Below are 115343 nucleotides of genomic sequence, written 5' to 3'. Positions count from 1 at the left end.
CCTTGCAAGCGCCCGTCATTGATGAGGTCACTGCGCAGCCTTTAGAGCCTGCTAAGCCCACTGATGATAAGCCGATAGCGCAAGAGCCTGAAGTAGCCGACTCTATTGAAGCAGAGTCGCTGGCTACCAATGACAATACAGATCATCAAGAGCAGGTGAGCGAGTCAGATAACGCCTTGGTAACGGATTGGGCACAAGAAGTGAAGCAGATGGAACAACAGGCGACCACGCCCGGGAAAACCACTGTGAAGGCTGAACCAATAGCTGAGGTGATGACAGATAACGTGCCTGAAGCGGTTACACCTGTGCCAAAAACGGAAGTGGAAACTGTGCCGAACGAACCACCGGTGCAACAAACCACGCCATCCGTAGATGCGCCAATAGCGGAAACACCAACCAAGATTTATGCGTTTGATGAAGAAACCTTGTTAAGCATTGCCGGACAAGGCTATCTGATTCAGCTTTCGGCCGCTAAGGACCCCAGGATTATCGAAAGCTTTAGCCGCAATCAGGGACTTGATGGCGGTGTGTGGCATTACCAGACGCAGCGCTATGGTGGGCCTTGGCATGTGTTGTTAAAAAATACTGCCTATCCCAGTCTGGAGGCTGCCAGAGCGGCGCTTGAGCAGCTACCAGAGGCGTTGAAAACCGAGAAACCCTTTGCCAAAAGCCTGGCGCAAATCCGTCGGGAGATCGCCGAGCAGCCGGGCATTAATTAATGCCCAAGCCTTTGCTATCAGTTACAATCTCGCTTCCCCAGGCTGTAGTGACCTTGAATGGATAACAATAAGAGCCGCGCCTTTTTGAAGTGGGCCGGTGGAAAATTCGGGTTAGTCAACGATATCCGCGCCAAACTGCCAGCAGGCAATCGCCTGGTTGAGCCTTTTGTTGGCGCCGGCTCGGTGTTTCTTAATACCCACTTTGAGCACTACTGGCTGAACGATATCAATCCTGATTTGATTAATCTGTATCAGATCCTGCAGCAACAAGCCGACCAATATGTGCGTGATGCCCGGCAATTGTTTAATGAAAATACCAATGAATCCGGGCACTACTATGAAATGCGTCAGCAGTTCAATCAAAGTACAGACCCCTATCAGCGAGCGCTGCTGTTTCTTTACCTTAACCGTCATGGGTATAACGGTCTGTGCCGATACAATTTGACCGGCAAGTTCAATGTCCCCTTTGGCCGTTACCGCAGACCCTATTTCCCGGAAGCAGAACTCTACCGCTTCGCTGAAAAAGCGCAGCGGGCAACCTTCACTTGTCTGCCTTTTGAACAGGTTTTTTCACAGTGTCGCTCAGGTGATGTTATTTATTGCGATCCGCCCTATGCACCTATCAGTCGTACCGCAAACTTCACCAGCTACACGACCAATGGCTTCTCCCTCGCCGATCAGGAAGCGCTGGCTACATGGGCCAGGTTAGTTGCACAAGAGCGGCAGATCCCGGTCTTGATTAGCAATCATGATACCGCCCTGACGCGCAGGATCTATGAGGGGGCCAAGCTGACAGAGCTTAAAGTAGGTCGCTTTATCAGCCAGAAGGGCCACAGCCGAACCAAAGTAGATGAGTTGCTGGCCTTGTTTTAGCCGACTATCCAGCGCACGAAAAGTAAAAGAGAGAGAACAAACAGCGCCACAAAAATCACACCGGTAATCAGGTAGGGAATAAAAGAGTGGTTAGCAGAGAAGTCGGCACTGTGCTTTTGTTTGCTTTGCACGCCAAAAGCGCTGGCCAGAACGCTTTGAATGACCTGCCACCAGGAAGGTCTGCTATTTTTCATCAAGCGCCATGCGCTGGCTGAGCACCGTCGTCAGATTGACGAGAGAGCAACTCCAGAAGGTCAAGGAAATGGAATTGATGACTGTCGTTGGCGCCTCGGAACCACGATCCCCAACTTACATGTGAAGAGTGCTCAAGGGCACAGAGGTTTGTGGGATGGCTAATGGGCAAGGCTTTATCGAAGCTAATATCCGGCGCACAGCTGCAAGCGATCGCCTCTTCCAAAGCAGGAGATGATACTGTCATCGCCGTGGTCAGCGACAACGCGGCTATTGCCAATGTTGCCTTTATTTTGAAGCCCATAACCCAACCATGTCTTGCCAATCCTTTTGGCTATTATACGTTGGGGGCAAAAATGAACAACCAGGCTCGACGCAAAAAACAGTCTATTTGCCTCAAGCCGGTTGTGGAAGTGCGGTTAACTCAAAGAGATGCTTAGAAACTGGTACCCCAGCTAACCACAAACTTGGTGTCATCGTCGCCGGAATCCTCATCGGCTTTGGACACTGTGAAAGTGAAATCGCCCTTGGCCACATCAACCTGGAAGTGACCATAGTCCCAGTCACCATAGACTGACTCATCCACATCAAAGCTGTAGTAGCCATACGTTAGGGTCAGGCTGTAGTCTTCTGGCAGGGCAAAACCATAGCTCACGTGGTAGTAAAGGTCGCCATCTGCAAAGGGCGCATCATCATCGGCATCGCTGTTGGTTGTGTACGCAAGGCCAAAGCCAAGGTCGCCAAAAGAGCCGTTAAAATACACTTCACCAAAATCAGAATCATCATATTCTGTTTCTGGATAGTGGTAGTAGATATAGCCAACGTCGTAGCCAAAGCCTTCAGACTCGCCGCTGTAGCCAAGATATAGGTCCACTTCTGAACCGTTGCCATTACCCCAGTCCACGCTGCCAAGCCAGGTACCGGCATAGAAACCACTCTCATGGCTGTAATCCAGTCCGCCAGAAACGGAAGGGCCGTCAGCGCTTTGGGTGACACCGCGCCACAAATAGTTACTGGTAACACCAAAGTTTGCACTGACCTCAGCCATGGCCGATGAACTTACAGCGCAAAGTCCCAGGGCGACACCGAGAAACAGTTTTTTCTGATTTGCCTTCATCTACTCGTCTCCATTTTTGTTTAAGTGTGCTGGAGTACAAGAGCAAGCTTGGTGCCGTTTGAACCAAGTACGCATTAATCAGCAGAGTGCGCGTATAACATGTTGAAAATTAATGATAAATAATTGCTTCGCTGCTTTGGTGTGGGGTTTCTTCAGAGGTCTGATAACCGGCCTTTCGAACAAATTTGCACCAATCTGGCGCGTTGCACTCCGCGATGGTGCAGCGGGTCGCTTTTGTTGCAACGTTAATTTGGGTATTGTACGCATCTTTGCGGGGGGAAATGATGCAGCCTTATTTAATTGCGCCGTCTATCTTATCGGCGGATTTCGCCAGGTTAGGTGAAGACGTTGAAAAGGTATTGGCGGCTGGCGCCGATGTGGTGCATTTCGATGTGATGGATAATCACTATGTACCCAACCTCACGTTCGGTCCCATGATCTGTAGTGCTTTAAGAAAGTACGGTGTGCAAGCCCCCATTGATGTGCACCTGATGGTCAGCCCGGTGGACGATTTAATTGAACGTTTTGCTCAGGCTGGCGCGAGTATGATCAGTTTCCACCCTGAAGCGTCTCTACATGTGGATCGTTCTATACAGCTGATTAAGGCAGCTGGCTGCCAGGCTGGCTTAGTGCTGAATCCGGCCACACCACTACATTATTTGGATCACACCTTGGATCAGCTGGATTACGTGCTGATCATGTCGGTGAATCCCGGATTTGGTGGGCAGGCCTTTATCCCTTCCAGTCTGCAAAAACTGACTTTGGTGAAAGAGCGTATCAGGCAAAGTGGTCGCCCGGTGCGGCTGGAAATTGACGGGGGCGTAAAAGTCGATAATATTCGCGCCATCGCCGAAGCAGGTGCCGACATGTTTGTTGCCGGCTCCGCCATCTTTAATCAACCGAATTATTCGGATGTGATCAACGCCATGCGCGCCGAGTTAGCGCTGGCCAAGATAAACCCATAGCAGGGGAAGAGTAGAACATGACAAAACCCATTGTATTGAGCGGCTGCCAGCCATCTGGACAACTGACCATAGGTAATTACATGGGCGCCCTCAAGCAATGGGTTGCAATGCAGCAGGATCATGATTGTCTGTATATGCTGGTGGACCTGCACGCCATCACCGTGCGCCAGGACCCCAAAACCCTGCACGAAGCGACGCTGGATGGTCTTGCCCTGTACTTGGCTTGTGGCATCGATCCGCAGAAAAGCACTTTGTTTATCCAGTCACAGGTACCGGAACATGCCCAATTGTCTTGGGTATTGAACTGCTACACCCAAATGGGTGAGCTCAACCGTATGACGCAGTTCAAGGATAAATCTGCCCGTCATGCCAGTAATATCAACGTAGGCTTATATAGTTACCCGGTGTTGCAGGCAGCTGACATTCTTTTGTATCAGGCCAATCAGGTGCCGGTTGGTGAAGACCAAAAGCAGCATCTTGAACTGACCCGCGATATCGCTACCCGCTTTAATAACCTCTACGGTGACATTTTTACGCTGCCTGAGCCTTATATCCCGGAGTTTGGTGCCCGCATTATGAGTTTGCAGGAACCCACCAAGAAGATGTCCAAGTCTGACGACAATCCCAATAACTTTGTGGGCTTGTTGGAAGATCCCAAGAAGATTGCCAAGAAAATCAAAAAAGCAGTAACCGATTCTGATGAACAGGCGCGAATCTATTTTGATCCGGTGGAAAAAGCCGGAGTATCTAATCTGCTCACCTTACTTTCTGGTGTCACAGGTAAAAGCATCGAATCTTTGGTGCCTGAATACGAGGGTAAAATGTACGGCCACCTAAAGGGTGATGTGGCCGACGCCGTGGTGGCCTTGGTAGAGCCTATTCAGGCCAAGTACCAGGCACTTAGACAGGATCAGGGCGAAATGAATCGCATAATGCACGAAGGGGCATTAAAGGCCCAGGAGCGCGCTGCGCGTACCTTAGCCCATGTATACGAAGCGGTGGGCTTTATTCCTCGCCCCTGACTGCTTTTAAGAATCGAAGGTGGCATCCATGGCTTCAAAGTCTGTCAGCAATAAAGCGAAGCTGACAGCAGCCAGGGCGTTTTGATGGGATACCGGTAGGTTCTGCAAGACCAATATCCTGCCGGTATTCATGGTCTCTATCGACCAAACTGTGTTGCCCTGTGCAATGATATGAAAGCCAAGAGGATAGGGGCTGGTAAAGGGACTGCCGGCGTAGCTATGTTCTGAGCGGATTTGGTAAGTGACTCCCTCAATGCTAAAGCTGCCATTCAACCGGCCCCACATATCGGCTTCTAAGCTGAATTGAAAGGGCGTTGGTCCGCTATACCGACATTGCAAAATTGGAAGATTGCCCAAGGTAGGATCCAACGACCAGCCTCGGTAAGAGAGTTCAACACCCATCCCGCGGCATTCGCCGCCAGTGCCGTTGACCAATTGCAGAGTGCGCTTTTGGTAATGGCCGCGCAACTCTACTTGCCACAATGGCAGGGCTGCGCTTATGGTGCCGCTGTCGGTGTGCTGGGTTTGCCACTGGCCAAAAGACAGCGGTGCATCCCATCGATATGGGTTCGCCCCCTGAACTTTGAACTCTTGCAACGATATGGTGCTTTCGACAGCCATGGTAGCGGTGCTTTGGCATCCGGATAGCAGGGTTATGATCATCAGCAGCGTAACGTTGAAATAGAGAAAATAGCGCTTGGCAATAAGGCAGTGCATTTTTGATACTCACAGGACGAGCAAATTCTCGCCAGGATATTGTACTGCGGCGCTAACAGCATGTGTCTGTATCTGTTTGTGATAGCTTTTTATCAGTTTGTGTTATTTGCCAGAGTTATATTTAGAAAATGCTTTTGTTAATCGACAATTACGATTCCTTTACCCATAACCTGGCCCGTTATTTCAGTGAGTTAGGCCAAGAGGTAAAGGTGGTCCGCAATGACGCTTTAGGTCTTGAGGATATTGAACGACTTGCTCCGGACTTTCTGGTGATATCTCCCGGTCCCTGCACCCCCGATGATGCCGGCATCAGTCTTTCTGCCATTGCCCATTTCAGGGGCCGTATCCCCATTTTGGGGGTGTGTTTGGGGCATCAGGCCATCGGACAGGTACTGGGAGCAAAAGTGGTCAGGGCCAGAAAAGTAATGCACGGCAAAACCTCAGAGGTGCATCATTTGGCAAAAGATTTATTCGAAGGTGTTGATCTGCCTTTTGTGGCCACGCGTTATCATTCCCTGCTGCTGTGTCCGAGCAGTTTGCCACAAGAGCTGAATGTGACCGCGTGGGTTAACGATGAACCGGGTAACACCAGCATCATGGGCATTGCCCATAAGAGCATGCCGCTTTGGGGTGTGCAGTTTCATCCAGAATCTGTGCTTACAGCGTCCGGCCATCAGATCCTTGGCAATTATTTACGCTTAGGCGAGCAGTGGAAAAAGCGGAGTATGGCAGGCTAATCTGGTCCGAGTTGAGGGAGAAAGGCGCAAAATAGCCGAAAAAACTCTCGAATTACTGAAAATTCCTTTACCATTTCGACTGAAACCCGATAAAACAAGAATAACAATCAATAGAATAGCTGCATGTCCATCAATTCCGACACCGTAAGATCCATAGACAGACGCTTTACCGGATTACTGATCGGGTTGGAAAATACTGCTTCGGCAACTGACCAACCTGAAGCCAATGTCTACAAACCCCCCAGTCACCTGGATGGCAGGGAGTTGCTGCGTGTAGAAAAAATGGCTATGCGTGACAAGGAGCTGAATCAGCGGTCTTACCAATCCTTTCTGGATAGCTTGTTGGAACAGGTTAATGCTGAGATTATTGTGCGTTTGGAACAGCTGTTGCCAGATTTGGAACTGCTGTACAGCCGTCTTGGTGCCGATAACAATCTATGCGAAGTCCTGGACCTCCTTACGGTAAAGGCCTGCTCTTTGGGGCGTCTTGAACCTGTGGCCACAACAGTGCCTTGGCTGCAGGCGGATTTGATCAAAATGATCAATATGCCCAAATACCGAAAAACCGATGCCAAGGGCAAAGTTATACCGGTAGAAAGCCTGCGCATGGCGCTGGGATTTATGGGCATCGACAACCTAAAGATAGTGATCCCCTCTCTGGCGTTTCGCCGTTGGTTGCCGCAGATTACCGACCCTTATCCGCATATCAAAACGCGCCTTTGGGACCATGCCTTAGCCAGTGCATTAGCCTGTAAAGCTATTGCTGAGGTGGTCGAGATAGAGCCAAGTCATGCCTTTACCCTCGGTATGTTTCATGAAGCCGGCAAGATTGTGCTGACCCGCCTGTATTTCAAGTTGTTCGATGAGGTACAGCGGGATGCATTGCAGGAAGCACACAATGAACGCATGAAAGAGGAGCACAGTGCGTTGAGGGAATTGCAGCCTTCAGGTGCGCACTTGGCAGAGGTGTATGATAAGTACTCAACAGAAGTCAGTAGCCGATTAATCCGGCGCATGGACTTTAAGCGGCTGCCTGTGGCCGCTGCCATGGAAGAAGTCGCCATCAATACGCCATTCAAAGACATGTCGCCGTTGGCAAAGACCTTGTTGCAAGGCGCTGCATTTAGCAAATACAGCATGGCTAAGGCTTTGCATCAGATCACCATTGAAGAAGCAAAGGATTATCTGCGCGCTTTCCATATGCCTCCCGGCGCCCTGACCGCGCTTAAACATGCGGATTTGCGTCGCCTCAACCTAACTTTTGACGAAGAGTAAGCCAACTTCGTCACTTTTCGGCAAAGATTTTTTTACATATTCATTCAGGCCATTTGGTTTGCGGTAAATGTCTCTCCAAGGCGGCGGAATCAGGCTATGGTTGAATAGCGTGCCCATAGTTATTCACTAATGCTGCAAATCTAGCAAATCCCTTATCAATAAAGGCTCTGCGGCGCTTCATCTGCAAGACAGCAGGCCGTTTTTCTGGAATAATGACGGCATTTTTCGCCAGCCTGATTGGCCCTACAAGTAAAGATAAGAGGTAAAGAACATGAATGTTACCCGTGAGCTATTTGATGAAGTCATGGTGCCCAACTACAACCCCGCGGCGATGGTGCCAGTGCGCGGGAAAGGATCCAGAGTATGGGACCAGGAAGGTACTGAATATGTGGATTTCGCTGGCGGTATTGCCGTTAATGCGTTGGGTCACTGTCACCCGGAACTGGTGAACGTACTCAAAGAGCAGGGTGAAAAGCTGTGGCATTTGAGCAACGTCTTTACCAATGAGCCCGCCTTACGCCTGGCCAAGAAGCTGACCGATCTGACCTTCGCCGATCGCGTTTACTTTGCCAACTCTGGTGCCGAAGCCAACGAAGCTGCACTGAAACTGGCGCGTCGCTGGGCTCTGGATCATTACGGTGAGCATAAAAACCAGATTATCTCCTTCAAGCAAGGTTTCCATGGCCGTACGTTCTTTACCGTTACTGTCGGTGGACAGGCTGCCTATTCTGATGGTTTTGGCCCTAAGCCAGGTGCTGTTGAACACGCTTCCTACAATGATCTGGCCAGCCTCGAAGCGCTGATTTCCGATAACACCTGTGCGGTGATGATGGAGCCTCTGCAAGGTGAGGGCGGCATTATCAGTCCCACCCCAGAGTTCGTAAAAGGCGTACGCGAGCTGTGTGACAAACACAATGCCCTGCTGATTTTTGATGAAGTGCAAGCCGGCGTCGGCCGTACTGGTCATCTGTATGCCTATATGGGGCTGGGTGTCACCCCAGATATCCTGACCACGGCCAAGGCCCTGGGTGGCGGTTTTCCTATCGGTGCCATGCTGACCACTAAAGATATCGCTGCCAGCCTTAAAGTCGGTACTCACGGCAGTACTTACGGCGGTAACCCTCTGGCCTGTGCGGTTGCTGAAAAGGTGCTGGACATCATTAACAGCCCCGAAGTCCTGGAAGGCGTGAAGCATAAAGAGCAATTGTTCCGTGACGGATTGATGGCGATCAACGCCAAATACAATGTATTCAGTGAAGTACGTGGTAAGGGCCTGTTGTTGGGCGCCGTGCTGAATGACAACTACCAGGGACGCTCCCGTGATTTCCTGGTGGCCTCCACTGCAGAACACCTGATGGTGCTGATCGCCGGTGCCAACGTTGTACGTTTCGCACCATCACTGATCATTCCTGATGAGGACATCAAGGAAGGTCTGGCTCGTTTTGAGCGTGCCGTAGCCAAAGTTGTTAACGGCTAAGCCGTTTTTTAGCCGGAGTAAGCGACCATGATGGTTATTCGCCCAATCCAAGCCAGTGACTTTGCGTCGCTGCATGATATTGCCGTTGAATCGGGTATCGGATTTACTTCCTTACCGGTCAACGACGACCTGTTGCGCAATAAGATTGCTCGTTCGGAGCAGTCTTTTGCCAGCGATGTGGATAAACCTGGTGAGGAGAGTTACCTCTTTGTGATGGAGGATGCCAGCACAAGAGAAGTGGTGGGAACCAGCGGTATCCAGGCTGCTGTCGGTCTGGATGATGCTTTCTATCATTACCATGTGGGCAAAGTAGCGCATGCCTCGCGGGAATTGAATATCTATAACCTGGTAGATATCCTGACGTTCTGTAACGATTACACCGGTGTCACTGAGATCTGTACGCTGTTCCTGCGAGAGAGGGCAAGAAAAGGCAATAACGGCAGATTTCTGTCCAAGTTCCGTTTCTTGTTCCTGGCCGAGCATGCCCAGCGTTTTTCAGAAACAGTGATTGCCGAAATGCGCGGCGTCTCAGACGAGAATGGTAATTCTCCCTTCTGGCAGTGGCTTGAAGAACATTTCTTCTCCATGGATTTCCCCACGGCTGATTACCTGACGGGTATTGGTCAGAAGGTGTTCATCGCCGAACTGATGCCCAAGCATCCCATTTATGTGAGTTTGCTGAGCAAAGAAGCGCAAGCCGTGATCGGTAAGGTGCATGAAAAGACCAAGCCTGCACTGCGCCTGCTGCAATCAGAAGGTTTCACTAACCGCGGTTATGTGGATATTTTCGACGCTGGCCCCACGGTAGAAGCCAACTTGCACCATATTCGTACAGTAGAAGCCAGTAACAGGCTTCCCGCTGCTGTGGGAGATACCGAAGGCGGCACCTTGCATATAGTAATCAACACCAGGCTCAGCGGCTTCCGCGGGGTGCTCACCAAAGTGAAAGTGGAAGATGAACAGCGTGCGGTTCTCTCACAAGAAGCGCTGGACGCCCTGCAGATTGGTGAAGGGGATATGGTACGTTTCGCTCCCTTGAAGCTTAAGGAGTAACAATGACTAAAGCACAATTTATTAATGGCGTTTGGCACGAAGGCCATGGCCATGACATGACCTCGGTTGACCCAGCCAAAAAACAAGTGATTTGGCAGGCTAAGTCGGCCACCCCGGAACAAGTTAAGGCTGCGGTCCAGGCTGCACGTGATGCTGCCATTGCCTGGGCGGATATGGGCTTTGAAGCACGCCTGACTATCGTTAAGCGCTTTGCCGAATTGCTGGGTGAGCACAAAGAAGAACTGGCCCTGGTGATTGCCAGGGAAACCGGTAAACCTCTGTGGGAAACCGCGACCGAAGTAGCCGCCATGATTGGCAAAGTGGGCATTTCCGAGCGCGCCTACCATGAGCGTACCGGCACGGTGGAAAACCCAATGCCTGCGGGTAAAGCCTTTATCCGTCACAAGCCTCACGGTGTGGTGGCGGTCTTTGGTCCCTATAACTTCCCGGGACATTTGCCCAATGGTCATATCGTCCCCGCCTTACTGGCCGGTAACACAGTTATCTTTAAGCCCAGTGAATTGACTCCCCTGGTTGCACAAAAGACAGTAGAACTGTGGGAAAAGGCGGGTATTCCGACTGGCGTTCTCAACCTGGTTCAAGGTGAAGTGGAAACCGGTAAAGCCCTTGCCGGCAACGCCGACATTGATGGCCTCTTCTTTACCGGTAGCTCTCGCACCGGCAAGTTGCTGCATGAACAGTTCGGCGGTCACCCAGGCAAGATCCTGGCGCTGGAAATGGGTGGCAACAACCCGCTGATCGTCAAAGACGTGGCTGATGTGGATGCCGCGGTGCATGACATTGTGCAATCTGCTTTCGTAACCTCTGGCCAGCGTTGCACCTGTTCCAGACGCCTTTTCATCGAGAACGGCCCACAAGGCGACGCGATTCTGTCCAGGCTGATCGATGTTACCCGTCAAATCAAAGTGGGTGATTATGACGCTCAGCCGCAGCCTTTTATGGGGGCCATGATCTCTGCTCGCGCAGCCCAAGGCATGGTCGCGGCGCAGAAGATGCTACTGGATCTGGGCGCCACCTCACTGGTGGAAATGACCCACCTGGATGTGGAAAGCGGTTTCGTCACCCCGGGTATTGTGGATGTCACTAATATCCTGGACAGCCTGCCGGATGAAGAGCATTTTGGTCCGCTTTTGAAAGTCATTCGCTTTGACGATTTCGATGCGGCTATTCAAGAAGCTAACAACACCGTGTTTGGTCTGTCTGCCGGTTTGTTGTCTGATGACGAAGGGCTTTATCAGCACTTCTACCGCCGTATTCGTGCCGGTATCGTAAACTGGAACCGACCTATTACCGGTGCCAGCAGTGCTGCACCATTTGGTGGTGTGGGCGAAAGCGGTAACCACCGTGCCAGTGCTTACTACGCGGCGGATTACTGTGCGTATCCGGTGGCGTCAGTGGAATTGGACAAGCTGGAAATGCCTGCCAGCTTAAGCCCGGGGCTGACGTTTTAAACGGCATAAAAAACGGCAGCCTGGCTGCCGTTTTCACTTGTGCTTGCCCTTGCTGATCTGTGTCAAAACGGTTTCAGGACAAGCTGTTTATACTGTCGCTGACAATATTAAAATTGTCTGTTTTTTGTTCGATATTTCTGTATAATGCGCCGCCGCTGGTTTAGCGCCTGGCGCAGGTGAGCAGTGAATTTACGTTTTTCAATCTGTAGGACTGAGTAAGAAGCATCATGCACACTAATGTTGAGACCCTGTTTTCTAATCTTTGGCAAGACTACGTTGCCATGACTCCATCCGCTCAAAAGGTTCACCAATTGCTGGGTGACGGCAATGAGTTGATCAACGATCACGTTGCCTTCCGTACTTTCAACCTGGACAAAGTGAGCCTGGATAAACTGGCTGCCCACTTCCTGGCTCTGGGTTATGAAGAGAAGGGGCAATACAACTTTGAGCAGAAGAAGCTTAAAGCCAAGCACTTCGAACATGCCGATGAAACCAAGCCCAAGGTATTTATCAGTGAACTGCTGGTGGAAGAATTTTCTCCAGAAGTGCAGGCCATTATCGCTAAGATGGTTGACGCCGTCCCTGCCGACGCCGTAAATAAGGAAGATTTCCTGTATTCCGGTACCCACTGGAAAGTCAGCAGCAGCGAGTATCAGACTCTGTTGAATGAATCTGAATACGCTGCCTGGGTATCTGCCTGGGGTTTCCGTGCTAACCACTTTACTGTTAGCCTGAACCACCTGAAGCGTTTCACCATGCTGGCTGAAGTCAACGACAAGCTCAAGGAAGCCGGTTTTGAACTCAACACCTCTGGTGGCGAAATCAAAGGTGGCCCGGAAGTGCATTTGGCGCAGTCTTCTACCATGGCCGACAAAATGGAAGTGGTATTCAGCGACAAGAGCATGGTTATCCCCAGTTGCTTCTATGAGTTTGCTCAGCGCTTCCCGCTGCCTAACGGCAAGCTTTACTCCGGTTTCGTTGCCGCTTCTGCGGACAAGATTTTCGAGAGCACTAACGCCAATATCGCCATGTAATCTGGTGACCTGTAGCATGCTCAAAAGCCCGCCTCTGCGGGCTTTTTTTATATTTATCAAATTATTCGCTGATATTTTGATATGACTACTTAGATTGATACGTAGTTACTGCTACTGTTTACCTATAGACGTGAGAAGGACAGGTAATGAGCAATCTAATTTCTTCTGTAGATCAGCGCACCAACATCGTCGGCCAGAACCGCCTGGAGCTGCTGATTTTTCGATTGGTTGGCAGTCAACCATTTGGCATCAACGTATTTAAGGTAAGGGAAGTGTTGCAGTGCCCTGAATTAACGGAAATGCCAGGGGCCAGTGAGTGCGTCAGAGGGATTGCTCATCTGCGCGGCGTACCTATTACCGTTATCGATCTCAGTCAGGCCACAGGCGGCAAGCGGATTGAAGACTTGAAAAGCGCCTTTGTTCTGGTGACAGAATATAACCGTACTACTCAGGGCTTTTTGGTCGGTGGCGTTGATCGTATCGTCAATATTAACTGGGAGCAGATCATGCCCCCACCAAAAGGCGCTGGTGCCAATCACTATCTGACCGCGGTGACTAAGGTCGACAACAAACTGGTTCAAGTAATAGACGTTGAAAAGGTCTTCTCTGAAATTTCCCCGGTAGAAGAAGAGGTCAGTGAAGAGCTGAAGAGCCAATCCCGCGAGCTGGATCTGTCAGAGATGACCGTGCTGGTGGCTGACGATTCCTCTGTGGCCCGTAATCAGGTCAAAAAGGCGCTCTCTTCGGTTGGCGTCAATGTGGTGCTGGTCAATGACGGCAGGCAGGCCTTGAATTGGCTGGAAGAGAAACTCGAAGAGTATGGTGATGATTTCGCTCAAAAAGTGCCGTTGCTGATTTCCGATATCGAAATGCCAGAGATGGACGGCTATACGCTGACCGCCAAGGTAAAGGCAAATCCTGAGTTATCCAAACTGCATATTGTGCTGCACTCTTCCCTAAGCGGTGTCTTTAACGAAGCCATGGTCAGAAAAGTGGGGGCCGATCAGTTTATTGCCAAGTTCCATCCCGACGAGCTGGCTTCGGCGGTACGCAAGTGGATGTCGACTAACTGATTCATGCTTTGGATTTTACAATGCCGACGCTTATCGTCGGCATTGTTATGCTTGATAGCTTCGCAGCAGTGGTCAATAAATCAAAAGACATGGTATAAGCTAGTTATCAACCTTTGCTGCCAACGTTGTGCCCATGTCTGAAATTAATGAAGTTTTTGACCTGCTGAAAATCCTTATCCGCGAGCCTTCTGTGGTTGGCGCAGAGCATGCCTTTTTTCGCGTGTTGCAACGTGAGCTGGAGGAGCGCGGTGCCAACGTTACCTGGTATGAGGGACTATTGGTGGCACAGGGCAATCAGCCCCATAGCGCCATGTTCTCTGCGCACATCGACCGCCATGGCCTGATTTGTACCGGCCCCAATGAATTCCAATATGCCGCCTTTGTGGCCGGTAATCGTTCCGATTTGCTTGGCAATTCAGTATCGGAACAGCTGATGGCCAAGATCGTAGACAGATTCGACGCCACCCCGGTGATGGCCTATGAACCCTGGTCCGGCGCCTATCGGGGCAAAGGTCAGATTGCCAGTACTTATGTCTGCGAGCGTCGGAACAACCTGATCTTTAAACTCGAAGGGATGGAACACTTGGTGGCCGGCACCCCGGTAGCTTTTGCCGATCGCCTGGCAGTGGGCGAAGACACCATCAGTGGGCAACTGGACAACGTGCTGACGGCGGCGTTTTTAGTGCATTTATTCAGTCAGGGATTCCAGGGCACGGCCTTTTTTACTGCACAGGAAGAGGCAGGCAAAAGCTGGCGCTATTTACTGGAATGGTTCCGACGTTTCGGCAGCACTACTAACAAGCTGATTGTGGTGGATACCAGCCCCTATCCTGATCGTCAGGAGGCCGATAAGCAGCATCTGGTGCTCAGGAACCGGGACGCCAATGCCATGTTTGATCCGGGTCTGACCGAGCAGCTGAAACAAATCTGTGAAGAGGGCGGTATTCGCTACAGCTATAAAGACAAGTTTATCGACCAGAAAAATGAGCTGTTAAAGGCTCAGGGGCAAGAGCCGCAATCCTATGGCAGTACCGAGATGGGACGTATTGTGGCGGCCTCCAACGGTATGGTCACAGGCTCCACCTTACAGATCCCCACCACCGGCTATCACACCATGGAAGAAACGGCTTCCATTGCCTCCTGCCAGGCTTTCCTTAAAGTACTGAAAAAGGTGGGTGAGGCCGTCTGATAGACGGCCTACACGGCGAGCGCGCGCTGGTCAGCCATGCCCATGGCCAGGATCAGCGGGTCGCTTTTCTGGCGGGCAATGAAATCTGCCTTGCTGGACAGATCCTGCCAACGATGACGGATCAGACACTGTGCCGTGGCGCCGCCTAAGGTGGCACCCGGTCCGAGAATAATCAGCTTATCCGGCGCAAATTCCTTAATACTCACTTCTATGGCTTTGCCATAGTCATAAGGCGCCACCACCTGGGTATCCAGGGTGTACTGATAAAGCGCATCGAGGTTGGTGCTATGGGGTTGCCAAATCCTTCCCTGACCGTCAATCATCGGCAGGCTGGGTTTAGCAAACAGCGATTTACCCAGCATGGTTCTGGCCTTGGCGGCAATATCGGTCAACAGTGGGGTATGAAAAGCACCATGATTAAACAAGCGCATGGGATAGGTATCCTGCAGCCTGGGTAATTTGGCTTCCAGCGCTTTTAAGCCGGCGTTATTACCGCCAATCACCAAGTAAGCGCCAAGGAAGATAGAGGGATAAACTTCGGCCCCTTCCTGCTCATTCACTTCGGCCATGTGCTGCATCACCATGGCGCGCATGGCTGCATCTTCCCGCCAGTTTTCATCAAACAGGGGATAGATAAGCTGGCCACCAATCAGGTTTTCTCCCATCAGTGTGCCCATACCGTTGATAAGCTCGATGGCCTGCTCATCGCCCAAGGCACCAGCTACCGCCAGGGCGATATACCAGCCCATGGAATTGCCGGTCACCGCCACAATTTCATATTTTTTACGATCGATGGCTTCGAAGTCTCCCCTGGCACAGGCATAGATCAGGGCTGAGGCATTTTCACCGGCGGTATGCAGTTTCATCTGGTATTGGGCCATGGCATCCAGTTCTGCAATGGGCATCTGACCTTGCTGGTGCCTTAAGGTATCAATCACATCCAGAATGCGGCCTTTGTCGCTATGGTGACGACGAAAATAGCCAAGTTCTTCCTTGTTGTAGGTGCCTCGGCCGGGGCAAACCACCACTACACGTTGTTTGCTCATTAGCTTGCCTCCCTGACGGCTTGCTGATCGCCCCTTACCAGGGTAAGAGCGGCTTCGACGATTTCTTCCTTATCGGGCAGTACCGCATAGCTGGCGCTGCCCAGCGGAATAAAGCTGTCTTCGGCGGTGATGCGGCGAATCTGCGGCACCGGCTGCCCCTGGGCTTGCCGGGCTTCGGTGACGATGGTCACCAAGGCTTCACTGACGGAGCCGCTATAACGGCATTCATCCACAATCAGTACCTTGTCATAGCCTGCGGTCTGTTCGGCAATACCGGCCTCGTTCAACGGCGCCAGCCAGCGCAGGTCCAGCACTTTGCAGTTAATGCCCTGTTCTTTAAGCTGTTTTTCGGCCTGACGGCTAAGATAGTAGCCATTGCCGTAGGTGAGAATGCAAAGATCCTTACCCTCGCCGTATACACCCAGTTCGCCCAATGCCACAGGTTGATTCTGTGCCGGGGGCAGATACTCGAAGGACCACAGATTATCGCCATCTTCATGCAGGTCTTTTTTCATATACAGGGCGATTGGCTCCAAAAACACCACCAGACGTTGTTCTTCACGGGCCAGGCGTACGCATTCACGCAGCATGGAGACCGCATCGGCGCCATTGGACGGACAGGCTAAAATTAGTCCGGGAATATCACGGAACACCGTAAACGAGTTGTCGTTGTGGAAGTGCCCGCCAAAGCCCTTTTGATAGGCTAAACCGGCGATACGGATGACCATGGGGTTGGTGTACTGGCCTTTGGAGAAAAATGGCAGGGTGGCCGCTTCACCACGGATTTGGTCTTCGGCGTTATGCACATAAGCCAAAAACTGGATTTCCGGAATGGGCAGCAGGCCATTGTGAGCCATGCCTATTGCCAATCCGAGGATAGATTGTTCATCCAGCAGCGTGTTGATCACCCTGGGCGTGCCGAATTTTTCACTTAGCTTGGCGGTAACGTTGTATACCCCGCCCTTGCGACCGATATCTTCGCCGCACATCACAATTTCCTGATGCTGGGCCATCAAATCCATCAAGGCCCAGTTGATCAGTTTGGCCAGATGCTGTGGTTTACCCAGATTATGCTTCTCATGGGCAAACAACGCGTCACGTTTGTCTTCATCTAAGAGTCTGTTGGTTAGCTCCTTTTTGGGCGGCACCACGGAAGCTATGATTTGCTCGGCCGTTTGCAGGCGCGGACGGCTGGCCGCCACCTGAGCAATATGCGCTACGCGCTGCTCCACATCCTGGTACAGACGGATGATTTCATCAGCATCCATAATGCCGTTATCCAATAGCAAGCGGGCGCTGTAATGCAGCGGGTCCTGGCGCTCGGCCGCTTCGATAGACTCAAGCTTGCGATAGGCAAACTCGGAATCGGAGCCGGCATGCCCGAGCAGGCGTACCACCTTCATATGCAAAAACAGGGGCATACGTCGGGTGCGTACATAGTGGGCCGCTTCCGAGACCGCGCGATAGGTATCTAATAAATTCAAACCATCGCAATAGCGATAGGCCAGGCCGGCGCGATTGGCGAAATTGGCCTGGATCCAGCCGGTGGGCGTGGAAGTAGAAATGCCGATACCATTATCTTCACAGATAAAGAGTACCGGCATGGGGATGGACTGATACGCCGTCCAGGCAGCCGCATTAATGGCGCCTTGGGCGGTGGAGTGGTTGGCTGAAGCATCGCCAAAACTGCACACCACAATACTGTCTTTCTTAAGTTGCGCCTCTACCCCAAGTTTGGCCGCCAGGGCAATGCTATAGGCGGCACCGGCAGCCTTGGGCAGATGGGAAGCAATAGTGCTGGTTTGTGGCGGAATATACAGATCTTTGCTGCCAATCACCTTGTGACGGCCACCTGAAATAGGATCTTCGGCCGAGGCAGCAAAAGACAGCAGCATATCGTACAAGGGCGTGGAGCCAGGCTTTTGCTTGGAGCGCTGGATGGCAAAGGCGCCGCTGCGATAGTGCAAAAAGGCCATATCATCCATGCGTAGCGCCGCGGCGCAGGCGGCATTGCCCTCATGGCCGGCACTGCCGATGGTGTAAAAGCTTTGTCCCTGCTTTTGCATCAACCTGGATTGTAAGTCCAGATGACGGCTCATCACCTGTGTTTCAAACAGATCCACCAATTGTTCGGCAGTCATTCCCGCTTGCGCTAGGCTGACCTGCACAGGCGAATGTGGCAACTCACCCGATTGCAGCGCACGGATCAGTGCGTCCTTGACGATAGCATTCCTATCCAGCATGGCTCGCTCCCAACCTTAACCGGCGAAGGCTTGCAAGCCGGTCTGGGCCCGGCCCAGGATCAGCGCATGCACATCATGGGTACCTTCGTAGGTGTTCACCGCTTCCAGGTTCATCACATGGCGAATCACATGGAATTCATCGGCAATACCATTACCACCATGCATATCTCGGGCAACCCGGGCGATATCCAGAGCTTTGCCACAGGAGTTACGCTTAATCAGGGAAATGGCTTCCGGGGGCAACAGGCCCTGATCCATCAAACGACCGGCTTGCAAACAGGCCATCAGGCCGATGGTGATTTCGGTTTGCATATCGGCCAGCTTTTTCTGCACCAGCTGGGTGGCGGCCAGCGGACGACCAAACTGCTCCCTGTCCAGGGTATATTGACGGGCAGCATGCCAGCAGAATTCTGCTGCGCCCAGTGCACCCCAGGCAATGCCATAGCGGGCTTTATTCAAACAGCCGAAGGGGCCCTTGAGGCCGCTGACATTGGGCAGCAGGCTGTCTTCGGGGGCAAACACATTGTCCATCACGATTTCGCCGGTGATGGAGGCGCGCAGGGAAAACTTACCTTCAATCTTGGGCGCGCTTAGTCCTTGCATGCCTTTTTCCAGGACAAAGCCACGGATTTCGCCATCCAGTTTTGCCCACACCACAAATACATCGGCAATGGGGCTATTGGTGATCCACATCTTGGTACCGGTCAGACGATAGCCACCATCGACCTTCACCGCACGGCTGGCCATGCTGCCTGGATCCGAACCGGCGTTGGGCTCAGTCAGGCCGAAACAGCCAACCCATTCGCCGGTGGCCAACTTAGGCAGATACTTACGGCGCTGTTCTTCGCTGCCGTAGGCGTAGATAGGGTGCATGACCAGGGAAGACTGCACACTCATGGCACTGCGATAGCCGCTGTCAACGCGCTCTACTTCACGGGCAATCAGGCCGTAGGTCACATGGTTAACCCCGGCGCAGCCATATTCTTCCGGCAAGGTGGCGCCAAGCAGGCCCAGCTCGCCCAATTCATTCATTATGCGGCGGTCAAAATGCTCATGGCGGTTAGCTTCCAGCACTCTTGGCATCAGTTGCTCCTGGCAATACTGATGGGCGCTGTCGCGGATCATGCGCTCTTCTTCGGATAACAGGCTGTCGAGTGACAGGGGATCTTGCCAATTAAAGGGGGCTCTGGACATGAAAATGCACCTTCAAAGTTGTTAACAGAATGATACTAAGATGATTTTAGTTGAAGGAAAAGCTGCATTTTTCTTTAATAGCTATAGTTTTTATCTATATCTAAAAGTCAGGTGTGTGCCATGGATTTACGTGCGCTAGGGCATTTTATCGCGGTCTATGAGCAAGGCAGTCTCAGCGCCGCCTCCAAGAGTCGTTTTATCGCCCAGCCATCGCTCTCGGCGGCGCTGCGACAGCTGGAAGAAGAGGTGGGCAGGCAGCTTTTTGTGCGCCATGCCCGAGGTGTGAAAGCCACTGAAGCGGCGGAGCAGTTATATCCGCTGGCTAAGCAGTTACTCGGACAGGCCGATGCCATCCAGGCCATGTTTGCCGGTAACCGGGTCAAAGAGCCTTTTCGATTAGGCTTGATCAAGGGCTTAGGGGTCACCCGCATGAGTAACCTGCTGAAACACTTTACTTCTGCCCGCGAAACCATGGAGCTAACGCTTGTGCCGCCGGAGGAGCGCTGTGATGCAAGGCTTATCACCCGCGATATGCAGGTGCCCGGAGAGCAGTTTATCCCGGTGTGGTCGGAGCAATATTTACTGGCCATGCCCATGGGCCACCCTCTTGGCCTTAAAGACAGTATTCAAATCACCGACCTCACCGCTCAGCCCTTTATCCAACGAACGCCTTGCGAAGCCTGGAATAAACTGCGGGTGCTGTTACAGCAGCAACAAGTAAGCCTGGATATCCGCGCGCGCATTCAAACCATAGAATATGCGCTTGGCCTGGTAGGTGCCGGTCTTGGCATTGCCCTGGTGCCGGTGCACCAGGAGATGTTAAGCAGTCAGGACGTACGCCAGGACATTCGTTTTTGTGCGCTACAAGGCCTGGAGTTAGTGCGCGAAGTGGGTCTGGCCTATCGTCAGGAGACCGACATTGTGCAAGTGTTGAGGCAATTGGTCAGCTGATCTTCTGCCACTTCGTCTTTGAGCCACTGCCTGAAGGCCAGGATACGGCTGAGTCTGGGTGAGTCCGGGTCGTGTAGCACGGTAAAAGTCAGACCCGGCTCAATGGCAATCGCAAACGGCTTGACCAGAATGCCACGGCGGATCATCTCACCGGCCAGGCTGGGGGTGGAAAGACAGATCCCATGACCGGCCGCTACTGCATTGATGGCCATCTCCCAACTGCCCACTTCCATCCAGCGCAGGGTATCTTTTTGATAATCCAATCCCGCCAGTTCGAACCAATTTCGCCAACTGAACGGACCGGGATCATAGCCTTCCACCAACCAGCATTGTTTGATTTTGCTGGGATGATCCAGCTTCACATCCTGTATTAACTGTTTGGAACACACCGGGAACACCGGTTCACGGATCAGCACTTCCTGACACAAGTCGGGGAACTGGCGGTTGGTCTGCCGAATAGCCACGTCCAGCTCCGAGTGACGCAAATCTTCTAACTGAGGAGAGGCCATCACCCGTACTGAGATACCGGGATGACGCAGGGAAAACTTCCAAAGCCTTGGCATCAGCCACATGGAGGCAAAAGAGCCTGAGGTGGTGACCGTTAACACTCCCTCTTCGGGTTCGCATTGTACCTTGTTAAAACCTTCTACCATTAAGGACAAGGCTTGTGAAACGTGCTCGGCCAATGAGTTGCCCCGCGCGGTGAGGCGCATCAGTCGTCCGTCACGGACAAACAACTTAACCCCGAGGGTTTGTTCCAGGCTGCGAATTTGCTGACTCACAGCCGCCTGGGTAATGGCCAGTTCATCGGCCGCCTTGCTGTAACTTTGGTGGCGGGCGGCGGCATCGAAGCAGCGCATCACAGGTAATAGTCTGAGTCTTTTGTCCATAAGTTGAACTTATACAGATAGAAAGTATTGATCGTTGGCTGAGATAAAGATGCTAGCCGATACTGTTGCATAAATCAGCAACTATCGGGAGCATAAACATGTTGGCGAGTACCACAATATTGAAAGAAAAAACAAAGGAAAAGGCAAAGCCTGCGAAAAAGGAGAAGGCCCACAAGCGGACTTTCTCCGAGTGGCTAATGCTCATATCAAAGCGTCTTGGACTCGAAGGCGCTGTTAAGCAAAAGTAATAATTAAGATGCGCTTATTCTCCATAGCGACGCACCACTTTGTTGTTCAAGGCCGAATCGTCCAGTTCCAGTTTTACCGGGCGACGCAGAATGATTTGGCCTTCTATTCGGGTATTAGCGGAGACATAGAGTGTTGGGGTGTCATTATCGCCCCATGACCAGAACCGATTATTATTGTGTTCGTGGGTAAAGATGACATCGCCTTTAACAAGGGTATTGCCCAACAAGTGAATATCGCCGTTCCCGGTTTTTACATCCCGGCCCACCACTGCGTCCTGAAGACGGATATCACCATTGACGGTTTCTACTTCGCCACCGATATCCGCTCCCGTTGCGGTTTGAATATCGCCGTTGACGGTAATCAGATCGCTTCGTACTGACAGTTGAGACCTGGCTTCGATACCACCGTTGACCGTTTCGGCGCGATCGATACTGACTCGCTCCCCCAGTTCGATACCGCCATTGACGGTGCTGACATCTCGTGCACTACTGTCATCTTCCAAGGTCACACCGCCGTTAACGGCACTGACATTGCCGGCTTCACTGTGTGGATCCACACTAATGCTGCCGAACACGCCGCTGATATCGCCTTTGTCCTGATGACTGCCAACGTGAATGACGCAACCCGCTAACAGGCTGCTTAGTATCAGGGCGGTACATACTTTGGTGAATGGGATCATGGTTTCTCCTGGTAAGTGTGATGAGTTTTATGCGCTAACGCTTTTATTGGTGAGGATAGCTAGCAATAACACTGCCAAAGTTAACCTATTGAAAAATATGGAGTTAAGTATTTATTATTGGTTTTGGCGGTTTCATTTTCCGCAAATTTTGGTGAGATTGACCATAGGATAAGGATCCGAATCGCACCTTTAGATTGTTCTATATCAAGGATTGCTTTTATGTCTTGGCGGACACTACGCACGCCGTTGAAGTAACCGGTAGCGGAGTCCCTATGACGAATATCCCAGACAGCCATGAAGTCAGTTTTCCAGAAAGTGACATTCTGCTCTCCACCACTGATCTGGACAGCCGTATCACCTACGCCAATGAAACCTTTTGCCGGATAGCCGGGTACAGCTTTGAGGAAATGCAGCATAAGCCTCATAACCTGGTGCGGCACCCCGATATGCCCAAGGTTGCCTTTGCCTCCCTTTGGGAGACAATACGGCAGGGACAGTCATGGATGGGGCCGGTAAAAAATCGTTGTAAAAACGGCGATCACTATTGGGTAAACGCACTGATTACGCCGATTAAAAATGCCGAAGGACAGGTGGTCGAATATCAGTCTGTGCGCACCAGGCTGACGCCGGAGGTTAAGCAGAGGGCGGCCAACGAATACGTCAATATCAATAAGGGTAAGGCAACGGTCGCTACCCGAAAGTTGCATGATGTGACGGCCTGGCTGGTATGGACCCTGTATCTGGCCTTCGTACTCAACCTGTGGATGTTAGTGAACACGGATTATAGCTGGCCGCTCATCTTTTCCAGTCTTTTGCTATTAGGTGCAGGAGTGGGTCTTAGCCTTTGGCGAAAGTCTTACTTGAAAGTGGTGGGCAAGGCCAGGGCAGTTTATGACAGTGCCTTAATGTCCAGGCTTTATGCCGGACATAGTGATCAATTAGGTCAAGTGGAGCTGGCTTTGGAAATGCAGCAGGCCAAGCTTCGTGCTGTGGTAGGCAGAGTGGAAGATGTCTCCGGACAGGTCAACAATAATGCCCAGCGCAGCTTTAACAGTGGCCAGTTTGTGGCGGATTTGTTGGGCCAACAGGCCGATGAAGTGACCCAGATTGCTACCGCCATCGAGCAGTTCAGCGCCACGGTAAAGGATTCCGCCCATTCGGTGCATGAAGCCGCCCAAGTCGCCGAAGCTTGTGAGCAGCAAACCGAAAGAGGTAAAGCGGCGGTACAGCAGACCATTTCATCTATTGCCCATCTGGACAGTCAGTTGTCCCAGGCCTCCGAGCAGGTGCGTAAGATGGAGCAGGGCAATAGCCTGATACAGGATACCCTTGAACAGATTGACGCCATTGCTGAGCAGACCAACTTACTGGCGCTGAATGCGGCGATAGAAGCTGCCCGTGCCGGTGAGCAAGGGCGCGGCTTCTCGGTGGTGGCCGATGAAGTGCGCAGCCTGGCCGGCAGAACCCAGCAAGCCACACAGCAGATCACCCGATTGCTGCATGAGTTGACCCAGACGTCCGATATGGCGGTGCATGCCATGGTGGATGGATTATCTCTATCGGCACAGAGCGTTAAAATGGCCGAGTTAAGCGGGACCAGCCTCGATGAAATCGCCAGGGAAGTTGCGCGCTTGGCAGATCTAAACCGCAGTATTGCCTCGGCCATTGAAGAGCAATCCATGGTGGCCGATCAGGTTGCCAGCAATGTGCAACGTACCAAGGAGTTGGCCCATGAGAGTGGTCAACATGGCCAGCAATCCCAGTTCTTGAATACTGAGTTGGTGGCACAGATTGCTGTTCAAAGTGCCTTGGTCAGACAATTCGCCTGAGATTAGCTCACCGCTTCGCGCACCTTAGGCATGATACGCCTGCTCACAGGGACCTTGTGCTTGGAATCCAGTGTTAAGATACCGGTGCCATTTGGCTCCCGGTCCAAGGAGGAAATTCTGTCGGTGTTGACAAGGTAAGAACGGTGTACCCGCAGGAAAGTGCCTGGCAGGCTTTCTTCCAAGGTGGCCAGACTGCTGGCGCTGTCCAGTAATAAGCGTCCATCGTCGAGCATAAACTCCACATAATCCCGGTCCGATTTGCAGTAGAGCAATTGATCGGTTTTAAATTGCTCGATGTTGCCTGCGCTACTGATGCTGAGTGTTTGCGGAGATTGCTCCGCTTCCAGACGTGTTAAAGTCAGAGCTAACTGTTCGGCCCGTTGCTGTTCACTTTTGCGCAGGGAACGCTCTTTTACCAGGCTGGTGGCTTGTGAATGTGCAAGCAGTAACATCAAGCCAGCCAGCAAGAAATAGAAATTAGTGTCCAGAAATTGGGAGGGGGAAAACAGCACCGTAATGCCAAACAGACTGAGTATAACCATGGGCAGCATGGCCTTGTGCCGCCCCTGAAAATAGCGCCAAAGCAATATGTTCAACCCCAGTAGGCAGGCAATCAAAACGCTGGTACTGGACTTATCATCAAAGCCTTCACGGCTAACTGCACCTAATACCACCAAGATTGTACCCGCCAACAGCATTGACCAGCGTCGCGATGGCCAAAAGCGTGCAAGCAGGTGATAGAGCAAACCAATGCAAAAAGACAACACGCAAAAAAGTATGCCGAGCAAGCGCAAGTCATGCCAGGGGTAACTGTATGGCCAAAGGGCCCGGGATACTTCTGAAAAAAGTTGCAGTGTGGCCATCAGCGCCATCCAGGCCAGGGCCAGAGTGGGGCCTTTGTGGGCCGAATTGGCGCCCAATACCAAAAGATAGAGGCTAGCCAGCAGCAACGCACCACTGACGGTAAAAGAAGGCCAGTAATGGCGGAGCATCCAGGCTTGTGGCTGCTCATAAGTGCCAAAGAAGATTCCATGGACCGGCGCGGCCAGGGATAACTGGCTGTGCCAGCCCGAGAGCAGCAACACCAATTCGTTGCTTTGTTGATTAAGCAATTCTCTGGGCACATAAAAAACCCTATCCATCTGACCAGCAACTTCCTGGTTTTTGTCCAGGCCCGGCGTGCCGTTACTGCCAAGTTCAGTGCCGTTTAGGTATATCTTGCTGGCCATCTTGCCTGACACATACAGGCCGATGGGGTGTTTGCTGTTTAACAGCTTAGGTGAAATGCCTAAGTGGGTTTTTACCCACAGTGCCTGCTGCTGCGGATCCAATTCCCTTGGCGTGATCAGATTGCAATCCGGTGCGGAAAAATCAGCCATTGCATCGGTAGAGTGCGCCTTACACACATGCAGTTTGGCATCGAAGATGGACAATGGCGCATCTTGGCCAAAACTCTTCGTCATAGATAAAAGCAGGGAAATCAAAAATAACAGCCGCATAGCACAACACCAGCATGAGTTTGAGCGATATTGTAAAGACAGTGTCCGTTAATTGCAGGGCTATCTGCTTACCGCTCGCAGAAATCTGCCTACCGTTTGCAGAATAGCCCGGGAATAAAGGACAAAGCGGGGATAAGGTGCATCCGACATTTTCAACCAGGAGAACCTATGTCACGCATCTTAGTTACCTTTTTTCTGGGGCTGTACGCCCTGACTTTGTCAGCACAGGAGCAAGCATTTGAGTTTGTTGCCGACTCCGGAGAAAAGGTCAGCGCATATCGTGGTGAGTTACAGGTGCCCGAGTTCAGAGGCGATGAAAACAGCCGGCTGATCCCCCTTCGTTATGTGCGCTTTGCTGCCACCACCGATAAACCTGGCGCGCCCATTGTCTATCTGGCCGGCGGCCCAGGTGGTAGCGCAGTTGCAGCGGCAAAATGGCGGCGTTTTCCACTTTTTATGGCCTTACGAGAGTTTGGCGATGTAATTGCATTGGAACAGCGCGGTACGGGAGATAGCAATATCCTGCCGGAATGCCAGCCAGATCAAGAACTGCCACATCAGCAAGGCTTTACCGACGAGCAATTTATTCAGCAATATCGCCAGGCTTTTGCCGGGTGTCTAACCTTCTGGCGTGAGCAAGGGGTGGATGTGCGCGGTTATAACACCAATGAGAGTGTGGCCGACCTGGATGCGCTGAGGCAGCACTTGGGGGCGCAAAAGCTCAGTTTGTGGGGGATTTCTTACGGTACCCATCTGGCGCTGGCAGCGGTGAAGCTGATGCCCGAGAAGCTGGATAAAATAATCCTCGCCAGTGTCGAGGGGTTGGATCAGACCATTAAACTACCGGCACAGACCGATGCCTACTTTGCCAGGCTGCAGCAGGCCATTGACGGTAACGAGCAATTGAAAGCCCAATTTCCGGATGTTCAGGCACTGATGCGCAGGGTTCACGACAAGCTGGAAAAATCACCTCAGCTACTTAATCTGGCCGATGAACAGCAACCCGCCCAGCCTTTTATGCTGCAACGACGCGATATGCAAAGGCTGGCCTCGGCCATGGTAGCGGATCCCGCCTGGGTTTTGCAGTTGTTAAAGCTATACCAGGCTGCAGACCATGGTGTCTATGCGCCGGTCAGCCAAGTTATCCGCCGCTACTACAAACCCGCAGAGAGTCTGAAGTTTTCACCCATGTCGACCTTAATGGATGTGGCTTCGGGTATCGACGAGAAGCGCAAAGCGCAGGTTTCTGAGCAGGCCGAAACAGCCTTGCTCAAAGACTACCTTAATCCCAGTTTGTTTCTGGATGGAGTTGCCCCCGAGTTGGATTTGGGTAATGACTTCAGGACGAACCCCAAAGCTGAAATACCCGCCCTGGTGTTAAGCGGAACGCTGGATGGTCGAACTTATATAGACAGTCAGCGTGAGGCGGTCCGTGGTCTTAGCAACAAAGTGGAGGTGACTGTGGTAAATGGTGGCCACAACCTTTTTATGATCTCACCCAAGGTAACGGAAACCATCAAAGCTTTTATGGCCGGTAAGACTCTGTCTGAAACCAGGATTGATGTGCCTTTTCCTGTAGCAATGCCATAAAAAAAGGGGAGCTTGGGCTCCCCTTTATGCTTTAGAAGCGGCCTTTTACGCCCAGCTTGATGGAGCGCCCGGGCAGGGGGGCAACGTCTTTGAGGAAAGAGGAGTGCACCCTGGCTTCTTGATCACTGAGGTTTTCACCTTTAATAAACAAGGTCATATCCGCCATGTTCATCGGCAGGTAGTAGTTTATGCTGGCCGATACCAGGGTATAGCCCTCAGTTTCGGTCTCCGATGCCCCAATTTTTTCTTGTTTGGCATAGTGGGTGGCGCCGGCTTCCAGGTGCCAGTTGTCCACCTCAAAATGTACTGATGAACCCAATCGTAGGGGCGGGATACGGGGCAGATTACCGCCTTTATCCAATTCAGCGCGGGTATAATCGGCAAACAGATCCAAACGCCAGTATTCATGGAAGTGCCAATCCATCTGCGCTTCAAAGCCATAGAGTTTGGCATCTTGCTGGGCAAACTGGTAAACCGGCAGTGCTGCGCCTTCCTCATGACCATGCTCGTCTATGATGTCCAATTCATCCGCAGGGTGTAAGTGGCCATCTAACATCAACAAGTTGGTATCGCGCTGGAAGACGTAGTTATCCACCTGGTTGTAGAACAAGCTGACGCTGCCTGACCAAAGGTCGCTGTGATAGCGGTAACTGAGGTCAAGGTTATTGGAAATCTCTTCACGCATGGTTTGGCTGGATTGGGACAGTTCGTATTCGCCATCCACTTCAAGGATCTCAAAGCCGCCACCCACTTCAAAGGTGGAGGTGGCAATATGGGGGCCATTGGCAAAAATCTCAGAAGCCGAAGGTGCGCGCTGGGAGTGAGCCAGATTGACAGCCACTGACTGGTGTTGGTCGAGGCTGTAAACCAGGCCAAGTGAGCCACTGAAGGACGTATATGACTGCTCGTCAAAGGCTATCTCGTGATCTTCGCCTTCATGTTCATGAGCCTGGTCATGGAAGAATTCGTTATCTACCTGATGGCGGGTATCTTCAATACGCGCTCCCCATTGCCACAAAATATCACCCACTGGTTTTTCTTCCAGCAAGAAGAAGGCCAGGCTCTGGCTTTGGGTGGGCGGCGTAAAGGCTTCATCGCCAACCGCGGCGAAGTCGGTGTCTTTGTAATGCACCCCAAGCACGCCCTGCCAACCCAGAAGCGGCTGGTGCTCTCCCCATAGCCTGGATTCCAAAGTTTTGTTGCTGAAGGTGGTGCCGGTCATGCCATCTTCGATTTCACCATGTTGGTAATCGGTGTAGGCGTTATGCCAGTGCAGGGCGGCAATCGGGCCGTCAAGGTTAAGCCAGTCTGCCACGGCCTGATAGCGGTCTTGCGTCATGCGTGCAAAAACCGGCTCTTCTTCGCTATGGGCTTCTTCTTCGCCTTCCTCTTCGGCATGACCATGCAAGCCGTGACCATGGCCTGGTATGCCATAGTCAGACTCAAGACGACCGTAAGAAAAGGCCAGGCGTGTGTTGCCCTCTATCCAGCCGCCGCCAACCGTAAAGCCCTGGGCGTCGATGGCCGAGTTGTCCAGCTCTTCCTCGATCTCGCCTTCTTCATTCAAGATGCCATCGGGAAGTTTGTAATCATCGGTGCTGCGATCAAAGGCATCGAAATGCCAGGCTAAGGCACCGGCGCCACCATTCAAATCGGTGGAGAAGGTGCGCTCATTGGAGACAGAGTCATACAACCCCACCAACTCGCCGCTTAGCTCATTTTGCTGCTGCAAAGGCAGACGATTGTCCACCACATTGACCACACCGCCGATGGCGCCGCTACCGTAGAGCAGCGTTGCCGGGCCGCGCAAAACTTCGATCTGAGTCGCAGTGGAAACCTCGGTGGACACCAGATGGTCGGGACCGACTCTGGAGGCATCAGAGGCATCCATTCCGTTTTGCACGACTTTGATACGGGGACCATCCAATCCGCGAATAATCGGGCTCGAAGATACGGGACCAAAATAACTGCTGTGCACGCCAGGCACGTTTTTCAGGGTTTCCCCTAAGGTAGCAGCCTGATTCTGATCCAGGGCATCGCCACTGAGGATAGTCACCGGCGTAGCCGATTCCAGAACTGTCCGCTTTAATGGCGAGGCTGAAATCACCAGTTTTTCTATCTCATGTTCATCTTTTTGCGTGGATTTGTCAGTTTGGGCCAATGTGATGCCCGGAAACAAAGCCAGAAACAAGGGAGCAAGGCGAAACGGATGGGAGCGCACAGATAGTTACCTCTATATTATTTGTTATAGTATAACATTTCTTTGGTCGGTTCCGTCAACACCCCGGTTATCCATCTTGACTAATCCCGCTCTGCTAATAAGCTGGTGGCATATCCCAGTTAATGAAAAGGGCGAAGGGTGTCAGACCCTCAACATTCGGTACAACAGCTGATCAAAAAGCTCGCATTACCCAAAGAGGCGCAGGCTAACTTTGAGCGCTATTGGTGGCCACTGGCAAAACGCCTGGCACAGGTCGATAAACCTATGGTCCTGGGCATCAGTGGTGCTCAAGGAAGCGGCAAATCTACCCTCGCTACCGCCCTGCAAATATTGCTTGGCCAGACGTTTGGTTTACAGGTGGCTACTCTCTCTTTGGATGACCTTTATTTTCCATTGTCGCACCGGCGCTGGTTGGCACAGCATATCCATCCCCTGCTTAGGACACGCGGTGTGCCAGGCACCCACGATATAACGCTTGGACTGGAGCTTATCCGTCGTTTACGCCAGGGGCATGATCTGACCCTGCCAAGATTTGATAAAGCCTCTGATGACCGACGACTGGAAGGGGAATGGCTGCAAGGACCAGTGGATCTGGTGATTTTCGAAGGTTGGTGTTTGGGGGCATCGGCCCAGAATGACGCGGCATTAGAACAACCGGTTAATGCCCTGGAAGCAGAGCAGGATGCCGACGGTCGTTGGCGACATCATGTCAACCAATGTCTGGCTGGGCCTTATCAGCGCTTGTTCGGGCAAATGGATATGTTAATTCAGCTTAAAGCGCCAAACTGGCAAGCCGTGACCCGTTGGCGTAAAGAACAGGAGCAGGCACTAATCGCCATGCAAGGTAAGGGCATGGATGAAGCAGAATTGTCCCGGTTTTTATTGCATTATCAGCGTATTACCGAGCACCAACTAAGACATTCTCCGGCAAACGCCATCATCTATCGCTTGGATGAGCAGCGCCAAGTAACAGATATGCAGCAAGGAGGAAAGCCCGATTATGTTATCTGAACATTGGCAAAAGCTTGAAGCGCTCTGTCATCAGTACCCTCAGCAGTTACGCAGTCTGCATGAAATCCAGGGACTGATATTTGCGGTAGCGGCCGCGCCTGAGATCCCCTCACCTCAGCTATGGATGGGGTGGGTGCTTATCTCTCCTGAGGAGGTCGAGGAAAATCTGGCCGAACCGCTGTCGCAAGCGCTGATGGACAGTTTTAAAGCGCAACTGGTGGCCATGCGCGATCAGGAACCGGCATTGCCGAGGACTTGCGATTATCACGGTGGCATTACCATGGAAGATCCCTTAAGTCAGTGGATGAGCGGTTGTTTACTGGGGCACCAACACCTGCAGAATGTGTGGCGAAAAGCCTGGGAAAAGATGCAGCAAGCTACCCCGGAGGAAGCGCCACAAACGGCCAAAGATCTAACCCATTTGCTTCGGCTATTCAGTACTTTTGCCAATATACCTCTGGCCTTGGAGCAAGCCCGCGAGCGGGGACAATCTGATTTGGAGGGACAACTTCCCTTGATTGCTCAGACGCTGCCAAGAGCATTAAAGCAATATGTGGATCTGGCCGGCGACCTGGCGGCTTTCCTACCCAACCAGTTTGAGACCTTTACTTCCGGAAAATAATTTTAAATTTGCTTAACCCCTTCTTAGGCTCCCAGGCGTCTTGTTATTGAGAGCAATAAAAAGGAGTCGGGTTATGAGTACATCAATTCAGCCGTTTTACCCTGGTCAGCATCCTGGTGCACCAGAGAATATAGGAAAGGGTGTGGCCAAGGTGCTGGCATTTTCGGCCATAGCCGCTGCAGTAACGTTCTCTCTTTTTGTGCTGATGGACAGGCTAACCCGCATTGATGGCGAGTATCAGGAACAAGCTGGAGAGAGCATACTGATCGACCCGGTTTTTGCAGCTGAGGATAAGCCGGTTATCACCAGGAAAGTCTTGCCTGAACCGCCAAAACCTATGGAAAAACCTGATGTGCCAGAGTTGGAGCCCATGGCGCCCAATGATGAGGCACTGGGTGAACCGAACTATGATCCGAACAGCTTACTAAGCAAATTCTCTCAGTCTGAGATCCCCCTGTTTTCCCCCACCGAAGGCGATGCCAAACCTGTGGTACGAGTTGAGCCTAAATACCCGATGGAAGCTGCGCGCGATGGCATTCAGGGATGGGTAAAGCTGGTCTTTGACATCAACTCACAAGGGGCTGTGGAAAATGTCAGGGTGCTGGATGCCGAGCCTAAACGCATATTCGATAGCGAAGCAAAAAGAGCATTATTGCGCTGGAAATATCAACCCAAAGTTGAAAACGGCAAGCCAGTGATGCAAAGCGGACAAACTGTCATGCTAAGCTTCAACCTGGAGGGGTAGATTCCCTCTTCGACAAGGAATGAGATGACATTTACTTTCGCACTCAAGTCACTTTTCAATCTTGAAATCAGTAATGAAGAACTGATGCACCGCTATCGCCAAAGTGGCGATAGCGAACTGCTTGCCAGGCTCTATGACAATTGTGCCGATGATCTCTTTCACTTTCTGGTGTGTCAATCTGACGCTGAATTAGCCCGGGAAATTGCCCAGCGTACCTGGCTAAGAGTGATCGAGAGGAGACACTTATTTGCCAGCGATAGCCAGTTTAAGGCGTGGCTGTTTACCCTGGGCCGTAATTTGCTGATGGATGAATACCGACGCCAAAAACGCTGGCAAGGCGATGATTCAGCACTGCCACAGATAGTTGGTGAAGACAGTGCAACACAGCACCCGTTGCAATCAGAGATGGCAATGTTTGAAACAGCATTGGCAGCCCTTCCGTTTGAACAACGAGAAGCCTTTGTGTTGCAACAAGAAGGGTTCGGCCTGCTGGACATCGCCCATATCACCGGGGAAAGTCAGGAAACCATCAAAAGCCGTCTGCGCTACGCCAGGCAAAAACTGCGTCAACACATTGAGAAACATCATGAGTGATGAACAGCTGAATCAACTTTATCAGCAGCACAAAAAACGCCATAAAACCACCAAGGTGGAGCGTCATTTGATCCTCACCAAAGCCAGACAGGCTCAGGAAAACCATGCAGCAAAAAGTATTGATCCCTGGCGCTGGACCCTGGGTGTGAGTCTTTGCGCTGGCCTGCTGGTACTGTTTACTTTGGTAATGGGAGAGCAGGGATGGCAATACGGGCAGCAACAATCTCCCATGCAAGTGCAGATACACAGTTTGAATGACGAATCCGGATTGCATGACGATACCAGCAGGCTGAGGGAGAAAACGCAGGCCCAAAAGGCGTATCATTATGCCAGGTATCAGCAGGGGCAACAGTTGCTGGCGGCCCATCACCAACAAGGCGCGGTGCTGGTTAGCACCGAAAATGGCTGGGAATTTCAGACCTGTGAGAATGAATTGTTGGTGTTAACCCAAGCCTTGGTAGAGCAGATGCAAAACTTGCAGCGCTTTGACAACAGCTTACGAAATGGTGACAGGGTAGAGATTCAATTTGACCAGCAGGGTCGTATTGTTTTGATCACAGCCAGTGCCGCGCAAGCCTGCTAGGAGAGTAACGGCACCAAGCCCCGGCAAGGCTTGGTGCAATAACAGTGGCTATTTGCCAATCAACCGCAAAAACTCATTGCGGGTGGATTGGTTATTGCGAAACGCACCCAGCATCACCGAGGTGACCATGGATGAATTTTGCTTCTGCACACCGCGCATCATCATACACATATGCTTGCCTTCCATCACCACGCCGACGCCTTTAGCACCAGTGACTTCCTGCACCGCTTCGGCGATTTGCTTAGTCAGGCCTTCCTGGATCTGTAACCTACGGGCAAACATATCGACAATGCGGGCGAACTTAGACAGGCCCAATACTTTACCGTTGGGCAGGTAAGCAATATGGCAGCGGCCAATAAAGGGCAGCATATGGTGTTCACAAAGGGAGTAGAACTCGATGTCTTGCACGATCACCATTTCGTCCATATCCGATTCGAAGACTGCGTCATTCACCACGTCGCTGAGGTTTTTTTCATAGCCGTCGGTTAAGAATTGCATGGCCTTTGCGGCGCGCTTTGGGGTGTCCAGCAATCCCTCACGGGTCACATCCTCACCCAGAATCTGGATAATTTTGTGGTAATGCTGCTGCAATGATTCAGACATGAATGGATCTCTTTTCAAAGGTTGACTCGCCAATTTCGAATTATGTTAGCGTTACGTGTCGTTGCAGACTTTGGATTTGCTAATCCGAAATTTCATCGGCTTTGCCAAACCGGGCAAATTAAAACATCATACCACAGGCCTGCAAACAGGCAGCATTCCCATTCGTAATTGGAGCATGATGAACAGCAAAAAATCCCTTTGGCATCAAATCATCGGCTTTGGTACTGAGTGTAAAAACTGTCGGATGATCCGCGCTGCCCTTATCTGGGGTATTCTGATGTACCTGCTTTTTTATTTCGCTTTCTTATAGGCCGGACGTGGACGACATTATCTATATTCGCGCAGACACCAAACGCAACGGTTTTACCACTATGCTGATTGGCATCATTGGCTTGTCGCTTTCCCTGGCTTGGTTAGCGTGGCTGCCACCAGTCATGAAGCTCGCTGGCATCTTTCTGACCAGCGCTTCACTGGTGGCTATTTTGATCGGCTGGTTTAAGATCCGCGAGCCCGCCTACAGTGTGGCGCTGACAAAAGAAAAGCTGCGGTATGAACATCGTAAAGGGCAGTGGCAGTTAGATTGGACCAATATCCAACGGGTGGATATTCCCAGGGTGAGTCGGGGATTGGAGCAACAGGATTTGGCCATGGTTGGTATTCGCATAAAGCACTACGAGCCCCTGTTGGAAACCATTTCTCCGCGTCTTGCCAGCAATATTCTGATGCAACAGCGCGCGTTGTTGTTGCAGGACAGTTGTAAAACCGGCCAATGCTACAGTGAAAACCTGGTGGAAGGGGAAACCTTCAAAGGTGAAAACGGCAGACAGTATCGTGGTATTCAGGCGATGTTCGCCAATCGCATGCGCCGAACCCGTGAGATCCTGGGATATGATCTGTTTATCGATGTTGCCGAGCTGGATCGCCCAGCAACTGACTTTGTGAATTTATTGCGGGCCTGCCAACAGCAGGCCGTAGTATCTGCTTAGACTGGCTCTACCATCAGGCTGTGGAACAGATGCTCTGCTGCTACCTGTACCTCATGACATTCCTGACGAAATGCTGCCAGCAGGGCGTCCAAGTCTTGTGTTTCACCGCGTTTTAAGCTGGTTTCCAAGGCATCACAGCAGGCTTTAAGCTGCGGCACACCTGTATAACAACAGGCACCATGTAATTTGTGTATGTGCTGCAGCAGCTTCTCGAAGTCCTGCTCCCGTGCTGCCTGTTCGATGGCCTCCTGCGCTTCGGGCAACTGGCTGACAAAGGCTTCCAGCATGTTTTTGGCGTGACCGGGATTCCCGCCGGTTTGTTCAATCGCTAACGACCAGTCCAGGCTGTCACTGTGCGGTATTTCTGGCACCTGGCACCAACGCTCAATCAAATCAAACAGCGCATTAAAGTTGATGGGTTTAGGCAGATAATCGTCCATGCCACCGGCCAATAGCTTTTCCTGCTCTTCCTTAAAGGCGTGGGCAGTGACGGCAATAATCGGCGTCCCCTGATTAAGTTTGGTCTGGCGAATAAGACCGGTTGCGGTCAGACCATCCATTCCCGGCATCTGTATATCCATCAGAATCAGGTCAAAAGCAGTCTTATGACATTGTGCCACCGCATCCTGACCGCTGTAGCTTAATCTCAAGTCGATGGGCGATTGGCGTAGCCAGGTATCCAGCAGGCGCAGGTTGAGCTCCATATCGTCCACGGCCAGAATTTTGACCCTTGGCAGGTCCTGTAAGCGGTCCTTCAGTTGATTGGCTTGCACTGGTGCTGCAGGTTGCAACAAGCCGCTAAGCTTGGTGGGCAATAGAGGGCGTTCCATCCAACGGGAAAATACCTGCTCAAAGCCCTCCAGGGATTCGTCAACATTGGTACCGCAATCCAACAAGATTTTCTGCTTGGCATTCACCAAAGACATCAATTTCAGTTTGCGATCCTGCCTGGCTTTTTGGTTGATGCAGCTGGCAAACAGGAAGTCATATTGGCGCTTAGTATCAGTAGCAAACGACAGACTGTCGGCGCTGGTTACCTTGGCGCCTAGCTGGCGCAACAGTCCAGCGGTAGCGCGTCTGGAGGGAGGGTAAGCGTCGAAAACCAGAACTTCTTTGCCCTGCCAGCTATTAAGGGGGGGGAGCGACAATTTGTGACTGAGTTTGTTGGTGCGCAGGGTGACAATAAACTCGCTGCCTTCACCCAATTGGCTGTGCAGTTCAATCTCGCCGCGCATCAACTTCACCAACTCACGGCAAATAGCCAGGCCCAATCCGGTCCCCTGATATTCGCGACTTACGGTGGAATCTAGTTGAGAGAAGGCCAAAAATAGTTTTTGCTGGTCATTTTGGCTGATGCCGATGCCGGTATCTTCCACCTTGAACACCAGTTCAAACATATTGTTTTCCAGTTCGCGGCCACCCACCGACAGCTTAACGTGTCCCTGATGGGTAAACTTAATGGCGTTGCTAAGCAGATTGGTCAGCACTTGTCTGATCCTGGCGCCGTCTCCCACCAATTTTTTAGGTACAGGGGCTAACTCACAGATAAACTCCAGCCCTTTACTATGGGCTGAGCGAGCCATCAGGCTACTAAGTTCTTCCAGCAGTTCGGCGGGATTGAAGGGAACATTGTTGATTTGAAGCTTACCGGCCTCAATCTTAGAAAAATCCAACACATCATTGATGATATTCAGCAGGCTTTTGGCCGATACATTAATAATTTTGGCGTGCTCTCGTTTCTCCGCCGGCAATGGTGTGTGGGAAAGCTCTTCGCTGAAGCCGATTATCGCGTTTAGCGGAGTACGAATTTCATGGCTCATATTAGCCAGGAATTGGGACTTGATATTACTGGCTTGCACTGCCTGGCGACGGGCCATATCCAGACGAATATTCTGCTCTTCAATAATATCCAGGTTGTTCTGTAAATCCTGAGTGATCTGATCCACCGAGCGTGATAATTGGTCGCGGCTTTTTTCCATCAGTGCCAGTGAAAACAATCCTGCTTCGATAAATACGCCAATCTGGAAACAATATGAGGTCACAAAGTTTGAAGGTAAGAAGCCCATCAAACTTAGCATACCTGCCAGTGCGGCTGTCAGCAGAATACTCCAGGCAAAGATAAAGTAGCGTGCTGGTCGGAAATGATTGGCATAGCTCTCGTAACCGGCATAGAGAAAGGTACAGATAGCCAGCATGCTGGCCATATAGACCGCATTATTATGAAAGGCTGCAGGCAGGATCTCTGTCAGAGACAGCAGACCCAATGTGGCGCATAGGGCAAGACTTAAATAGATAAATTTGGTGGTTTTAGGGGCCGTCAGCTTGGCATTCAGGAATAGCAAGGTAAACAAACCGGCACCGAGCGCGACCAGAATAAACAGCAGGTCTGTGTGTTGTCCCAGCCATTCACTGAGCGGTCCTGGCAGATAAGCGTGCATATGGCCGCCCCAGATAAACTGCCACAGCATCACTGAACTGATATACAGACAATAGGCCAGCAGACTCCAGTCCCTGACGCTGAAAAATAAGGTAAGGTTGTAGAGCAACAGCACCAGGAGACCGCCGTAAAAAACGCCCCAGAGCATATTGTCCAGGGATTGCAACAGGGTGTGCCTGGGCTTTGCCATCAGATCCACAGGCAGGACCCTGGCTTCGCCCTCACTTTGCAGGCGAATAAAGAGATCGAGTTTGGTGGCATAAGGCAGTTCTGCCTCAAGGGTCGGGAAGCGATAGGTTTGTGGTCGTAGTTTACCCTGCAGACTTTGTGCGATGATTTTGTCACCGGAGACCAGATAAAAATCCACTTTATCGTTCTGTGCGTAACTGACATCCACTACCCATTCGGCGCCCTGACTGACATTGCTGAAGGTGTAGTGAAACCACAAGGCATCATTACCAAAGCCGTAATTAGGGTTTTTGCTTGCCGGCCAGCCAAATTCGGTTTTGCGTTCGATAATCTGCTCAATATCCAGGGTGGCGTCCACATCCCGGAAGAGTTTGAAATGATCATCTAATGCCTGGGTTTTATCGCCGTCGATCAGCTGCAATGTTGTTTGCGCGCAGACAGGGACTAACAGACCCGCCAACAGGCAAGAGAAAAACAACAGCAATCTCATGGGCGAGGTCCTTTGCGCTCAGGGAACGGAATAATGGAGTAGGTATTATTTAAGCATTGTCCACGCGGTGATACCAATGCTAAGTTGGCTTGATAACATAGGAGTGATCATGAAAAAGCTTTTAACCCTTTACGCAGCATTAATTAGCCCGGTTGTTTTTGCCAATCCGCTGGCCAATCTGACGTTACCCGAAGGCTTTCAGATAGAGGTGTATGCCAACGATGTTAAAAATGCCCGGCAGATGGCCATGGGTGATAAGGGCACGCTATTTGTTGGTAGCCGCAATGCCGGTGTGGTTAATGCTGTGGTCGATGTGGACGGTGACTTTAAAGCCGACAAGGTAATCGAAATTGCTTCGGGCCTGACTATGCCGTCGGGGATCGCCTTTAAAGACGGCAATTTATATGTAGCCGCGATCAGCCAGGTTCTGGTGTATGAAGATATCGAGAATCGTCTGGACAATCCGCCCGCAGCAAAAGTGCTGATCGGTAATCTGCCAACGGATGTGCATCATGGCTGGAAATACCTGGGCTTTGGACCCGATGGTTGGCTCTATGTGCCAGTGGGCGCGCCCTGTAATATCTGCCAGACCCTGGGTGATGATAAGTTTAATGATGAGCGTTATGCCAGCATCCTTAAATTCGACCCAAAAACCAAAGAGCAAAAGATCGTAGCCCGCGGAGTGCGTAACTCCGTCGGTTTTGACTGGCATCCGAGCAGCAAAGAGTTTTGGTTCAGTGATAATGGCCGCGATTGGCTTGGTGATGAATTGCCACCCTGTGAGATCAATAAGGTGACCAAGGAAGGCGAGCATTTCGGTTACCCTTACTTCCATGGGGGGCTGGTTGCTGACCCTGAGTTTGGCATGGATAAAAAAGCCAGTGATTATGTGCAGCCGCAAATTCGTTTGGATGCCCATGTGGCACCGCTAGGCATTAAATTTTATCGTGGCAGCCAATTCCCTAAAGAATATACACAAGCCTTGTTTGTGGCCGAGCATGGCTCCTGGAACCGAGCCGATAAGTCCGGATACAAAGTGATGGTGGCCAAATCCCAGGCTGACGGTAGTTTAAAGTATGAGGACTTTATCACTGGTTGGCTTAACGAAAAGGATGAAGTCAGCGGCCGTCCGGTGGATGTACTTAACCTGGCCGATGGCAGCATACTGGTGTCAGATGATTTCGCCAACGTCATTTATCGGGTAACCTATCGCGGCGCCAGCGAATAAAACTAGAACTACAAGCAGTCACTATGAGCCAAGATATCAGCATTAGCGCAGACGGCATCGAACAGCTGCCGCTGCACCGCTTTACCGAGGACGCTTACCTCAACTACTCCATGTATGTGATCATGGACAGGGCGTTGCCACATATTGGCGATGGCCTTAAGCCGGTACAGCGGCGCATTATTTACGCCATGTCAGATTTGGGCTTAAGCGCGACCGCCAAATACAAAAAGTCCGCCCGTACAGTGGGTGACGTATTGGGTAAGTTCCACCCTCACGGCGACTCAGCTTGTTATGAGGCCATGGTGTTAATGGCCCAACCGTTTTCTTATCGCTATCCGCTGGTGGATGGCCAGGGGAACTGGGGGGCGCCGGACGATCCTAAATCCTTCGCCGCCATGCGTTACACCGAGGCCCGGCTGTCCAAATTCAGTGAAGTGCTGCTCAATGAGTTGGGCCAAGGTACAGCCGATTGGGTGCCTAACTTTGACGGCACCTTAAAAGAGCCCAAAGTCCTGCCAGCCAGATTGCCGCATATCCTGGTCAACGGGGTAACCGGCATTGCGGTGGGGATGGCCACCGATATTCCACCCCATAATGTGCGAGAGCTGGCCAACGCCTGTGCGCTGCTGCTAGATAACCCCAATGCCGGCCTGCAGGAATTGATGCAGTTTGTGCAGGGACCAGATTTCCCGACCGAGGCGGAAATCATTACCCCCAGAGACGAAATTCAGAAGCTGTATGAGACCGGGCGTGGTTCCATAAAGGCCCGCGCTGTCTATGATGAGGAGAATGGCGAGATTGTTATTACCGCACTGCCTCATCAAGCCTCTGGGGCCCGTATTTTGGAGCAGATTGCCGGTCAGATGCAGGCGAAGAAGCTGCCGATGGTCAGCGATTTGCGTGATGAGTCGGATCATGAAAATCCGACTCGCCTGGTGATTACACCTCGCTCCAACCGCGTTGATGTGGAACAGCTGATGCAGCATCTGTTTGCCACCACCGATTTGGAAAAAAGCTACCGGGTTAACCTCAATATGCTGGGCTTGGATGCCCGTCCGCGGGTGAAAGACCTGCGGACCATTTTGTCTGAATGGCTGGTATTTCGCCGCGACACCGTGGTTCGCCGCCTGCAGTATCGCCTGGACAAGGTGCTGGCGCGCCTGCATATCCTCGAAGGTTTGCTGATCGCCTTTCTGAATATTGATGAAGTCATTCACATCATCCGCACCGAGGAAGAGCCCAAAGCCGTGCTGATGGCCCGTTTCGGTATTACCGACAAGCAGGCTGAAGCCATCCTCGAGCTGAAATTACGCCACTTGGCCAAGCTTGAAGAGATGAAAATCCGCGGTGAGCAGGATGAATTGGACAAGGAGCGCCAGCAGTTGGAAGGCATTTTGGGCTCCAATACCAAGCTCAAGAACCTGATCAAAAAAGAGATCCTCGCCGATGCGCAAACCTATGGTGATGAGCGTCGTTCGCCCATCATCGAGCGTATCGAAGCCAAGGCCCTGAGCGAAAAGCAACTGGTGCCGTCAGAAGCGGTCACCGTAGTACTTTCGCAAATGGGCTGGGCCCGCTGTGCCAAAGGCCATGACCTGGATGCCGAGGGGCTTAGTTACAAAGCCGGTGATAAGTATCTTGCCGCGGCCAAAGGTCGCAGTAATCAGCCGGCGGTATTCCTTGACTCCTCGGGACGGGCCTTTGCTTGTGACGCCCATACTTTGCCTTCGGCCCGCAGCCAGGGTGAACCCCTGACCGGGCGTTTTGCCATTGTTGGCGGCGAAAGCGTCGAGCATGTGGTGATGGGCAATGAGGAAGACGCTTATTTGGTCGCCTCCGATGCGGGATACGGTTTTATCGGAAAGTTTGCCGATATGGTCAGCAAGAATAAAAACGGCAAAGCCTATCTGACCCTGCCTTTGGGGGCCAAAGTACTGCCCCCGCAGCGCATTGAATCTCCACAAAATGACTGGTGTTTGGCCATCTCCACAGAAGGCCGGATGCTGATGTTCCCGTTAAAGGATTTGCCCATGCTGGGTAAAGGCAAAGGCAATAAGATCATCAGTATTCCCAGTGCCCGTGCCCAGGCCAGGGAAGAATATGTCAAAGTGCTGGCTGTGGTACCGCAAGGCGCGCAGGTCAAGATCCTTGCCGGCAAGCGAGCGATGAGTTTAAGTGCTGAGGACTTAAGTCACTTCCAGGGTGAGCGTGGCCGCCGCGGACACAAGCTGCCCCGTGGCTTGCAACGGGTGGATGGCGTAGAAGTGGTAACAGCGCAAAGCACAGCTGGAGACATACCGCCGGCGGACACGCCCACATCGGAAGCATAAAAAAACGCCCTCATGGGCGTTTTTTTAATCTCTGCTCTACACGTCTTGACGAGTAAGCAGGTTGGCCATGGCCTGATTAAACACCTTCATCCAGTCCTGACAGAACTGTCCTTGCGCCACCTTGTTGATTTCAACTACGGCGCGTTTCTTGGGGCGCTTGCGGTGGGTTTCATGCGCCCGGGAGTGGGTAAGGGCATCGAAAGTATCGACAATGGCAAGCAATTTGGCACCTTCGCAGATATCGTTGCCTTTCAATCCTAACGGGTAGCCTGAGCCGTCCAAACGCTCATGATGCTGCATGACAATCTTGCGTGCGTCATTCCATTGATCAAGATGCTCCAATAAGCGTGCACTCTTATAGACGTGGGAGCGTAGCAAGTTAAACTCGACCTGCTCCAGTGGTTCGGCCTTATGCAGAATATTCAAGGGCATAAAAGCCATTCCGAAATCGTGCACATAACAGGCCACGGCTAATTGGTTCGGCTCGACCGGATTACCACGTAATTTATTAATATACAGAGCCAGACGGGCAATACGGTCGCCGCGGCCTTGCCAATATTGAGAGCGTCGCTCAACGGGCTCCATCAGCTCGCGAAAGAACACGATATCTCGGTGTTCATCGTCGCCCTCTTCACCGGCCAGACCAATGCTCTTGAGCTCTTCGGGTTCCGGCTTCTCTTCCTTGGGGCCTTTAGGACTGTCTTGTGGCGCGGCGTCCAGGCTAGGGTCAAGCAGCAGCACTGACTCTGCCAGCAGCTTTTCATGTTCTTGCGGATTTTCGGGTTTGATACGCGCAATTTGTTTGACCAGTAAACCATAAAGCTCTGCGTCGTATTGGGCCTGACCGGTCTTAATGCAGCTTTGCACGAAGAGTTTGACCCTGTCCATGGTCAATAACACTAAGTCACTCATGGTGCTGGTATAGCGGATCTGGCCTTTGCGTAAATAATCCAACAGGTCTTCCACATGCTGCAGCAAGGGGATCATCGGGGTAAAGTTGACCAGGCCCAAATCGCCCTTGATGGTGTGAATTGAGCGAAATAACGAACGTTGCAATTCATTGTCTTCAGGAGCCACTTCCAGCTCTATCAGCACTTGCTCGCTGGCTTCATAAAGCTCGTTGATTTCTTCAAGCAGGTCGTTGAGGATATCTTCGTCTAAATCTTCGTGTCGAAAGCTTTGCATGAATCGCCCTTGTTAATTTGCCTTTGGCCCTGCAGCTAACACTTTTGTGCTTTAAGCAACACTGATCAGACATGCTTGCCGATCAAAACAGTTATACTCTGCCACCTGCTTAAGCTCAATGGAATTCAATGTGTTAGCTCTGGTTCGCCTGCCACTTATTTTATCCTATTTTATCTTAGTCAACCTGGCCCTTTTGGTACTTTGTGTGGTGCGTCCCTTCCATCGTGACAATGTGCACTATGGTGCCAGGATGTATGCCAGTACTGCGCGCCTGTTTGGTTTAAAGATTGTGCTGCGCGTTCCGGACGAAGTGAAAAACGGCGGTCCCTTTGTTTTCATCGGTAACCATCAGAATAGCTATGATTTGATCACCATTTGCGCTGCCACTCAGCCTGGTACGGTTACGGTGGGTAAGAAAAGCCTGATTTGGGTACCGTTGGTGGGGCAAATGTACTGGTTGTCAGGCAATATTCTTATCGATCGCCAGAATAGCTCCAAGGCCAAGGGCACCTTGGATCAAACCGTGCGTAAGATCCGGGAAAGACGTTTGTCAGTGTGGTTGTTTCCAGAGGGTACAAGAAGCAATGGCCGCGGCCTATTGCCCTTTAAAACAGGCGCTTTTCGCATCGCCCATGATACCAAAGAGCCAGTGGCGATGATCTGCGCCAGCAATCTGCAAGATAAGGTCAAACTGAATCGCTGGAATAACGGCACGGTGCTGGTGGAAGTCCTGCCCCCGGTGGCAGTGGATGACAGCCGTGATATTAGGGGCTGGGCGGAATATTTTCACGGACGCATGAAAGAAAAGATTGCTGCGCTGGATAAGGAAGTCGCCGAGCTTGAAAAAGCAGGATAGACTTCCGGTAATTTTAAACGCTAAGGGATGCTCCCATGAATGACGAACTGGCTCAGTGGCATGAATTTAATCAGGAAACCATTGAGGCTTTATTGGAAGACGGCAGCAACGCCGAAGAGCCGCATACCATCGAGTATCATTTTGCCAGCGATGACTTCGATCGTTTGGAAAAAGCCGCAGTAGATGCCTTCAAGGCCGGCTTTGAAGTAGGCGATGCCGAAGAACTCATGCTGGATGATGGCGGCACCCTGTTTTGCTTCGACGCCGTGGTTGAACGCATGCTGGATATTAATCTGATCAATCAGGACACCGAAAAGCTGCTGGCCATCGCCAACAAATACAAGGTGCACTACGACGGCTGGGGCACCTACTTCATCGAGTAGGTGCTTCCTGTCGGTTCGTAAATTTCTACTCCGTTTTTTTCTGACTTTGTTTTCTTACCGGTTTTGATTCTCTCGCACAGAACCAGGATGTGCGGTTAACCCGCGCCGACCACTACGCTTCTTTAGAGGCTGCGAGTCCCGACGGGCAGACCCCCAACTGGCCCGCGATAGCTGGCTGAACTTTCGTGACCGAATCAGAAACCTCGGCCTTCAGGGCTGTTCTGGCTGAGCATGAATGTTTATCTTGCGGTAGATAAACCGCCTACTCTCTATTATGACTTCAGCCTGCGTTTTTACGGGGCCTATGAGGTGTAATGGGACGACATCCTGCTGGGTTCAACGGAAAGCCTGCCCTGGGCTGAGGATGAAATTCCCGGTCATGACGGTTTCGATTTGCTCAAGCGGGAGGTGGCGGGAGCCTTTCACACCACAGTGATCAGTGCCTATGCCGAGCGGGCGATAGAAGCCTTCAAACACGGGGCATTGGATTTCATCGCCAACCCCTTCACTAAAAGGCGGCTTGGCAAGGCGATGGCCCGTTTCGATGCCAGTGCAAGTCAGCAGGACACTAAATATCTGGCGGTGCGCTGCGCCGGACAGATCGTCACCCTGGCCATCGATGAAGTGATGTTTTTCCTGTGGGCCAATATTTATGCCGGGCTAAGCCTACAAAGCGGAAACAATTCCGAGATATTGCTGGAACAGGATGTAAGGTTGCCTGATGGTCGCAGCAAGATAAGTGAATTAAAAAGCCGTTTTATCTGAATTCCCATTTACCAATCACAGATCCCATTCACCAGCATTCGGCTATTTGCCTGCCTGGATGAGGTTATGGTGGCGACCGGTTTAACGAGGGGCCAGCCATGATTTTCAAAAAACTGATACGCCCACTGTCCTTTGCCATTGTTGTTGCCTTAAGCGGCTGTGGAGATGGAACCATTCAAGTTGATGCAGATGAGTCGCTGCCGGAAGTCATAGAGGATAGCCTGCCTGCGTTACTGGACATTATTGTAGACCAGCATATTGCAGAAAATGGCCCCGGGATGGCTTTGTTGGTGCGCCAGAAGGGGGAATTGCTGTATCGCCATAGTCGTGGTAAAGCAAATATTCATGTAAACATTGATATCGCCGGGCACACCGGTTTTCGCCTGACATCTTTGAGTATAACTTTTATCGCTATTGCTTTGATGCAGCTGCATGAGGCCGGGAAGCTGAATCTGACTGACAAACTCGGTGAATACCTGCCCGAATTAAACGGTGCGTATCAGGCCATAAGTTTGGAGCAATTGCTGACTCACCAATCGGGTATTCCGGACTTAATGAATGACAAAAATGACGAAGGGTTACTGGTATTTGACGGAATGACCAATGCGGAATTTATGTCTTTCTATGCCCGGGTGGATGCATTGGAATTTGTTCCCGGTACTGCCGACCAGTACAGCAATACCGGCTACTTATTGTTGTCAGAAGTAATTGAACGGGCCTCGGGCCTGTCCTTTGATGATTATATGCTGCGCAATATTTTTGCGCCTTTGGGCATGGATGACAGCTATATCATCCATGGTCAGTTTCCCCGTTCAACGGAGGATGCTCTGAACTTTGCTCATTTGACCCAAATTCTGGGCTTCAATTCCCAGACTCACGGTTTTTCCGGTCAGATCAGCTCACTCGACGATTTACTGCTATTCATTCAGGCTTTGAAATTCGAGCAACTTATCAGCGCCCGGACATCGGAAGAAATGATGCAGGCCAAAGTGTTTCTAACGGATCTGAACTATCGATACGGTTACGGATGGTTGGTAGACCCTGGTTATTCAGACATTGTGTTTCATTCCGGCTGTTTCGACGGCTATCAATCCAGAGTCTATCTGGACAAGGCCCATGATTTGCAAATTATTGTCCTGGCTAATGGCGGGAACAGTTCACAGGAACTGTATTGGGATATCATTCACCTGGTAACAGGGGTCTTAGTGAATAAATAGAAGGGCGCTTAATGCGCCCTGTTCCCGTTGCAAGCCTCAGTGGTGCCTAATTCATTGCACAGCTTTTGCTGCAATCTCCAAAGCTGACAGCGTCACAGTCTTTGTACAGCGGCTCGTTGTTGTTGGTCCAGTTGGCCGTATTCACACAAGCAGCTGAGCGGCCTGCGTCACAGACAAATTTAGCCGGCTTGCACACGGCAGTGCCATCATCGTTCTTGCCGATACGCTGGATCTCTTCAGGCATACCGGTATTCACATTGGTGCATAACAAAGTGCAATAGTGTGTCCAACCCGGGTCATAACTGGCACAGCCAGACAGCATAACGGCGACCAGAAAGGATAGAGACAGGCGTTTCAGAAGGAGAGCATTCATCATTCTTCCCATTGACCGTTTCCACATCATTGTAGTCTACATCACGGTCTTACAAGAGGGATTGGCTTATTCCTGGCGCCCATAACCTAAGTAGTACTGCGCCTTGTGGATTTTAACAATGCGCCCATGGCCAGGTGTCAGGCTGCCGACACGGTAATATTGGGTAGCATGCTTGACCTTGTTATGGGCCAAATTATCTCCCGGATGCACTGGGTTCGGCCAGAATCGTCCAGGACAGGCGAGAACGCCGTAAGTATCGCCAAACTTCGCGCCCGTGGTCAGCGTCGGCGGGATATTTGGAGTTGGCCAGTCGTTCCCTTGGAAATCACTGACAAAGGTATCGAAGGTCTCGTTGATTTCAATATCCCTGGGGATGTCAGTGGCAAACTGGTCCTGAACCTTTAGCTGGTACTCGGTCAGGTAACCTTGGGCTGTGCAGCTACCACTGTCATCACACCAAGATTTGCCGCTGCAAGCTGTAGTCATGGTGACAGGTGAATCATCCGGTCCGCTGCTGACCAACGCATTGCTTGGTGCCAGCACCGTCATCTTATGAAACAGGGTGCTGGTCTGGTTGTTGTGGCTCCAGTAGCAGCGTACTTCGATGTCATTTTTTGCTGCACTGGCGTCTGTGCTTTTGATGCCTATTTTGTGTGAGTTGATTTTGGTTTTGCCACTTTGGCCATTTTCAAGCGCGACTTTGTCCGAACCTTTGGTTACGTCCCATCGGAATGTGCCGCCACTGGCATATCCGGCTGATAGGGTGGTTTGTGTGTCATATTGAAAAGGAGTGGCGCCGTCACAATACCAAAGCTGGCTGTGGCGGTTGATGACTAAAGGCTTAGCAACGGGATGTTTGCTTGTTGATTCGGCTGGAACGACCTGATCACCTTGTTGCTCAGTTTGTTCTTCAGGGCCGCTCAATTCTCCCATCATCAACATGCCGACAGCCATGCCTGATGGCCTGTTGAGATGCTTTGCTCTTATCACCGCGCGCGCAGCGTCGGTTTGCCCATCCAAAGTGGAGATTGATTTAGTCTTTTTTGCGACGGGTGTAGAGCGCTTTGTCAGTGCGTGTTGAATCATACTGGTCAAGGTTTTAGAGCCAACCCAATAACTTTAGTGCCTCTGGTAGAGAATTGCCGATTTTTGATGGAAGAAGTTAGGGGTCAGGTCTTGAAATTTGCAGAATTAATGCAAATTTCAAGACCTGACCCCAGTAGTTAACCTGGAGTGTTAGTGTCCGACGTTTAGGGACGCTTGCACCTTATCGAAAGAGGCGGCGATGGGATTGTGGGCCGAGACAATGGTCTTCACCTTAAGTCCTTTTTCCTTGATTGCCTTCATCATAAATTCCATATTCGGAGTAGGTGGCGCCATGGGGCCCACCGCAGGCACATTAATATGGTCAGCATCGAAGATAATGCCGTGCTCAGGTAAGTAGGTGAGCAGATAGTGCTCGGTATGCGGTGTAGGGCCAATATCAATCACTTCCACCACTTGCTTACTGTCTTTGAAGACTTTCTTGCCGTCGACAAATAAGAACTGCGGTGTGCCATCCGGGATATTGTCTTTAATAACTTTTTCATGTGCTTTGACGGTGACGAGTTGTGCACCTAGTTCAGCATACTGTGCAACACCACCTATATGGTCGTTGTGGTGGTGGGTGATAACACTGTATTTAATTGGCTTGTCCTTTACGGCTTTTCTTAGTTCATCCACCCTGGCATTAACGCCATCCAATGCCCCTACGGCCAACACATAATCTTCGAATTCGACAAACAGGCCGTTTTGGAAATTATTGATCACCCAGAAAACGCCTGGTGCGACTTCTTCGGTTCTCATCTCAAACGCCGGTGTTGCCTCCACCTTCTCATAGTCTTTTGGCAGCTTGGTTATCGCGTCTAAAGGCTGATTAATTTTATAGGCTTCAGCAACAAACTCCTGTGAAGGGTCGCCGTTGACACTATAGGAGGAGAAATAGGGGAGAGTGATCCCATCCACTTTGCGGTAATCGTTGAAATAGTACTCCACCAGGATGTCACCAAACAGACGCTCTGATTTGCTGATAAGGTGAGTAGCCTGATCAATATACAAGGTAATCGCGGGCCCTGCATTCATATCAAAACTGATCAGGTCATGATCTTTTCCTGCAAACTTCAGGGAGCCAAGATAGCGAGCTGAATCGAGGTTTTGCTGCAAACTGCGCAGCAATAAGGTGCTGTTAACGCGAATGCCGGGACCAGCAATTTGATTGAAATCCGGTGTCTCCATTTCGGAGATCGTTTTACGAATGGCATCTAGTTGAAAACCTTGGTCATCAACAATTAACGTGGTGTTTGCAAACCTACCGCCCCCGCCTTCACCGGCGTTCTGCACGGATACTATACGCTTTGAAAAATCGATAGCAGAAACAAAATCGCCCTGGGTTTTATCCCAAGGGGGCTCGGGCTTGCGACTCTGGCCCGCATTGATATTTGTTACCGCGTAGTCCACATAAAGCTGTGACAGCGCAGTGAGCTTTTCCTGTCCGCCATAAGCAGAAAGGCTCTCGTTGGTAATCTGTCTGACCTTTTCTACATTGCTACGTGTGAAATTTTCTGCCGAGGCATTGGATATGGCCACAGAGAGGGCCAATAGCGTTAACGTAATTGTTTGCTTCACAGTGATTATCTCCTTTTAGTACAGATGTCTAATCTAGGTAGGAGAGCTATGGATACAAACGTTTTGCGGTGTAGCAGCGATTAACGAGGTTAAATAAGAAAAATGTAAGCAATTGCATTTTTATTGTTCAAGTGGCAAAGAGTTGCAAGGATAAAACACAGGTTGTTCGGCTACCCTGCCTGCACGCGGTTTCGCCCAGAACGTTTGGCTTCCAGGAGTTGGACATCGGCTCGCTCGAAGGCGCCCATCACCGATTCGCCAGATTGCAGTTCAACCACCCCGAAGCTGGCGGAAAGGTTGTTGGCAGTACCCTGAATATGAATGCTTTCAAGCAGTTGTCTGATACGCTCGGCGGTCTCACTGGCACGCTGCAAACCGTTTCCAGGCAATAACAGCATAAATTCATCGCCGCCAAAACGGCCTAATACATCAGCCTGGCGTTTTTCTGCAGAAACTGCTTCTGCCATAAGACGTAGCGCCTGATCGCCTACAGTATGGCCATATTGGTCATTGATTTGCTTAAAGTGGTCGAGGTCAAACAGGATCAGAGAGAGTGCGTGACGATAGCCTATGGCGCGCTGTAATTCTTCATTGGCCATGTCGAAGAAGTGTTCTCTGCTGGCCACTTGGGTCAGTCCATCCCTTTGCGCCATATTGCGTAACTGACGGTTTTGCTCAATCAACACCGGTACCGCCAGACCAAAATAAGCACTGGCAGCAATTAAGCTGATAGCAAACTGATAAACCAAGGCTTGATCGAGCAAACCCAACGTAGCAACGCCAATGGCGATCACCAGGCTAAATACGGCGAGACTCAGGGCTAATCGAAACGGTGTTTCAGAGTAGGCTATCCACATTTGCGGTATAAGCAGGAAAAACATGGCAAAAGCGACTTCCTGATAACGGAAATGGGCAGCCAACAGCATCACTAAAGAAGCCAAGAATACCAAGAGACCGATTTTGATACAGAAGTTAAGGCGTTTACTGCCAATGGGGTCGAAATTTAGGCCACCCAGCCAGGCTTCTATTTGTGGATATCGCCAGCTCAATACGCCGATAAATAAGGGAGCTAACACCATTGCCCCCGCCATATCGCCAATCCACCACGGCAACCAAATGCTGCCAATTTCAGCTTGGCTGATCATGCCGGTCAGCGCCAATGCCTGACTGCCAAACAGGGCGGCAGCAAGGGCGGATAATGTGCATAAGACCAAAAAGCCGATGATCAGTTGAGGCAATACCTGAGTGATAGCGCGGCGCATCAAACTGCGCAACACTGTGGCGCCTGAATAGTGCGAAATGCAGTGAGCTGCGCCAAACAGCAGACCGGTCCAGGCCAGCTCGAGTAAGGATTGATCGCCCGCATAGAGATTATCGACCCAGAAGGTAACAATAATGCTGCACAGCATCAGGATGGGCATAGCGCGTATGCCCATAATTAAGAAAGCGGCGAATGTGAGGCCTGCTGGCGGAAACCAGATACTGGCATGAGGCGCAAATTCCATCAGCACCGAAGCACGCCACAACAGCAGCCAAGCCAGCCCCAACAATAAACTGCGGGCCATTTCATTGGTGGCAAACAAGCGACCGTAGAATGACAGTTCACTTTTGTTATTTGAGGTGGCGTTGTTATCAGTCAATAGCATTTTCCATGATAATCCGACTTTAAGCTCTTATCGTCGAGGACAGGCCTCAGGCTTTTTGCACCAGTAAATTAGCTTGGTTTGTACCACCCGCATGTCAGTAATTGGCTCTACAAACCGGTATACTCTGGTTTGACCACAAGCTATGCCAGCATGGTAATCAAGGGGCGGGACCACTGCAACTGTACAGAGTGCTTGCCAAAAAGGATGAAGTCTGGGCTAGACTAGTGACATCCTACAGCTACCTAACCACATTAGATGCGACGATATTATCAGTTTCTTGCAATAGGCTTGCTGTATCTGGGGAGTAGCTTGCCCGCCCATGCGAAGGAATCTATTCTCTTTGCCATGGTGTATCCCTCGGTCTTTCCTTACACCTATAGCCTTAAAAATGAATATGACGGGATCGGACCGGCAGTTATCCGCAGGTGGGCCGAGCATCATGGTATTGATGTCACATTTCAAAGTTTCAGCCGACAAGCAGCAGAAGCTGCGCTCTACCTAGACAAGGCCGATATGTCGCTGTTAGCGCCAGCCTGGTTGGCCAGAGCAAATACACTGCTGTTCAGCAAGCCTATTCTCATGCACCGAGAGTTCTTGTATGCCACATCTGAAATTCCAAAGGGTACTGGATTGCCTGACAATAACGCCGTCCCTTTTACAATTTGCGTAATTGAGGGTTTTGTTTACCCAGCCTTGGATGCCGGCTTTATGAGTGGGAAATATATTCGCCTTAGTGCCACCGACGGCACAACGCAGTTAAACATGTTGCAAAAAGGTCGGTGCCGTTTTGCCCACCTCAGTGAGTTACAAGCGCAGTGGTTGATCAGCAAAATGGGGTTGGAAAAGGTTATTTACCAGGCACCGATGCCGCTAATAGAAGAAGCTTTAACTTTCGCTGTCACCCAGCGCAACAAGGCATTGATGCCGGGATTGAATGCATTCATCGACAAGTTAAACAACAGCCAGGAAATGAAAGATATTGTGGCCGAGCAAATGGCCAAGGCACTTAAGAAGAAGTACCGAGAGTAATGAGTTAGCCCTAGAAAAATTGATGGATATATATGCAATTTTGCATTGTGCCTGAGCCTTGCTGCCACTACAATTCGCGGCTTTGGCGCCCCACGTGGTAGGGGCCTATTTGTTGGTGGGCAAAGTGGACAAGACCGAATTTATCCGGATAAGAAAATTTATCGTTAAGCTGGGCAAAATGCTGCATAAATACGGTACCCCGGCTTTTCGTCTTGAAGCCCATCTACAGGAAGTGGCTGAATACCTCGGCGTTAATGCGTCTTTTATCGCCACCCCCACGGCTCTGACCTTTGTGATTTGGAGCGACAAACATGAAGACGAATACAATCATGCCGCGCGGGTACAGCCAGGCGAATTGGATTTGGGCTCGTTGTCGCGTACCGATGAACTGGTCAATAAACTGCTGGCCGATGAGCTGACACTCTATGAAGCAGACGCCGTGCTCGATGAAATTGACGCCATGCCTAACCCATATGGGAAAGTTGTAACAGGCGGCGCATTCTTTGTTTCCACGGGCGCTTTCGCTATGCTGATGGGGGCAAGCTGGAACGATGTACTGTGGTCAGCTCTGATTGGTTTAGTAGTGTATTTCTGGGTATTGTGGGCGGCACAATCCAAACGGGTAACCCATATGCTGGAGCCTGCTGTGGCGACAGTGGCGGGATTGCTGGCCTGTGCAATCAGCAGCTATGTGGATCCCAGTACCAACATTCGCCTGGTAGTTCTGTCTTCCATAATTGTCTTTATCCCCGGTCTGGCTTTAGCTCTTGGCTTAGCTGAGTTGTCAGCGCGGCATTTGGTATCCGGCACCGCCAGGGTGATGGATGCTATTATGCTGCTGTTTAAACTGTATTTCGGCGCCTTCCTGGGTATAGCCCTGGGCTTTGCTATGTTCGGACAGTCGGAGTTTGTGCCATATGAGCCATTACCTAAATGGATGGCCTGGTATGCCATATTGATGTTGTGCTCGGCACTGGTGGTGATTTTTCGCCTGCGCCTTAAACATGCACCCTGGGCACTGTTATCCGGCTTTATTGCTTACGGGGCAACCTTCTACAGTTCTGCCTATTTGGAGCAAGGCTTGGGCACCTTTGTTGGTGCCTTCGCAGTGGGCGTTTATTCCAACCTTTTCACCCGCATTATGAACGCGCCGGCCACCATCGTGGTGATGCAGGGATTGATCGTATTGGTGCCAGGTTCAAAGACCTACATTGGCCTGAATTCCTTTGTCTCGGGGCAGGATTTCGTGCACGCCGAACATATTGGTCAGGAAACCTTCCTGATCTTTATGTCGCTGGTAGCAGGGTTGATTTTTGCCAACGTGGCCATGCCGACCAAAAAGGCGCTTTAGAGCGCCATCGGCACGGCGGCGATAAAAGCCATCTCCACCAGCATTTCAGGGTCTACTAACTCGGCTTTCACACAAGCGCGAACCGGTGCCTGTCCAGGCTCCAGCCAGTCTTCCCAGGCCTGGTTCATATCATCCAGTTTGGATAAATCGCTGACATAAATGGTGGTGCTGATCAGTGCTGTTTTATCCAGCCCTAACTGTTTTAAGGTTTGCTCTGCCAATGCAAGCAGGTTTTGTGTCTGCCCGGCCATGTCCAGACTGAGATCGTCAGGGATTTCTACCCAATAAGCAGTGCGGTTGTGAATGCAAACATCCGACATGCGTTTGCCAGGGTTGATTCGGGTGATATTCATCACGCAATGTCTATTAGCGAAAGATGTGAAGAGTCTAGCGGCAGCGCCTCACCACAGGCAAGGCGCCGTATTGATTTAGTGGGATTTGCCGTTTTTCATGTATTTAAGCAAAGCATCAGGGCTTGCGCCCACCAAATCCTTGTCTAGCGTGCGCCACACGAGCTTTTCTGTCTGCTTATTCATTCTCTTACGTAAAGCACCGAGAAACTGTGGCTCGGCGATGATATTGATGTGATAGGTTTTGTCTTTTTTTCGCCTTTCGTCCAGCGACTTTGCCACTCGGGTAGCGAATTCGTCCAGGTTATGATCGGCGGGTGATTTTCCGGCCATGGCATCACTGCCGGGAATGCGTGAGCCGGCGGCGGACATGCTGCCCGGCCTGTCTGTCACCATATCACGGCTGTTAGTGCGGCCGTTGGGATTCATTAGGCACTCTATTTCCTGTAACTCGGTGGCACCTTCGCGAATTTCGAACATACGGGCGGCATTTCGGTTGGCCACCACGAGATAAGCATGACCGATCATATTTCTCCTCCTCTTTAGACCAAGTGTAAGTGTAGCCATTTCAGAAGATATTCCTGCATGCTGGGGCAACTATGAATGGCAAGCCAGGTAGACAGGGTAGTAAATGGCAAAATACATCGTAAAGATGACATATTGCCAAGGCCGGTTTGGGTTAGGCTGTACCTGATTCATATAGGAGGAATGTTACAAATGCGCTTTATCACCCTACTGATTTTGCTGTTCAGCACTACGGCATTGGCCGGTGCGCCCGCAACCAAGGTGGCTATCTTGATGTTTGACAAGGTGCAAATCATCGATTTCGCTGGCCCTTACGAAATTTTCGGCCAGGCCAAATTTGATGTGTATACGGTGTCGTCCGATGGAAAGCCGGTGACCACAGCCATGGGCCTTTCGGTGAATCCCAGCCATAGCTTCGCCGACTTGCCCCCGGTAGATATCGTGCTGGTGCCCGGCGGCAACGTGCAGAAGATCATGCACGACAAATCAGTACTGAACTGGATTAAAAACAGGAAAAATGACAGTGAGCACATACTTTCTGTCTGCACCGGCTCCCATATTCTTGCTCAGGCAGGTTTGTTGGACGATCAGCAGGCCACTACCTTTCACCGCGCCCTTGAGGGGCTGGCCAAGGATTATCCCAAGGTGGAGGTGTTGCATGATCGGCGCTTTGTGGATAATGGCCAGGTGATCACTACGGCGGGCTTATCCTCAGGTTTGGACGGTGCGCTGCATCTGGTGGCTAAGATTCAGGGACAGGATGCCGCCAAAACCATTGCAATGCATATCGAATATGACTGGGACCCTTCCCAAGGCTTCGTTCGAGGTCTGATGGCGGACCGATATTTGCCTGACAACGATTATCAGTGGCCGGAGGATATCCAGTTCGAGCGTCTGGCAGCCTTTGGTGATAAAGGCCAATGGCAGAACCGCTATCTGGCGAAGACAGAGGCTACCAAGGAAGTCTTACAAGCGGTGTACGTCAAGGCCATGAAGGCACATGATCAATGGAAGTCCATACCTGCGGAGGACGGCAAATTATCCTGGCAGGCTACCATTGACACGCAGCGCTGGATACATAGTTTTTGGCTGGAAACCGATGCTGATGCCTATCTTCTGCACCAGCAAATAAAGCGGGATTAAACCATGTTGTCACGGACCATAGGTTTTCTGCTGTTTGACCAATATAACGTGCTGGATATTACCGGGCCACTGGAGGTATTTGATACCGCCAGACAATTGAATGGCTGTGCGTATCGAATTTGTTTAATTGGTGAACATAAGCAAGCTTACCGGGCGGAATCCGGTATTGAGCTGCTGGCGCAGTTCAATCTGGCTGACTGCCCCAGCTTGGACACTTTGGTGATCCCTGGCGGCAGTGGTACCCGGGAATCGGCTATACAAGCTGTGTATGGTCCGTGGCTCAAAGCACGAGGCAAGGACACGCGGCGCATTGCTACGGTATGTACTGGTGCCTTTCTGCTGGCCAGCACCGGCTTGTTGGACAAACTGAAGGCCACTACCCATTGGAACTTTGAAGCACAATTCAGACGCCAGTTTCCCAAAGTGCGACTGATCAACGATGCGCTTTACATTGATAACGGTCAGATTTCCACTTCTGCAGGCATCAGCTCAGGCATTGACCTGGCTTTAAAATTGGTGGAAGACGATTGTGGTGCGGCCTTGGCAGTGCAAGTGGCCCGTTATCTGGTCGTGCATTACCGGCGTGCAGGGAACCAGGCGCAGTTCTCGGAGCCACTGAAATTCCAGCAAAAAGCTGACGGCCTGTTTGCCGATATTACCGCCTATATCATGCAGCATCTGCAACAGCCCCTGAGTATCGATGCTCTGGCCGAGCAGGCCGGTATGAGCCAACGTAATTTCTGCCGTCGCTTTAAACAGCAAACCGGACAAAGCCCCGGTCGTTATGTGGAAAGCCTGCGGCTGGATTACGCCAGGCAATTGCTGGCCGACAAGGACTGGCAGTTGGGACAAATTGCCCAAGCTTGTGGATACCAAAGTGCGGATGTATTCCGCCGGGCATTCGAGCGACGGTTTGGTGTGCTACCTGGCGAATACCGGGCTCGTTTCACCGAGAAAACCTAACACCTGACCCCGCATAGAAGAAAGCAGAGGTCATTCAAAGAAAAAACCCGCCGACTGGCGGGTTTTTGTATCTTTACAGGCTCTCGATGGTTTGCTTCTGCTCTTCAAGCTTTTCCACCTGCAGGCGGAATTCGTCGAGCTTGGCCTTTTCCTTCTCGATTACATCGGCCGGGGCTTTGCTGACAAAACTCTCGTTGGAAAGCTTGCCTTCGGTACGGGCCATATCGCCCTTGAGCTTATCCAGGGCCTTGGCAATACGGGCAAGCTCCGCGTCTTTGTCGATAAGACCTGCCATGGGGATCAGCACTTCCATCTCGCCGACGATGGCACTGGCCGAGGCCGGGCCTTTCTCGCCTTCTGGCAGTACGGTAATGGCTTCCAGCTTGGCCAGCTTGGACAGCAGCAATTCGCTGTCGGCCAAACGGCGCTTATCTTCGCTACCGGCGTTACGCAGCAGCACAGAGAGCGGCTTGCTGGGGCTGATATCCATCTCACCGCGGATATTTCGCACGCCTACAATCACTTGCTTAACCCATTCGATATCGGCCAGCACTTGCTCATCCAACAGGCTGTTATCCTGCACCGGGAAGGCCTGCATCATCAGGCTGCCCTGCTTACCGCACAGAGGTGCCACACGCTGCCAGATTTCTTCGGTGATAAAAGGCATGAAGGGGTGCATCAGGCGTAGCAGACTTTCCAATACGTTTACCAGGGTATGACGAGTGCCGCGCTTTTGCGCTTCGCTGCTGTCATCGCTGTTGAGTACCGGCTTGGACAGTTCCAGATACCAGTCGCAGAACTGGTTCCAGGTAAACTCATAAACCGCCTGGGCCGCCAGGTCGAAACGGTAAGTGGCGATGGCAGATTCGAAGGTCTCCAGGGTTTGCTGGAAGCGCGCCCAGATCCACTTGTCGGCCAGGCTCAGCGTTAATTCGCCAGACAGACCGGTGTCCTGCTCTTCGGTATTCATCAGCACAAAGCGTGAGGCATTCCACAGCTTGTTGCAGAAGTTACGATAACCTTCTACCCGGCCCATATCGAAGTTGATATCGCGACTGGTGGAGGCCATGGCGGCAAAGGTAAAGCGCAGCGCATCGGTACCGTAAGCGGCAATGCCCTCCGGGAATTGCTGACGGGTACGCTTGCTGATTTTCTCGGCCAGCTGTGGCTGCATCATTCCGGCGGTGCGTTTGTTGACCAGGGCGTCGAGGTCAATGCCGTCAATTAAATCGATAGGGTCCAGCACGTTACCCTTGGACTTGGACATCTTATTGCCCTGCTCATCACGGATAAGACCGGTGATGTAAATTTCCTTAAAGGGGATCTTGCCGGTGAATTTCATGGTCATCATGATCATCCGGGCAACCCAGAAGAAGATGATGTCAAAACCGGTAACCAGCACCGAGCTTGGCACAAAAGTGTTCAACTCAGGAGTGTCTTTGGGCCAGCCCATGGTGGCGAAAGGCCACAAGGCAGAGGAGAACCAAGTATCCAGTACGTCTTCGTCCTGGCGAAGTTTTACTTCGGCCCCCAGGCCATGCTTTTCACGCACTTCGGCTTCATCACGGCCCACATAGACATTTTCGTTGTCGTCATACCAGGCCGGAATACGGTGTCCCCACCATAGCTGACGGGAAATACACCAATCCTGGATGTTGTACATCCACTGGAAGTAGGTTTTGCTCCAGTTTTCCGGGACAAATTTGATTTCGCCAGACTCCACCGCTTCGATGGCTGGCTTGGCCAGAGACTCTACCGCCACATACCATTGGTTAGTCAGATAAGGCTCGATAACCGCGCCGGTGCGATCGCCACGGGGAACTTTGAGCTTGTGATCTTCAATTTTAACCAGCAAGCCCTGAGCTTGCAGATCCTGAACGATTTTTTCGCGGGCCACAAAACGATCCAGGCCACGATAGGCTTCTGGTGCGTTGTCGTTGATCTTCGCATCGGCGGTGAAGACGTTGATCATCTCCAGATTATGACGTTTACCGATTTCATAATCGTTGAAGTCATGGGCTGGGGTGATCTTGACGCAGCCGGTACCAAATTCCGGATCCACATAGTCATCGGCAATGATTTTGATCAGACGGCCAGAGATTGGCAGACGGATTTCTTTGCCGATAAAGCTCTGGTAGCGCTCATCGTCTGGGTGCACGGCCACGGCCGTATCGCCGAGCATGGTTTCGGGGCGGGTGGTGGCGACCACTAATTCGCCACTGCCATCGGCCAGCGGATAGCGCATATGCCACATATGGCCGGCTTCTTCTTCGCTCAGTACTTCCAGATCGGATACCGCGGTATGCAGCACCGGATCCCAGTTAACCAGACGCTTGCCACGATAGATAAGCCCTTCTTCATGCAGGCGTACAAAGACTTCCTGCACCGCCTCGGAAAGGTCTTCATCCATGGTAAAGGCTTCGCGATTCCAGTCACAGCTGGTGCCCATGCGGCGCATTTGCGAGGTGATGGTGCCACCGGAGTGTTCTTTCCACTCCCAAATCTTTTCGACAAACTTTTCACGGCCTAAATCATGGCGGGTTTTACCCTGGGCATTCAATTGGCGTTCGACCACCATCTGGGTGGCGATACCGGCATGGTCGGTGCCGCATTGCCACAAGGTGTTGTCACCTTTCATGCGGTGATAGCGGGTCAGGGCATCCATAATGGTATGCTGAAACGCATGGCCCATATGCAGGCTACCGGTGACATTAGGCGGTGGCAGCAGAATACAATAGGGCTCGCCGCTGCCGCTGGCCTTGAAATAGTCATTTTGCTCCCATTGCTGGTAGCGTTTTTGTTCGATGTCCTGTGGATTAAACGTCTTATCCATCTCAATTCTCTTCAATGCTGTTAGCGGGCCGGGTGTCTAACTGATGACCGGCGCCACGATATTGCTTGTATCTTTCCCGGGCCTGCTGCTTTTGCTGATCATCAGCAGGCACAAAATCAAAAATGCGCTTAAAGCGCTGATGCCCCTCTGGCAACTGAGAGGCCAGATTTATTAGCACCGGTTTATTGCTACGCGAGGACCCCTGCCAGGCAATCTCTACCGGGGTGCCCTTGGGCGGGCCCTCACCGGTAAGGTTGTGAGGCACAAAAGCATCCACCGGTAATTGCCACAACAGCTCATCCACGGCTTCGGCCTGTTGCTTATCTTCACACAACACCAGGCATGCCTGTTTACTGCGATAAGCCTGGGCCGCTAAGCGACAAGCCAGCGCGAGGGGCGCTGGCTGTGCGTCGTTCTGCTCTTCGTCGAGCAGGTAAAAAATGACCTCTGCCATTTTACGCGGTCACCGATCAGTCTTCCATTTCCACGCCGGCGCGGTTCATTAAAAACTGGGTCAGCATGGGTACCGGGCGACCGGTGGCCCCTTTACTCTTGCCGCCGCTTACCCAAGCGGTACCGGCGATATCCATATGTGCCCAATTGTATTTTTTGGTAAAGCGTGACAGGAAGCAGGCTGCGGTGATGGTACCGGCAGGACGACCGCCAATGTTGGCCATATCGGCAAAGGGGCTTTCGATCTGCTCCTGATACTCATCCCACAAAGGCAAACGCCAGGCTTTGTCACTGCTCTGCTCAGAGGCATTAAGCAGCTCATGGGCCAGGGGGTTGTGGCTGCTCATTACGCCGGTAGCGTGTTTACCCAAGGCAATCACGCAGGCGCCGGTCAGGGTAGCCACATCCACTACGGTTTCCGGATTGAAGCGCTCCACATAGGTCAGCGCGTCACACAGCACCAAACGGCCTTCGGCATCGGTGTTGAGTACTTCCACAGTCTGACCCGACATGGTGGTCAGAATATCGCCGGGGCGGTAGGCGCTGGCGTCGGGCATATTTTCGCAGCCCGCCAATACGCCGATGACATTGATAGGCAACTTAAGCTCGGCCAGTGATGCCATGGTTCCCAATACGCCGGCCGCACCGCACATATCGTATTTCATTTCATCCATGGCTTCTGAAGGCTTGATGCTGATACCGCCGGAATCGAAAGTCAGGCCCTTGCCCACCAGCACTATGGGTGGTGTGGAGGCCGCCGCACCTTGGTAGTGCATCAGGGTCATAATGGATTCATTGGCAGAACCACGCCCAACCGCCAGATAGGAGTGCATGCCAAGCGCATCCATCTGGGCCTCATCCACATGCTCAATCTTGAGGTTACCAAACTTGCCAGCCAACTCTTTGGCCTGCTCTAACAAATAAGCAGGGTTGCAGATATTGGGCGGCATATTGGCTACGTCTTTGGCCAGTTTAACGCCGTTGGAGACGGCTAAACCGTGACCGATGGCGCGCTCACCCACGGGCAGTTCGCGGCGGGTCGGCACATTAAAGACGATCTTACGCAAAGGGCGACGAGGTTCTTCCTTCTTGGATTTCAACTGCGTGAAGCTGTACAGACTTTCGTGGGTGGCTTCCACCGCCTGACGCACTTTCCAGTAAGTATCGCGTCCTTTTACATGCAGCTCGGTCAGGAAACACACCGCTTCCATGGAGCCGGTTTCATTTAAGGTGCTGATGGTGCGGGAGATGATTTGCTTGTACTGACGCTCATCCAACTCGCGCTCTTTGCCGCAGCCGACTAACAAGACGCGCTCGCTGAGTACGTTTGGTACATGATGAAGCAGTAGCATCTGACCGGCTTTACCTTCCAGATCGCCACGGCGAAGCAGGTTGCTGATGTAGCCACCGCTAATCTCGTCCAGTTGCTCTGCTACCGCTGATAAACGGCGAGGCTCGAAGACGCCAACCACGATACAGGCGCTACGTTGTTTTTCCGGACTGCCACTTTTGACGCTAAATTCCATCCTTCCCCCATCAGACCTGCTGTTGTTTCTTAAAGATTCCGCCGTTAAGCTGCCATTCCGCCGCCAATCAAGTGGCGTTGCAGCTAAGCTTGTCGTCATTGGACATTTTTGCTTTCAGTCCAAGCGTCAAACCCTGAAAATAGGCAGGAAACACAAATTAAACTTGTGAAAATGTTAAGTTTACTTAAAAATTTAAAGCATTCCACTAAAAAAGCCGCTTTTCCATTGGACGCCCGGTGCTGATTTTCCGTTATTTGCTAAAAGAAACCCTGAAATCGCAGATTGCGGTTTTTCTGGTATTGATGGCTATCTTCATTATCCAGAAATTCGTGCGCGTGCTGGCCGATGCTTCAGATGGCGATATTCCTGCAGGCCTGGTGCTGAGCTTCCTGGCCTTAAATATTCCGGTACTGGCTTCCCTTATCCTCCCCCTAAGCCTTTTTCTTGGCATTATGTTGGCCCATGGCCGCTTCTATGTGGATCATGAAATGGCGGTGATGCGGGCCTGTGGCATCAGCGAATGGTATATCACCCGGGTGATGCTGACGTTGGCCTTTGTGATGGCCTTGGTTTCCGGTTTTCTCACTCTTTACCTGGCGCCATTGTCGCTGGAAATTGAATATCAGCTGGAAGAGCAGGTCAGCACAGAGTCGGGCCTGACTAGTCTGATCCCTGGCCGTTTTCAGGAGAGTGCTAACCGCCAGGCGGTGATCTTTGTGCATGATATTGGCACTGAGAAAAATCAGTTAGAAAAGGTATTTCTCGCGCAGCTTGGGCGCGAAGAGGGCAAAACCGATGTGCGTATCATTTATGCCAATCAGGGAAGTGTGCGGGAGGAGAACGATGGCTCTGAAAAGCTGATTCTGCAGGGCGGTATTCAGTACGAAGGTGAGCAGGGCAAGCTCAGTTATCGGCGAGTGCAATTTGACGAATATCAGGTGCAGATCGCCGAACGGGCTCCGGAGCAAAGGGCTCGCAAGGTGGCGGCCTATCCGACATTGCAATTACTTGAAGATGCCAGCTTAGATGCCATGGCAGAGTTGCAGTGGCGTATTGCAATTCCCTTATCCTTACCCTTTCTGGTGCTGATTGCAGTCCCTTTATCGGCGGTGGATCCTCGTCAGGGGCGCTTCGGAAAAATCTTCCCGGCGTTGTTGCTCTATTTGGGATATTTCATGTTGTTAATGGCCGGCCGCAAGGTGCTGGAAAACGGCAAGGTCCCGCAAGCACTGGGTCTTTGGTGGGTGCATGGGGTGATATTGACTATCGGCTTCCTGCTGCTGGCTAAAAACCGGCCTTTTGGCGTCGCCTTGTGGGCAAAAATGAAGGGGCGCAAGACATGATCAGAACGCTCGACTTGTACTTGGCCCGTACTCTCATCGGTACCACCTTTATCACCATATTTGTGCTGGTGGGACTGAGCAGCCTGCTGAAGTTTGTTGAGCAGCTTAAATATCTGGATCGTGGTAACTACGACATGCTGGTAGCGGGCGTCTATGTACTGCTGAGTATGCCCCGCGAAATCGAGCAGTTTTTTCCCATGGCCACCCTGATTGGGGGATTGATTGGTATGGGCATGTTGGCCAGCAACAGCGAACTGGTGGTGATGCAGGCCGCCGGCATGAGCCGTTTTAATATTATTGCCTCGGCCATGAAGTCCGCCCTGCTGATGGTGGTGTTTGTGATGGCCTTGGGGGAGTGGGTGGCGCCTGTCAGCGAAACCCATGCCAAGGAAATTCGGACTCAGGCGATTTCTGGCGGCAGCTTATTTTCCAAAGACAGGTTAGTCTGGGCCAAAGACGGTCAACACTTTGTCAGCATAGGAGAGGTGGTTAGTAAGGACCAACTTCTGGATGTCAGCATCTATGAATTTAATGATGAGCTGGATTTAACCCGCATTACCCAGGCTGCCCAAGCTGATTTTGTCGCCCAAAGCTGGCGCCTAAGTCGGGTCACGGTTACCGATTTCAGTCCAGAGCAGGTAACCAGTAGCACGCTGGAGCAGTCCAAATGGGAGTCTGGTTTGACGCCGGACAAACTCGGCGTGGTGCAGGTTAAGCCTGAGGCATTGTCTATTCGTGGTTTGAATGACTATGTGCTGTACCTGCAAAATAACAGTCAGGATGCCAGTCGATATCAGTTGGCCTTGTGGCGCAAGATCCTGCAACCGGTGACAGTGGGTGTGATGTTGCTGGTCGCTTTGTCCTTTATTTTCGGTCCACTTCGCAGTGTGACCATGGGGGCCAGGGTGATTATGGGCGTACTCACAGGTTTTGCCTTTTTTATTGCCAATGAGGTATTTGGACCTCTTAGCCTGGTTTACCAGCTGCCCGCGGTGGTGGGTGCTCTTCTGCCTAGCTTGGTGTTTGCTGCTTTGGCAGCACATATGCTCAGGCGCTGATTGGAAAATTCTTAGCAGTTGAGCTGCTAATTTACGCCTGCAACGCTATGGTTAAGCTATCCAAGCGTCAATGCAGGTGGCTATGAGTTATCGATTCAGCCTCGGCGGCCAATCTCACCATTTTCCTGACCTCAAAACCCTGATGGCCAAGGCCAGTCCTATGCGTTCAGGGGATTATCTGGCTGCTATAGGTGCTGCCAATGCCACTGAGAGGGTGGCTGCGCAGTGTTGTCTTGCCGAATTGCCCCTGAAAACCTTTGTTAACGAGCTAATTATTCCTTATGAGCAGGATGAAGTTAGCCGCCTGATTATTGATAGCCATGATCCGGTGGCGTTTGCGTCAATCAGTCAACTGACGGTGGGCGATTTTCGCAACTGGTTGCTGTTGGACAGCACCGACAGTGCCACCCTCGCTGCCGTGGCGCCAGGGATCACACCGGAGATGGCGGCCGCGGTCAGTAAGATCATGCGCAATCAGGATTTAATTGTGGCGGCGGCCAAATGCAAGGTGACCAGCGCCTTTCGCAGTACTATAGGTTTGCCTGGTCATCTGAGCGGGCGTTTACAGCCCAATCACCCCACCGACGATCTACGCGGCATTGCCGCTTCAATGCTTGACGGCCTCCTATATGGCTGTGGTGATGCGGTAATAGGGGTTAATCCGGTAAGTGATAGTTTGCCAAGGCTAAAAGCCCTGTATCACATGCTGGATGAGGTGATCAGCCATTATCAAATCCCTACCCAATCCTGCGTTCTCACTCATGTGACCAATCAAATTGAATTAATGAATCAGGGGGCGCCGGTGGATCTGGTGTTCCAATCCATCGCCGGTACCCAGGCCGCCAACAGCAGCTTTGGCATTGATTTAAAGCTGCTTGCTGAAGCGCAGGAAGCGGCATTGGCTTTAAAGCGAGGGACAGTGGGCGAGAATGTAATGTATTTTGAAACTGGTCAGGGCTCGGCGCTTTCTGCCAACGCCCATCATGGGGTTGACCAACAAACCTGTGAGGCCAGGGCTTATGCCGTGGCCAGGCGCTTTAAGCCGCTGTTGGTGAATACCGTGGTGGGCTTTATTGGCCCCGAATATCTGTATGACGGCAAGCAAATATTGCGTGCCGGGTTGGAAGATCATTTTTGCGGCAAGCTGTTGGGCCTGCCTATGGGCTGCGATGTTTGTTACACCAACCATGCTGAAGCCGATCAAGATGATATGGACAACCTGATGATCCTGCTGGCCAATGCGGGACTGACCTTTCTGATGGGCGTCCCGGGGGGGGATGATGTGATGCTGAGTTACCAAAGCACCTCCTTCCACGACATTTTAATGCTGAGGCAATTGCTTAGCCTTAAACCCGCACCGGAGTTTGCACTATGGTTAGAAAAGATGCAGATAAGCGATCATCAGGGACGTCCTCAATCTCTGGACAGCAATCATTCGCTAGTCAGGGAATTGCCCAAGCTGCTCAACGTGAGTTAGTCCAGACAGATCCCTGGACTGCACTAGGTGCTTTCACCTCGGCCCGTATTGGTTTAGGCCGGGTCGGTAGCAGCCTGTCCTCCGCCCAGGTGCAATCTTTGGCGCTGGCTCATGCCAAAGCCCGCGATGCGGTGCATCTGCCTCTGAATATTGAACAATTGGATAACGCCCTAAAAAAGCAGGGCCTTAATACGGTGCACGTGCATAGCCAGGTGGCCGACAGGCACGAATATCTGCTTCGGCCTGATAAGGGCAGACGTTTGGACGAACCCAGTATCGAACGGCTAACAGACCTGAATTGGCAGGCCAGCCCGCTGTTACTGGTGATAGGAGATGGACTCTCTTCCACGGCAGTAGCACAGCACGGTGCACCCTTGGTCGCGACTATCAGGGCCGGACTGCCCAAGGGCTGGGCTATGCCGGGAGTGGTCATTGCCAGCCAGGCCAGGGTGGCGATTGCCGATGAAATCGGTCAACTATTAAAGGCGCAGATGGTGGCTATTCTGATCGGTGAGCGCCCTGGTCTTAGTGCAGCCGACAGCTTGGGCGTGTATTTCACTTTTAATCCCAAAGTCGGTTGCAATGATTCACAGCGCAACTGTTTGTCCAATATCCGCCCGCAAGGTATGGGCTATGCTGAGGCGGCCCAGAAGTTGTTATGGCTGGCCGGGGAAGCCTTGCGTATTAAGGCTTCTGGGGTAGCGCTTAAGGACGAGTCGGAGCATCGTCCGAGGCTGCTGGAGTAATTTGGCCTTAGGACTTTTTATTCACCACAGAGACACCGAGAGCACAGAGTTTTTGCTAGTTACCTGAGATGAGCCCCCAGCTTTTTTCTACTTCGAGATCTCTGTGTCTCCGTGGTTTAAAAATCGGTGTCAGCACAAATTAGCGCTTCAGGAACGCTAGAAAGCATTCACCACAGAAATATGGAGGGTACAGAGGTTTTTGGGCCGAGGGTATTATTCATCCAACATAGATTGAAATCCGCCGAAGATCATACGTTTGCCGTCGAAGGGCATATTGCCCTCAAAGGGCTTCATACGGGGATCTTCCATTGCCTTTTTCATCCCTTCGTCCCGTACCGCTTTGGAAGGCCAGACAATCCAGGAAAACACCACTGTTTCATCTTCTTTTAAGGCCACGGCCAGCGGAAAGGAGGTCAGTTTACCTTCTGGCACATCCTCTCCCCAATTTTCTACAATGCGTAACGCGCCATGCTCATTAAATACCGGGGCACAGGCTTTGGCCAGCGCCAGATACTGGTTCTTTTTCGCGGTTGGAACCGGTACTACATAACCATCCACATAGCTCATAATTTTCTCCCTAAACGCGGAGTGTGCTGTTGTCAGCATAGAGACTAGCTTAAGGGGCGAAAAACCGCTTTGTGGATTTTTTCACCACAGGGACACGGAGGGCACAGAATCTAGTGGATGAATGCAAGGACCGCTGTGTGTGGGACTCGTTTTCTGCTGATCTATTAATTAAAAGACCAGTAGTTACGAAGTCTGAGGCATTAACTCATTAGGTGTCTGCGAAGTTCGAGACCTCGATAAGATTACCGTCCGGGTCTCTAAAATACACCGACAGTATTTTACCTATTGCCCCGGTACGACTCACCGGCCCTTCAATAAGCGCTACCTTATCTTGCTGTAATTGCGCTATCACATGGTGGATATCATCTTTAATGATAAAACAGAGATCGGCGCTCCCCGGCATAACCTTGCTCGCCTTGGGCTCAAACTCATGGCCCCACTGATGAAGGTTGATTTTCTGCTGACCGAAGGTGAGTGCAATCCGCCCCTCGCCAAACACCACCTTTTGCATACCCATAACCCTGGTATAAAAATCCACGGTCGCCGCGATATCTTTTACCGTCAGCACTAAATGATCGATTCTTGCTACTTGCATGGTACTTCCTACTCAAACACCAATCGTCCACCCTGCACCAGTTCCTGATGGCTGATAAAGGGCCGCGCCAGCAGCTTGCCGTTAAAGCGGATAATGGCGTTACGCCGAGCGTCCTTATCCTTAATACGGTTTTCGATCACCAGTGGCTTGCCCGAATAATAGTGGCTGTCCAACTGAATGGTCACCTTATCAAAACGGGGCGGTAGCAGGGCGTAGCTGGGATCGCCCGGGGTCAGGGGATAGAGGCCCATCATGGCGAAAGCCAGCCAGGCGGACATTGTGCCGGCATCGTCATTGCCGGGCAGGCCGCCTGGGCCTGTGCCAAAGTGCTGGTCTATCTGCTCGCTGACGCGCTTGGCGCTTCGCCACTGCTGCCCTTCCACAAAATGGTATAGGAAGGGGTAGGTGATATCCGGCTCATTGGTCATATCAAAATTGCCGCTATCAAAGGTGGCGTCCAGGGCTGCTAAGAAGGGCTGTTCGCCACCCAAAAGCTGAATCAATCCAGGCATGGCATGGGGTACATAAAAGCGATAGTTCCAGGCATTGCCTTCGATATAGCCGGGGGCCGGTTCAAAGTTACGGCCAAGCATAGGGTCGAATGGGTCAAGCCATTTGCCGTCGCGGCCCTTGGGGCGCAGCATGCCGGTTTGACTATCGAACAGCTTTTGGTAGTTGTTCGCCCGCGTTGAAAACAGCAAAAAGTCCTCATGCTTGCCCAGCGCCTTGGCCAGTTGCGCCAGGTTATAGTCGGCCAAATAATACTCCAAACTGGTGGCCACACTGCCGTCATAAGGCCCCTCATCGTCCACCGGCACATAGCCGAGTTTAAGATAGTCGGCTAGCTCGGGGCGCAGCGGATTCTCTTCTATCTGGGTGGCGGCCTTTTTCATTGCCTGGTAGGCGGCCTCAACATCAAAATCCTGGATGGCGCGAAGATAAGTATCGGCAATCAGAATAGTGCCGGGGTCGCCCACCATCACCTGGGTTTCCATGCCGTACAGCTCCCATTTGGGTAGCCAGCCGCTTTCCTTGGCCATGGCAACGGCGCTGTTGACCATCTGTGATTGCAGCTTGGGATACAGCAGGCTTAGCAGGGGATGCAGGTTTCTATGGGTGTCCCACAGGGAATAGACGCTATAGCGTGGTTGGGTTTTATGGTTGCCGACGCCGGCCTGGTTCATCAGCGGATAGTCTCCGCTTACATCCTGCAACTCGGAAGGATGGATCAGGCTATGGTACAAGGCGGTGTAAAAGCGGGTTTTATCTGCATCGCTGCCTTCTACTTTGACCTGGCCGAGCAGCTTGTCCCAGGCTTGCTGCGCCCGTGCACGAGTTTGCTCAAAGGCAAAGCCGGGCTGTTCGGCATCCAGGTTGGCGCGGGCATTGTCGATACTGACAAAAGAAATGCCGATTTTAACCAGGACCTGCTCCTTTGCGCCGTTGTCAAAGCTTAGCCAGGCGCCAATCTCTTCACCGGCCATGGGGGCGGTGTAGCCGGGGTAGGGCTTGATAGCGTCGTTATACTTGACCCAATCGGCTTCCACCTTCTGGTATTTAGGCATCTTTTTCCATAGCCCAAAGGTCTTGGCGGGTTGGCTGAAACGGGCAACAAAATACAAGGGACGCACGTCCTCGGCGTGATAGCAAAAGGTGCCCAGGGTACGAAAGCCCTCGATTTCCTGATTCGAGACCATGCGCAGCATGCCGCCGGTTTCATTGCTTAGGCCCAGGCCCAGATTTAAGAGCAAATGGCTTTGTCCGGCGGGAAAGGTAAAACGGCTAAGGCCGGTGCGTGGGGTGCTGGTGACTTCGGCCAGAATCCCATATTTTTCCAGCAGCGCGGCGTAATAGCCGGGGCTGGCCTTTTCATGGGAATAGGTGCTGCCGTAGCGACGGGCATCCAACTCCAGCTCACCGCTGGTGGCCATCAGTGGCAATAGCCCGGCTTCGGGGCAGCCGACCCCGCTGAGGTTTAGGTGGCTAAAGCCGGTCAGGTATTTATTTTCCTTGATATACACCCGGGAATTCCAGCCCTGATCTTTTTCCGTGGCGTTAAGCTCTGGAAAACCGTGGGCCACATTAAAGGGCGAGACCGAGACCATACCGTGGGGTACCTGGGCGCCGGGGTGGGTAGCACCGAAGTTGCTGGTACCGATAAATGGGTCCACATATTGGCTGGCACTGGCCAGCACATGACCGCTTAATAACAAAGGTAATAACAAGGCTCTCATAGCTGCTCACTTAGGGTAAAGACCAACTCACCACCGGCCAGGATATCCTGGTGTTTAAGGATAAAGCCCTCCAGGGGCTTACCATTAAGGTGCACGGCTTGCACATAAACATGCTTGGGCGACTGGTTTAAGGCCTTGATCGTAAAGAGTTTGCCGTTTTCCAGATAGAGGGTGGCGGATTCCACCTCGGGGCTGCCCAGTACATATTCTCCCGACACCGGATTGAGCGGATAAAAGCCCAAAGCACTAAACAGATACCAGGCCGACATCTGCCCGGCGTCTTCGTTACCGGCAAGGCCGTCGGGGGCGGTGCTGTACAGCTCATCCATAATGCGTCTGACCAGGGCCTGGGTTTTATGTCCCTGCCCGGCATAGTGGTACAGATAAGGCACATGGTGGCTCGGTTCATTGCCGTGCACATACTGGCCGATGGCGCCTGAGATCCATTCGGGGAACTCCGCCAGGTTTTGTGTTCGGGCGAACATTTCGTCCAGCTTGGCGGCAAAGGCCTTTGGGCCGCCCATCATGGCCATCATCCCCGGCACATCATGGGGCACAAAAAAGCTGTATTGCCAGGCATTGGCTTCACAATAATCTTCCGGGTGATAGGCGTCGGGGTCAAAGGGCTCACGGAATTGGCCACTGGCGTCCCTGGCGCGCATAAAGCCGCTGGCTGGATCAAAGTGCCGGCGGTAATGCTGCGCCCTGGTCAAAAAGCGCTGTTCTATTTCGGTTTCGCCCAAGGCGGCGGCCAGTTTAGCAATGGCATAATCGTCAAAGGCGTATTCCAGGGTCAGGGACACATTCCAACTGCGCTCTTCATAGGGCACATAGCCCAGGCGCTGATAGCTGCCGATACCAAAGTCCTGCTGCTGGGCGCTATGCAGGGCCGCTTGCAGAATTGCCTGGCCGGGAATATCGGTCAGCCCCTTAAGATAGGCATCCACCAATACCGGTACGCTGTGATAGCCCATCATCATATCGGTTTCATTGCCCTGGAAGATCCACACCGGCAGGCGGCCTGCCACCTTATAATGGGCCATCAGGCTGTCCATCATTTCCCTGGTGCGCTTGGTATCGATCAGGGTTTTCCAGGGATGCAGGGCGCGAAAGGTATCCCAGAGGGAGAAAAATTCGTAACGGGGCGCGCCGGTGCTTTGCTGAATACTGCCGTCGGGGCCTTTATAGCGGCCGTCCACATCGGAAAAGATCCTCGGCGCCAATGAGGCATGGTACATGGCGGTATAAAACTGGGTCAGATTATCCGCTGAGGCTTCTACTCGGATTTTGCCAAGCTCTTGGCGCCAGGCCTGGCGGGTGGCCTGGTGCAGGGTTTCAAAGGCGATATCATCACCTTCATCTTTCAGGTTGGCCAGGGCGTTGTCCATACTCACCGAGCTAAGTGCGGTATGCACCAGCAGTTCCTGGTTATCCACAAGCGCAAAATCCATTTCCAGGGCCAGAATGACGCCTTGGGCCTTCTCCGCGGACAGCAGCTCGCCGTCCCTTTCAAATTGCCACTTGGTGATGGGCTTAGACAAACGGCTGGCAAAATATACCCGCTGCTCGGGCGCCCAGCCGCTGGAGTAGCGATAGCCGGTGATAGTACGGCTGTCGCGAAGCTCCATATAGGTCTTGACCGTTTTATCCCAGTTGCGGCTATAGCCCAGATCCAGCCGGACTACGCCGGTTTGTGCGTCGGTAGGATAGCGATAGCGCTGCAGGCCGCTACGGGTGGAGGCGGTAAGCGCCACCTCGATGCCATAGTCTTCAAGATAAACCTGATAAAAGCCCGGTGAGGCCTGCTCCTGTTCGTGGCTAAAATGGGAAACAATAGTGCCCTGTGGCGGACCGCCCTCGGTCTGTTCGCGCTTAAAAGGGCGGATCAGGGGCATAAAGGAGATATCGTAGAGATCCCCGGCACCGGTGCCGGAAAGATGGGTATGGCTAAAGCCGGCAATAATATTATCCGGATAAAAATAGCCGGCAATCCAGTCCCAACCGCCGCGACCGTTATCCGGGCTTAACTGCACCATGCCATGGGGGGCGGTGGCACCGGGAAAAGTCTTGCCCTTACCGCCGGTGCCGATAAAAGGGTTAACGTAATCCAGCGGATCTTTGGGCGTGACCGCCCTTTGTTCCTTTGCTGGTATTGCCTGATTGTGACCGCTGCAGCTGACGTGCAGTAAAAGCAGGACCGTCAGGCCCGCTATGCGGATTGCCCTGTTCACCCCGTCTCTCCCTATTTAATGCCCGGATGGCCCAGGGTTCTTAACACTTCAAAGCAGGCGCCCAGGGTGTGGTAATCACACTTAGCTCCGGCGGCACTTTTCTGGTCGCTGTATTTTTCATTGTTGCGCTTTAGCACCCGATACCAGGCGCCATATTCATGATCCACCATATGTTCCCAGCTATATTGCCAAAGGGCCTGATATTGTTGTTGGTACTTTTGCTCACCCGTGGCCTGGTGCAGCATGGCGGAGGCGGCAAAGCTTTCCGCCTGCACCCAAAAGTATTTATCTTCGTCGCACCAATTGCCCTGTGGATCAAAACCGTAAATCAGGCCGCTGAATTCTTGGTCCCAGGCAGTTTTATAAGCACGCTCAAACAGTGCCGCTGCTCTTTCAACCAGCCAGCCCTGGGGACGGTGGCGATTCAGGATCAGCAATAGTTTTGCCCATTCGGTCTGATGGCCAGGTTGGAAGCCCCAGGGCCGGTAGAGATTCTTGGGGTCGTCCCTGTTGTAATCCCAGTCGGGGCTGAAGTCCGTTTTAAAGTGCTCCCACACCAGGCCGTCGGTCAGGTCTGCCTGGCGTACGGCGATATTCTCGGCCAGCTGCGCCGCCCGCTGTAGATATTTTTGCTCGCCGCAGGCCTCAAAGGCCGCCAGCATCGCTTCGCACAAATGCATATTGGCGTTCTGCCCGCGATAGGGGCTGAGCACGCCATCGCTGCTGATCTCATCGGCATACAGGCCATGCTCGGCCTGCCAGAAACGCTGCTCCAGTAATTGATAGGTCTCGGCCAGGGGCTTGGCGTCTTGCAGCAGCCCGGCTTTCAGGGCGGCGGCTTGGGCCAGCAGCACAAAGGCATAGCCATAGGCCTGCTGGGTCATATCCAGAGGTTGGTGATTGTCCAATGTCCAGGCATAGGTTTGGCTGTCTGCCTGATAGTGCACCTTATGCAGGTAGTCCAGGCCATGACGGGCGATATCCCGGTAGTCCTCGCGGTCAAACAACAGCGAGGCCAGGGCGTAATTGACAATAATGCGGGTGCTGCTGACCAACTGTTTAAAGTGGGTATCGAACAGGCTGCCGTCATCCAGGTAATTCTGATGATAGCCGCCGCTGTTATCCACCACCCTGGGGGTATAGAAATCCAGAATGCTTTGGCAGTGGTTCAGCAGAAAGTCTTGTGCGTAAAAATTCATACCAGGCTCCTGAAAAAAGCGGGGTGGAATTGCTCGGTGGCAAGGCCATGTTCGTTAAGTTGTGCCGCCAGGCCGGGCAGATCCGGCAGGGCCGGAAAGGCGCCCGGACGCATCACCGCATGGGCACCGCAGTGACTGGCCAGGGTTAGAATGCTTTCAAGCTGCTTAGGATCATTGAGGGCTGCGACGCTGTCCTCCAGGCAACCCAGGGCGTACAAAACGCCACCGATAAAGGCATCGCCGCCGGCGGTGGTATCTACCGCCTGTACCTTGGGCGGGCTGACTTCTCCGCTGCCTGCCCGGCAGTGGTACTGGATAGCGCCGGGGCCATCGGTCACCAGCAGCAACTGGCAGCCCTTGGCCAGACAATGGTCAAGGTATTGCCGGGTCTTGCCCTGGCTAAGATAGTCCAGTTCTTCCTTAGAAAACTTCACCATATCAGCCTGCTGGACCAGGGCATTGACCCGCTGTCTGTCCGCTTGCCCTGATGCCCACAGGTTATGGCGCAAATTCACATCAAAACTGACCAGGTTGCCGGCTGTCTTGGCCCTGGCCACAAGGTCTTGGGTGGTCTTGGCAATGGCCTCGGTGGTCAGGGTATTGCTGCAAATGTGCAAAATGCCGCCCGCTTCAAAGCAATCGTCGCCCATGCTGGTGGCGTCAAACAGCAGATCCGCGCTGTCCTGACGATAAAAAGAGAAGCTGCGCTCACCGGCACCATCCAGCATCACAAAGGCCAGGGCGGTTTTGGCGCTGGGGTGACGACACAGATAGCGGGTATCTACACCATAGGCCTGTAGCGCCTGTTGCAGAAAGTCACCAAAGGGGTCCTGGCCCACCTGGCCGGCAAAAAACGCCCGGCCGCCGAGCCCGGCCACCGCGACCGCGGCATTGGCAGGAGCGCCACCGGGGTACTGGCGAAAATCGTTCAGTGCAAGGGGGCCTTGGGATGCTTTGCCAGTGTTCAGAAAGTCAATCAGGGCCTCGCCGAAACAGAGGATCTTTTTCATACGCCCACCTCCGCCCGGCGCTCAACCTTTAGCGGGGTTGCACCGAACAGGGCATACCAGCCGATATACAAATAGGCGACCATGGGTACCAGAAAGCTCAGTTGTACCGAGGCGCTGTCCGCTGCGACCCCTTGCAGTACCGGCAAGATGGCACCGCCGACTATGGCCTGGCACAGCAAGCCGGAACCGCGCCCCGTCAAAGGACCCAAACCGCGAATGGCCAGGGTAAAGATGGTGGGGAACATAATGGAGTTGAAAAAGCCCACCGCCAGTACTGACCAGATGGCCAAGTTACCGGTGGCATTGACGGTGATCAACAGCAGCAGTATGGCCATCAAAGCATTAAAGGCCAGCACATAGACCGGCGCTATATAGCGGGTCAGGGCCGCCCCCACAAAGCGACCGATCATGGCCCCACCCCAGTAATAGGACACCATCTGTGCGGCCTGATGTTCGCTCATGCCGCCGATATGGGCCTGGCCGAAATAATTCACCAGGAAGGAGCCGATAGAGACCTCTGCGCCCACATATAAAAAGATGGCCATTGCGCCCAGCACCAGATGGCGCTGACGCCAGATGCTGTCATCCAGGCTTAAGGATTGTTCGGTTTCGGGCTCGATCACCGGCAGTTTTAAAAAGCAAAACCCCAGCGCCGTGACCAGCATCACCCCGGCCAGCAGCAGATAGGGCAGTTGCACCGCCTTGGCGACCAGGGCATCGGCTTGCACTGCGCCGAAAATCAGAGCTGCGCCGAACAGGGGCGCCAGGGTATGACCAGCGGAATTAATGGCCTGGGCCAGATTCAGGCGGCTGGCGGCGGTGCGCTGTGGCCCCAGGATGGCCACATAGGGGTTGGCGGAGACCTGCAGGATAGTGATCCCGGCGGCCAGGATAAACAGCCCCAACAGGAACAGGCCGTATTGTGCCACCTCGGCGGCCGGATAAAACAGTGCACAGCCCAGAGCAATAGTACAAAGCCCGGTGATAATGCCGCGAATATAGCCGATACGCTCGATAAGCTTACCTGCCAAGGGCGAGACAATAAAATAGGCGCCGAAAAAGCAAAACTGCACCAGCATGGCCTGGGTATAGCTTAAGGAAAAGGCCGCCTTCAGGTGGGGAATAAGAATGTCATTTAAGGCGGTAATAAAGCCCCAGATAAAAAACAAACTGGTCATGGCGGCAAAGGCGAAATGATGGGGCCTGGTGCCGCTGGCATGGGTGCTTGGGATAAATGCCATTATTGTGCTCCTTGGGAGGATGCCCGGAACGCCATATCGTCCGGATCGTTGCTCATGGAATAGGGACGATGCTTGGGATCAACCGCCCAGTCTTTATTGGGGCCTGGACCCATCTGCAGATTCAAGGTGCCGCCTTTTTGCAAGCCTTCGTGACTCAGCCAGCTATGGGGATAGACTTCGCCGTCCCAATGCATAGATTGGATATAGGGGTGCACAGAGTGATTGTCCTTGGCCTGAATCACTAAGGTCTTGCCATCGGGCAGTGACAAGGTGGCCTTGTCGAAAAGCGGGCTGCCCATCACATATTGATTGGCCCCCGGCGTCACCGGATAGAAGCCCAGGGCGCTAAACACATACCAGGCCGAGGTCTGGCCGTTGTCTTCATCGCCGCAATAACCGTCCGGCGTGGCCGCGTAAAGCTTATCCATTACCTCGCGCACCCTGGCCTGGGCCTTCCAGGGCTGTCCGGCATGGTTATACAGGTAAATCATATGCTGGATGGGCTGATTGCCATGGGCATAGTTACCCATATTGACGATCTGCATCTCGCGGATTTCGTGGATGGTAAAGCCGTAGTAGGAATCATCGAATAAGGGCGGCATCTCAAACACGCTGTCCAGCTTGTCCACAAAGGCCGCATCGCCGCCCATCAGGGCTTTTAGCCCTTCAATATCGTGGAACACCGACCAGCTATAATGCAGGGCATTACCCTCGGTAAAAGCATCGCCCCATTTCAGCGGATTGAAGGGCGCCTGGAAGCTGCCGTCGGCATTGCGCCCGCGCATCCAACCACTTTCGGGATCATAGAGTTTGCGATAGTTATCGGCCCGCTGCCTGAACTTAGTGGCATCATCTTCCTTCCCCAGGGCCTTGGCCAATTTATACAGGTTAAAGTCGGCAAAGGCGTATTCCAGGGTGCGGGCTGCATTTTCGTGAATGCCCACGTCGTAGGGCACATAACCCAGACGGTTATAGTAATCCACGCCCTCGCGGCCCACCGAGGTCATGGGGCGGCCCTCGTTAACCCGGGCGTTTTTCAGCACCGCCTCATACAGGGTGTCGATATCGAAGCCGCGAATGCCCTTAAGATAGGCATCGGCAATATTGATGGCGGAATTGGAGCCGATCATCACATTGCGATGGCCGGGGCTGGCCCATTCTGGCAACCAGCCCGATTCCTTATAGGTATTGACCAGGCCCTGCATGATCTCGGCATTGCGCTCGGGATACATCAGGGCAAAGAAGGGAAATACTGCGCGAAAGGTGTCCCAGAAGCCGTTGTCCGTGTACATGGGACCGGACAGTACTTGTCCGTTATAGGGGCTGTAATGGATTTGCTGGTCGTTGGCATCGAATTCATGAAACTGTCGTGGAAACAGCAATACCCGGTACAGGGCCGAATAAAAAGTGCGTACCTGATCCAGGTCCTGATCTTCGATGCGGATGCGGGAAAGCTCCTGCTGCCAGGCCTGATGAGCCTTCTGCCGGGTTTGTGCAAAGCTGTCGGTGCCGATTTCGCGCTTAAGATTGAGCTCGGCCTGCTCCAGGCTGATAAAGGATGAAGATACTTTGACGCTCACCTGTTCGCCGCGTTGGGTCTTAAAGCCCACCACGGCACCCACATGCTGGCCTTCGCTACTAAGCTGGTTGGGCTTGAGTTGCCAGTTATCCTGCCAGGTATGCGTTACTTCAAAGGCCTTATCGAATTCCAGCACAAAGTAGTTGTGGAAGTTATCCGGCACCCCGCCGTGGTTATTGCGGGCATAGCCCACTATCTTGCGCTCCTTGGGCAAAATCTCCACCCTGGAGCCTTTGTCAAAGGCATCCAGCAGAATAAAGGCCTGATCAGCATCGGGAAAGGTAAAACGGAACTGGGCGGCGCGCTCGGTAGGGGTGACTTCGGCGGTGACATCAAAGTCGGCCAGGTACACCGAATAATAATCCGGCGCTGCCGTTTCGGCCTTATGGGAGAACCAGGAAGCCCTGGCGTCTTGTTCGAACTTAAGTTCACCGGTGACCGCCATCAACGAGAAGGCGCCATAGTCGTTAAGCCAGGGACTGGGCTGATGGGTTTGCTTGATGCCGCGGATTTTGTCGTCATCGTATTTATAGGTCCAGCCGTCGCCCATGGGCGCGGTCATGGGCGTCCAGAAATGCATGCCCCAGGGTAAGGCAACAGCCGGGTAGGTGTTGCCATTGGAGAGGCTGAACTTGGAGTCGGTGCCCATCAGCGGATTCACATACTGCACCAGATCTTCGGCCACCAGATTGACCGGCTGCGTGTCGGGTGCCTTTGGCGCGCCGCTGCAAGCTGCCAGTGCCAGGCTTAAAGATATTAGTAACTTATTGCGGTAACACATTTTTTTGAATTCTCCCGGATGCGATGGCAAGCTAAACCCAAGGCAAAGGGTTAATGAAACGTTAACACTGTAAACGATTACATTTGGTGCGTCCAGCCTTTGGAAAGGCTTTTATCAGGGAATGATTTACCTGTATTTGGCGTTTTAAAGGAAGAAAGCTAGGCTATACTGGAACAGTGTAATGAAAACGGTTACATTTTGACTTGCCATTGGCAGCTTTGGATGAAATCATATTCAAAACCATAAGATTTGAGTCTAATGCCCAACCTGGCCGCACAAGCCACGGCGATGAATGGACAAGGGAATCCTGATATTTCATGACCAATATTAAGAAGGTAAGCGAATTAGCCGGTGTCTCCACGGCAACGGTGTCGCGCACCCTGAAATCACCGGACCTGGTGACCGAACAAACCCGTGAAAAGGTGATGAAGGCCGTGCGCGCCGCAGGTTACCGGCCAAACTGGCTGGCTACCAGCGTAAAGACCGGCAAGTCCAATTCTATAGTGGTGCTGGTGCCCAACCTGGTTAACCCCTTCTTTATGCGCATTATCGAAGGCATAGAGCAGGCTGCCCAGGAGCAGGGCTACTCGGTGTTGCTGGGCGATACCCAGGGTAAGGCCGAACGGGAAAATGAATATGCCGGCATGGTGCTGTCTAACCGTGCTGACGGCTTGATCCAGTTGGATCACTCGTTCCCCTTTTCTGAAAGCGATGAGGAGTTGGCCCAGTCCATCCCCATGGTCAGCGTATGTGAGCGTATTGCCGGGCGTAAATATCCCTTTATTGAACTGGACAACTATGCCGCCAGTCGCGCCCTGACCCATCATCTGATCGGCTATGGCCACCAGCGCTTCGGCATTATTGCCGGTCAGCGCAGCAGCCAGATCCACCGCGACCGCCTGGCCGGCATCAAAAGCGTGCTGGAAGAAGAAGGCATTGTCTTTGATGACGCTATGCTGGTGGGAGAAAGCTATGCCATCGACACCGGCGTTGAAGGCGCCAGGCAACTGCTGGCCAATTCCAAGCCGCCCACCGCTATCTTTTGTTTTAACGACGATATTGCCATCGGTGCCATGTTCGAGGCCAAGCGTCACGGCCTGCGCATACCACAGGATCTGTCGATCACCGGCTTCGATAATGTGCGGGTTTCCGCCTATATGGATCCGCCCCTAACCACAGTGGACCAGCCGGCTTACGAAATGGGCCGCCGCGCAGTGGAAGTATTGTTACAGATGATCCGCCGCGAGCCGCTGCAGCGTACCCGCGAAATTCTGCCCTTCACCTTGTTGGAACGCCAAAGCACCGGCCCGGCAAAAACATAATTCCCTTATATAACAACATCATATTGTTTGTTGAACCGGGCGTTGCCCGGTTTTTTTATGGGATTTGTAAGCAAATTGCTAAAGGTTGTTGACAGTTTTGTGAACGCTGGCTAGGATTTGTTCCTGCGTGTAATCGATTACATTTAAAATCTGTGGTCATCTACCAAACGCAAACAATTTAAAAATAAATAACACACTGAATTTAATGAAATTGTGAAGTCTTCTACTGATTCGGTGTTTACGATTACATAACACGAGAGTGGAGAAGCCAATGGCACTCAGGAATAACAGGCAGAACAGCGGCGGGATCAAGCGCCACCTCGCCGGCAACGCATTTACTAAATCCTTGTTGAGTCTGGCGGTACTGGGTGCCCTTTCGGCCCATGCCCAGGAAGCAGACAACAGTCAAACGCCGGACAGGGTCGAAGACGGCACCGAAGTCATTGAAGTGCGTGGTATCCGCGCCAGTATGGCCGAGAACCTTGCCGTTAAGCGTTTATCCAATGCGGTAGTGGACGCCATCACCGCCGAAGATATCGGGAAGTTTCCCGACAAGAACGTAGCGGACTCATTGCAACGGGTGCCGGGCGTGGTGATCCAGCGTAGCGGCGGCGAAGGGGCCACTGTCAGTATTCGCGGATTGTCTTCGGATCTCACCTTTACCCAGTTAAACGGTAACTTTATCGCCTCATCCCCCGGGGAGCCGTCCCGCTCCTTCGATTACACCCTGCTACCCTCGGCCATGATCCAGAAGGTGGAAGTGTTCAAATCCCCTGAAGCGCGACTGGATGAAGGCGGTGTGGGCGGCACCGTGATTTTGCATACTCGCAAGCCCTTGGATATGGATTCAGGCTCAGGTGTGCTTAATGTGGAGTCTACCTACGCCGATGTGACCGACAAACACGAACCCCAGTTCACCGGCCTGTATTCCTGGAAAAACGAAGACGAAAGCTTCGGCCTGTTGGCCGGTTTCACCAAGCAGGATCGCACCAACCGCAGCCTGTCCGGCGGTACCAATGCCAATATTTGGCGTTGGACAGGTACCAGCGGTACGGCCGTGGATGTGAACGGCAATCCGGTGGATAACAATAATCTCTGGGGGGCCTTTGGCGACGCCAGGGGCAATACCCATCCCAATGTCTGGTTCCCTCAGGTAGTGCGTACCTCTGTAGTTAAGGAAAACCGTGAGCGCGAAGGCCTGCAGTTGACCGGACAATGGCTGCCCAGCGAGCGCATTGAAGTCGGCTTTAACTACTTTGGCTTTACCCTGGGGCAGGACAGAACCTTGTCTGTGGTGGACATTCCCGAATGGTCATTAAGCCCTAATTTCCTGACCGATGTGCATCTGGACCCTTCAGGTACGGTGGTCACCGGCATGGATTACACTGTGGGCGCGGGCGGTACCGAGCGTGATATGCAGTTTCCCTGGATGCGTGGTACCTATACCCGGGAAGAATCCACATCTGATACCTTCGACTTTAATCTGACCTATGAAGGCGATAGCTTCACGGCCAGATTTGTCGGCGGTCATACCGAGGCCGAGGGCGGTCCTGAGGAAAATTGGGAAGCCGCCTTTAAAAGCTCCAACTGGGGCGAAGGGGACGCCTTTGTGGAGAATGCCGCCCAGTATGCCGGTTGGTCGTTGGATGACAGAGTATCTATCTATATGGATCCCGCCACACTGACCAATCTGCTGTCCGGCGTCGGCGGCGGTCGTGACCCCGGCTCTTCAAACTCCAGTTTTGTGCGCAGCACCCTGGAAGAAACTTACTTCCAGGCCGATTTTGAATTTCATGTGGACTGGGGCATGTTCAGCAAGATCAGCACCGGTGCCAAGTACCGGGATGCTGAACTGCACCGCGAAACCGGCAATAACTTTTTCCTCGACCCCAGCTTCGATATTGAAGGGGCCCTGGCCAGCGGTCGTGGCATCAATGTGTTCGACAGCTACCAGTGGAACGGCGGCATGCCCTTGGCCCAAGACGTACTTAACAGCAGTGGCGAAGGCAATATTGCCGGTGGTTTCAATATCAACCTGATGCCCACCATTAATTGGGATAAGTACCGGGATATTATTCTCAGTAACTATGTTCCCTATACGCGCATAGAGCCTAATTTTGTCTACGACATCGAAGAGCAGATCACTGCCCTTTATGTGCAGGGTGATTTCGACTACGGCAATTTTCGCGGCAACCTGGGGGTACGGGTAGTCAGAACCAAGACCCTGGGTTCTTCCACCGACCTCTATACCTACTTCCTGGACCACACCGATGATGAAACCGGTGAGCCGGTGACCGGTGATGACCGCTTTATCGAACAATACGACCTGGTCACCCAGGAAAATACCGATACCCAAGTATTACCCAGCCTAAACCTGGTCTGGGATGCCGGCGAAAACCTGGTGGTGCGCGGCGCTATTGCCAAGACCATGTCCAGGCCGGACTACAGCGCCCTGGGTAGCCAAGAGCGTATTTCCTTTGTTTCCACCGAATGGGCTGAAGACCGCGCCGAATTCAATGAAATCCCCGGTTTCCGCGGTAGCGGTGGCAACAAGAATCTTAAACCCTTCGAATCCACGCAGATGGATTTGTCCATCGAATACTACTATGGCGAAGGCTCGGCGGTGGGGATGGCTATCTTCCGCAAAGACGTAGACAACTTCGTGGTGCCGCTGGTGATCGATTCCACCCGTGACTTTGCCGGCCAGCCCGGCGTGGTGGAAGCCGGTCAGATTACCATCAGTCCCTACAGCACAGTGGGTAACGGCACCAACGCCAAGTCCAAAGGGGTGGAGGTCTTCGCCCAGCACGCCTTTGAAAACGGCTTCGGCCTGTATGCCAACTACACCTACAACGACACCAATAAGGCGGATGTGGATGTGGATGGTGCACAAATCGGTTCCTCTCCTTTGGTAGGCAGTGCCGATTACCAATACAACCTGTCGGCCTACTATGAGTCAGATCTGTTCAGCGTGCGCGCCTCCTACAACAAACGCGGGGAGACAGTGCAAGGCATCAACAGCGGCCTGAACGTCTATCAGGACCCCTACGACCAGGTGGATCTCAATGCCTCCTACAACATCACTGACAGCCTGGTGCTGACTGCCTCGGTAATCAACCTGACCAGGTCTGAATCTACCTCCAGACTGGGGAATGACACGGACGCCAGGTTACTTAACACCAGCTACACGGGTCGCCGCTACTACGCGGGTCTGACGTACAACTTCTAGGGCGGCCGCTTTGAGGCAAAGAACAATTTACACAGGATTCGTTATGAAAAGGCTAACAAAGAGCAAGATAGCATTCTCAACCGCCCTGGTACTGGGCACCCTCAGCGGCTGTGACAGTGGCAGTGATCCGGTAGCCGAAGAGGTACCGGTGACCGTTGCCAGCACCTCGGCCGACATCAGTGGCAGTGCCCTTAAGGGACCCATGGGCAATGCCACCTTTAAGGTCACCCCGCTCAATGGCAGTACCCTGAGCATCACCGAAGGCGATCAGACCGATGCCCAGGGCAGGGTTAATGCCAAGGTTCAGGCCAAGGAAGGATTTGGCATCAACAGCCTGGTAAAACTCAGCATCGAGGCTGACGGCGATACCACCATGTTATGTGACGCGGCCAGCTGTGCCGGGGTGCCCATGGGCGAATTGCTCAGCGGCGCCGCCCTGACAGGAGCCCACTTGTCCACATTGGGCAACCTGACCGTCACCTATGGCAGTAGCGCCGACGGCACCGCCGATGTGCAGTTTCAGGCAACCGCCCTGACCACTTTGGGCACCCGCCTGATCGAGCAGGATATTGCCAATGGCCGTAATGTTTCTAACGAGCAACTGCTGGCTCTGGCGCAGGCACAATATTCCGATTTGATCTTAAAGGCACTGGGCATCGATGAACCCGGTGCTGACCTTTTTGCGACATCCTTACTGAGCGCCCACGAATACAGTAACTTTGTCACCGGCGAGGAATGTACCGGCTCGGAACAGGTGCCGGTACTGGATGGAGACGGTAATCCGGTGACAGATGAAAACGGCAACCCGCTGACCGAAACCCAGTGCAACGCTTATGCCGATGTGCTGGTGGATGGAGATATTACCAAGATGTCACTGGCCAATGCCGCCTTTGCTCATCTTGGTGATGCGGAAACCCTGGCGGGAGTGTTGGCCGATGCTGTGAGCCAAATCCGCACCGCCATGGAGGCCAAAGAGCAGTCTGCTGCACTGGAAGCACTGGCACCGCTGCGTCAGCGCATGTTTGAGGCCATTGCCGCCCATCCTCTGTTAGAGCAAATGGGGCTGACGGCCGAAGAAGTGATTGATGTGGAATTGGCGTTCCTGGATGAAGCCCTGTCCCTGGGGCCCCAGCGCGAAGTCACCACGGCAGAGATTATGGCTGGCGCCACCATCACCGCGCGCAACCGTATTGGTGACGGCGAGTCGGAGTTCAAGGCCTTTGACGGTGATGTGAATAGCAAATGGCTGGATCACAATGACTGGCAAGGTCCGCCCACTGCGGAAAATCCTGCCTGGATCCAGGTGCAATTCGAACAGCCTCAGGCCGTCAGCAGCCTGTTTATTACCAGCGCCAACGATGCGCCGGACCGGGATCCGGAAAACTTCAATCTGGTGGCCTCCAACGATGGTGAAAATTGGGTCACCCTGGCCGAATTTGTCGGCGCCAGCTTTGATGAGCGTTTCCAGCGTCAGGAGTTTCGTTTTAACAACGGCCTGGAATACAGCCATTACCGTTTGAATATTACCAAGAACAAAAATAATGACGGCCTGATGCAACTGGCGGAAATCCAGTTTGTTGGTCCCGTCTATGCCAGCGTCGATCATACCGATCCTGTGGGCACCGGGGTGATTACCGCGCGCAATCGCATCAGCGACGGCGAAGCGGAAAGCAAGGCTTTTGATAACGACCCCCAGACCAAGTGGCTGGACCACAATGACTGGCAGGGACCGCCCACAGAGGAAGACCCTTCCTGGGTGCAGGTGGAGTTCCCCGAGCCGGTGGCGGTCAATACCCTGGGTATTACCAGCGCCAATGATGCGCCGGATCGGGATCCTGAGAATTTCCATCTGCTGGGCAGCCATGACGGCGGCGCTACCTGGGTCAAGCTGGCCGAGTGGGCGGGTGAATCCTTTGATGGGCGTTTCCAGCGCCGTCTGTTCAGCCTGGATAACGGCCTGGCTTATGGCACCTACAGGCTGAATATCACCAAAAACCGTAACAATGACGGCCTGATGCAGGTTGGTGAAATTGAGTTGATTGGTCCCAAGGTGGCGGACTTGGTGCACAGCCATGGCGCAGGGGTGACCTATGTGGCTCGCAACCGCATCAGCGACGGTGAGTCGGAAGACAAAGCCTTTGACGGGGATGCCAATACCAAGTGGCTGGATCACAACGATTGGCAGGGTGCACCTACGGTAGAAAACCCTTCCTGGGTCAAAGTGGCACTGCCTCAGGCACAGGCGGTGAACATGCTGGCTATCACCAGCGCCAATGATGCGCCCGACCGTGACCCTGAAAACTTCAGTCTGCTGGGTTCACTGGACGGCGAGAACTGGGTGACACTGGCAAGCTGGACCGGCGAGCAGTTCGACGAACGTTTCCAACGTCGTCAATGGCGCTTTGCCAACAGCCTGGCCTATCCCCATTACCAGCTGAGCATCAGCAAAAATCGTAATAACGACGGTTTGATGCAGGTGGGCGAGATTGAGCTTATCGGTCCCACCTATGCTGCGGTGGATCATAGTTCGGCTGCGGATGCCACATACTCGGCCCGCAACCGTATCAGCGATGGTGAGTCAGAAGATAAGGCCTTCGATGATAATCCAGAAACCAAGTGGCTGGATCACAATGACTGGCAAGGTCCACCCACGGAAGAAAATCCTTCCTGGATCCAGGTGGACTTTAACGAAGCTCGCACCGTGGACACCCTGGCCATTACCAGCGCCAACGATGCGCCGGACCGTGACCCGGAAAACTTCAGCCTGCTGGGCAGCAACGACGGCGGCAACAGCTGGACAGAAGTGGCCAGTTGGGTGGGCGAAAGCTTCGATGCGCGCTTCCAGCGCCGGATATTCAGTTTCGGCAATGGTTTTGCTTACCGTAGCTATCGGCTGAATATCAGTAAAAACCGCAATAACGACGGCCTGATGCAAATCGGTGAGATTGAGCTGATAGGCCCGCAGCAATAAGACCCGGGGCGGCTCAGCCGCCCTACACCCGAACTCAGGGTAGCCCGGCTACCCATTATCATTGATTTATCTTGGAAGACTTACCCATGGGCGAAGGCAAAACCCAAAACGCGGTGCTGTTTATGGGCCTGGACGGCGGCGGCAGTTATTGCCGGGCACGTATTGAAGACGGGGCCGGCAATCTGCTTGGCGAAGGCCGGGGCGGCCCTGCCAATCCGGTTAACGGCCTGGCCCAAAGTGTTGCCTCCATCCTGTGCGCTACCGACGAAGCGCTGCGCCGGTCCGGATTGACCGCAGAGTACCGGCAGCGCCTGGTGGTGGGCGCCGGAATCGCCGGTTTGCATCTGCCCAGCATGACCAATGCCATGGCGTCCTGGCAGCACCCCTTTAAGTCCCTGTTCCTGACCACGGATCTGCATGGCGCCCTGCTCGGCGCCTTTGACGGCGGCGACGGCGCGGTAATGGTGCTGGGCACCGGATTTAGCGCCCTGGCGGTGAAAGATGGCAAAAAGCATGCCCTGGGCGGTTATGGATTTCCCATCAATGCCACGGCCAGCGGTGCCTGGTTTGGACTGGAGGCGGTTAAGGCCGCCCTGCTGGATCATGACGGCCTGGGGCCGAAAACCGCGATCACAGCTAACCTGCTGACACAGACAAGTCCGCTGGCGCTGGCGGAGCAATGTAAGCGCGGTTTGGCTACTGATTTTGCGCCCTTTGCGCCTGTGGTATTTGAACATGCCCAGGCGGGGGATGCCCTCGCCTTGTCATTGGTCAGGCAGGGGGCAGCCTTTGCCGATAATGTGATCCGCCGCTTATTAACTGTGGGGGTCGGTCAGGTGGCGCTGATGGGCGGTATTGCCAAGGTGATCCGGCCCTATCTGGATGCCTCCTTACAAGTGCATTTGCTCGAACCCAAACACAGCCCTGAGCAGGGCGCGCTGCTGTTGGCCCGTAATGCTTATGGCCAAAGCGCCCCCCTCTTTGAACATACCCGGAGCGACTATGCACAACAGGCGTGAGTTTCTTAAGTTATCCGCCCTGCTGGGGCTGGCTGCTTCGGGTTTGCCGCAGTGGGCCAAAGCCTCAGCTAAGGTCAGCAAGCCGGTGGTCGTTTCCACCTGGGAGCATGGCCAGCCCGCCAATGCCGCCGCCTGGCAGGTGCTAAGTGCCCAAGGCAGTGCCCTGGATGCGGTGGAAGCCGGGGTTCGGGTGCCCGAAGCCGATCCACTGGTACGTACGGTGGGCCTGGGCGGCTATCCCGATGCCTCGGGTAAGGTGACTTTGGATGCCTGCATTATGGATCACCAGATGAATTGCGGCGCCGTGGCCTGCCTGCAGGATATCAAACACCCCATCTCGGTGGCCCGTAAGGTGATGGAGCAAACCCCCCATGTGCTGCTGGTGGGCGAGGGCGCCAAAGCCTTTGCCCTGGAACAGGGTTTTACAGAAGAAAATTTGCTGACGTCCCAGGCCAAGGCCGATTGGCTGGCCTGGCGCGAGGGTCAAAAGGCCACCCCGCAAATCAATATCGAAAACCATGACACCATCGGCATGCTGGCCCTGGATACCATGGGCAATCTGTCCGGCGCCTGCACCACCAGCGGCGCAGCCTATAAGTTGCCGGGCCGGGTGGGGGATTCGCCCATTATCGGCGCCGGGCTGTATGTGGATAACCAGGTGGGCGCGGCGACCGCCACCGGCATGGGCGAACTGATGATAAAAACCGTCGGTTGCCATTTGGTGGTGGAGTTAATGGCCCAGGGCCTGACACCCCAGCAGGCCTGTCAAAAGGCGGTGGAGCGCATTGCCGCCAGGCTTGGTGACTACCAGGCCTATCAGGTGGGTTTTCTGGCCCTGAATAAGCAGGGGCAAAGTGGGGCTTTTTGTATCCATCCCGGCTTCAATTACGCGCTGCAGGACAATAGCGGCAGCAAGCTGCTGGACTCGGCGTCTTTGCTGGGAGCCAAAGTATGAAGCGCATCGCTCTGTTGCTAGGCCTGTTGCTAAGTCCCCAATGGCTATGGGCCGATATCCAGGCCAATCAGCCGCCCTTTGCCTTAAGTGTGCAACAACTAAGTACCTGGTCAGCGGATAGCCCGCTGGCCGATGCCGATAACCGCTCCACCCAGCCCGTATTGCCCCGAAGGGTGGCGCTTTTGTCCGGTCAGGAGGATTGGGATAACCAGGCCCGGGTGCTGTATGCCCCGGATGGGATGAATAACTTTGCCAACTATCTGCACACCCAGGACAGGTTCAATCTCTATAACTTTACCCATTGGTCGCAGATCCACCTTTTAAACTGGTTTGCCGGCACTGCCGATCACAACGTACAGATCCCGGCCCGGCCCTGGGTGGATATTGCCCATCAGAACGGGGTCAAAGTGCTGGGCTCGGTGTTTCTGGCGGTGGCCCAGTGGGGCGGCAGCGCCGACACTGCCGAAGCGCTGCTGGTGAAAGACCAGCAGGGCAACTTTCCCCTGGCCGATAAGCTGATTCAGATTGCCGGCTACTATGGCTTTGACGGCTGGCTGATTAATCAGGAAACGGATCTTACTGCCGTGAAAGATGCCAGTAACCACCTGCTGGAAGGGCAAAGCGATCCTGAACGGGGTCAACGACTGGCGGCCCGGATGCTGGAGTTTCTGCACTATCTCACCGCCAAGGCGCCCCAGGGCATGGAAATCCACTGGTATGACGCCATGGTGGCCAGCGGCGAAGTGCGCTGGCAAAACCGGCTAAACAAAGAGAATACCCAGTATCTTGGCAGCGCCGATAATCCTGCCAGTGATGCCATCTTTATCAATTATTGGTGGGATCAAAAAATGGTGCGCGCCAGCTATCAGCAGGCACTGGCATTGGGGCGTTCTCCCTATGCCGTGTTTACCGGCGCCGACCTTTGGCCGGATCGTAACGCCCAGCGCGCCTTTAGCCGCCATCAATGGTTGGATTGGTTGTTTGCGGATAAGCAGGCGCTCACTTCTATTGCCCTTTTTGCCCCTAATGTGAACTTTAACTTTAGCGGCAACGCCCATACTCCGGCCTTTGCCGATTTTGAGAAACAACCCGGCCAGTGGCGGGCATTCTATGCCACCGAAACCCGGCTTTTTGCCGGTGACGACCTGAATCTGGCCAAGGTGGATAGTGCCGGCTGGAAGGGCCTTGGTGCCTATCTTCCCGCTCATGCCGTGGCCCTGGGCTTACCCTTTATGACCCATTTTAATACCGGCCAGGGCCTGCATTGGTGGCAGCAAGGGGAAAAAACCGGCGGTTCCTGGACCCAGATGGCAAATCAGGAGCCGCTGCCCACCTGGCAGTTTGCCCTGGTGGGTGAGCGTGCGGCGGAGCTGTTCTTCGACTTTGAGACGGCCTATCAGGGCGGCAGCAGCTTAGCGCTGGTTTCGCCACAAAGCGCCAAGACGGCACAGGCCCCCCTCTATGCCGTCGACTTTATACCCAGTGCCGACAGCCAACTTAAGCTGATGGTAAAGGGCAAGGCCCGAGGCGTGTCCCTCTATTTTCTGGATGAACAAGGCCGCGGCTATGACTATGGCCTGCAAGATACCGACCAGTGGCAAGCTCAAACCTTTTCACTCAGTGCCTTGGCCGGTAAGTCCATTAAGCGCATCGGTCTGCAATTGGCTGGGGGTGAGGCAGTGGATCTGCGTTTGGGCTTGTTGGAGGTGACACCTTGACCGCCATTGAGATCTGCCTGGACACCGAGCCCTTTGATAATCTTGCCCGGCAGGTCAGAGACGCCTGTGTGGGTGGCGCGGCCCGTATCGAGCTTTGCGCCCATATGAACAAGCAGGGGCTGACCCCAAGCTATGCCGCCATGGTAGCTGCCCGTGAGGCTGCCGATGAATTGGCCGAACTTCTGGTGATGATCCGCCCCCGGGACGGCGACTTTTGCTATAGCGCCAATGAGATTCAAATTATGGCCATGAGCATTCTGCAGGCCGCCAGGGCCGGTGCCGATGGCGTGGTGTTCGGGTGCCTGGATGTCCAGCAACGCATCGATGCAGAAGCCATGGCGCTCTTGCTGGATACCGCCAAATCGGCCGGGCTGGCGGTAACTTTTCATCGCGCTTTTGATCTTATTGAGGACCAGGCCGCAGCCTTAGAAAGCCTGATTGAGTGGCGGGTTAACCGGCTTCTTAGTGCAGGTGTGCCATGGGGCAGTGATAAAGGCGTGTTATATGGCCTTCAGGCATTACGCACGTTGCTTCAACAGGCCGACGGGCGCATCGAATTGGTTATCGGTGGTGGCCTTCGCGCTCATCATGTGCTTGCTTTGCGCGAAGGACTGTTGCGTGGTGCCGGTCAAGGTGCCTTTTCCCTGCATTGCCACAGTGCGGCCTTAAGCCGGGGCAGAGTGGACGCAAGCAAGGTGGCCGATTTGGTCTGCCTGGCTGGCCTGCCCTTGGACGAATTGAAGGCCCAACATGGATAAGTACCAAAGAATTGCTATGCAAAAAGACTATCTCCAAAGCCTTTGCGGCCACTGGCAGTTTCGCCAGGCCGATCAGTCACAGTGGCTGGACGCCCAGGTACCGGGCTGCAACTTTACCGATTTGATGGATAACGGTCTTATCCCCGATCCCTTTGTGGGGGACAACGAAACCAAAGTGCAATGGGTGGAGCAAAAGGATTGGTGTTATCGCAAAGCCTTTGTCCTGGATAACGCATTGCAGGACTGTGCCAAGGTGGAGTTGGTTGCCCAAGGCCTGGATACCTTTTGCGATATTTATCTTAACGGCCACAAGCTTGGCAGCAGCGACAATATGTTTGTCGGCCATCGCTTTGACTGCAAGGCCTGGCTTAAGCAAGGTGAAAACCAGCTGGAAATCCACTTTCGTTCTCCCATCAACGAAGTCCGGCCATTGCAACAGGCGGCGGGGCTGACCTATCCGGCGGAAAACGATAAGTCTGAGGATAAGTTATCGGTATTTTGTCGCAAGGCGCCTTGCCATTTCGGTTGGGACTGGGGTCCGCGACTAGTGACCAGCGGCATTTGGCGGGATATCTATCTGCAGGGGAGTCAGGGCGCCCGGTTTGAGGATATCCATTACCGCTTGCATCATCTGGATGACACTAAAGCCGATTTTGAATTTGCATTGGATATCCAGGCCCTGGATGATTTCAAGGGCATGCTGCAACTAGATTGCACTCAGGCCCCGGAGCTGGCGCAATCATTACCTGTGGACCTGAAAAAAGATAGCAATAAGGTGCGTATCCCTTTGCGCCTTAACAATCCGCAAAAGTGGTGGCCGAATGGCCTCGGGAAGGCCTTTCTCTATGATTTTCAGTTTAGTCTCAAACGGCAGGGACAAACCCTGGACAGGCAAACCCAAGCGGTGGGCCTGCGCACCCTGGAAGTGATCAATGAGCCGGATGCTCAGGGCTTAAGTTTTTACCTTAAGGTCAACGGTGTGCCGGTGTTTATGAAAGGTGCCAACTATGTTCCCGGCGACAGTTTAATCCACCGTATGACCCCGGCGCGCCTGGCCACGCAGTTTGAGGCAGTGGTGGCGGCCAATATGAATATGCTGCGGGTCTGGGGCGGCGGTGTTTATCAGGACGATGCCTTTTACCGCCTGGCCGATAAACACGGCATTCTGATTTGGCAGGACTTTATGTTTGCCTGCACCCTCTATCCGGGGGATGAAAACTTTTTGGCCAATGTGCGTCAAGAGGCCGAGTACAACATCAAACGGCTGCGTAACCATGCCTGCCTGGCCCTGTGGTGTGGCAATAACGAAGTGGAAATGGGCATCAAGCATTGGCAGTGGCCGCAAAAATTTGGTTACAGCCCAGAACTTTACGAACGCCTCAAGGATGACTATCTGTGTTTGTTTGACCAATGCCTACCCGGGGCGGTTAAGTCTCTGGATGGCGGTCGCTTTTACCTGCGTTCATCGCCCATCGGCTTTTGGGAAGAAGACAGTGATCATATAGGCAACCATCATTTTTGGGGGGTGTGGCACGGCGAGCAGCCCTTTAGCGAATACCAGCGTCGGGTGCCGCGCTTTATGAGTGAATTCGGCTTTCAGTCCTTTCCCATGCCAAGCTCGATGGCGCGCTTCAGTGGCAGAGAAGACCACCGCCTGGACTCACCGGTGATGACTCAGCATCAGAAACATCCCCGCGGCAACGGCCTGATCCAGCGCTACCTTGAGGCTGACTATCACCCGCCCAAGGACTTCGATGCCTTGCTGTACCTCAGTCAGGTGCAACAGGCCGAGGGGCTGCGCCTGGCCTTTGAAGCCCATCGCACGGCCATGCCTTTTTGCATGGGCTCTTTATATTGGCAGTTGAATGACACCTGGCCCGCCGCCTCCTGGTCGGGCATCGACTACTATGGGCGCTGGAAGGCGCTGCATTACCAGGCGGCACGCAGTTTTGCCCCGCAACTGCTTTCGGTGCGGGAGGAACAGGAGGCACTGTTAGTTTGGGCGGTGAATGACTGCCTGGAAGCCATACCAGCCGAGCTTTCTATGTGTTTGCTGGATTTTGCCGGTGACTGCCATTGGTCTTCCCGCCAGGATGTGACACTGGCAGGCAACAACAGCGCGGTGCTCACCACGCTTAACCGCGCCGAATTGCTCAGCGGTGGGGATGCCAGGCAACTGGTGCTGGTGGTTAGCCTACAGGATAGTCAGGGCAGGGAGCTATGCCGCAATCTGCATTATTTTGTGCCACCCAAAGCACAACAGCTGCAAAGGCCTAAGCTGGATATCGGCGTGCAAGCCCTTGACCAGGAGCTGACAGTCACATTGTGCTCCGATACCCTAGTGCGTCATTTGTACCTGGAGATCCCCGGCGTGGATGCCAATTTTAACGATAACTTCTTTGACCTGTTGCCCGGCGAGCAGAAGCAGGTGCAACTACGCCTGCCCGGCCTGGATGCCGGACACATCCAAGCATTGGCGGCAAGCCTGCAATATCAATCTTTGCTGGACAGCTTTGCCCAAGAGGCCCTATGCAGTTAGGTACCCTGGATTTTATCATTATCGCCGCCTATCTGGCGGCCACCCTGGCCCTGGGTTTTTATATCGCCAATAAGGCCAGCAAAGATCTCAACGCCTACTTTCTGGCCGGTAAGCAGATCCCCTGGTGGGCCCTGGGCGTGTCCAATGCCTCGGGCATGTTTGATATCGCCGGGACCATGTGGCTGGTGTCCATGTGCTTTGTCTATGGCCTGAAAAGCGCCTGGCTGCCCTGGGTGTGGCCCATTTTCAACCAAATCTTCCTGATGGTGTACTTGTCGGCCTGGCTGCGCCGCTCCAATGTAATGACCGGTGCCCAGTGGCTGCAAACCCGCTTTGGCGCAGGCCGGGGTGCCGAGCTGTGCCAGTTGGTGGTGGTGATCTTTGCCCTGGTCAGCGCCGTGGGCTTTATCGCCTACGCCTTTAAGGGCATTGGTAAATTCGCCGCCATCTTCTTTCCCTGGCAGCTTAGCCCCGATGTCTACGCCCTGATTATCTTCGCTGTCACCACCGCCTATGTGGTCAAAGGCGGCATGTACTCGGTGGTGTTTACCGAGGTGCTGCAGTTTGTGATCATGACGGTGGCGGCCGTTGCGGTGGGGGTTATCGCCATTAACCTGGTCAGCCCCGAGCAGATTGCTGCCGCTACCCCACCCGGCTGGGGCGACCTGTGGTTTGGTTGGCAATTGGATCTGAACTGGCAGGGTCTGATCGACAGCGTCAACGCCAAAATTCAAGCCGACGGCATGGAGCTGTTCGGCTTAATGCTGCTGATGATGCTGTTTAAAGGTGTATTGTTCAGTCTGGCGGGTCCGGTACCCAACTATGATATGCAGCGCATCCTGGCCACCAAATCTCCGAAAGAGGCGGCCAAGATGAGCGGGTTGGTGTCGCTGGTGATGTTCTTCCCGCGCTATATGATGGTGGCTGGTCTGTCGGTACTGGCCCTGGTGTATATGGGGCCAGAGATCCAGGCCCAGGGCGACGGTTTTGATTTTGAACAGATCCTACCCTATGCCATCAATAACTTTGTGCCGGTGGGCCTGACCGGCTTGCTGATTGCCGGGTTGCTGGCGGCCTTTATGTCTACCTTTGCGGCTTCGTTAAACGCCGCCCCGGCCTATTTTGTTAACGATATCTATAAGCGCTATTTTCGCCCCGATGCCGATAAAAAGACCTATGTACGCCTGAGCTATCTGGTGTCGCTGGTGCTGGTGGTGATAGGCGTCGGTTTTGGCCTGCTGCTGCAAAGCATCAATGACATTATGCAGTGGATCTTCGGCGCCTTGTTCGGCGGTTATGCCGCTTCTAACCTGCTGAAATGGCATTGGTGGCGCTTTAATGCCTACGGCTATTTCTGGGGCATGATGGCCGGTTTGCTGGCTTCTTTGCTCTCGCCCCTGCTGTTACCCGGCACCCATCCGCTGTTTGCCTTTCCGGCCATCTTGCTGGTCAGCCTGGCCGGTTCGATTATCGGTAGCCTGGTCACTGCCCCCGAACAGGATAAGGTGCTGATCGCCTTTTATCGCCAGGTCCGTCCCTGGGGTTTTTGGCAACCCGTGAAGGCCAAGGTCCTTGCCCAGGACCCGGCCTTTGCTGACGATGCCAATCCGCGCCGGGATATCAGCAATATTGTGGTGGGCATCGCCTGGCAGCTGTGCCTGGTGGTGATGCCCCTCTACCTGGTGGTTCAGGATTGGCAGGGCTTTGCCATCGCTACCACCCTGATGCTCTTAACCTCCTGGTTTTTGAAGAAAAACTGGTACGAAAAACTGGAAGACTGATATGCGAATGCTGTTGTTACTAACCGGCCTGTGGTTACCGCTCTCCTTTAGCGTCAAGGCCGATGATGTGCTCAGGTATGTTGATCCTTTTATCGGCACCGGCGGTCATGGCCATACGTTTCCCGGCGCCTTGCTGCCCTTTGGCATGGTGCAGCTATCACCGGATAACCCGTCCAAAGGCTGGGACTGGACCTCGGGCTACCATTATTCCGACGACACCCTGCTGGGCTTTAGCCATACCCATTTATCCGGTACCGGCGTCGGCGATATGCTGGATGTGCTGGTGATGCCCTTTCGCGGCGATTACCCGCATAGGCGCAAAGACGAAAAGGGCCGCATCTTTACAACCTACGGCCACGACAGGGAAAGCGCCAGCCCCGGCTATTACCGTTTGTATCTGCCGCAGGAGAAGGTGCAGGCCGAACTCACCGCCACTGAGCGCAGCGGCGTGCATCGCTATGGCTTTGAGGGCAGTGAAGACGCCAAGCTGTTGATTGACTTAGGCTATGCACAAAACTATGACGAAGCCGTGGTCACTTTTTTTCGCGTCGAAGATGCGCATACCCTAAGCGGCTATCGCCTTTCTACCGGCTGGGCCAAGTTTCAGCCGCTGTATTTTACCGCCCGTTTTGATAAGCCCTTTAGCCATCATCTTTATGAAAAGGATGAAGCCGTTAAGGGCGACCAGTGGCAGGGCAAACAAAGCAAAATCGTATTGAATTTCGGCGACCTGCAAGGCCAGGCGTTGACGGCCAAGATGGCCATTTCCTATGTCAGTATCGACGGCGCCAAGGCCAACTTGCTGGCGGAAACCCAGGGGCAGGATTTCGATAGCTTACGTGCCAAGGCCGAAGACGCCTGGCGTGCGCAGCTGGGTAAGTTTCAGGTACAAGATAAGGATGAGAGCGCCAAGACCATCTTCTACACCGCCCTGTACCACAGCTTTGTGGCGCCGCAACTGTTCCATGATGTGGACGGAGCCTTCTTCGGGGCCGACGGTGCGGAGCACCGGGGCAAGGGTTATGGGCGCTATTCGCTGTTCAGCCTGTGGGATACCTTTCGCGCCCTGCATCCCCTGCTGACCTTAAGTAACCCAGAGCGGGTGGACGATATGGTGCACTCCATGCTGGGTTTTTATGACGAGACGGGTCTGTTGCCCACCTGGGATCTGATGTCCAATGAGACCGATGTGATGATTGGTTACCACGCGGTGCCGGTGCTGGTGGATGCCTATCTTAAGGGGCTGACCAGTGCCGACCCCAAACGTTTGCTGGCCGCCGCCAAGGCCTCGGCCATGCAGGACAGATTCGGCCTCGATCTGTATCGTCAGTACGGCTATATCCCCTCGGAGCTGGAACTGGAAGCGGTCTCCAAAACCCTGGAATACGCCTTTGACGATTATGCCATTGCCAAGCTCGCCAAGGCCATGGGCGAGGAGGGTGAGGCCGATTACTTTGGCAAGCGGGCGCAAAGCTTCCGCACCCTGTTCGACCCGCAGACCGGCTTTATGCGCGGCAAAGACAAGCAAGGCAACTGGGTTACCCCCTTTAACCCTACCTATGTGGAACACCGCAAGACCGATTACACCGAGGCCAATGCCTGGCAATACAGCTTCTTTGTGCCCCACGATGTGCCGGGACTGATCGACCTCTTTGGCGGCGAACAGGCCTTTGTGGCCAAGCTGGATGAACTCTTCAGCACCAGCTCCGAGATGCAGGGCGATGTTTCGCCAGATATCTCCGGGCTAATCGGTCAATACGCTCACGGCAACGAGCCGGTGCACCATGTGGCCTACCTCTACGCCTTTACCCAGCAAAAACATAAGGGCGAGGCCCGCATCCGCGAGATTAGAAACACCATGTACAAAGCCCAGCCAGACGGCCTGGCCGGCAACGACGACCTCGGCCAGATGTCGGCCTGGTATGTGTTTAGCGCCATGGGCTTCTACCCGCTAAACCCGGTAGGCGGCGACTATGTGCTGGGCACCCCGCTGTTCGATAAGGTGGAACTGGCCCTGCCCGGTGGTAAGACGCTGACCATCAGCAAAACCGGCGATAAGGGCGATAATCCTGTGCAGCGGGTGCTGTTTAACGGTAAGGAAATTTCCGGGCCTAGTATTCATCATAGTGAACTGCTCAAGGGTGGTGAGCTGCTGTTTGAGTTTGGGGATTAGGGACGAAAGGTAGCTAAAGAAAGCTGTACCATTGTTGGAAAACAGGCGCCTTTACCGATGATATGACTATCGCTAATTAAAAAGGACCTTCTCAATGTGAAGGTCCTTAAAAGGTTACAATCTTAGTTTTTTCTTCTCAAAGCGTAATACAACAGCAGCGTAATTGTAGATGAAATTATAACAATAAGTGAGACGGTCAACGCAGCAACTGGTGCTAATTGAGTTCCTTCAGCGGGAAGCATAGATACCCTGTTTTCCACCCAAATCAATGAAGCTACAGGCGGTAAAAGAATCAATGCCACTATCCTTAGCCAAATACTCTTTACTTTTGTCAGCATTAGTCCAAACAGAACACCTATTGCCGTAATGATTAAAAACTGAATGCTCACTCCTTAAGGGCAAGGTATATAAATTAGGCCAGGGATACAGCTGTTATGAGCACATGTATAATACTGAACAGGCATAACACAAAACCTTCCGTTGTTATATAATTCAGGTGGGAATATACTGCCTGAACCTCCGTCACCAGAGCCAGCGATCGCAGAACCATTGCTGCTTACCACATTCAATTCTCCTTTTTTAACAATACAACTCGTTCCTTTATTAGCACAATATGCTAATAGTGCTGTATCCAGATGCACAACTGCTGCATGATAGGTGTATGCCATAGTCATTAATGCACCAAATAAAAACTGTTCTTCAAATGGGAAATCAATACTAAGGGATTGCGCAAGATGTTCTGCTATCTCTCTCATCTGCGCCAGAAACATTTCATCACACCAATACTTATTTCTGAAAGATGCATAACACATATCATGATTTATACACGCATTTAAAAATGGTTGATCGGGGATTAAACTTGCTATTAGAGGGTCTGAAGCTGGTCCGCAAACAACACCAGATGCGTTTGACGAAACTATTGAATGGGTTAACCTGTGGGAAGAAAGATTAGGCTTAGATATTGATTGCAAACTTTGTTGTCTTAGCCTTCGTATTCCATCCTCAACATATATTGCAAAGTATACTAAAATTTCGTATTCCATTTTATCAAGGTTTTCTAATCTAGCAGGCTCAGTTGCTTGTTCTGTATTCCTTTCCTGTATTATCCTCTTTGCGTCTAAGTTCTTAATATCAACTGCGTACTTTTGTTTATTTATGCCGAGCAGACAAAGGTCTTCTCCTCGCAAAAAATCACAAAACGTATTGTCTTTTATATTGAGCGACTCGTTAAATTGTTTATAACGTGTGTACTCCATATGACTTCCAAACTCTTCTTCAAATGACTCTGGGTCAATAAGATAACCGAAAGATTGCGGCGCATAGCCAAGGGACAATATTATTAATAGTAAAAGAAAAACCGTTTTTTCATATCGCGTCCTTTCGATTGCTTCTAAGAATTTCAGTTGGTAAATTACATGTCATATATGACAAAAAAACTATGCATACAATGCGCCTTGAATGTCAATAGTTAATTGTATCTTTGAGTACGTCCCGACAATACTCGCTTACGATCTAAGCAAACTGTGAGACTAAACACAGATTCATCAGGCTAGCATACAGTCTATAAGAGACTGTTACCGATGCTGATCAATCAAGATGGCATTGCCATCGGGGTCGGTCAGGCTGACGGAAAATGCGCCGAGCTTCATCTTGTTCTCTTAAGGCTGGGGATTTGGATAAGAAACAAGGTTAAGACACAGCAGAGCATTGCGCCAATGGCTGGGAGATGTGGAGATGCTAAAGAGAAGTGTTGAATTGTCCAATCATGCGTTCGGATTGGGTCAATTGCTCGCCGGTGGCATCGATTAAATTGAAGGCATGGCGGTACTCTTCTGCAAAGCTTTGCCAGTCTGCTTTGCTGCGCCACTTATCTATGGTAATAAATCTGTTGCTGTCGTACTGATCTTGCAGCAGTTCGGTGCCAATATAGCCATCCGCTTTTTTAAACAGCGTCACCCATTCGCCCTGTGGACCATACAGCCTGACAAATTCATCCAGATTCTTATTCGCTACCCGGTATTCCCAGATATAGGTAAAAAGTGGTGGCTGGTGTTGTTGGCTGGCGGACATCTTCAGCGTTCCTAGTCGTTGAGCTGGGCGCTGATTATAGTTTTCCAAGGTCTTATTCAACAAGTGCAATGACTAAGGACTACCTAGAATAACTGTTGGTGCTTAAATGCAAACTATTTAGTGTTCTCCGTCTCGCATTAAGTATACCGGGCCAATATTTTCGCTAACATAATTCGGTAGTAGAGCATGCCATAGAAGCGGTAAATCAGCGTTTGGTTGACAAAATATATTGTCAAAATATACTCAAGTGGCCTTGTTATTGGGCAATAATTATTCTTTAAAAAGGAAAGGGATAATATGGAAATGTTTATAAAAAGTATGGTTAATGGATTAGTGCTGGGAAGCCTGTTGTCCGCGTCATGGTTGACCCAGGCGGCTGAACCCAATATGGTTCTGTGCAATTATTGTACAGAAAGTCAGATGCAATCGGCGGCGGTGAGAACTGCACCCGAAGGTGGTGTGGTGCATGTTTGGGATAGGCAAGGTGATAAGCTAAAAGCTTATGAAATTACCCGGGAACATAATCTGATTATGATTAACCCGGCAGACGTTAGCCAAGTAATCCAGGCCGGTACGTTGGAAGTCAAGCGTAGCTACGATTTTATTGTGGACCTGCATTCCGGTGGTATAGATATCAATAGGCTTGCAGCTTACTTAAACAACCCTAATATTAACAGTGCCTATACAATCGCGGAAACTGCGTCATTACGTAACAATGTAGCCGATGCCATCAATCAGTATGTCCTTGGTAATGTCGCTGGTGCGCTCACAGCTGCCGCAGGGAGCTTGTCGGTCCAGTTTGTCAACACTGTGTTGCCCGTAAATATCACCATTCCTATTAGATTCATGGATGGCACTACCTATACCTTTGTATTTAAGGGGTTATTTTATGGGCTTGACGGAAGCACTTCGCTACAAATTGAGCCGTTAAGCGGCTCAGGTACAGATATTGACGTTAAGATCCCCGACAATGGGGAATATACAAATTTCTATGATCAGGGTAACTATGAGGCCATTATGCGCACTGTAGAGTTCCTGCGTAGCCGTGGAGTGGTAATAACTGGGGGAGAAAATCTGCCTATCGGCTCTGCCTTGATCATAGATTGCAAATTCAGCGAACCAGGTAAAGGCTGTACCCTAAGTAAATAATGAACGCATAAAGCAAATATAGCCGCCCAACTTGGGCGGCTATATTTGAGTCTGTAATCAATCCAAATTATAGCTTGTTCCAAGCTTTATGATGGTTGGCTTCTTTGGAAAGCACCAGCATTTCAGTGCGGGCGATTCTGTCCTGCAGCGATTGCTTATATTTAATATCCAGCAGCACCAGCAGGGTGCCAAGGCCACCCAGGGAAGCCATCAGGCGCAGCAGCGCACGGCCATAGCCCATGGGCTTGTCATCCAGGCTAAACAGCCGTAGGCGCCAAGCACGCATGCCGATGGTTTGGCCGCCATGCACCCAGAACCACAGGAAAAAGCCGATGACCCAGGCAATAACCCAGACTTGCAAAATACTGGTGTAGAGCAAGGATTGTCGAATGACCTCGCTGCTATGTTCCAGGCCCTGTTTCTCCAGCACACCGTTTTCCAATAACAGGATCAACAGCACTAACATCACCATGGCAGCGCACATGCCGACAGCCACTGCCATCAGTGCGTCATAGACGATGGCAGCAAGGCGTCTAAAGAAGCCTGCCCGGGGAAATACTTCGGTTGTGGCGGGATTGGATTTTTGCTTCTTTGACTTTGGCATAAGGTGCTGTTTACTGCTCGGTCAGCATATCAATGATGTCATCGGCGGCGCTTAATATATGTTGGCGCAAAAGCGCGCAAGCCGCCTCGGTTTTGCCCTGGCGGCACAACTTCAGCAATTTGGCGTGTTCGGCTTCCGCTTTACTGGTACCGCCGGCCAGCATCAGGTTGGCGCGCACATAGCGATCGGCATTGGTATTGAGGTTTTGCACTAGCTCAAAGGTTAATGGTCTGTTTGCCGCCTCGTACAGGCTTAAGTGGAATTGGCTATTCAGGCTGCTCCAATCATCAATGCTATTTTTGTCGTCGTAAGCCTTGGCCATTTTTTCGAGTAAGGCTTCGCTGTGGAGCAGGTGCTTCTCCTGCAACTTGGGAATGGAGAGTCGTAGTAGCTCGGTTTCCAGTAAGGCGCGCAGCTCAAACAACTCGGTTACCTGGTCGGTCGATAGTTTGGTGGCGGTGGCTCCTTTGTGGGCTTCAAATTCCACCAGGCCTTCGGCTTCCAGTTGCATCAGCGCCTCTCGCACCGGAATGCGGCTGATATTCAGCTCTTCGGCCAGCGCCGCTTGACGCAATTGCTCTCCTGCTTTGATTTCGCCCCGTAAGATCTTTTCCCGGATGGCTTCGGCGGCCAACTGCGTTCTGGTTTTGTGTTCTATTGCGGGCACATGGAGTCCTGTGATTGTCCACTGGTAAGCAGCGTCAGGTTCGGTAACACCCTGATAAAGCGTTAAAAGCCTTTATCAGGGTGGCAAGAGTTTACCAGCTCATCCGGCAATTGATAAGCCGAACCACGGGGCATCAAGGATTAGGGAAAGTAATTGGGATAATTTGTGCGGTTAAAGGCTTTCAGTTTGTATTGAGGCTGCAGGAAGGTTACCAGGTCGGTGAGTTCGGTAACCGTCATTACGTCGTTAAAGTTGGTCATCAGCGATTGCCCCTGCTCATCACTGACTTCTTCCGGCCACATGCTTTTTGCCAGCTTGTGAGAGGGGTTGATCACGGAAGTTACCAACTCGGCATAGGTAGTGATGCGGGTACGGTCGCCACCAAGAGGCACGCGCTTGGGTAGCAATGATTCGCGTTCCGGATCTTCGTAACCTGCCAAGGTGTGGCAGGCAAGGCAGTCATAGCTAAGGAAAACCTGTTCGCCGCGTTTGGCATCCCCTTCAGGCAGACTGAAACCTGTCGAAGCATGTTTCCCCTGCTCACAGCCTGTCAAGGCAAAGGCGAAAAGGGTCAAGATAACCAACTTTTTCATATTAATTTCCTCTACTTAAGTCATTGCCAAAGCAACTTTATTGAATACTAGGTCATGTAGAAAAAGTCGCCATGATGCGGGTCAATAAATAGGCAGTATTATTGTTGAGTCGGACTGGAATAGCTGGGCCGGGCACACAGGTGCCCGGCCATGAGCTATGCTTTTCTGCCGATAACACAAAGTCACTGAAAAGGAGTGTTCCATGCCAACAGTTGAAGCCATCCCGAGAGGCTACACCAGCCTTACCGCCTATCTGATTTCCAATGACGCCAATGCCGCCATCGCCTTTTACCAAAACGCCTTTGGCGCCGAAGAGCTGTTTCGCATGCCCATGGGCGATAAGATAGCCCATGCCGAGCTGCAGATTGGTAATGCCCGCATGATGCTGGCCGATGAATTTCCGGAAATGAAGGCTTATTCCGCCAAACACTATGGTGGTTCACCGGTGAGCTTTATGATTTATGTGACTGATGTGGATGCGGCCTATACGCGGGCCATTGATGCTGGCTGTGAAAAGATAGAAGCTCCGGTCGACCAATTCTGGGGCGATCGTATGGGGAAACTTCTGGATCCCTTTGGCATTCAATGGTCCATAGCCACCCATATTGAGGATGTTTCTGCAGAGGAGATGGAAAAACGTATGGACGAGTTTGCCAAGCAGATGGAAGGGCAGTGAGGTTTGCCTTGGTTTGGCCAGTTTAGAAAAGGGGCTGGCCCGATCAAGCACTCACCTGATTAAATTCTAGTCAACTCATTCGTATAGTCAGACAAAGTACTTGCAAGGCCAATAGCGCCGGTTATAATGCGGGCCTCTTGATGACAAAGCGATAACATTCACCGTTATCCATAGTCATCTACCGGCAACCGAGCCGGGCTTCAAGTCAAAAGACTCTCCCTGCCTGGGTGGCGAAATCGGTAGACGCAGCGGATTCAAAATCCGCCGGTGGCAACACTGTGTCGGTTCGAGTCCGACCCCAGGCACCATAATTCACTTAAATTCTCGATGCACAACTAAAGCTTCATGCTTTGGTCTACCTATTGGCGTATCTGGTCGGGCTCGAACCGGCGCTTCGCGCGCGGTTCCTGAAAGTTCTGCGTTGCCTGTAGAGTCCGTGCAAAATTGAGTGCTTAACACTTTTCCCTATGGCATCCTGCCGCCGGTAAAAGTCCAGCTACGGCATCCTCTGCGTTACTTCGGGCTTCCTGCCCTACGCCCCTCGGGCCATCCTTTGGATGTTCAGTTCTTTTCCAGAAAGAACTGTCGCGTAAACACCTCAATGGGTTCCACGTTTTCACCCATTGCGGACGGTGTTTACCCATGATGATCGGCCCCCAGCCGCGACGTCGTGTCGCGTCGTTCCACAGACTGCGTTATGCCACCGGCATAACGGTTCTGTTCCACCCCCAGGCACAAATTCCTTTAACATCCTAATCTTTGAACTCGTTAAATTTGCCAGTTATTAATCAAACACTCTGGTCCCTTGATCTACAACTCGTTAAATCGCCTGATAGCGGTCACCGACCATCAGAAGCAAAGCTCCCGCTTTGACTATGATGCGGTGGGCAACCAAACCCATATTTATTAACCCAACGGCCTGATGGCCGAGCACAGCTATGAAAGCTTAAACCGGGTAACGGATGTCAGCACCCAAGGCGCCGCCGGCAATCCGCTCTCCCGCTATACCTATGCTCTGGATGCCAAGAGTCGCAAAACCGGCCTTACCGAGATGGACGGGCGCAGCAGCCAATGGACCTACGATGACACTTACCATTTGCTACAGGAAAACATTGAGGATCCTATCAGCACGACTCACATTCCGAATGCCATCTCGCATATGATTTAGTTGGTCGGGCGGCAGGATGTTCAGTATTTAAACACAGTTATCTGCGTAGGGGTGCGCAAACGCACAGATGGGCGCGGTATTTAAATTCATCATCTCCCTAATTAGCCATAAGAACCTGTGCCTGCCATGAAGCATAAAGGGAAAGCTGTCCTTTAACCTGGTGACAACGGAAACGGATGCATTGGAGCGGCAAGATGATGAATAAACCGTCTTTTACTCTTTTACTTATCGAAGGCGATGTAGTTTTAGCCGGGCGCCTCCAGTGGTTTTTGGATGCGCTGAGCGCTCCTTGTTTTAAAGTGTCCTGGAGCAGGGACAGCCAGGATGCCAAGCGGCTACTCAAAATGTCTCATTTTGACATCGTTCTTTTGGATATCACCGATGATGCGCAAAACGGACTGGAATATTTCAAAGAGATTCAGGCCTTAGCACCCAGATCCTTGCTTATTCTTCTTTGTGCAAAAAAGGACATACTGATAGCACTTCAGGCCATGACCCTGGGAGCTAACGATTATCTGGATAAAGCCAGAATCGACAATGACCTGCTAGGGCGTGTTCTGCGCTATAACCTGGCCAGTAGACAAACAAACAATGTCTTGAACATATCCATCGCCGGATTTAGGGCTGTGGGTGAGGCTTGTCCAATGGGGATCGTCGTGTTGGATTTGTCGGGCCAGATTACCTATACCAACAGGGCTTACCAGAGTATCACTGGCTATTCTTCTGGGCAGTTACTTGGACGCTTTTGGGCTGATGCCATTCATCCGTGGGATCGTCTGCGAGTCCAGCGCGAATGGCGTCAGGTCCATACGCTTCAGCGGCCCTTTAATACAGAGATGCGGATACTCCACAAAAACCAGAGCATTCGTCTGGTTCGTATAAATGGTGCTTTCTTACATGAAGGCAACATCCTGCAAGGCCACGTGCGGCTGCTGGAGGATATCACAGCGCAAGCCACAGAAGGTTTTTCCGATTTACCTGAGGTGTATGGTCAGGCCTTACCCGAGGAAGCACAGCGCTTTGCGTTGCGCACCATGCATGAGGCTGTCCTGGTGACCGATTTTAACAGTCGCGTAACCTATCTTAATTCCGTCGCTCAGCAAATAACCGGCTGGAGTTCTGCGCAAGGGGTGGAGCGAAGCCTCGCTGAGGTCTTTAATATCAGGGACGCGCTGACTGGCGTGGCGTTGGACGATACAGCGCATCTAGCCATGGCATCTAATCAAACGATGAAGTTAGCCAAAGATTGCATTTTGACCAGGCGGGATGGTTCCGAAACTCTGATTGAAAATGTGGCAGCGCCGTTGCATAACAAGGTGGGGGAGGTCTGTGGTGCGGTACTGATTTTTAGGGATGCGTCACAATCCTACGCTGGTTCTGCCAACAGGGTAAAATCCCTACAGCATGATCTCATGACCGGACCGCCCAATTGCCAGTTGTCGGAGAAAGGGGTGAACCAGGCTATCGAGCAGGCTGAACTCCAACACAAACCGCGGGCTGTTTTTCATTTAAGTGTTAGAGCACAGGACCATGAAATTGGCGGGGAGCTAGCGAGTCGCATATCAACCGAGGTGATGTCGCGTATCAAAGAAACCATCCAGGAAAAATACAGCCTTTATCACCTTGGCAATGGTGAGTACGTCATATTGTTGGCGAACATAGCGAGGCCTGACGATGTTGAAATCATGTTTGATAGCTTGCGCACTAGGCTTTCTATACCCTGTGTTATCGATCAGAAGGAAGTGAAATTGACGCTTCGAAGCGGCATGAAGCTGTACCCCAATGACAGTGCGAACTGGCAAGAGTTGTTGAGCCAAGCGGCTATTGCAATAAAAAATGCCAAGCCCAATGCCCTTAAGCAGTGTCATCTCTACAAAAATGTCTCCCACTACTGAAAGAGCATTTTCTTGGGGGGCCAGGGTTCATTGTAGCGGATCATGATGGGGCCAAGCTCGATGAGAAAGTCGATTTGCAGGTCCTCTACGCTTGTGGTTTTGGGGGTAAACACACGGATATTGACCACCAAGTTATGATAACTCTCGTGTTTATCCTGTTTATGGTGATCTGTGAGGTAGGGATTCCCTGAGCTAACGCTGAACAGGGCCCTTGTTCTCTGGCCATCTCAGCAGTGTATTTACCAGCTTCCAATGCCAGGCAATGCCCGCCAAAACTGCGATGTGGAATAGTTCATGGGGCCCCAGCACGCCGGGGATCAGCACCGGCACACGCAAAAAATCCAGCAACGCCCCCAAGGTATAGGCGATCGCCCCGAACAACAGCGGCTTAATGATCTCGCAGCCATACATTCGATGGATAAGACAGGCCGACAAAATACCCATCCAGCCCAGGCCAATGTAAAAGATAAGCCCCAGCCATTCAGACAGTGCGTTAAAATAAATCGTCTTCAGGACGACGCCGGTGATGGCAAGGGCCCAGATCAACGTCAGAAAGCCCCAGCGCCAGAAACCACGGAACATGATGGCGTGGATAGGGGTAAAGGTGCCCGCGATCAACAGAAATATACCGGCATGGTCGAGTCGCTTTAACACCTCCCGCCCAGTTGTGCCAGGGTCCAGAAGATGGAACACTCCGCTCATCGATAGTAAAAAAAACACAGTAAACACATAAATGCTAACCGTTACCACACGCACCTGCTTCCCCTGTGCCTGGCGGAACAACGCCATACCAAAATGCAGGACGAGCAATGCGGCCAGTAGATGGCTTATGGAGCTGAAAGGGTCGCTAAAACCGGGAATACTTGTCGCCATCGTACCCAAAGTGTGACATATCTGCGTTACTGTATGTTCATAATGCCATTATGATGCAGTAACAAAAAGTGACCTAAATAAAGGTTCCGAATAGTAGAGCATGCTGAGCAGTGGGCGGGAAGCGCGATGCAGAACTTCCTCGTCAAGGATGACGAGGCAGAACCTCCAGGGACGGATTCACGGCGTTTCTGCACGCGGTCCCGGCTACTGTAGCATTAATAGGATCAGGTATTTGGTTCATGGCCGGTGGTAAATCGTTGTCTATCAATTGGCCTATTGCAGTTATTGTAGTAGATAACACCAGCGTCTTTTCCTTCGTCAGTTACTAGCATTCCTTCAACACCAGGGGAATCAACATGTCTCGCAAAGAATATGCAAAGTGTCTTTAACGCGTTTTAAGTAGCTGAAATATAAGTATTAAAATATGCGCTGCATATTCAAAATCCGCCGCTTCGCGCGCGGTTCCTTAGAGATTGGCGTCGCCTTTACCACCTGTGCAGAATTGAGTGGGTCATATACGCTTTTCCCTCTGACATCCTGCCGCCGGTAAAAGTCCAGCTACGGCATCCTCTGCGTTAATTCGGGCTTCCTGCCCTACGCCCTTCGGGCCATCCTTTGGATGTTCAGTTCTTTTCCAGAAAGAACTGTCGCGTAAACACCTCAATGGGTTCCACGTTTTCACCCATTGCGGACTGTGTTTACCCATGATGATCGTCCCCCAACTGCGAATTTTACCTGATGAAGGTTAAATTCTTTACTGCTGACATACATCCTGTCCTTGTCTACTGCTGTTTTTATGCAGTGTTATTGTGATTTTTATGGAGTTTTGCCAATAGCTCAGCCATCGCCTTATCTGGCCAAATGCAATCTTTATGGCCTTTCACATTGCATGGTCTATGGCTTAACTCTGCGCTGTATCGATATGGGCTGATATCGGCTACTGAGGCATTGATGTAATAAAGGCCGTAATCAATCTCTTGTGCAATTTGATTCATCGTACCTTGTACTGAACGGTTGCAGGTTGTATCGAATGTGAGTGGCTGGTAACTGGTCGTTGCGACGTCTATCAGCTCTGGCGGAACCTCGCTTTTAAGCAAGGTGTTAATAAAGACATCGTGAAAATGCCAGTCGAAATTAGCGAAGTCTTTTTTGGTCAGGCATGGAATAAACAGAGCGAAGCGGGTTGCATCGTGTAACGCAATTACACATTGTCTGCGTTGAATAGTGATGAGATTGGCATGCCAGTTAAGCCATTGCGCCCGGGAACCAATAGCCATTATTTCTGACCCTACAGATTTCGTCTTGTCAGGCAGTTTTGCATAAAGTTTCTTGGTGCAGTGAAGGATCACTTTTTAACCTCAGAGCTGTAGCCCGGCGCAATCGCTAAAAATCCGCACATTGTTTTGGGTAAAACGGTCTTGCAGCCAAATATAGTGTATTTGCCCTAGGCAGGGCACAAGTGTTGATAGCTTTTATGCTTATTCCAAATTCACTAAAACCAAGCTGTAATAAATGTGTTCAACAATACACAAAGCCTTAGTTTGACTATGAGTGTATATATAAACACATTTCGGGCACGAAATGGGCAGGATAGCCATTGGGATCAAGGCGTTGATCAAAGGGTCAGAGTTCCTGATTCACCAAGCAAAAACCGGCGAAGATCCTGTTCTTGCCGCATCACAAACAAGATATAAATCTGTTTGCTTTGGTGCTTATAAAAAACACGTAACGGGTTTATCACTACCTCCCGGTAGCCAAACTCTGGAATTTCGGGGGGGATTCTTCCCGATGCCCGGTGGGTTGATAGCCTGTCTACCTTTTCAAGGGTTCATCGTATCGGTTTCTTGGCTGCCTGGGGGATGGAAGAGGCAATATACTCGCAGGCGAGGATCGGGGCTGTCCAGATTATTTCAGCCACTTGGACAGCCTGTCTTTAGCCTCATCTTGGGTGATGGTTCTGCCTTCCTGAATGGCCGCTTCGCCCCTGGCGATACCCTCAAGAATGGCCATACGCTGGCGCATTGCCTCGTAGTCTGCCACATCTAACAAGTAAGCAGAGGGTTTACCGTGCTCGGTGATAAGCACTGGTTCTTTGGATTCATGCCGATCGGCCAGTATCTTGGTGGCTTGACGCTTTAAGGTGGTCACCAATTCGGTTTTCAGACTTGTTACCCATCATGTTAGTGACACTATAGTATCACTTTTACCGCATTGAACCATCAACGCATGCCATGCCGGGAGTTGAGGTTTTAAAATGCAGATTTCCCCTCAGGCCCGCTCTGCCAGGCTGAAAAGGGGAGATGTTGCGCTCATTCGAATGATGCAAATACGTCCATGCGTTGGTGCAATATTCTGGCTACCTCAATGCCATCTTCAGATTTTCTGTAATAAACAACATGCTTTTGTGCCGGAAAGCTTCTGGCGCTTTCAAACAACTCTGGCCGGCTCTTGCCAATGTCAGGTGTATTGGTAATCTGCGTCAGTGTTTGATGTAGCAATGCAACATAGTGCTGCGCCTGACTCCTTCCCCATTCTTCAATGGTTTTGGTCGAAATAAGGCGTAAATCTTCTTCGGCAAGCTTGGATAGCTTATAGCTTGCCATCTATTTCCTTGCTGACTTCTGCAAAAATGTCCAATGCTGACTTATCGGAGGTTTGCCCATTGGACAACTGCTGGAAGCCTTTGCTGACCTCCTCTTTTAGGATCTCAAGCTGCTGTTGCTTGGACATATCTTTTTCGAACAACAGTCGCAAACCGTCTCTTATGACCTCACTGGCGGAGGTATACAGGCCCGAGGCGACTTTCTCGTTAATGCGCTTTTCAAATTCCGGGCCCAACGTGATGTTCATTTACCCATTTCCCCACATGATATGCCTACAATATGCGCATATTATAGCCATTTTCTAAGAGAAAGTTAGACCGACGGTATCTCTTCTAAAAAGTCTCAGTGGTTAGTGTTCTCATCAAAGTCGATCTTCCTTTCATTTATGTTGCCATCTACCAGCATATATAAGTGGTCTTGCTGCTTTGTGTTCAGGAATAAGGTAAGTTCAGGAAAAACAACAATATCGGGGAGCACAAATGAGGAAATGGGCCTTTTTACTCTTTCTGTTGGTCAGTCCAATGGCGCTGGCAACGGGGATCCAGGACTTTACCAAGGGCATGGAGCATCACTCGGGCTATTTTGATTTTTACTATCAGCCCAGCGAAGACAAACTGTATTTGTTGGTGGATAAGCTGGAGCAGCCTTTTATCTTTCAAAGCTCCTTACCCCGGGGAGTGGGCTCCAACGATATCGGTCTGGACCGTGGCCAGATGGGCGAAACCCGCTTAGTGCAGTTTGAACGCTTCGGCAACAAAGTGATGTTGAAGCAGCTCAATGCCTACTATCGTGCCGACAGTGAGAATCAGGCGGAGCGGGCCAGTATTGAGGAGGCTTTTGCCACATCGGTATTGGCCGGTTTGCCGGTGGTGGCCAGCGATGCTAATCAATGGTTGGTGGACTACAGCGATTTTCTGCTTAGCGATATTCATCAGATAGGCCCACGCCTGGCGGAACAAAAGCAGGGTGAATACAAAGTCGATGCTAATCGTAGCGGTATCTACTTAAAGCGCTCCAAGGCTTTTCCCTTAAATACCGAGCTTGAGGCCCTTGTCACCTATGCTGGCAGCAAGGCGGGGGATTTTGTGCGCCAGGTTACCCCTCATCCCGATGCGATCACTGTGCATTTGCATCATTCCTTGGTGGCCCTGCCTGAAACCGGTTACCAAAGCCGCTATTTCCATCCCTATTCAGGCTATTGGAAAGTGGAATATATGGATTACGCCAGCGCCATTGACCGGCCCATGATAAAGCGCCTGCTGCCACGTCATCGCTTGCAGAAAAAAGATCCTAACGCGCAGGTCAGCGAAGCGGTGGAGCCCATTGTTTATTATCTGGATCCCGGGGTGCCGGAGCCGGTACGCACGGCCTTGTATGAGGGGGCTATGTGGTGGAACCAGGCCTTTGAGCAAATCGGTTACAAAGATGCCTTCCAGGTCAAAACCCTGCCTGAGGACGCTGACCCCATGGATATTCGCTATAACGTCATTCAATGGGTACATCGCGCTACCAGAGGCTGGTCCTATGGTCTGGGCGTGACCGACCCCAGAACCGGCGAAATTATCAAAGGCCATGTGACCTTAGGCTCGCTTCGGGTCAGGCAGGATTTTTTGATCGCTTCGGGTCTGACCGCGCCCTATGCTGACACCTCAGCCGATGTGGAAAAGCAAAAGGCCATGGCATTGGCCCGAATTCGCCAGTTGTCCGCCCATGAAGTGGGGCATACCATTGGCCTGATCCACAACTTTGCCGCCAGCGCCAATGGCCGCGCTTCGGTGATGGATTATCCGCACCCCTACGTGGAACTTAAAGACAGTCACATCAGCCTGGATAATGCTTACCGTGAAGGCTTGGGAGAGTGGGACCTATACGCAATTGCCTATGGATACGGTGATTACTCCAAAGACCAATTGGCGGCACTGGTGGCTAAGGCCAAAGCCGACGGATTGCAGTATATGGCCGATGAAGATGCCCGGCCCGCAGGGTCCGTCAGTGCCATAGGGCATTTATGGGACAATGGCGCCGACCCGGTGGCAGAGCTTAAACGCCTGATGGCGGTTCGTCAGGTTGCCTTGAATGATTTTGGTCTTAACAATATTGCTGCCGGACAACCCTTATCCAGCTTGCATGAAGCCTTAGTGCCAATCTATTTGCTGCATCGTTATCAGGTGGAAGCCGTCAGTAAGCTGGTGGGCGGAGCCTTCTACGAGTATGAACTTAAAGGGGAGTACCCTGAGCCCAAAGGCTTTACATGGGTGGATGCGGACAGGCAGCGCCAGGCAGTGCAAGGGCTGCTAGCCACACTGCAACCGCAGTTTCTGGCATTATCCGATGAGCTATTGGCGCTGATTCCGCCTAAAGCCTATGGCGACAGCGATGGCCGTGAGAGCTTTAAAGGGCGCCTGGGGCTTGCCTTTGATCCGCTCTCTGCTGCCGAGGCTTCTGCAAACCATACCCTAGCCATGCTGTTGCACCCGCAGCGCCTTAACAGATTGTCTGCACAAGGCCAGTTGGAAGCTGTGCTTAGCCAACTTATTAAGTCCGCGATACAAACCAAAGACGCTAAGGGTAAGTGGGCGCTGATTGAGCAACGTGTGCAGCATGTGGCCTTTTATCAGTTGATGAATAGCCTTATCAGCGAGGAACTGGCGCCTGAGGCACGAGCCGCTGTGTACAAACAGATGGATAACCTCGGTGACTGGCTGGATAAGCATGACAAAGACGCCAATCTGAAGCTACTTTACCAACAATGGCAAGCCTTCGAAGACAGTGGTGAGTGGCAGCCTGGCTTTAAGCCCATGCCGTTGCCACCGGGCTCACCTATTTAGAGCAACAGAAGGGGCGTTGTAAGGGCGCCCCTAAAAACACCCCTCCCCAGAAAACGAGATCTTGCCCTTGTCGTACTAAAAGAACTCACATTTTTAGCTCGTAGCTCGTAGCTCGTAGCTCGTAGCTCGTAGCTCGTAGCTCGTAGCTCGTAGCTCGTAGTTCTTAGTCCACTCCTGTTTTTCTGCTTACCAACCGGTATCGACGTGTCAGGCTGGCGTCACTTTTGGATCCTTAGGCCATAAGGTAATTGTTGTCGTACTCGAATAGATGCTGGACTAGGATCTGGTTAAGCTATCTGAAAAGACCATCTTTGCGACATCATGACCACTAAACTCCCGAACAAGACTCCAAAGGCTGTAGAGACCCTTAGCGATCTGGCCCAGCTGGTTGATTACTCTTTGATGGACACCCTGACCCCGGATCCAGATGCTAAAGAAGCGGGCGAGGATTATCGGCCAAGGCAGGTGTTTAGTGGGCACTATGTGCCGGTCAAACCTACTCCTATAGCAAATCCCAGGTATGTAGCGCACAGCAAAACATTTTTCCGTGAGCTGGATTTTGACGATGGCCTGGCCCAAACAGAAGAGTTTAAGCGATTGTTTTCAGGAGACCTTTCACAGGTACCGCCACCCATGCATAAAGTGGGTTGGGCCACTGGCTATGCGCTGTCCATTTACGGGACCGAATATATTCACCAATGCCCTTTTCATACCGGCAACGGCTATGGTGATGGCCGCGCCATTTCGGTGGTTGAAGCCGTTATCAACGGCAAGCGTTGGGAAATGCAGCTTAAAGGTGCGGGGCGCACGCCTTACTGTCGCGGCGCCGATGGCCGCGCGGTATTGCGCTCAAGCGTGAGGGAGTTTCTGGCACAAGAGCATATGCATGCACTGGGCGTACCTACGTCCCGCTCACTCTGTCTGTTTGTTTCTCAGTCAGAAAGGGTCGATCGCCCCTGGTATCTGCCGGGCTCCGATTCCTTCGAACCAGAGATTATGGTCTCTAACCCTGTGGCTATTTCAACACGGGTTGCGCCGTCTTTTTTGCGGGTGGGTCAGCTTGAGCTGTTCGGCCGCAGAGCAAGGAGCAATCAGCACCCCAATGCTTTGCAAGAGTTAGAGGCCATAGTCCTGCATCTAATTGAGCGGGAGTATAGCGCTGAGATTGATCGCAGCCTGACAATGCCAGATCAGTTTATCCAACTGGCCATGGCCTTTCGTGAGCGTCTGACATCCCTGGTCGCCAATTGGATTCGGGTGGGTTACTGCCAGGGCAACTTTAACAGTGACAACTGCGCAGGCGGCGGGTTTACCCTGGATTATGGGCCTTTCGGGTTTTGCGAGCTGTTTGAACCCATGTTTCAACCCTGGACCGGTGGAGGACGCCACTTTTCCTTTTTAAATCAGCCTATGGCGGCACAAAAGAACTTTGAGATGTTTTGCCGGGCACTGATGCCCTTGCTGTCGCAGCATCCCAGCAAAATGGAAGAGCTGAATAGCATTTGCAGTGGCTTTGCCACTGTGATGGAAGACAAGATGGAAGACATGTGGGCTTCCAAGCTGGGGCTGGAGGTGTTTGATGCCGAACGGGTCACACAGTTATTACAGCTGATGGTACGCACCAATGTAGATTACACCGTCTTTTTCCGCGAGTTGTCGGCGCTCCCCAGTGACATCACCGGCATCAGCAAGAGTTTCTATTCGCCGCCAACAGAAGATGTATGTAATGATTGGCAGCAATGGCTGACAAGCTGGCGTGAGCAGATCAGCAAACAGGGAGATAGGGACGAGACCTCTGCCAAGATGAAACAGGTCAATCCCAAATTCAGCTGGCGGGAGTGGCTGATTGTGCCCGCCTACCAGCAAGCCGAACAAGGCAACTATGCCCTGATTGAGGAGTTACAGGCAGTCTTAACCAAGCCTTATGATGAGCAATCGCCAGAGATGGAAAACAAATATTATCGATTGCGACCCGCTGAGTTTTTTGATGCCGGTGGCATCGCCCATTACAGCTGTTCGTCTTAATGGGCGTTTAACTTCAGAAAAAAGTAATCGTTTTTGGCGACATAACGTATTCACGCGGTCGAGATAACTGATGGATATGCGAGCAACATCAGATTGCAGCCCCTGTTGGATTGGCTGCTGAAAAGTTGCCAGTTTGTTTAACTGAATACGCTCCGTATCGGCCAGATACTTAATAACAATAAAAACGCTTTTGGAGATGCTTATGAAAAACCTTAGGTTATGGCAAGCCTGCGCTGCCATTCTGCTGTTGGTCGGTAGTGGCCTTGCCAATGCCACCAGTATCGAGTTTTCCACTTCTGTGCGCAGCGACACCTTCGCCCGTGTGCTTTTTCAGTTCAGCGACAGCACTGGCAATCTGTCAGGCAATATCGATGACAACATTAAAACGCAGTTGAAAAACGCCACTGCTGTTTACGATTTTAAGGGGGAGCACAATAGCCAGCTTAAGCTGGTCACGCCGGCCGACGGTGACACACTGCAGGTATTGGTTATGGGTCTTGGTGACCCTGAAAAATTAGACCGTGCCGACGCGGTTGCCCTAGGTGGTAATATTGCACAAATGTTCACCCACAAAGATGTGCAGAAAATTGATGTTGTAGTCAAGGGCATCCAAGCCAGGCTTGATCAAAATGTGCTTGCTGCCCATATCGCCCAGGGGATCTCGCTGGGCTCTTATCGCTTTAACCGCTACCGTCAAGAAGTGTCGGCCCCCAATAACGACTATCGCATCATTATCGAGTCGGATAAGGAGGCAAAGCGCCACTATGAAAAGCTTCGCGCCATTGAAAATGGGGTGTTTCTCGCCCGCGACATGGTCAATACCAACGCTGCAGAGATGAATCCGGTTGCCTTTATAGATGAAGCACAAAAAGCCCTTAAAGGCTTGGATGTCGAGATTGATGTATTCAGCGCTGAGCAGATCAAAGCAATGAACATGGGCCTGCTTTACGCTGTTGGGCAAGGTAGTGCCCCCGGTGCGCGTCTGATGGTGGCGCACTATAAAGGCAGCAATGACAAACCCATCGCCTTGGTTGGCAAAGGCATTACCTTCGATACCGGCGGCTATAACATCAAAACCCACGAAAGCATTGCCCGCATGAAGGGGGATATGGCTGGTGCCGCAGCGGTATTAGGGGCTGTCAGAACACTGGCAGAGCAAAAGGCAAAAGTAAATGTGATTGCCGTTATGCCTTTGGCCGCCAACATGGTCTCGGAAACCGCATTATTGCCGGGCGACATTATTACTTCCATGTCGGGCAAATCGGTGGAAATTATTAATACCGACGCAGAGGGTCGGTTGATTATGGCCGATGCCATGTGGCACGTGCAGGAGCAGTATCACCCCCAGATCCTGGTCAACATCGCTACCCTCACAGGGTCAAAAATTCGCGCCGTGGGTGATCGCTATGCCGGGTTGTTCAGTGATGATGAACAGTTGATTGCGCAATTAAGCGCTGCAGGTGAAGCAGTCAATGAGCCCTTATGGCGTTTGCCGCTAGCCTACGGAGATATGCTGCAAAGCACCCTGGCTGACACCACCAATACTGGCTCTGACGGCCCCGGCGCATCCACTGCAGCCATGTTCCTCAAGCAGTTTGTGCAAGAGCAAACCCGTTGGGCCCACCTTGATATTGCCGGCAATGAAAGTGTGACGAAAACCAAGAACGAAATCCCGGCCGGTGGTGTGGGGTATGGTGTTCGGCTGTTGGTCGAGTGGCTGTCGACTCTTCAATAAGCACACTCGATTTGCTCCGCGGAGAGGATTGGCTGTGGTCCTTTGCCACCAATCTCTCTCCTTTTTGCCGACGCGGGATATTGGCAAATTTACTGTTTAAACCAAAACCTATTCGCATTTCTTAGCCTTAGTGGGCTTCCCCCCTTTTTCTGTGCGGCAACCTGCCGCAGCCATACTGACTCCGCCATGATTTACTCGGTACTGGTCACATGATCGAGCCAGGTTTTGCCAATCAGGTGGTCGTATTCATGCTGGAAGATGCGCGCCAGAAAGCCTTCAAAGTGGATGTGGCATGGATTGCCTTCAATATCCTGATAGCTGACTTCCACCTGGTCCGGACGCTGGATAAAACCGCGCAGCGCCGGTACGGACAAGCAGCCTTCCCAGGCCCACACCCAGTTGTCCGATTGGCTGGTGATACGCGGATTAATTAACAGGAGCGGTTCCATTTGCGGCGCGTCGGGATAGCGAGGGCTGGGCCTGGAGGCCACATACATAATGGCGCGCCCATCAAATACCTGCGGGGCGGCGATGCCGACGCCATTGGCTTCCTGCATGGTCTTTAGCAGAGCCTCTGTGAAGCCTTTCAGCTCAGGGGTGCCAAAGGCTTCGGCGGGCACGTCGTGGGCCAGCTGTTTTAATACGGCTTCGCCAATCTGGGCTATTTGCATGTGGTGTTTCCGCGCTCGTTTATCGCGGATACAGATTTTTCTTATACACTGCAGAATACATCCTCACTGGAGAAAATACTCGAATACTGAAGGTTGAAAATATTAATTGACAATTTTTTTTGCGATATAAATTCTTCGGAAAAGATTGCGATTAGTGCAGGAGTTGGAGGTGTATATGAGCCTGTAAGTTGTTCCGGAAAAGATTGAATGGATTTATGAATTCGAGTCATTGTATTCTTAATCAAAAGGAATTGTATGAAAAATCTCTCTTTTGTCTTATTTTTGCTTCTTGTCTCTGTTTCTTCTGTTTCTTCTGTTTCTTATTCCGAAGTCTTATCTCCTGAAGAGTTAAAGGATGAGTTTGGCGGCTACTCTAACTTTGGTGCCTATAAAAAACTGAACAAAGAGGTTAGTGTTGGTGACTATACTTTTTGTGAATTTGATCGTGATGAGGCGCTTTGTCTGCTCGGGTTGAAAAGTGAAAAGTATGCTGTTGATATTAAAAATCCTAATGCCATGGAAATAGTTTGGGAGGCGAATGAGAACGGAATCTTTGAGCCTGTTAGACTTGAAGCACTTGATAAGGTTGAGCATGAATTGCTCAGCCATTTTGGCTTGCTGGTGAATAAAAAGTTATTGAGTTTCCAAGTGTTTAAGTTTCAAGATGGTTTGGTGAAGTCTAAACGCATGATCAAAGAAGAAATGTTTTCCGTTGATTATCCAAATGGCTGCGGGACTGATTCAACACATAATGATCTGCACCAGTAAAAGTGGACACCGGTTAAGCTGCTAGTTTTTTCTCATAGTTTTCCGGGCTCAGGTAGCCCAGAGCACTGTGCCTTCTTTGCCGGTTGTAATCAACTTCAATGTACTC

The 115343-nt window shown here is 52.2% G+C and carries 97 protein-coding genes, 1 tRNA gene and 1 pseudogene (1 of these 99 running past the window's edge); 56 read left to right on the top strand and 43 right to left on the bottom strand.

From position 1 onward, the window contains the following. Positions 1 to 719, top strand: the 3' portion of a protein-coding gene (locus P2G88_RS10485; protein ID WP_275795813.1) for a hypothetical protein. 691 nt of this gene lie to the left of the window's left edge; the window shows 719 of its 1410 coding nt (coding positions 692-1410); its start codon lies off the left edge, out of view; the stop codon is at positions 717 to 719. Positions 720 to 776: 57 nt separating this feature from the next. Further along, entirely contained in the window at positions 777 to 1592 is an 816-nt protein-coding gene (locus P2G88_RS10480) for a Dam family site-specific DNA-(adenine-N6)-methyltransferase (RefSeq protein ID WP_275795812.1), read from the top strand. Here P2G88_RS10480 and P2G88_RS10475 read toward each other — a convergent pair. Further along, complete coding sequence (locus P2G88_RS10475) at positions 1589 to 1786, bottom strand: DUF2970 domain-containing protein (protein WP_275795811.1); 198 nt, start codon at positions 1784 to 1786, stop codon at positions 1589 to 1591. The two genes, P2G88_RS10480 and P2G88_RS10475, sit on opposite strands and share 4 nt — an antisense overlap. A 162-nt stretch (positions 1787 to 1948) precedes the next feature. Between P2G88_RS10475 and P2G88_RS10470 the strand changes: the two genes are divergently transcribed. Further along, positions 1949 to 2224, top strand: coding sequence for a hypothetical protein (locus P2G88_RS10470; RefSeq protein WP_275795810.1), 276 nt, complete (start codon positions 1949 to 1951; stop codon positions 2222 to 2224). On the opposite strand, the gene P2G88_RS10465 is transcribed toward P2G88_RS10470, so the two are convergent. Then, positions 2221 to 2901: a TorF family putative porin gene (locus P2G88_RS10465; RefSeq protein ID WP_275795809.1), complete on the bottom strand. Its 681-nt coding sequence runs from the start codon at positions 2899 to 2901 to the stop codon at positions 2221 to 2223. The two genes, P2G88_RS10470 and P2G88_RS10465, sit on opposite strands and share 4 nt — an antisense overlap. A gap of 284 nt (positions 2902 to 3185) precedes the next feature. On the opposite strand from P2G88_RS10465, the gene rpe reads away from it, so the two are divergent. Together rpe and trpS are read left to right on the top strand one after the other, a co-directional pair. After that, a complete protein-coding gene (gene rpe, locus P2G88_RS10460; RefSeq protein WP_275795808.1) occupies positions 3186 to 3866 on the top strand; it encodes a ribulose-phosphate 3-epimerase in 681 nt (226 codons plus the stop codon). Between the two features lie 17 nt (positions 3867 to 3883). Further along, positions 3884 to 4888: a tryptophan--tRNA ligase gene (gene trpS / locus P2G88_RS10455; protein WP_275795807.1), complete on the top strand. Its 1005-nt coding sequence runs from the start codon at positions 3884 to 3886 to the stop codon at positions 4886 to 4888. A gap of 6 nt (positions 4889 to 4894) precedes the next feature. Here the strand turns inward: trpS and P2G88_RS10450 are convergent, their stop codons facing one another. Next, a complete protein-coding gene (locus P2G88_RS10450; protein WP_275795806.1) occupies positions 4895 to 5605 on the bottom strand; it encodes a hypothetical protein in 711 nt (236 codons plus the stop codon). Between the two features lie 128 nt (positions 5606 to 5733). On the opposite strand from P2G88_RS10450, the gene P2G88_RS10445 reads away from it, so the two are divergent. The 8 genes from P2G88_RS10445 to P2G88_RS10410 all read left to right on the top strand — a co-directional run bounded on the left by P2G88_RS10445 (position 5734) and on the right by P2G88_RS10410 (position 14915). Continuing rightward, positions 5734 to 6342 carry an aminodeoxychorismate/anthranilate synthase component II gene (locus P2G88_RS10445; protein WP_275795805.1) on the top strand — a complete coding sequence of 203 codons (609 nt, stop codon included), beginning with the start codon at positions 5734 to 5736 and terminating at the stop codon, positions 6340 to 6342. A gap of 123 nt (positions 6343 to 6465) precedes the next feature. Continuing rightward, the gene (locus P2G88_RS10440; RefSeq protein WP_275795804.1) at positions 6466 to 7617 is read left to right on the top strand and encodes an HDOD domain-containing protein; all 1152 of its coding nucleotides are present in this window, start codon (positions 6466 to 6468) and stop codon (positions 7615 to 7617) included. 271 nt (positions 7618 to 7888) lie between these two features. Beyond that, positions 7889 to 9094, top strand: coding sequence for an aspartate aminotransferase family protein (locus P2G88_RS10435; protein ID WP_275795803.1), 1206 nt, complete (start codon positions 7889 to 7891; stop codon positions 9092 to 9094). A gap of 27 nt (positions 9095 to 9121) precedes the next feature. Continuing rightward, positions 9122 to 10147, top strand: coding sequence for an arginine N-succinyltransferase (gene astA, locus P2G88_RS10430; protein WP_275795802.1), 1026 nt, complete (start codon positions 9122 to 9124; stop codon positions 10145 to 10147). A gap of 2 nt (positions 10148 to 10149) precedes the next feature. Next, on the top strand, positions 10150 to 11619 hold the full coding sequence (gene astD, locus P2G88_RS10425) for a succinylglutamate-semialdehyde dehydrogenase (RefSeq protein ID WP_275795801.1): 1470 nt from the start codon (positions 10150 to 10152) through the stop codon (positions 11617 to 11619). Positions 11620 to 11846: 227 nt separating this feature from the next. Beyond that, positions 11847 to 12653, top strand: a complete 807-nt coding sequence (locus P2G88_RS10420) for a DUF1338 domain-containing protein (protein ID WP_275795800.1) — start codon at positions 11847 to 11849, stop codon at positions 12651 to 12653. 146 nt (positions 12654 to 12799) lie between these two features. Next, positions 12800 to 13726: a chemotaxis protein CheV gene (locus P2G88_RS10415; protein WP_275795799.1), complete on the top strand. Its 927-nt coding sequence runs from the start codon at positions 12800 to 12802 to the stop codon at positions 13724 to 13726. Positions 13727 to 13859: 133 nt separating this feature from the next. Further along, positions 13860 to 14915, top strand: coding sequence for a peptidase M42 (locus tag P2G88_RS10410; RefSeq protein ID WP_275795798.1), 1056 nt, complete (start codon positions 13860 to 13862; stop codon positions 14913 to 14915). Between the two features lie 8 nt (positions 14916 to 14923). Here P2G88_RS10410 and P2G88_RS10405 read toward each other — a convergent pair whose 3' ends face one another. Genes P2G88_RS10405 through P2G88_RS10395 form a run of 3 tightly spaced genes read right to left on the bottom strand, consistent with a single transcriptional unit; the run spans position 14924 to position 19398 of the window. After that, positions 14924 to 15961 carry an ACP S-malonyltransferase gene (locus P2G88_RS10405; protein ID WP_275795797.1) on the bottom strand — a complete coding sequence of 346 codons (1038 nt, stop codon included), beginning with the start codon at positions 15959 to 15961 and terminating at the stop codon, positions 14924 to 14926. Then, positions 15961 to 18204 (bottom strand): alpha-ketoacid dehydrogenase subunit alpha/beta, encoded by a 2244-nt coding sequence (locus P2G88_RS10400; protein ID WP_275795796.1) that lies wholly within the window; start codon positions 18202 to 18204, stop codon positions 15961 to 15963. The genes P2G88_RS10405 and P2G88_RS10400 overlap by 1 nt, the downstream gene beginning before the upstream one ends. Positions 18205 to 18219: 15 nt before the next feature. Beyond that, complete coding sequence (locus P2G88_RS10395; RefSeq protein ID WP_275795795.1) at positions 18220 to 19398, bottom strand: acyl-CoA dehydrogenase; 1179 nt, start codon at positions 19396 to 19398, stop codon at positions 18220 to 18222. A gap of 120 nt (positions 19399 to 19518) precedes the next feature. Between P2G88_RS10395 and P2G88_RS10390 the strand changes: the two genes are divergently transcribed. Continuing rightward, entirely contained in the window at positions 19519 to 20349 is an 831-nt protein-coding gene (locus P2G88_RS10390; RefSeq protein WP_275795794.1) for a LysR family transcriptional regulator, read from the top strand. Here P2G88_RS10390 and P2G88_RS10385 read toward each other — a convergent pair. Next, complete coding sequence (locus P2G88_RS10385; RefSeq protein ID WP_275795793.1) at positions 20304 to 21239, bottom strand: LysR substrate-binding domain-containing protein; 936 nt, start codon at positions 21237 to 21239, stop codon at positions 20304 to 20306. The genes P2G88_RS10390 and P2G88_RS10385 overlap by 46 nt on opposite strands. 262 nt (positions 21240 to 21501) lie before the next feature. Continuing rightward, positions 21502 to 22167: a hypothetical protein gene (locus P2G88_RS10380; protein ID WP_275795792.1), complete on the bottom strand. Its 666-nt coding sequence runs from the start codon at positions 22165 to 22167 to the stop codon at positions 21502 to 21504. Between the two features lie 272 nt (positions 22168 to 22439). Between P2G88_RS10380 and P2G88_RS10375 the strand changes: the two genes are divergently transcribed. Then, positions 22440 to 23996: a PAS domain-containing methyl-accepting chemotaxis protein gene (locus tag P2G88_RS10375; protein ID WP_275795791.1), complete on the top strand. Its 1557-nt coding sequence runs from the start codon at positions 22440 to 22442 to the stop codon at positions 23994 to 23996. A gap of 2 nt (positions 23997 to 23998) precedes the next feature. Here the strand turns inward: P2G88_RS10375 and P2G88_RS10370 are convergent, their stop codons facing one another. Then, a complete protein-coding gene (locus P2G88_RS10370) occupies positions 23999 to 25495 on the bottom strand; it encodes a LytTR family DNA-binding domain-containing protein (protein ID WP_275795790.1) in 1497 nt (498 codons plus the stop codon). 168 nt (positions 25496 to 25663) lie between these two features. Between P2G88_RS10370 and P2G88_RS10365 the strand changes: the two genes are divergently transcribed. After that, a complete protein-coding gene (locus P2G88_RS10365; protein WP_275795789.1) occupies positions 25664 to 27085 on the top strand; it encodes an alpha/beta hydrolase in 1422 nt (473 codons plus the stop codon). 31 nt (positions 27086 to 27116) lie between these two features. Here the strand turns inward: P2G88_RS10365 and P2G88_RS10360 are convergent, their stop codons facing one another. Beyond that, the gene (locus tag P2G88_RS10360; RefSeq protein WP_275795886.1) at positions 27117 to 29276 is read right to left on the bottom strand and encodes a TonB-dependent receptor; all 2160 of its coding nucleotides are present in this window, start codon (positions 29274 to 29276) and stop codon (positions 27117 to 27119) included. 168 nt (positions 29277 to 29444) lie between these two features. Here P2G88_RS10360 and P2G88_RS10355 point away from each other — a divergent pair, with 168 nt between their 5' ends. The 5 genes from P2G88_RS10355 to P2G88_RS10335 all read left to right on the top strand — a co-directional run bounded on the left by P2G88_RS10355 (position 29445) and on the right by P2G88_RS10335 (position 32861). Further along, positions 29445 to 30317: a hypothetical protein gene (locus P2G88_RS10355; protein WP_275795788.1), complete on the top strand. Its 873-nt coding sequence runs from the start codon at positions 29445 to 29447 to the stop codon at positions 30315 to 30317. Then, positions 30307 to 30939, top strand: coding sequence for a UPF0149 family protein (locus P2G88_RS10350; RefSeq protein ID WP_275795787.1), 633 nt, complete (start codon positions 30307 to 30309; stop codon positions 30937 to 30939). Before P2G88_RS10355 ends, P2G88_RS10350 begins: the two co-directional genes overlap by 11 nt. A 73-nt stretch (positions 30940 to 31012) precedes the next feature. Further along, entirely contained in the window at positions 31013 to 31684 is a 672-nt protein-coding gene (locus tag P2G88_RS10345; protein ID WP_275795786.1) for an energy transducer TonB, read from the top strand. Positions 31685 to 31708: 24 nt separating this feature from the next. Then, entirely contained in the window at positions 31709 to 32278 is a 570-nt protein-coding gene (locus P2G88_RS10340; RefSeq protein WP_275795785.1) for a sigma-70 family RNA polymerase sigma factor, read from the top strand. Continuing rightward, a complete protein-coding gene (locus P2G88_RS10335) occupies positions 32271 to 32861 on the top strand; it encodes a hypothetical protein (protein WP_275795784.1) in 591 nt (196 codons plus the stop codon). Before P2G88_RS10340 ends, P2G88_RS10335 begins: the two co-directional genes overlap by 8 nt. A 48-nt stretch (positions 32862 to 32909) precedes the next feature. Here P2G88_RS10335 and folE read toward each other — a convergent pair whose 3' ends face one another. After that, positions 32910 to 33464 carry a GTP cyclohydrolase I FolE gene (gene folE / locus P2G88_RS10330; RefSeq protein ID WP_275795783.1) on the bottom strand — a complete coding sequence of 185 codons (555 nt, stop codon included), beginning with the start codon at positions 33462 to 33464 and terminating at the stop codon, positions 32910 to 32912. Between the two features lie 55 nt (positions 33465 to 33519). Between folE and P2G88_RS10325 the strand changes: the two genes are divergently transcribed. Continuing rightward, positions 33520 to 33774, top strand: coding sequence for a hypothetical protein (locus P2G88_RS10325; protein ID WP_275795782.1), 255 nt, complete (start codon positions 33520 to 33522; stop codon positions 33772 to 33774). A gap of 7 nt (positions 33775 to 33781) precedes the next feature. Next, a complete protein-coding gene (locus P2G88_RS10320) occupies positions 33782 to 34450 on the top strand; it encodes a DUF2982 domain-containing protein (protein WP_275795781.1) in 669 nt (222 codons plus the stop codon). Here the strand turns inward: P2G88_RS10320 and P2G88_RS10315 are convergent. After that, a complete protein-coding gene (locus P2G88_RS10315; RefSeq protein WP_275795780.1) occupies positions 34447 to 37566 on the bottom strand; it encodes a hybrid sensor histidine kinase/response regulator in 3120 nt (1039 codons plus the stop codon). The two genes, P2G88_RS10320 and P2G88_RS10315, sit on opposite strands and share 4 nt — an antisense overlap. Before the next feature lie 109 nt (positions 37567 to 37675). Here P2G88_RS10315 and P2G88_RS10310 point away from each other — a divergent pair, with 109 nt between their 5' ends. Both P2G88_RS10310 and parC read left to right on the top strand, forming a co-directional pair. Beyond that, a complete protein-coding gene (locus P2G88_RS10310) occupies positions 37676 to 38794 on the top strand; it encodes a PQQ-dependent sugar dehydrogenase (RefSeq protein WP_275795779.1) in 1119 nt (372 codons plus the stop codon). 23 nt (positions 38795 to 38817) lie between these two features. After that, positions 38818 to 41124, top strand: a complete 2307-nt coding sequence (parC, locus tag P2G88_RS10305) for a DNA topoisomerase IV subunit A (RefSeq protein ID WP_275795778.1) — start codon at positions 38818 to 38820, stop codon at positions 41122 to 41124. A gap of 36 nt (positions 41125 to 41160) precedes the next feature. Here parC and P2G88_RS10300 read toward each other — a convergent pair whose 3' ends face one another. Beyond that, the gene (locus P2G88_RS10300) at positions 41161 to 42309 is read right to left on the bottom strand and encodes an HD domain-containing phosphohydrolase (RefSeq protein ID WP_275795777.1); all 1149 of its coding nucleotides are present in this window, start codon (positions 42307 to 42309) and stop codon (positions 41161 to 41163) included. 130 nt (positions 42310 to 42439) lie between these two features. On the opposite strand from P2G88_RS10300, the gene P2G88_RS10295 reads away from it, so the two are divergent. From P2G88_RS10295 to P2G88_RS10280, 4 genes are all read left to right on the top strand, one after another. Further along, the gene (locus P2G88_RS10295) at positions 42440 to 43165 is read left to right on the top strand and encodes a 1-acylglycerol-3-phosphate O-acyltransferase (protein ID WP_275795776.1); all 726 of its coding nucleotides are present in this window, start codon (positions 42440 to 42442) and stop codon (positions 43163 to 43165) included. Between the two features lie 35 nt (positions 43166 to 43200). Next, positions 43201 to 43548 carry a ribonuclease E inhibitor RraB gene (gene rraB / locus P2G88_RS10290; protein WP_275795775.1) on the top strand — a complete coding sequence of 116 codons (348 nt, stop codon included), beginning with the start codon at positions 43201 to 43203 and terminating at the stop codon, positions 43546 to 43548. A gap of 393 nt (positions 43549 to 43941) precedes the next feature. Further along, positions 43942 to 44313 carry a hypothetical protein gene (locus P2G88_RS10285; RefSeq protein ID WP_275795774.1) on the top strand — a complete coding sequence of 124 codons (372 nt, stop codon included), beginning with the start codon at positions 43942 to 43944 and terminating at the stop codon, positions 44311 to 44313. Between the two features lie 98 nt (positions 44314 to 44411). Further along, complete coding sequence (locus tag P2G88_RS10280; protein ID WP_275795773.1) at positions 44412 to 45530, top strand: serine hydrolase domain-containing protein; 1119 nt, start codon at positions 44412 to 44414, stop codon at positions 45528 to 45530. Between the two features lie 46 nt (positions 45531 to 45576). On the opposite strand, the gene P2G88_RS10275 is transcribed toward P2G88_RS10280, so the two are convergent. From P2G88_RS10275 to P2G88_RS10260, 4 genes are all read right to left on the bottom strand, one after another. Next, positions 45577 to 45903, bottom strand: a complete 327-nt coding sequence (locus P2G88_RS10275; protein WP_275795772.1) for a hypothetical protein — start codon at positions 45901 to 45903, stop codon at positions 45577 to 45579. A 66-nt stretch (positions 45904 to 45969) separates the two neighbouring features. Next, the gene (locus P2G88_RS10270; protein ID WP_275795771.1) at positions 45970 to 46857 is read right to left on the bottom strand and encodes a hypothetical protein; all 888 of its coding nucleotides are present in this window, start codon (positions 46855 to 46857) and stop codon (positions 45970 to 45972) included. A 282-nt stretch (positions 46858 to 47139) separates the two neighbouring features. Then, positions 47140 to 48567 carry an MBL fold metallo-hydrolase gene (locus P2G88_RS10265; protein WP_275795770.1) on the bottom strand — a complete coding sequence of 476 codons (1428 nt, stop codon included), beginning with the start codon at positions 48565 to 48567 and terminating at the stop codon, positions 47140 to 47142. Positions 48568 to 48737: 170 nt separating this feature from the next. Then, entirely contained in the window at positions 48738 to 50207 is a 1470-nt protein-coding gene (locus P2G88_RS10260) for a diguanylate cyclase (RefSeq protein WP_275795769.1), read from the bottom strand. 315 nt (positions 50208 to 50522) lie between these two features. On the opposite strand from P2G88_RS10260, the gene P2G88_RS10255 reads away from it, so the two are divergent. Both P2G88_RS10255 and P2G88_RS10250 read left to right on the top strand, forming a co-directional pair. Next, positions 50523 to 51242, top strand: coding sequence for a transporter substrate-binding domain-containing protein (locus P2G88_RS10255; protein ID WP_275795768.1), 720 nt, complete (start codon positions 50523 to 50525; stop codon positions 51240 to 51242). Between the two features lie 124 nt (positions 51243 to 51366). Continuing rightward, the gene (locus tag P2G88_RS10250; RefSeq protein WP_275795885.1) at positions 51367 to 52593 is read left to right on the top strand and encodes a threonine/serine exporter family protein; all 1227 of its coding nucleotides are present in this window, start codon (positions 51367 to 51369) and stop codon (positions 52591 to 52593) included. Here the strand turns inward: P2G88_RS10250 and P2G88_RS10245 are convergent. Further along, complete coding sequence (locus P2G88_RS10245) at positions 52590 to 52946, bottom strand: RidA family protein (protein WP_275795767.1); 357 nt, start codon at positions 52944 to 52946, stop codon at positions 52590 to 52592. The genes P2G88_RS10250 and P2G88_RS10245 overlap by 4 nt on opposite strands. 75 nt (positions 52947 to 53021) lie before the next feature. Continuing rightward, positions 53022 to 53471, bottom strand: a complete 450-nt coding sequence (locus P2G88_RS10240; protein WP_275795766.1) for a host attachment protein — start codon at positions 53469 to 53471, stop codon at positions 53022 to 53024. Positions 53472 to 53660: 189 nt separating this feature from the next. On the opposite strand from P2G88_RS10240, the gene P2G88_RS10235 reads away from it, so the two are divergent. Further along, on the top strand, positions 53661 to 54611 hold the full coding sequence (locus tag P2G88_RS10235; protein ID WP_275795765.1) for a DJ-1/PfpI family protein: 951 nt from the start codon (positions 53661 to 53663) through the stop codon (positions 54609 to 54611). A 3-nt stretch (positions 54612 to 54614) separates the two neighbouring features. Beyond that, a complete protein-coding gene (locus tag P2G88_RS10230) occupies positions 54615 to 55574 on the top strand; it encodes a GlxA family transcriptional regulator (protein WP_275795764.1) in 960 nt (319 codons plus the stop codon). Between the two features lie 73 nt (positions 55575 to 55647). Here the strand turns inward: P2G88_RS10230 and P2G88_RS10225 are convergent, their stop codons facing one another. From P2G88_RS10225 to pepA, 3 genes are read right to left on the bottom strand one after another with little or no spacing between them, the layout of a single operon-like run. After that, complete coding sequence (locus P2G88_RS10225; protein WP_275795763.1) at positions 55648 to 58407, bottom strand: valine--tRNA ligase; 2760 nt, start codon at positions 58405 to 58407, stop codon at positions 55648 to 55650. Position 58408: 1 nt separating this feature from the next. Then, positions 58409 to 58861, bottom strand: a complete 453-nt coding sequence (locus P2G88_RS10220) for a DNA polymerase III subunit chi (protein WP_275795762.1) — start codon at positions 58859 to 58861, stop codon at positions 58409 to 58411. Between the two features lie 16 nt (positions 58862 to 58877). After that, positions 58878 to 60386 carry a leucyl aminopeptidase gene (pepA, locus tag P2G88_RS10215; RefSeq protein ID WP_275795761.1) on the bottom strand — a complete coding sequence of 503 codons (1509 nt, stop codon included), beginning with the start codon at positions 60384 to 60386 and terminating at the stop codon, positions 58878 to 58880. 236 nt (positions 60387 to 60622) lie between these two features. On the opposite strand from pepA, the gene lptF reads away from it, so the two are divergent. The 4 genes from lptF (at position 60623) to eutC (ending at position 65010) form a co-directional block, all read left to right on the top strand. Continuing rightward, positions 60623 to 61729, top strand: coding sequence for an LPS export ABC transporter permease LptF (lptF, locus tag P2G88_RS10210; RefSeq protein ID WP_275795760.1), 1107 nt, complete (start codon positions 60623 to 60625; stop codon positions 61727 to 61729). Further along, the gene (lptG, locus tag P2G88_RS10205; protein ID WP_275795759.1) at positions 61726 to 62787 is read left to right on the top strand and encodes an LPS export ABC transporter permease LptG; all 1062 of its coding nucleotides are present in this window, start codon (positions 61726 to 61728) and stop codon (positions 62785 to 62787) included. Before lptF ends, lptG begins: the two co-directional genes overlap by 4 nt. Before the next feature lie 76 nt (positions 62788 to 62863). Beyond that, positions 62864 to 64264 carry an ethanolamine ammonia-lyase subunit EutB gene (locus P2G88_RS10200; protein WP_275795884.1) on the top strand — a complete coding sequence of 467 codons (1401 nt, stop codon included), beginning with the start codon at positions 62864 to 62866 and terminating at the stop codon, positions 64262 to 64264. Then, complete coding sequence (gene eutC, locus P2G88_RS10195) at positions 64159 to 65010, top strand: ethanolamine ammonia-lyase subunit EutC (RefSeq protein WP_275795758.1); 852 nt, start codon at positions 64159 to 64161, stop codon at positions 65008 to 65010. The genes P2G88_RS10200 and eutC overlap by 106 nt, the downstream gene beginning before the upstream one ends. Positions 65011 to 65223: 213 nt before the next feature. On the opposite strand, the gene P2G88_RS10190 is transcribed toward eutC, so the two are convergent. From P2G88_RS10190 to P2G88_RS10155, 8 genes are all read right to left on the bottom strand, one after another. Further along, complete coding sequence (locus P2G88_RS10190; protein ID WP_275795757.1) at positions 65224 to 65577, bottom strand: DUF1428 domain-containing protein; 354 nt, start codon at positions 65575 to 65577, stop codon at positions 65224 to 65226. 208 nt (positions 65578 to 65785) lie between these two features. Continuing rightward, positions 65786 to 66172, bottom strand: coding sequence for a VOC family protein (locus P2G88_RS10185; RefSeq protein ID WP_275795756.1), 387 nt, complete (start codon positions 66170 to 66172; stop codon positions 65786 to 65788). A gap of 8 nt (positions 66173 to 66180) precedes the next feature. Further along, positions 66181 to 68406, bottom strand: a complete 2226-nt coding sequence (locus P2G88_RS10180) for a GH92 family glycosyl hydrolase (RefSeq protein WP_275795755.1) — start codon at positions 68404 to 68406, stop codon at positions 66181 to 66183. Next, positions 68403 to 70637, bottom strand: a complete 2235-nt coding sequence (locus tag P2G88_RS10175; RefSeq protein ID WP_275795754.1) for a GH92 family glycosyl hydrolase — start codon at positions 70635 to 70637, stop codon at positions 68403 to 68405. The genes P2G88_RS10180 and P2G88_RS10175 overlap by 4 nt, the downstream gene beginning before the upstream one ends. A gap of 11 nt (positions 70638 to 70648) precedes the next feature. Further along, positions 70649 to 71836 carry an AGE family epimerase/isomerase gene (locus tag P2G88_RS10170; protein WP_275795753.1) on the bottom strand — a complete coding sequence of 396 codons (1188 nt, stop codon included), beginning with the start codon at positions 71834 to 71836 and terminating at the stop codon, positions 70649 to 70651. After that, on the bottom strand, positions 71833 to 72846 hold the full coding sequence (locus P2G88_RS10165) for a carbohydrate kinase (RefSeq protein ID WP_275795752.1): 1014 nt from the start codon (positions 72844 to 72846) through the stop codon (positions 71833 to 71835). Before P2G88_RS10165 ends, P2G88_RS10170 begins: the two co-directional genes overlap by 4 nt. Next, entirely contained in the window at positions 72843 to 74087 is a 1245-nt protein-coding gene (locus tag P2G88_RS10160) for a sugar MFS transporter (protein ID WP_275795751.1), read from the bottom strand. Before P2G88_RS10160 ends, P2G88_RS10165 begins: the two co-directional genes overlap by 4 nt. After that, a complete protein-coding gene (locus tag P2G88_RS10155; RefSeq protein ID WP_275795750.1) occupies positions 74087 to 76447 on the bottom strand; it encodes a GH92 family glycosyl hydrolase in 2361 nt (786 codons plus the stop codon). Before P2G88_RS10155 ends, P2G88_RS10160 begins: the two co-directional genes overlap by 1 nt. Before the next feature lie 317 nt (positions 76448 to 76764). On the opposite strand from P2G88_RS10155, the gene P2G88_RS10150 reads away from it, so the two are divergent. The 10 genes from P2G88_RS10150 (at position 76765) to P2G88_RS10105 (ending at position 94912) form a co-directional block, all read left to right on the top strand. Then, positions 76765 to 77769: a LacI family DNA-binding transcriptional regulator gene (locus P2G88_RS10150; RefSeq protein ID WP_275795749.1), complete on the top strand. Its 1005-nt coding sequence runs from the start codon at positions 76765 to 76767 to the stop codon at positions 77767 to 77769. Positions 77770 to 78040: 271 nt separating this feature from the next. Further along, positions 78041 to 80998: a TonB-dependent receptor gene (locus P2G88_RS10145; protein ID WP_275795748.1), complete on the top strand. Its 2958-nt coding sequence runs from the start codon at positions 78041 to 78043 to the stop codon at positions 80996 to 80998. A gap of 43 nt (positions 80999 to 81041) precedes the next feature. Next, a complete protein-coding gene (locus tag P2G88_RS10140) occupies positions 81042 to 83969 on the top strand; it encodes a discoidin domain-containing protein (RefSeq protein WP_275795747.1) in 2928 nt (975 codons plus the stop codon). An 86-nt stretch (positions 83970 to 84055) separates the two neighbouring features. Beyond that, on the top strand, positions 84056 to 84988 hold the full coding sequence (locus P2G88_RS10135; RefSeq protein WP_275795746.1) for a BadF/BadG/BcrA/BcrD ATPase family protein: 933 nt from the start codon (positions 84056 to 84058) through the stop codon (positions 84986 to 84988). Continuing rightward, positions 84972 to 85943 (top strand): N(4)-(beta-N-acetylglucosaminyl)-L-asparaginase, encoded by a 972-nt coding sequence (locus P2G88_RS10130; protein WP_275795745.1) that lies wholly within the window; start codon positions 84972 to 84974, stop codon positions 85941 to 85943. The genes P2G88_RS10135 and P2G88_RS10130 overlap by 17 nt, the downstream gene beginning before the upstream one ends. After that, positions 85940 to 87661 carry a glycoside hydrolase gene (locus P2G88_RS10125; protein WP_275795744.1) on the top strand — a complete coding sequence of 574 codons (1722 nt, stop codon included), beginning with the start codon at positions 85940 to 85942 and terminating at the stop codon, positions 87659 to 87661. Before P2G88_RS10130 ends, P2G88_RS10125 begins: the two co-directional genes overlap by 4 nt. Further along, on the top strand, positions 87658 to 88419 hold the full coding sequence (locus tag P2G88_RS10120; RefSeq protein ID WP_275795743.1) for a copper homeostasis protein CutC: 762 nt from the start codon (positions 87658 to 87660) through the stop codon (positions 88417 to 88419). The genes P2G88_RS10125 and P2G88_RS10120 overlap by 4 nt, the downstream gene beginning before the upstream one ends. Positions 88420 to 88435: 16 nt before the next feature. Further along, positions 88436 to 90958: a glycoside hydrolase family 2 protein gene (locus tag P2G88_RS10115; protein WP_275795742.1), complete on the top strand. Its 2523-nt coding sequence runs from the start codon at positions 88436 to 88438 to the stop codon at positions 90956 to 90958. Further along, on the top strand, positions 90949 to 92739 hold the full coding sequence (locus P2G88_RS10110; RefSeq protein WP_275795741.1) for a sodium:solute symporter family protein: 1791 nt from the start codon (positions 90949 to 90951) through the stop codon (positions 92737 to 92739). Before P2G88_RS10115 ends, P2G88_RS10110 begins: the two co-directional genes overlap by 10 nt. A gap of 7 nt (positions 92740 to 92746) precedes the next feature. Then, entirely contained in the window at positions 92747 to 94912 is a 2166-nt protein-coding gene (locus tag P2G88_RS10105) for a GH92 family glycosyl hydrolase (protein WP_275795883.1), read from the top strand. A 392-nt stretch (positions 94913 to 95304) separates the two neighbouring features. Here P2G88_RS10105 and P2G88_RS10100 read toward each other — a convergent pair whose 3' ends face one another. Both P2G88_RS10100 and P2G88_RS10095 read right to left on the bottom strand, forming a co-directional pair. Then, entirely contained in the window at positions 95305 to 96168 is an 864-nt protein-coding gene (locus tag P2G88_RS10100) for a hypothetical protein (RefSeq protein WP_275795740.1), read from the bottom strand. Positions 96169 to 96649: 481 nt separating this feature from the next. Beyond that, positions 96650 to 96982: an antibiotic biosynthesis monooxygenase gene (locus tag P2G88_RS10095; protein WP_275795739.1), complete on the bottom strand. Its 333-nt coding sequence runs from the start codon at positions 96980 to 96982 to the stop codon at positions 96650 to 96652. Between the two features lie 297 nt (positions 96983 to 97279). Here P2G88_RS10095 and P2G88_RS10090 point away from each other — a divergent pair, with 297 nt between their 5' ends. Continuing rightward, positions 97280 to 98131: a hypothetical protein gene (locus P2G88_RS10090; RefSeq protein ID WP_275795738.1), complete on the top strand. Its 852-nt coding sequence runs from the start codon at positions 97280 to 97282 to the stop codon at positions 98129 to 98131. Positions 98132 to 98198: 67 nt separating this feature from the next. On the opposite strand, the gene P2G88_RS10085 is transcribed toward P2G88_RS10090, so the two are convergent. From P2G88_RS10085 to P2G88_RS10075, 3 genes are all read right to left on the bottom strand, one after another. After that, positions 98199 to 98735, bottom strand: coding sequence for an RDD family protein (locus P2G88_RS10085; protein ID WP_275795737.1), 537 nt, complete (start codon positions 98733 to 98735; stop codon positions 98199 to 98201). 10 nt (positions 98736 to 98745) lie between these two features. Then, positions 98746 to 99402, bottom strand: coding sequence for a GntR family transcriptional regulator (locus tag P2G88_RS10080; RefSeq protein ID WP_275795736.1), 657 nt, complete (start codon positions 99400 to 99402; stop codon positions 98746 to 98748). A 140-nt stretch (positions 99403 to 99542) separates the two neighbouring features. Beyond that, positions 99543 to 99995: a c-type cytochrome gene (locus tag P2G88_RS10075; protein WP_275795735.1), complete on the bottom strand. Its 453-nt coding sequence runs from the start codon at positions 99993 to 99995 to the stop codon at positions 99543 to 99545. A 202-nt stretch (positions 99996 to 100197) separates the two neighbouring features. On the opposite strand from P2G88_RS10075, the gene P2G88_RS10070 reads away from it, so the two are divergent. The 4 genes from P2G88_RS10070 (at position 100198) to P2G88_RS10055 (ending at position 103734) form a co-directional block, all read left to right on the top strand. Further along, the gene (locus P2G88_RS10070) at positions 100198 to 100671 is read left to right on the top strand and encodes a VOC family protein (protein ID WP_275795734.1); all 474 of its coding nucleotides are present in this window, start codon (positions 100198 to 100200) and stop codon (positions 100669 to 100671) included. Positions 100672 to 100892: 221 nt separating this feature from the next. Then, positions 100893 to 100979: transfer RNA gene (locus P2G88_RS10065), tRNA-Leu, on the top strand. 614 nt (positions 100980 to 101593) lie between these two features. Then, positions 101594 to 101839 carry a hypothetical protein gene (locus P2G88_RS10060; protein WP_275795733.1) on the top strand — a complete coding sequence of 82 codons (246 nt, stop codon included), beginning with the start codon at positions 101594 to 101596 and terminating at the stop codon, positions 101837 to 101839. Positions 101840 to 102033: 194 nt separating this feature from the next. Then, entirely contained in the window at positions 102034 to 103734 is a 1701-nt protein-coding gene (locus P2G88_RS10055; RefSeq protein ID WP_275795732.1) for a PAS domain-containing protein, read from the top strand. Positions 103735 to 103926: 192 nt separating this feature from the next. On the opposite strand, the gene P2G88_RS10050 is transcribed toward P2G88_RS10055, so the two are convergent. The 6 genes and pseudogenes from P2G88_RS10050 to P2G88_RS10025 form a co-directional block, all read right to left on the bottom strand. Continuing rightward, positions 103927 to 104607, bottom strand: a complete 681-nt coding sequence (locus tag P2G88_RS10050; RefSeq protein WP_275795882.1) for a hemolysin III family protein — start codon at positions 104605 to 104607, stop codon at positions 103927 to 103929. A gap of 794 nt (positions 104608 to 105401) precedes the next feature. Next, positions 105402 to 105884 (bottom strand): hypothetical protein, encoded by a 483-nt coding sequence (locus tag P2G88_RS10045; RefSeq protein WP_275795731.1) that lies wholly within the window; start codon positions 105882 to 105884, stop codon positions 105402 to 105404. Positions 105885 to 106222: 338 nt separating this feature from the next. Continuing rightward, positions 106223 to 106417, bottom strand: a pseudogene (locus tag P2G88_RS19445) (type II toxin-antitoxin system RelE/ParE family toxin); the annotation flags it as partial. Between the two features lie 95 nt (positions 106418 to 106512). Beyond that, positions 106513 to 106770: a type II toxin-antitoxin system Phd/YefM family antitoxin gene (locus tag P2G88_RS10035; protein ID WP_275795881.1), complete on the bottom strand. Its 258-nt coding sequence runs from the start codon at positions 106768 to 106770 to the stop codon at positions 106513 to 106515. Between the two features lie 146 nt (positions 106771 to 106916). Next, entirely contained in the window at positions 106917 to 107210 is a 294-nt protein-coding gene (locus tag P2G88_RS10030) for a type II toxin-antitoxin system RelE/ParE family toxin (RefSeq protein ID WP_275795730.1), read from the bottom strand. Then, complete coding sequence (locus tag P2G88_RS10025) at positions 107197 to 107457, bottom strand: type II toxin-antitoxin system ParD family antitoxin (RefSeq protein ID WP_275795729.1); 261 nt, start codon at positions 107455 to 107457, stop codon at positions 107197 to 107199. The genes P2G88_RS10030 and P2G88_RS10025 overlap by 14 nt, the downstream gene beginning before the upstream one ends. A 232-nt stretch (positions 107458 to 107689) precedes the next feature. Here P2G88_RS10025 and P2G88_RS10020 point away from each other — a divergent pair, with 232 nt between their 5' ends. The 3 genes from P2G88_RS10020 to P2G88_RS10010 all read left to right on the top strand — a co-directional run bounded on the left by P2G88_RS10020 (position 107690) and on the right by P2G88_RS10010 (position 113798). Next, positions 107690 to 110038, top strand: a complete 2349-nt coding sequence (locus tag P2G88_RS10020; protein WP_275795728.1) for a zinc-dependent metalloprotease — start codon at positions 107690 to 107692, stop codon at positions 110036 to 110038. 321 nt (positions 110039 to 110359) lie between these two features. Further along, positions 110360 to 112063 carry a protein adenylyltransferase SelO family protein gene (locus P2G88_RS10015; protein WP_275795727.1) on the top strand — a complete coding sequence of 568 codons (1704 nt, stop codon included), beginning with the start codon at positions 110360 to 110362 and terminating at the stop codon, positions 112061 to 112063. Between the two features lie 202 nt (positions 112064 to 112265). Continuing rightward, the gene (locus P2G88_RS10010; RefSeq protein WP_275795726.1) at positions 112266 to 113798 is read left to right on the top strand and encodes a leucyl aminopeptidase family protein; all 1533 of its coding nucleotides are present in this window, start codon (positions 112266 to 112268) and stop codon (positions 113796 to 113798) included. Between the two features lie 191 nt (positions 113799 to 113989). Here P2G88_RS10010 and def read toward each other — a convergent pair whose 3' ends face one another. Further along, complete coding sequence (gene def, locus P2G88_RS10005) at positions 113990 to 114469, bottom strand: peptide deformylase (protein ID WP_275795725.1); 480 nt, start codon at positions 114467 to 114469, stop codon at positions 113990 to 113992. 255 nt (positions 114470 to 114724) lie between these two features. On the opposite strand from def, the gene P2G88_RS10000 reads away from it, so the two are divergent. Further along, the gene (locus tag P2G88_RS10000) at positions 114725 to 115237 is read left to right on the top strand and encodes a hypothetical protein (protein WP_275795724.1); all 513 of its coding nucleotides are present in this window, start codon (positions 114725 to 114727) and stop codon (positions 115235 to 115237) included. 13 nt (positions 115238 to 115250) lie between these two features. Here P2G88_RS10000 and P2G88_RS09995 read toward each other — a convergent pair. Beyond that, positions 115251 to 115343 (bottom strand): IS3 family transposase (locus tag P2G88_RS09995; protein ID WP_275793917.1); only part of this gene is annotated, 93 nt, incomplete at its 5' end.

It is taken from the genome of Aliiglaciecola sp. CAU 1673, assembly GCF_029223185.1.
Classification (GTDB): domain Bacteria; phylum Pseudomonadota; class Gammaproteobacteria; order Enterobacterales; family Alteromonadaceae; genus Bowmanella.
Note: the sequence above shows the minus strand (reverse complement) of the source record. Positions and strands in the feature narration are given on the sequence as shown.

Coding starts and splice junctions, on each gene's coding strand:
- P2G88_RS10300 (WP_275795777.1), bottom strand. CDS start 42,309: ATGCAAAGCTTTCGACACGAAGATTTAGACGAAGATATCCTCAACGAC.
- P2G88_RS10235 (WP_275795765.1), top strand. CDS start 53,661: ATGCGCTTTATCACCCTACTGATTTTGCTGTTCAGCACTACGGCATTG.
- P2G88_RS10125 (WP_275795744.1), top strand. CDS start 85,940: ATGAAGCGCATCGCTCTGTTGCTAGGCCTGTTGCTAAGTCCCCAATGG.
- P2G88_RS10055 (WP_275795732.1), top strand. CDS start 102,034: ATGATGAATAAACCGTCTTTTACTCTTTTACTTATCGAAGGCGATGTA.
- P2G88_RS10475 (WP_275795811.1), bottom strand. CDS start 1,786: ATGAAAAATAGCAGACCTTCCTGGTGGCAGGTCATTCAAAGCGTTCTG.
- P2G88_RS10375 (WP_275795791.1), top strand. CDS start 22,440: ATGACGAATATCCCAGACAGCCATGAAGTCAGTTTTCCAGAAAGTGAC.
- P2G88_RS10335 (WP_275795784.1), top strand. CDS start 32,271: ATGAGTGATGAACAGCTGAATCAACTTTATCAGCAGCACAAAAAACGC.
- P2G88_RS10115 (WP_275795742.1), top strand. CDS start 88,436: ATGCAAAAAGACTATCTCCAAAGCCTTTGCGGCCACTGGCAGTTTCGC.
- trpS (WP_275795807.1), top strand. CDS start 3,884: ATGACAAAACCCATTGTATTGAGCGGCTGCCAGCCATCTGGACAACTG.
- P2G88_RS10415 (WP_275795799.1), top strand. CDS start 12,800: ATGAGCAATCTAATTTCTTCTGTAGATCAGCGCACCAACATCGTCGGC.
- P2G88_RS10160 (WP_275795751.1), bottom strand. CDS start 74,087: ATGGCATTTATCCCAAGCACCCATGCCAGCGGCACCAGGCCCCATCAT.
- P2G88_RS10015 (WP_275795727.1), top strand. CDS start 110,360: ATGACCACTAAACTCCCGAACAAGACTCCAAAGGCTGTAGAGACCCTT.
- P2G88_RS10100 (WP_275795740.1), bottom strand. CDS start 96,168: ATGGAGTACACACGTTATAAACAATTTAACGAGTCGCTCAATATAAAA.
- P2G88_RS10030 (WP_275795730.1), bottom strand. CDS start 107,210: ATGGCAAGCTATAAGCTATCCAAGCTTGCCGAAGAAGATTTACGCCTT.
- P2G88_RS10130 (WP_275795745.1), top strand. CDS start 84,972: ATGCACAACAGGCGTGAGTTTCTTAAGTTATCCGCCCTGCTGGGGCTG.
- P2G88_RS10225 (WP_275795763.1), bottom strand. CDS start 58,407: ATGGATAAGACGTTTAATCCACAGGACATCGAACAAAAACGCTACCAG.
- parC (WP_275795778.1), top strand. CDS start 38,818: ATGAGCCAAGATATCAGCATTAGCGCAGACGGCATCGAACAGCTGCCG.
- P2G88_RS10390 (WP_275795794.1), top strand. CDS start 19,519: ATGGATTTACGTGCGCTAGGGCATTTTATCGCGGTCTATGAGCAAGGC.
- eutC (WP_275795758.1), top strand. CDS start 64,159: ATGGTTAGAAAAGATGCAGATAAGCGATCATCAGGGACGTCCTCAATC.
- P2G88_RS10075 (WP_275795735.1), bottom strand. CDS start 99,995: ATGAAAAAGTTGGTTATCTTGACCCTTTTCGCCTTTGCCTTGACAGGC.
- P2G88_RS10220 (WP_275795762.1), bottom strand. CDS start 58,861: ATGGCAGAGGTCATTTTTTACCTGCTCGACGAAGAGCAGAACGACGCA.
- P2G88_RS10145 (WP_275795748.1), top strand. CDS start 78,041: ATGGCACTCAGGAATAACAGGCAGAACAGCGGCGGGATCAAGCGCCAC.
- folE (WP_275795783.1), bottom strand. CDS start 33,464: ATGTCTGAATCATTGCAGCAGCATTACCACAAAATTATCCAGATTCTG.
- P2G88_RS10050 (WP_275795882.1), bottom strand. CDS start 104,607: ATGGCGACAAGTATTCCCGGTTTTAGCGACCCTTTCAGCTCCATAAGC.
- P2G88_RS10315 (WP_275795780.1), bottom strand. CDS start 37,566: ATGAGATTGCTGTTGTTTTTCTCTTGCCTGTTGGCGGGTCTGTTAGTC.
- P2G88_RS10180 (WP_275795755.1), bottom strand. CDS start 68,406: ATGAGAGCCTTGTTATTACCTTTGTTATTAAGCGGTCATGTGCTGGCC.
- P2G88_RS10060 (WP_275795733.1), top strand. CDS start 101,594: ATGGCCGAGCACAGCTATGAAAGCTTAAACCGGGTAACGGATGTCAGC.
- P2G88_RS10170 (WP_275795753.1), bottom strand. CDS start 71,836: ATGAATTTTTACGCACAAGACTTTCTGCTGAACCACTGCCAAAGCATT.
- P2G88_RS10140 (WP_275795747.1), top strand. CDS start 81,042: ATGAAAAGGCTAACAAAGAGCAAGATAGCATTCTCAACCGCCCTGGTA.
- P2G88_RS10165 (WP_275795752.1), bottom strand. CDS start 72,846: ATGAAAAAGATCCTCTGTTTCGGCGAGGCCCTGATTGACTTTCTGAAC.
- P2G88_RS10345 (WP_275795786.1), top strand. CDS start 31,013: ATGAGTACATCAATTCAGCCGTTTTACCCTGGTCAGCATCCTGGTGCA.
- P2G88_RS10190 (WP_275795757.1), bottom strand. CDS start 65,577: ATGAGCTATGTGGATGGTTATGTAGTACCGGTTCCAACCGCGAAAAAG.
- rpe (WP_275795808.1), top strand. CDS start 3,186: ATGCAGCCTTATTTAATTGCGCCGTCTATCTTATCGGCGGATTTCGCC.
- P2G88_RS10280 (WP_275795773.1), top strand. CDS start 44,412: ATGATTTTCAAAAAACTGATACGCCCACTGTCCTTTGCCATTGTTGTT.
- P2G88_RS10275 (WP_275795772.1), bottom strand. CDS start 45,903: ATGAATGCTCTCCTTCTGAAACGCCTGTCTCTATCCTTTCTGGTCGCC.
- P2G88_RS10155 (WP_275795750.1), bottom strand. CDS start 76,447: ATGTGTTACCGCAATAAGTTACTAATATCTTTAAGCCTGGCACTGGCA.
- P2G88_RS10405 (WP_275795797.1), bottom strand. CDS start 15,961: ATGAGCAAACAACGTGTAGTGGTGGTTTGCCCCGGCCGAGGCACCTAC.
- P2G88_RS10445 (WP_275795805.1), top strand. CDS start 5,734: ATGCTTTTGTTAATCGACAATTACGATTCCTTTACCCATAACCTGGCC.
- P2G88_RS10045 (WP_275795731.1), bottom strand. CDS start 105,884: ATGGCTATTGGTTCCCGGGCGCAATGGCTTAACTGGCATGCCAATCTC.
- P2G88_RS10090 (WP_275795738.1), top strand. CDS start 97,280: ATGGAAATGTTTATAAAAAGTATGGTTAATGGATTAGTGCTGGGAAGC.
- P2G88_RS10410 (WP_275795798.1), top strand. CDS start 13,860: ATGTCTGAAATTAATGAAGTTTTTGACCTGCTGAAAATCCTTATCCGC.
- def (WP_275795725.1), bottom strand. CDS start 114,469: ATGCAAATAGCCCAGATTGGCGAAGCCGTATTAAAACAGCTGGCCCAC.
- P2G88_RS10070 (WP_275795734.1), top strand. CDS start 100,198: ATGCCAACAGTTGAAGCCATCCCGAGAGGCTACACCAGCCTTACCGCC.
- P2G88_RS10480 (WP_275795812.1), top strand. CDS start 777: ATGGATAACAATAAGAGCCGCGCCTTTTTGAAGTGGGCCGGTGGAAAA.
- P2G88_RS10370 (WP_275795790.1), bottom strand. CDS start 25,495: ATGCGGCTGTTATTTTTGATTTCCCTGCTTTTATCTATGACGAAGAGT.
- lptG (WP_275795759.1), top strand. CDS start 61,726: ATGATCAGAACGCTCGACTTGTACTTGGCCCGTACTCTCATCGGTACC.
- P2G88_RS10085 (WP_275795737.1), bottom strand. CDS start 98,735: ATGCCAAAGTCAAAGAAGCAAAAATCCAATCCCGCCACAACCGAAGTA.
- P2G88_RS10310 (WP_275795779.1), top strand. CDS start 37,676: ATGAAAAAGCTTTTAACCCTTTACGCAGCATTAATTAGCCCGGTTGTT.
- P2G88_RS10365 (WP_275795789.1), top strand. CDS start 25,664: ATGTCACGCATCTTAGTTACCTTTTTTCTGGGGCTGTACGCCCTGACT.
- P2G88_RS10380 (WP_275795792.1), bottom strand. CDS start 22,167: ATGATCCCATTCACCAAAGTATGTACCGCCCTGATACTAAGCAGCCTG.
- P2G88_RS10470 (WP_275795810.1), top strand. CDS start 1,949: ATGGGCAAGGCTTTATCGAAGCTAATATCCGGCGCACAGCTGCAAGCG.
- pepA (WP_275795761.1), bottom strand. CDS start 60,386: ATGGAATTTAGCGTCAAAAGTGGCAGTCCGGAAAAACAACGTAGCGCC.
- P2G88_RS10240 (WP_275795766.1), bottom strand. CDS start 53,471: ATGATCGGTCATGCTTATCTCGTGGTGGCCAACCGAAATGCCGCCCGT.
- P2G88_RS10095 (WP_275795739.1), bottom strand. CDS start 96,982: ATGTCCGCCAGCCAACAACACCAGCCACCACTTTTTACCTATATCTGG.
- P2G88_RS10385 (WP_275795793.1), bottom strand. CDS start 21,239: ATGGACAAAAGACTCAGACTATTACCTGTGATGCGCTGCTTCGATGCC.
- rraB (WP_275795775.1), top strand. CDS start 43,201: ATGAATGACGAACTGGCTCAGTGGCATGAATTTAATCAGGAAACCATT.
- P2G88_RS10135 (WP_275795746.1), top strand. CDS start 84,056: ATGGGCGAAGGCAAAACCCAAAACGCGGTGCTGTTTATGGGCCTGGAC.
- P2G88_RS10105 (WP_275795883.1), top strand. CDS start 92,747: ATGCTGTTGTTACTAACCGGCCTGTGGTTACCGCTCTCCTTTAGCGTC.
- P2G88_RS10435 (WP_275795803.1), top strand. CDS start 7,889: ATGAATGTTACCCGTGAGCTATTTGATGAAGTCATGGTGCCCAACTAC.
- P2G88_RS10025 (WP_275795729.1), bottom strand. CDS start 107,457: ATGAACATCACGTTGGGCCCGGAATTTGAAAAGCGCATTAACGAGAAA.
- P2G88_RS10395 (WP_275795795.1), bottom strand. CDS start 19,398: ATGTCCAGAGCCCCCTTTAATTGGCAAGATCCCCTGTCACTCGACAGC.
- P2G88_RS10150 (WP_275795749.1), top strand. CDS start 76,765: ATGACCAATATTAAGAAGGTAAGCGAATTAGCCGGTGTCTCCACGGCA.
- P2G88_RS10010 (WP_275795726.1), top strand. CDS start 112,266: ATGAAAAACCTTAGGTTATGGCAAGCCTGCGCTGCCATTCTGCTGTTG.
- P2G88_RS10185 (WP_275795756.1), bottom strand. CDS start 66,172: ATGCAAGTAGCAAGAATCGATCATTTAGTGCTGACGGTAAAAGATATC.
- P2G88_RS10400 (WP_275795796.1), bottom strand. CDS start 18,204: ATGCTGGATAGGAATGCTATCGTCAAGGACGCACTGATCCGTGCGCTG.
- astD (WP_275795801.1), top strand. CDS start 10,150: ATGACTAAAGCACAATTTATTAATGGCGTTTGGCACGAAGGCCATGGC.
- P2G88_RS10465 (WP_275795809.1), bottom strand. CDS start 2,901: ATGAAGGCAAATCAGAAAAAACTGTTTCTCGGTGTCGCCCTGGGACTT.
- P2G88_RS10340 (WP_275795785.1), top strand. CDS start 31,709: ATGACATTTACTTTCGCACTCAAGTCACTTTTCAATCTTGAAATCAGT.
- P2G88_RS10350 (WP_275795787.1), top strand. CDS start 30,307: ATGTTATCTGAACATTGGCAAAAGCTTGAAGCGCTCTGTCATCAGTAC.
- P2G88_RS10450 (WP_275795806.1), bottom strand. CDS start 5,605: ATGCACTGCCTTATTGCCAAGCGCTATTTTCTCTATTTCAACGTTACG.
- P2G88_RS10420 (WP_275795800.1), top strand. CDS start 11,847: ATGCACACTAATGTTGAGACCCTGTTTTCTAATCTTTGGCAAGACTAC.
- P2G88_RS10020 (WP_275795728.1), top strand. CDS start 107,690: ATGAGGAAATGGGCCTTTTTACTCTTTCTGTTGGTCAGTCCAATGGCG.
- P2G88_RS10230 (WP_275795764.1), top strand. CDS start 54,615: ATGTTGTCACGGACCATAGGTTTTCTGCTGTTTGACCAATATAACGTG.
- P2G88_RS10110 (WP_275795741.1), top strand. CDS start 90,949: ATGCAGTTAGGTACCCTGGATTTTATCATTATCGCCGCCTATCTGGCG.
- P2G88_RS10270 (WP_275795771.1), bottom strand. CDS start 46,857: ATGGCTGTCGGCATGTTGATGATGGGAGAATTGAGCGGCCCTGAAGAA.
- P2G88_RS10245 (WP_275795767.1), bottom strand. CDS start 52,946: ATGAATATCACCCGAATCAACCCTGGCAAACGCATGTCGGATGTTTGC.
- P2G88_RS10000 (WP_275795724.1), top strand. CDS start 114,725: ATGAAAAATCTCTCTTTTGTCTTATTTTTGCTTCTTGTCTCTGTTTCT.
- P2G88_RS10440 (WP_275795804.1), top strand. CDS start 6,466: ATGTCCATCAATTCCGACACCGTAAGATCCATAGACAGACGCTTTACC.
- astA (WP_275795802.1), top strand. CDS start 9,122: ATGATGGTTATTCGCCCAATCCAAGCCAGTGACTTTGCGTCGCTGCAT.